This is a genomic window from Winogradskyella marina, from assembly GCF_015645385.1.
Lineage (GTDB): Bacteria > Bacteroidota > Bacteroidia > Flavobacteriales > Flavobacteriaceae > Winogradskyella > Winogradskyella marina.
The window spans coordinates 115,344-196,352 of record NZ_JADOET010000008.1; the positions used below are offsets into that span (position 1 = coordinate 115,344).

The following is an 81,009-nucleotide window of genomic DNA, read 5'->3' on the forward strand; positions in this document are numbered from 1 at the left end:
GTCAAATAGAAGCAGCGCGTATTGCAGCTACTCGTTACATGAAAAGAGAAGGATCGTTATGGATTAAAATATTTCCAGACAAGCCTATTACAAAGAAACCTCTTGAAGTACGTATGGGTAAAGGTAAAGGTGCCGTTGAATATTGGGCAGCAGTTGTAAAACCAGGACGTATGTTATTTGAAATTAGTGGTGTGCCATTAGAAACAGCTCAAGAAGCTCTTCGTTTGGCAGCACAAAAACTTCCTGTAAAAACTAAGTTTATCATAGCTAGAGATTACGAAGCTTAATAGAAAGATATTATGAAGCAATCAGAAATTAAACAGCTTTCAACAGCTGAGTTACAAGAGAAACTTAGTGAATCTAAAAAGAGTTATACGGACCTGAAAATGGCTCACACTATATCTCCGTTAGATAATCCAATCCAGTTACGCGTTGCACGTCGCACAGTAGCTAGAGTGGCAACAGAATTAACTAAAAGAGACGTACAATAATCGTATTCTGCTGAAAGATGGAAAAAAGAAACTTAAGAAAAGAACGTATAGGGATCGTAACGAGTAACAAAATGGAGAAATCTATTGTTGTTTCAGAAGTTAAGAAAGTAAAACACCCTATGTATGGAAAATTCGTGTTAAAGACTAAGAAATATGTCGCACACGATGAGACAAACGACTGCAACGAAGGAGATACAGTAAAGATCATGGAAACACGACCTTTAAGTAAATCTAAATGTTGGAGATTAGTAGAAATAATTGAAAGAGCGAAGTAATTATGTTACAACAAGAATCAAGATTAAAAGTAGCTGATAATACTGGTGCAAAGGAAGTTTTAACTATCCGTGTACTAGGAGGAACTAAAAGAAGATATGCTTCTGTAGGAGATAAAATTGTAGTATCTGTTAAAGATGCCACTCCAAACGGACAAATCAAAAAAGGTGCTGTTTCTACAGCAGTTGTGGTTCGTACAGCTAAAGAGGTAAGACGTCCAGATGGATCTTACATTAGATTTGACGATAACGCATGTGTACTATTAAATCCTCAAGGGGAAATGAGAGGAACTCGTGTTTTTGGACCTGTAGCTAGAGAACTTCGTGATAAACAATTCATGAAAATTGTATCATTGGCACCAGAAGTGCTTTAATTGATAAATAAAATGACAAAGCTTAAAATAAAATCAGGAGATACAGTACAAGTAATTGCTGGTGATCACAAAGGATCAGAAGGTAAAGTACTTAAAGTATTAATAGATAAGAACAAAGCCATCGTAGAGGGTGTAAACATGGTTAAGAAACATACGAAACCAAGTGCACAAAATCCTCAAGGTGGAATTGTAGAGAAAGAAGCATCTATTCATATTTCTAACTTATCGTTGTTAACTTCAAAAGGAGAAACAACAAGAGTTGGTTATAAAATGGATGGAGATAATAAAGTGAGATTTTCTAAAAAATCTAATGAAGTAATTTAACTATGGCTTACGTTGCAAGATTAAAACAAGAGTATAAGGACAAAGTTGTTTCTGCTCTTACGGAAGAATTTGGATACAAAAATGTAATGCAAGTACCTAAACTTACTAAGATAGTAATATCTAAAGGTGTTGGTGCTGCTGTTGCGGATAAGAAATTAATCGATCACGCAGTAGAAGAACTTACAAAGATATCTGGACAAAAAGCTATACAAACAATGTCTAAGAAGGATGTTGCTTCTTTTAAGTTACGTAAAGGGATGCCAATTGGTGCCAAAGTAACATTAAGAGGAGAGCAAATGTATGAATTCTTAGATCGTTTGGTGACTTCAGCTTTACCACGAGTTAGAGATTTTAGCGGTATTAAAGCTACAGGTTTTGATGGACGTGGAAACTATAACTTAGGTATTGTAGAACAAATCATTTTCCCAGAAATAGATATTGATAAAGTTAATAGAATTTCAGGAATGGATATCACTTTTGTGACTTCAGCTGAAACCGATAAGGAAGCGAAGTCTTTATTAACAGAACTAGGATTACCTTTTAAAAAGAATTAAATTATGGCTAAAGAATCAATGAAAGCCCGTGAGGTTAAGCGTTCTAAAACGGTAGCTAAATATGCAGAGAAACGAAAAGCTTTAAAAGAAGCTGGCGATTACGAAGCATTACAAAAGTTACCAAAAAATGCATCACCTATACGTCAGCACAACCGTTGTAAACTTACTGGAAGACCAAAAGGTTATATGAGACAATTTGGAATTTCTCGTGTAATGTTTAGACAAATGGCTAACCAAGGTTTAATTCCTGGTGTAAAGAAAGCCAGTTGGTAAAAACGTGATATCCTTTCACGTACAATTATAGGATTATAAATTGGTTTCAGGTTTGACAATAGTGTCGAAAACCGCTACCGCAAATTAATACATATGAACACAGATCCAATAGCGGATTATTTAACGCGAGTTAGAAACGCAGTTAAGGCAAATCACAGAGTGGTTGAGATTCCTGCATCTAACTTAAAAAAAGAAATAACTAAGATTTTGTTCGATCAAGGATTTATCTTAAGTTATAAGTTTGACGACTCAACAGTACAAGGTACTATCAAAATTGCTTTGAAGTACAGTAAAGAGACAAAAGAGTCTGTCATCAAAAAAATTCAAAGAATCAGTAAACCAGGTTTACGTAAATATGCTTCTTCTAACGAAATGCCAAGAATCCTTAACGGATTAGGTATTGCAATTGTTTCTACGTCTCACGGAGTGATGACAGGAAAGCAAGCGCAGAGAGAAAATGTTGGTGGTGAAGTTTTATGTTACGTATACTAAAAACAGGAAATTATGTCAAGAATAGGTAAAAACCCAATAACAGTTCCTGAAGGTGTAACACTTGAGATTAAAGATAACACTATTACCGCTAAAGGTAAATTAGGAGAGTTAACTCAAGAATATTCAGATATTGAAATTAAATTAGAAGACGGAATTATTACTTTAGGACGTGCTTCTGATAAGAAAGATTTAAGAGCAAAACATGGTCTTTACAGAGCATTAATTGCTAATATGATAGAAGGTGTTTCTAAAGGCTGGACCAAAGAACTAGAATTAGTTGGTGTAGGTTATAGAGCATCTAACCAAGGACAAAAATTAGATTTGGCTGTAGGATTTTCTCACAATATCGTAATGGACATCGCTCCAGAAGTGAAAATTGAGACCGTTTCAGAAAAAGGTAAAAATCCAATCGTTAAATTAACATCTTTTGACAAACAATTAGTTGGCCAAGTTGCTGCAAAGATTCGTGGTTTTAGAAAACCAGAACCTTACAAAGGAAAAGGGATCAAGTTTGTTGGTGAAGAAATTAGAAGAAAAGCAGGTAAATCAGCTTAATAATTAAGTTATGGCATTGACAAAGAACGAAAGAAGAATAAGAATAAAAAACAGAATCCGTAAGGTAGTATCTGGTACGGCAACAAAACCAAGATTAGCTGTTTTTAGAAGTAATAAAGAAATTTATGCTCAACTCGTAGATGATGTAACTGGTAAAACTTTAGCTGCTGCATCTTCAAGAGATAAGGACATTGTAAAGTCTAAAGGAAACAAATCAGAAATTGCTGCATTAGTTGGTAAGTCTGTTGGTGAAAAAGCTTTGAAGGCTGGTGTTGAAACTATTTCTTTTGATAGAGGTGGTTACTTATATCATGGAAGAGTAAAATCATTAGCAGAAGGTGCTAGAGAAGCAGGACTTAAATTTTAAGACATTATGTATCAAAAATATAAAAACGCAGAGCTTGTTAAACCAAGCGGATTAGAATTAAAAGATCGCTTAGTTGGCGTGCAGCGTGTAACTAAAGTAACAAAAGGTGGTAGAGCATTTGGTTTTTCTGCAATTGTTGTTGTAGGTGACGAAACAAATGTTGTAGGACAAGGCTTAGGTAAATCTAAAGATGTAGCGACTGCAATTGCAAAAGCTATAGAAGATGCTAAGAAAAACTTAGTAAGAATTCCTATTCTTAAAGGCACAATTCCACATGAGCAAAAAGGTAAATATGGTGGTGCTAGAGTTAACATTATTCCAGCTGCACCTGGTACAGGAGTAATTGCAGGTGGAGCAGTAAGAGTTGTTCTTGAGGCCGTAGGTATACACGATGTATTATCTAAGTCGCAAGGATCTTCTAACCCTCACAACGTAGTAAAAGCAACTTTTGATGCTTTATTACAATTGAGAGATGCTAAGTCTGTAGCCAAAGAACGTGGAATTTCACTTGAAAAAGTATTTAACGGATAATCGATAGGATAAGATGGCAAAGATTAAAGTAAAGAAAGTAAAAAGTGCAATCAATCGTACTAAAAGACAAAAGCTAATTTTAGAAGCTTTAGGTTTAAAAAAGATTGGACAAGTAGTAGAGCACGACGCCACATCAAGTATCCTTGGTATGGTTAAAAAAGTTGAACACTTAGTTTCTGTTGAAGAAGCTTAAAAATATAACTTAACAATGGATTTAAGTAATTTAAAACCTGCAGAAGGTTCAGTAAAAAGTCAAGGAAAACGTGTTGGACGTGGTCAAGGCTCTGGTAAAGGTGGTACTGCAACTCGTGGTCACAAAGGAGCAAAGTCGCGTTCAGGGTATTCTAAGAAATTAGGATTTGAAGGTGGTCAAATGCCATTACAAAGACGTGTTCCTAAATTTGGATTTACAAATATTAACAGAGTGGCGTATCAAGGTATTAACTTAGATACTCTACAGAAGTTAGTAGATGAAAAAGTAATAAAGGATAGTGTTGATTTTGAAACGTTTGTATCTTTAGGATTAGCTGGTAAAAACGAGCTTGTAAAAGTCTTAGGTAGAGGTGAGTTAAAAACAAAATTAACAGTAACTGCTCATAAATTTACTGCTACGGCAAAAGCTGCTATTGAAGCTGCTGGTGGTGAAGCTGTAACTTTATAAGATTATAGGATGAAAATAATAGAAACATTAAAAAACGTTTGGAAAATCACAGAGCTTAAGGATAGAATTATCTTAACCTTAGGTTTGTTATTAGTGTATCGTTTTGGTGCTCAGGTTGTATTACCTGGTATTAATATTGATTCATTAGGTGGTTTACAAGCCGGTATGGACGGTGGAATATTAGGATTGTTAAACGCATTTACAGGTGGAGCTTTTGCTAATGCCTCAGTATTTGCTTTAGGTATTATGCCTTACATTTCTGCTTCCATTGTTGTTCAATTAATGGGTATTGCGATTCCTTATTTACAAAAACTTCAGAAAGAAGGAGCTAGTGGTCAGAAGAAAATCACTCAAATTACACGTTGGTTAACCATCGGTATTTGTTTGGTACAAGCACCTGGTTATTTAGCTAGTATACCAGGATTATCTGGTTCTACATCTATGGGTGCAATGTTAGTGCCTGGTTTTAGTGAAAATTTATTCTACTTTTCTTCAGTAATTATTTTAGTAACAGGTTGTGTATTTGCAATGTGGTTAGGTGAAAAGATTACGGATAAAGGAATTGGTAATGGTATTTCATTATTAATTATGGTAGGTATTATCGCAACGTTGCCACAATCATTTATTCAAAATGCAGCTTCTAGATTAGAAGGTAATGGTGGATTTATGATGATATTAATAGAGATGGTTATATGGTTTGTAATCATTTTAGCATCAGTATTCTTAGTAATGGCAGTTAGAAAAATAGCTGTACAGTACGCAAGAAGAACCGCTTCTGGTGGTTACGAAAAGAATGTATTCGGTTCACGTCAGTTTTTACCATTAAAGTTAAACGCATCTGGTGTAATGCCAATTATCTTTGCACAAGCAATTATGTTTGTACCAAGTTTAATAGGTGGTTCTGCTTGGTTGAAAGATACAGACACAGGAGTTTGGATGCAGGCTAATTTTTCTGATATGTTTGGATTTTGGTACAATTTAATTTTTGCTTTATTAATTATAGTTTTTACTTATTTTTATACGGCAATTACAGTACCTACAAATAAAATGGCAGATGATTTAAAACGTAGTGGTGGATTTATTCCAGGTATACGTCCAGGATCAGAAACCTCAGAATATTTAGATAAGATAATGTCACAAATTACCTTACCAGGTTCTATATTTTTAGCATTGGTTGCTGTTTTTCCAGCATTTGTAATGAAATTAATGAGCGTGCAGGCAGGTTGGGCATTATTCTTCGGTGGTACATCACTTTTAATTATGGTTGGTGTAGCAATCGATACCATGCAACAGATTAATTCTTATTTATTGAATAAGCATTATGATGGCTTAATGAAGACAGGTAAGAATAGAAAAGCAGTTGGGCAATAAGATGAATCATTAGAAGTCAGTCTTAGAAATTAGGCAAGATACTTGCAATATAAAGACTGAACACTAAATATATATTATGGCAAAACAAGCAGCAATAGAACAAGACGGCACAATTATAGAGGCATTATCAAATGCTATGTTTCGTGTTGAATTAGAAAATGGTCATATAGTGACTGCACATATCTCAGGTAAAATGCGTATGCATTATATTAAGTTACTACCAGGAGATAAGGTGAAATTAGAAATGAGCCCTTACGATTTAACGAAGGCTCGAATAACATATAGATACTAAAACGATGAAACCGTTAGGTTACATCTTATAATAGTAGTAATAAATTAAACAAGATGAAAGTTAGAGCATCAGTAAAGAAAAGAAGCGCAGACTGTAAACTAGTGCGCAGAAAAGGTAGACTTTACGTCATTAACAAAAAGAATCCTAGATTCAAACAAAGACAAGGGTAATTATGGCAAGAATTGCAGGTGTAGACATACCAAAACAGAAAAGAGGAGTAATCTCTTTAACTTATATCTACGGAGTAGGTAGAAGTAGATCTAAGGAAATTTTAGCAGCAGCTAAAGTTGACGAGAACACAAAAGTACAAGATTGGACTGACGACGAGATTGGAGCAATCCGTGAAGTTGTTGGAACTTTTAAAATCGAAGGAGAATTACGTTCGGAAACACAAATGAACATTAAGCGATTAATGGATATTGGATGTTACAGAGGTATTCGTCATAGAGTTGGTCTTCCATTAAGAGGACAACGTACTAAAAATAACTCTCGTACAAGAAAAGGAAGACGTAAAACAGTTGCTAACAAAAAGAAAGTAACTAAGTAATAATAGTCTTTAGTCTATTAGACGTTGGAAAGAATCTGTTTGAAATTTAACGGTTTAGGATTCTAGCGACTATAAACTAATACTAAAAGCTAAACATATAATGGCAAAGACAAGTACAAAAAAACGTAAAGTTATAGTTGATGCAATAGGAGAAGCTCATATCACTGCTTCTTTTAACAACATCATTATTTCTTTAACAAACAAAAAAGGTGACGTTATTTCTTGGTCATCAGCTGGAAAAATGGGCTTTAGAGGTTCTAAAAAGAACACTCCTTATGCTGCTCAATTAGCTGCAGAAGATGCTTCAGCAGTTGCTAAAGAAGCTGGTTTAAAGAAAGTAAAAGTATACGTTAAAGGACCTGGTAACGGTAGAGAATCTGCAATAAGATCTATACACAATGCAGGTATTGAAGTTTCAGAAATTGTTGATGTAACTCCATTACCACATAACGGTTGTCGTCCACCAAAAAGACGTAGAGTTTAATCTGAATGCTGTTCAGATTTCTAACAGATTATAGTTAGAAAAACATACTCAAATTTATTAATAAACTAATATCTCACATTTATGTGCTGATATTAGTTTATTTTGTATAAATTTGCAAACTGAAAAATTATAAACAAGTATCAACAAGAGATCAACGATTTTTGAAGGATAAGATTAAGACCTTAATTCACTAATCACTCTTAAAAACAATTTAAAATGGCAAGATATACTGGTCCTAAAACTAAAATAGCCCGTAAATTCGGACAAGCTATCTTCGGAGACGACAAAGCCTTCGAAAAAAGGAATTATCCACCAGGACAACACGGAAACAACCGTCGTCGTGGTAAAAAATCTGAATACTCAGTTCAGTTAATGGAGAAGCAAAAAGCTAAATATACTTATGGTATTTTAGAAAAGCAATTCAGAAACATGTTTAAAAGAGCAACTTCTGCTAAAGGAATTACAGGTGAAGTTTTACTTCAATTTTGTGAATCTCGTTTAGATAATGTTGTTTACAGAATGGGTATCTCTCCTTCAAGAAGTGGTGCAAGACAATTAGTATCTCACAGACACATTACAGTAAACGGTGAAAAGGTAAATATTCCTTCTTACCAATTAAAAGCTGGTGATGTTGTAGGTGTTAGAGAAAAATCTAAATCATTAGAAGCTATTCAGAATTCATTATCTAACTCTAGTAATGTTTACGAATGGATCACTTGGAATACAGGTTCAATGGAAGGAACTTATGTTGCTGTTCCTGCAAGAATTCAGATTCCGGAACAAATCAACGAGCAATTAATCGTTGAACTTTACTCTAAATAATAAATTAATCATATTGGTATTTAGCCAAAGGGTTTATAGTCTTCTTCATACTTATAAACCGCGCAACTAAATAACAATTAAAACGAAGAACACTATGGCAATATTAAATTTTCAGAAGCCTGATAAAGTTATAATGATTGATTCTACTGATTTCGAAGGTAAATTCGAATTCAGACCATTAGAACCAGGATACGGATTAACAGTAGGAAATGCGTTAAGACGTGTATTATTATCTTCTTTAGAAGGTTTTGCAATTACATCAGTAAGAATTGAAGGTGTAGATCACGAATTTTCTACGATCGCAGGTGTAGTTGAAGATGTTACTGAAATGATTTTGAACTTAAAGCAAGTTAACTTTAAGCGTCAAATCGAAGAAGTTGATAACGAAACTGTTACCATTTCTATCTCAGGACAAAATCAAATTACAGCAGGTGATTTCCAGAAGTTTATCTCAGGTTTCCAAGTATTAAATACAGATTTAGTGATCTGTAACTTAGATCCTAAAGTAAACATCAATATGGAATTGACGATTGAAAAAGGTAGAGGTTATGTTCCAGCAGAAGAAAATAAGAAAGCTTCAGCAGCAGTAGGAACAATATTTACGGATTCTATTTTCACACCAATCCAAAATGTGAAATATGCAATTGAAAACTTCCGTGTAGAACAAAAAACGGATTATGAAAAATTAGTTTTCGAAATTAGAACTGATGGCTCTATCAATCCAAAAGATGCTTTAACGGAAGCAGCTAAAATATTAATTCACCACTTCATGTTATTCTCAGATGAGCGTATCACGTTAGAAGCTGATGAAATAGCACAAACAGAAACTTATGATGAAGAATCACTTCACATGAGACAACTATTGAAAACTAAATTAGTTGATATGGATCTTTCTGTACGTGCACTTAACTGTTTAAAAGCTGCAGAAGTAGATACTTTAGGAGACTTAGTATCATTCAACAAAAATGATTTAATGAAATTCAGAAACTTCGGTAAGAAGTCTTTAACTGAGCTAGAAGAATTAGTGAATGTTAAAGGTCTTAACTTCGGTATGGATTTAAGTAAATATAAATTAGACAAAGATTAAATGGTTTGTGATTCCTGCGAAAGCGGGAATCTCATTCTAATGATCATAATTAATTATTAATAATCATATTTTGCTCCTCAAAAAAGAGTTTGGTAGCAAGATGATAAAACAAATGTCATGAGACACGGAAAAAAATTCAACCACTTAGGAAGACAAACAGCGCACAGAAAGTCAATGTTAGCAAATATGGCTTGTTCTTTAATAGAGCACAAGCGTATTAACACTACTGTTGCAAAAGCAAAAGCTTTAAAGCAGTTTGTTGAGCCAATGATTACAAAATCTAAAACAGACACTACTCATAATAGACGTCTTGTTATGTCAAAATTAAGACAAACAGGTGCTGTTGCAGAATTGTTTAGAGATGTAGCGCCAAAGATTGGAGATCGTCCAGGTGGATATACACGTATCATCAAATTAGGAAACAGATTAGGTGATAACGCTGATATGGCAATGATTGAGTTAGTTGATTACAACGAACTTTATTCAGCTGCTAAACCAGAGAAGAAAACACGTAGAAGTAGAAGAGGAGGAAGCAAAGCAAAAGCGGCGACACCTGCACCTACGGAAACTAAAACTTCTAACGAAGAAGAGTAAAAATGCTAGTAAAAAAACGAATGAAATTTGAAATCAAAACTGATCAAAATTTGAAATCGTTTTTTGCATTTCACAAATCGCGATTAGCGCGTATTAATAAGCATTGATAAATATAAAGGATAGACTGTTTCAGTTTATCCTTTTTTTTTTGGATTTTTGCAAAAATTAAAAATTAATTTTACTTGGTTGTATTGTCCCCTTGAAGGGACTTTAGGGGTGTTTTAAAATGTATTTAAAATTATTTCTTCCAACTAATGTGACTCAATAACATAACCAATGAAATACAAACAAAGAAAAAAAGCCCTTATTCTTTTAGCTGACGGTACAATTTTTCATGGTAAATCCATAGGAAAAGAAGGTTCTGCTTTTGGCGAAGTCTGTTTTAATACTGGTACAACAGGTTATCAGGAAATATTCACAGACCCTTCGTATTACGGTCAACTTATGGTAACCACCAATGCCCATATTGGAAATTACGGAACAAAAGCAGATGAAGTTGAGTCTGATGATGTAAAAATAGCGGGATTAATTTGTAAAAATTTTAGCTTTAATTATTCAAGACCAGCGGCAGATGCGTCTTTAGAAGATTTCTTTGAAAAGCATAATACCCTAGCCATCGCAGACGTAGATACAAGAGCATTGGTAAGCTATATTAGAGATAATGGAGCCATGAATGCTGTAATTACTACTGAGGTCGATAATATTGATGCGCTTAAAGCACAATTGGCAGAATTCCCTTCAATGAAAGGTTTAGAATTAGCCTCTAAAGTATCTACTAAAGAACCTTATTTTGTTGGTGATGAAAACGCAACCTATAAAATTGCGGCCTTAGATATCGGTATCAAAAAGAATATTCTCAGAAACCTAGCAAAGCGCGATGCTTACATAAAAGTATTTCCATACAATGCAACATTTGAAGACTTAGAAGGATTTAATCCAGATGGCTATTTCTTATCTAACGGACCTGGTGATCCAGAACCTTTAGAAGAGGCTATTACTCTGGCGAAAGACATTATAGCAAATAACAAACCGTTATTCGGAATTTGTTTAGGACATCAGGTGATTGCTTTGGCAAACGGAATTTCAACATATAAAATGCATAATGGTCACAGAGGAATTAATCATCCTGTAAAAAATTTAGTCACAGGTAAAGGGGAAATTACATCCCAAAACCATGGGTTTGCAATTAATAGAGAAGAAACGGAAGCCAATGCAAATGTAGAAATTACACATGTGCATTTAAACGATAATACAGTTGCAGGTATCAAACTAAAAGACAAAAATTGTTTTTCAGTACAGTATCATCCAGAGGCAAGTCCTGGTCCAAATGATTCACTCTATCTGTTTGACCAATTTATAGAGAATATTAAAAATAAATAATACCAAAAACGCAATAAAACACCATTTTTATTGCGTTTTTTTTGTTTCGAAAACATTATAGTAAATAGTATTCATAATTATGATTTTTGTTCTGTTTTAAGCTATAGATTTTCGTAAATTTGACTAGCTTATAGGCTAGTCATACTGAACACGTTTCAGTATTTCAATAGAAATTATAGTAAATTAAAACCAAAACTAATGAGCATTATTATAAATGTACACGCAAGACAAATTTTAGATTCCAGAGGAAACCCAACAGTAGAAGTTGATGTTACTACAGAAAATGGTATTATGGGACGAGCAGCAGTACCATCTGGTGCATCTACAGGAGAGCATGAAGCTGTTGAATTAAGAGATGGAGGAGATACTTACATGGGTAAGGGAGTTTTAAAAGCTGTTGAAAATGTAAATTCTACAATCGCTCAAGAATTATTAGGAGTTTCTGTTTTTGAACAAAACGCTATTGATCAAATGATGATTGATTTGGATGGTACTCCGAACAAATCAAAATTAGGAGCTAATGCTATTTTGGGTGTATCCTTAGCCGTTGCTAAAGCAGCAGCTAATGAATTAGGTATGCCATTATACAGATATGTAGGTGGAGTTTCTGCAAATACATTACCGTTACCAATGATGAACATCATTAATGGTGGTTCTCATAGTGATGCGCCAATTGCGTTTCAAGAGTTTATGGTAATGCCAGTAAAAGCAAAAAACTTTACACATGCTATGCAAATGGGAACTGAGATTTTCCATAATCTTAAAAAAGTATTGCATGATAGAGATTTAAGTACAGCAGTTGGTGATGAAGGAGGCTTTGCACCAAACTTACCAGGAGGAACTGAAGATGCATTAGATACCATTGCAAAAGCCGTAGAAAACGCTGGATATAAATTTGGTGATGAAGTAAAAATCGCTTTAGATTGTGCTGCAGCAGAATTTTTTGTGGATGGGAAATACGATTATAAGAAATTTGAAGGTGATTCTGGTGTCATCAGAACAAGTAAAGAACAAGCTGAATACTTAGCTGAATTAGCAGGTAAATATCCTATTATTTCTATTGAAGATGGTATGGATGAAAACGACTGGGAAGGTTTTAAATATTTAACTGAACTAATTGGAGATAAAGTGCAGTTAGTTGGTGACGATTTATTTGTTACTAATGTAGAGCGTTTAGAGAGAGGTATTAAAGAAGGTATTGCTAACTCTATCTTAATTAAAGTAAATCAGATTGGTACATTAACCGAAACAATTGCAGCTGTAAATATGGCACATAACGCAGGTTATACGTCTGTAATGTCTCATAGATCTGGTGAAACAGAAGATAATACTATTGCAGATTTAGCTGTAGCTTTAAACACAGGTCAAATTAAAACAGGTTCTGCATCTCGTAGTGATCGTATGGCAAAATACAACCAGTTATTACGTATTGAAGAAGAATTAGGTGATGTAGCTTATTTTCCTGGATCTAATGCTTTTAAGGTGAAAGCATAAGTTTTTTGGGATTGTCCCCTTGAGGGGACTTTAGGGGTGTTTTGTGAATGTTGAATGTATAAAAAGATATATAATCAGAACAGACCCATCACATTGAACGCAGTCGAAATGTCTTAATTATACAAAACCATCTAAAGGATTACACTTTAGATGGTTTTTTTATTTTTCTACTATCTGGATGAAATGTTTCATGAATAAATTAGAACTCGTAGTAAATGTTAAAACCGTTATAAATCTCCTTTCGAAATCGTTTGATATTTCGTAAATTTACAGTCCTTATAATTTATTAAAATCCGAGAAGAAAATATGTCAGATAAAGCTACATTAGAAATTAATGGTAAAAAATACGATTTCCCTGTAACTATTGGTACAGAAAACGAAGTTGCTATTGATGTTAAAAGTTTAAGAAGTGCAACAGGTGGAGTCATTACTATAGATCCAGGTTATAAAAACACAGGAAGTTGTGAAAGTGCAATTACATTTCTAGATGGCGAAAAAGGTATATTAAGATATAGAGGTTATGCTATTGAAGAATTAGCAGAGAAAGCTGATTTCTTAGAAGTTGTGTACTTATTAATATTTGGAGAATTACCAACACAAGAGCAACTCAATCAGTTTGATAAGGATATTAAAGAGCATTCGGTTGTAGATGATGATATTAAAAAGATTTTAGATGCGTTTCCAAAGTCTGCACACCCAATGGGAGTGTTATCGTCATTAACAAGTGCACTTACTGCGTTTTACCCTTCTACAGTAGATGTTAGCTCAGAAGAGGAAATGTACAAAGCTATTGTTAGAATTTTAGCTAAATTCCCTGTACTAGTTGCATGGACATTACGTAAAAAGAATGGGTTGCCATTAGATTACGGAGATAATAAGTTAGGTTACGTAGAGAACTTATTAAAGATGATGTTTAAAAGCCCAAGTGGTGATTACGAACAAAATCCAATTTTAGTAAATGCGTTGGATAAACTTTTAATTCTACATGCAGATCATGAGCAAAACTGTTCTACATCTACAGTAAGAATTACAGGTTCGTCGCATGCCGGTTTATTTGTATCGTTGGCATCTGGTATTTCAGCGCTTTGGGGACCACTACATGGTGGTGCTAACCAAGCCGTTTTAGAAATGCTTGAAGCAATAAAAGCAGATGGTGGAGACACAAAAAAATATATGGCAAAAGCTAAGGATAAAAATGATCCTTTCCGTTTAATGGGCTTTGGTCACAGAGTATATAAAAACTTCGATCCAAGAGCATTGATTATTAAGAAAGCTGCTGACGAAGTATTAGCAGACTTGGGAATCGATGACCCTATTTTAGATATCGCTAAAGGTTTAGCAAAAGAAGCTTTAGAAGATCCTTATTTTGTAGATAGAAAATTATATCCTAATGTAGATTTCTATTCTGGTATTATTTATAGAGCAATGGGAATTCCGGTAGAAATGTTTACTGTAATGTTCGCCATGGGTCGTTTACCAGGTTGGATTGCACAATGGAAAGAAATGCGTATGCGTAACGAGCCAATTGGTCGTCCAAGACAATTGTATATAGGTGAAACGCACAGAGATTTTAAACCTATTGACAAAAGATAACACTTTAAATTAAAGAATAAAAGCTTCATAGGTATTATGGAGCTTTTTCTGTTTTTATACATTCGAATTAACTGTAATAACCATGTTATGACAACCAAGATTATAAGACATGGTTATTAAATGACTAAACTGTAATTTATGAAACTCAACATACAAAACGAAACTTCACGTCTTAAAACTGTGGTATTAGGTACAGCAGAAAGTGTTGGCCCAGTGCCGTCTATAGACGAGGCTTACGATCCTAAATCTATTCAGCATATAAAAGCAGGTACGTATCCTGTAGAAAGTGATATGCAAAAGGAAATGGATGCGGTCGCAAAGGTTTTTGAAAAATACGATGTTACGGTTTATAGACCCAAAGTGATCACTGATTATAACCAAATATTCTCAAGAGATATCGCTTTTGTTATTGAAGACAAATTTATAAAAGCCAACATTTTACCAGATCGCGAACGTGAGTATGAAGCTATACAACATGTAATTGAAAAAATAAACGAGGAGAACATTATTATACTTCCAGAAGAATGTCATGTCGAAGGTGGTGATGTGATGCCGTGGAACGATTTTATTTTTATTGGGACGTATTCTGGTGAGGATTATGCAGATTATATAACAGCACGAACCAATACAGGTGCCGTAATCGCCATTCAGGAATTATTTCCACACAAAACTGTTAAGGCGTTTGAATTACGAAAATCCAATACAGACCCTAAAGAAAATGCATTGCATTTAGACTGTTGCTTTCAACCGATAGGAAAAGATAAAGCCATACTTCATAAAAATGGGTTTTTAATAGAACGTGAATATAATTGGATATTGAATTTCTTTGGAAAGGAGAATGTATTCGAAATTACGAAAGAAGAAATGTATCATATGAATAGTAATATCTTTTCAATTTCTGAAGATGTAATTATTTCTGAAAAAAACTTTACAAGACTGAATACGTGGCTGAGAGAAAATGGCTTTACAGTAGAAGAAGTATCTTATACTGAAATTGCGAAACAAGAAGGCTTATTGCGTTGTTCTACGATGCCGTTGGTGAGAGATTAGAGGTGAGAGAAAATAGAAATAAGAACCAAGATAAAAAATATTGGAGAAAAGACTTTATTAAGCTACAATTGAATGTTTTTAGTGAAAATAATTAGTACGATTTCTTTGAGTTTTTTTAAATTACAAAAATTGAGGATGACGGACAGTTCCTATTAAGTCCTTGTTATTAGTTCTAACAAAGCGGTCTTGATTCTTTTTAAAAAGGGAATGATTATAAATGGAAAATAAGTTACTTGTCAGTTAGTGACAAGTAATACTTTGTTCTTGGTTCTAAAAGCGAAGCAGTCTTTAGTCTCTTTTTTATTTCCGATACAAAAAGTAGTTGTTAACCAGATTTATATACTCTTGTTTGGCTTCGTCTCGTGTAATATTTTTTACTTGAAACAAAGCATTTGCTTTAAATGCATTAATAATTGGTTTTCTACTGCTTGGTCTATCGTAGTTATTAGTTGCTTTTTTAAAAAAAGCATATAGCCGCAATAAGAAGTCAGCAGGAAATGGTTCAGTATGGTCGTTTACACGATCTACAGCATCTCTAAATTCTATGTCTAACTCTTTGGATGTCATTTTATTTCAGCAATAATGCTTTCACCACCACGAACTTTTTGGTTAAGTTCTACTTTAATATCAGCGTCCAAAGGTAAGAATAAATCAACACGTGAGCCAAATTTAATAAATCCAGAATCCGTTCCTTGATCTACATGACCATCAACTTTAGCATAGTTAACAATACGTTTAGCTAATGCACCAGCAATTTGTCTGTACAATACTTTGCCAAAATTTTCATTCTCAACGACTACTGTAGTACGCTCATTTTCCTCACTTGCTTTTGGATGCCAAGCGACTAAAAACTTTCCAGGATGATACTTGCTAAATGTAACTTTTCCTGAAATTGGATAACGCGTTACATGCACATTAATAGGAGACATAAATACAGAAACCTGAATTCTTTTGTCTTTAAAAACTTCGTTTTCTTGAACCTCTTCAATAACCACAACCTTGCCATCAACAGGAGATAAAGCCTGCATACTATTACTATGGGTATTACGTTTAGGGTTTCTAAAAAATTGTAAAATTAGAATAAAGAATACTAAAATGGCTATCATTAACCCTTTTCGCAACCATTCATTAAGAATAAATTCATCAATTAAAAAAAACGTGCCTACGACAAAAACGAGGGTAATGAATATAATTTTATGTCCTTCTTTATGAAACATAGCTTAATTTTCTTAAAAGTGTATAATTCTTAAAAATAAATATATAAATGGTGCTGCAAAGATAATACTATCTAAGCGATCTAAAAGTCCACCGTGTCCTGGCATTATAGATCCACTATCTTTAACTTTTGCTTGACGCTTAAATTTAGATTCTATTAAGTCCCCAAAGGTACCAAAAACACTAATAATAATGGCTAAAATTAACCAAGGTGTAAAGTAAAGTGTTTCAGTATATAAGGCTATAAAATAACTCGATACACATGCAAAAAATAAACCACCAAGGAAACCTTCAACCGTTTTCTTTGGAGATATACTTGGAAATAACTTTTGTTTTCCAAAATTCTTTCCAACCATATAGGCTGCACTGTCATTAACCCAAATAAGTATAAATGAACCTAATAACAACAGTGGTGTGAATGCATTATCGTAATTAGAAACTAGCAATATAAATACAAAACCACTCGTCAAATAAAATGCGGTAACGATGTATCGTTTAGATTCAAAAAGAGGAATCCGTTTTGATGTAAATAGATCTTTAATTAAAATGAGATTGACAAAAATAGTAATGACTAACAAAATTTGAATAGCTTCATCACCAATTTGGTTTATGGATTTCTGCGCGCATAAATACCAAAACGCTATATATAAAATAAGAAAAATAAGATATTGTACATAAGACTTTAGCTTTATGAGTCGGCTAAATTCTGTTAAGCAAATAATTCCAAATATTCCAATTAAAATAGCTAATGCCACTTCAGAGAAAAGTGAACCTATAAGGAGTAATACATAGACTACACCAGAAATGGCTCTAATGGATAATTCTTTCATTATAAGTCTTCTAGTAAAAGTAGGTATAGATTTTTAGAACTACTTCCGTAAGTTAGAAAGTCTTTGTCCTCTGCTGTTTTAAAATTCTTTATTGTGGTAATGTTTGTCGGTATTTTCTTTTTGCTTTTCGCTTTAATACCTTTTAAGCCTTCACCAATAGTTTCAACAAATTGGCTTGTCGTAGCATAAATTATAAAGTGATCTGGTAATTCTATTAATTTTTTTTCGGCAATTTGATTTGAAGAAATTAAAAGGGAACCATCATCAGAGATTAAATATTCACAGGTAGATAAAAAATAAGCACTTTCAGAAAGTTTTGTAGTGCTATTTAGGTTGAAATCTTTGAATAAATCAGTTAAACGTTGATCAATTATAAAAACTTTGTCATCATGCCAATTGTTCTCATCTAAGATTGCGTTAAAACTTTCCTTTACCTCTTCGAGGTTTTCACAATACAAAAATTTACCACCATTTCCTTTGAAGTTTATTGTAAAACGTTCATCTACAGGTAGCTTTACTTCTGGCATGTATTTGCCACGCTCTTGATTAGGTATGTTTTCTTCAGTCTGCTCAGACTTTTTTCCGAAGAATTTACGAAATAAGCTCATTCAATAATTGCTATTAATCCTTATATAGGTGTGTTTTCCAAATATAAAAAAACTTAAATTAACATAGGATTAATTTAAGTTTTTTATATGATTGTAACTTGTGGATATTTTTACTCTTCCTCGTTTTTAGCTTCCACTTTAACATCTTTAATATCCTCTTCTATAATTGCAGGATTTTCAAAACCACGTTTCCCGAAGATTTTTTCAAGATTGTCTTTAAAAATAACTTCCTTGTCTAATAAGACTTCAGCCAACTCAGTAAGTTTGTCTTTATTGTTTTCCAATAAATTGATAGCACGTTGATATTGTTCTTCAATAATATCAGAAATTTCTCTATCTATAAGCTCTGCTGTTTTTTCACTATAAGGTTTAGTAAAGCCATATTCAGATTGTCCTGAAGAATCATAATAGGTGAGGTTACCTACCTTATCACTAAGTCCATAAACAGTGACCATTGCTCTGGCTTGTTTAGTTACTTTTTCTAAATCACTTAATGCACCTGTAGAAATTTTATCGAAAATTACTTTTTCAGCGGCTCTACCACCTAAGGCAGCACACATTTCGTCTAGCATTTGTTCAGGATGTACAATTAAACGCTCTTCTGGTAAATACCAGGCAGCACCTAATGATCGACCTCTTGGTACAATCGTAACTTTTACTAACGGAGCAGCATGCTCTAGCATCCAACTTACAGTAGCATGACCAGCTTCGTGGAATGCAACAGCTCGTTTTTCAGCCGTAGTTATAATTTTATTTTTCTTCTCTAAACCTCCGATGATTCTATCAACTGCATCTAAGAAATCTTGCTTATTTACAGCTTTCTTTCCTTTTCTTGCTGCAATTAATGCGGCTTCATTACAAACATTAGCAATATCTGCACCAGAAAAACCAGGTGTTTGTTTTGCTAAGAAATCGATATCTAAAGTTTCTTCTTTTTTAAGCGGACGTAAGTGCACTTCAAAAATTTCTTTACGCTCTCTAACATCTGGAAGGTCTACATAAATCTGACGATCAAAACGACCAGCTCTCATTAAAGCACTATCTAAAACATCAGCTCTGTTTGTAGCTGCTAATACAATGACGTTTGTATTGGTGCCAAAACCATCCATCTCAGTTAAGAGTTGGTTTAAGGTGTTTTCACGTTCATCGTTAGAACCAGACATGTTATTTTTTCCTCTTGCTCTACCAATGGCATCAATCTCATCAATAAAAATAATTGAAGGTGATTTTTCTTTGGCTTGCTTAAATAAATCTCTAACTCTAGACGCACCAACTCCAACAAACATCTCTACAAAGTCAGATCCGGAAAGAGAAAAGAATGGTACTTGTGCTTCACCAGCTACAGCTTTTGCTAATAACGTTTTACCTGTACCAGGAGGTCCTACTAATAACGCTCCTTTAGGAATTTTACCTCCTAATGCGGTATATTTTTCAGGGAACTTTAAGAAGTCTACAATTTCCTGAACTTCTTCTTTTGCACCTTCTAAACCAGCGACATCTTTAAAAGATGTTTTGGTGTCTATTTTTTCATCAAAGAGTTTAGCTTTAGATTTTCCAATGTTGAAAATCTGTCCACCAGCTCCTCCGCCTCCGCCGCCAGACATACGACGCATTATAAAAATCCAAACGCCAATAATAAGCACGAATGGTAATAAGGTTAATAGGAAATCTCCCCATACGTTATGTTCAGTTTCATAAACGAGCTCAGTTTCTAAGTTATTTGTTTTAATAACGTCACTTACTTCGTTTTCGAAATTTTGAAGATCACCAAATTCAAATTTGTAATTTGGAACAGAGGCAACAGATGGAAGTATAGAATTAGATTCTGTCTTCTTATGTTTAGATTGCTCTTTAGCTTCATTTGTTAAGTAAACTCTGGCTTCCTTTTTATTTACAATTTCAATTTTAGAAACCTCACCTTGTCTTAGGTAATCTAAGAATTGAGCAGGAGTTGTTTGTGTACCTGTAGAATCTCCAAATCCGCCAGAAAAAATCTGAATAGATAAGAATAGTGCAATGATTACACCGTAGATCCAATAAGGATTTAATTTCGGTTTTTTGTTTTGGTTTTTATTGTCTTTCGCCATCTTGTTGCCGCAAATGCGGTAATCTTTTTGTGTTTAGTAACTCGTTTCTATTTGGGTTATTTTAGCATCGCCCCAAAGCTCTTCAATATCGTAGTATTCTCTAATGTGTTTTTGAAACACATGCACAACAACATTTACATAATCCATTAAGACCCATTCGGCATTTTCAGTACCTTCAACATGCCAAGGTTTGTCCTTAAGTGATTTACTAACTTGTTTTTGTATGGAACCGACGATCGCGTTTACTTGCGTGTTTGAAGACCCTTCGCAGATAATAAAATAATCACAAACAGTATTTTCTATCTCTCTTAAATCTAATAAGGTTATCTCTTTTCCTTTAACATCTTCAATACCTCCAATAATAGATGTAATGAGTTGGTCTGTAGGGATTTTATCTTTCGTCATTAAATTGTATTAATTTTGTGCAAAGTTATTATTTTTTTAGTTCTTGTATGCGCATATTGTCATAAGAAAACTATAAAATAAAATTGCCCATTAAATGTACATAATCAAACTTAATGCCATTGACTCTACAAATACGTATCTAAAGGATTTGTCTACTACGACATTGCCTAAAGATTATACGGTTGTTGTAGCAGAATTACAGACAAACGGCAGAGGACAAATGGGCGCGCAGTGGAATGCAGAAGAGGGTAAGAACCTTACAGCGAGTGTGTTTAAAAGGCTGCCGTTATTTAATGTAGGGGAACAATTCTATATTAGTATGGCTGTTTCTTTGGCTATTATTAAGGCATTGAGAAGTTTTAAAATACCTCAATTACGTATAAAATGGCCTAACGACATTTTGTCAGCAAACACTAAATTGTGTGGTATTTTAATTGAAAATGTCATAAAAAGCAATAATCTTCAAGGTTCTATTATTGGCTTTGGGCTTAATGTGAATCAGAAAATTTTCAACAATTTACCTCAAGCATCATCTATGAGCTTACTAACTGGTGTTATTTATAATAAAGATGAAGTGCTTTTTGAGGTATTAAAACAATTAGAGTTTTATTTTAAGCTCTTAGAATCTAAGGCATATCTTGACATTAAATTAGAATACGAAAATCTCCTATTTAGGAAAAAAAAGCCATCAACTTTTAGAACGTCTAAAAATGATAGCTTTTCTGGAATAATCCAAGGTGTTACTGAAAACGGTCAGTTACAAGTGTGGACAGAGGATGATATTATTAAAACCTTTGACCTTAAAGAAATTAAGCTACTGTATTAAAGAAGCTTTAATTTCGGTTGAGATTATACTTCCGTTTTCATATTTGTTACTAAAGTCTCAATAAATTTACTGATTGGCCCTTTTATCATCATGGCCATCATGGCATTAAATTCTCCTTCGAAATTTAATTTAACTTCAGTTTTGTTAGGTTCAGTTTCTGTAATATCTGCAACTAAAGCAAAGTCTAATTTTCCGCCAGCAGCACCTAATACGATTTTGCTATTTGGAGTTGCCTCCTTTTTCTTTAGTACAATTTCTGGCATTCCTTTTAATGCAAATAGAAATTTATCGTTGTCTAAAACTTCAAATTTACTAATGTTTTCAGGCATTAGGCTTTCAAAATTTTTAACATCAGAAAGAAAGTTGAATGTTTCTTCTGCAGATTTATCTAAGGTTACTTTTGGTGATTCTAATTTCATGTTTTGTTGTTTGTTGTTAAGCCGTTAGTCGTTGAGTTGTTGTATACTGAAAAGATTTCATGATAAAATCGATTTAACAGCGATACAACTTAACAACTTCACGGGAATATATCAATTAGCGTTCCATTTACTAGGGTTGGCATTCCATTGTGCTAAAATGTCTTGTTGCTCTTTAGATATGTAAAAAGTGTCAACAGCTTGTTCTAATAAGTTTTCATAATCGCCAAGTGTGTGCAATTCTACATTGGCATTTTCAAAATTCTTTTTGGCAACATCAAAACCATAGGAGAAAATAGCAACCATGCCTTTTACATTTGCTTCAGCTTCGTTTAATGCTTTTACAGCATTGAGACTACTCATACCTGTGCTAATTAAATCTTCGACCACAACTACAGTTTGTCCTTTTTCTAAAAAACCTTCAACTTGGTTCTGACGACCATGTTTTTTAGCTTCTGGTCTAACGTAAACAAATGGTAGGTTTAGGTATTCTGCAACTAATGCGCCAATACCGATTGCGCCTGTAGCAACACCAGCAATGACATCTGGTTTACCATAAAGGTCTTCAATGTTTCTGGCGATTGCTGCCCTAATATAATTTCTAATTGGTGGAAATGATAGTACAATTCTGTTGTCGCAATAAATTGGAGATTTCCAGCCAGAAGCCCAAGTAAACGGATCGTTGGGCTGTAATTTTATCGCATTTATTTGCAATAAAACCTCTGCTGTTTTTTTGGCAGTATCTTTGTTAAAAATCATAATACAAAAATAAGGATTTTTAAAGTTTAGAGAATTTTTAATCTAAAATAAATTTCTTTTCAAATAGTTTCTCATAAAAAATAATAAATTTACAAAAGGAAAGTTGAAAACAAACCCAAACGATGTACACTATTTATGTAGGTGATAAACCTATAATCTTAACTACTGAAGTCAAACAAGAAACCGATTTTAAATCTTTTCTTTTAAAATCTGTAAATATAGGAAAGGTTATAAAAACCTTAAATAATTCAGATTTAAAAGCGGTTCACCTGGTACATAAGAACGAAGACAAACTTCTAAAAAAGTTTTTGAAACTTTTGCCTAATGTTGTTGCGGGTGGTGGAAAAGCATATAATTCTAAAGATGAAATTCTTTTTATTTACCGAAATGATAAATGGGATTTACCAAAAGGAAAAGCAGAACGTAAAGAAACAATTGAAGAAACCGCTATTCGTGAAGTAGAAGAGGAGACAGGAGTTGAAGGGTTAAAAATTACCAAACCGTTACCAACAACCTATCACATTTTTAAGCGTAACGGGAAACATAAAATTAAAATCACCTATTGGTTTGAAATGAAAACTAAGTATGACGGTGAATTGATTCCACAAGAAAAAGAAGGCATTACTAAAGTAGAATGGTTGGACGCTAAGGCATCTCAAAAAGCATTAGAAAATAGCTATGCTAATATTAAAATTTTGGTCTAAGATGCTTTTGTTTTAGTTTTCAAAACGTGTTCAGGTTTAGAATTAGCTTTTAGAAGCTGGTTCTGGTCTTTTGCCAAGTTGCCACATTAAAATTCCACCTGTTATAAACATCCATATGGCGTAAGCACCTGTTGGAATTCCCATTTCTACATTGTGCAATATTGACGTTGCAATGACAAAGGCAAGTGTGCCGTTTTGTATACCACTTTCAACCGTAATAGAAATAACATTCTTTAATTTTAGCTTAAATAATCGTGCGGTTAAATACCCTAATCCCATGGTAATAATATTTAATAGTAAAGTAACCAGACCAACTTCTTTCATCGCTGTGCTTAGAATATCGAGATTAGCCAAAATAACTGCGATAAACACTAAAATAAAAATGACTGTAGAAGCGGTGCGCATCGGTTTTTCCATTCGTAATGCAAATTTAATTTTATACTTCCTGATAAGCATACCTATAGAAATAGGAATAACTGTTATGCCCATAATTTGAATGATGGTATCAAGAATTGGTAACTTTATTGTAACGGTTTCGTCTGTTCCAAAATAGTCTAAAGCAAAGGATAATATAAAAGGAATGGTTAATATGCTCACAAAACTTGCAATAGCGGTTAAGGTCACTGATAGTGCTATATTTCCTTTACAAACTTGAGTTATTAAGTTGCTTGTTGGACCACCTGGGCAGGTTGACAAAATCATTAAGCCTACTGCCATAATTGGACTTAAATTAAAGGCAATAGCTAAAGAAAACCCTATAAGTGGTAACAGTATGAGTTGATTTGTTAATCCTATTAAAATAGCTTTAGGAAACTTAACTAGTCTGGTGAAATCTGCAGGAATTAAGGTCATTCCCATTCCTAGCATAATAATAGCTAATGATAATGGTAAAAATACATTACTAATAAGTTCGGCTATAGACATAGTTCGGTTTTATATAATTGAGACGAATTTAACCTTTTAATGCTAAAACCTCAAGTTTCTGAAACCTTAGCTTTTACGGTTATAAAAACTATAGTATTAAAGGTGGGCATTAAAGGTTGTAATTTGAAGCCGGCATACTCAGCACGATATATTGGTGAGATCTCAGCAGCTTTAGCGTCTTTAATTTTTTGCACTTGTTGTGTAAGAAACAATTGGCAAAGCCATTGCTAATGATTATGTAAAGATTAATGCTCTCATAAGAGTTAAATGTTTTTATAATGTGATTTACTTTAGTGGTTAAATGAAGTCTGTAGAAAACTTAGAAAATCAAGTCTAATTTAAACGGTAAATAGGGTATTGCATATGAGCCGTTTCATAATGTTTACTTTGTTTATGTAACCAATCTAATTGTGCATACCAACTATTAGCAAACTCCTCGTCATAACTAACTTTTACATTGTATTCTATTTGAAGTTTTGGATTGTTTTTTAGCAATTCTGCTGCTCTATCTTCCCACACGTAAGGTGAAAAACCTTCTTTTTGCTGAAGAATAGTATCAAAGAAATTCCAGTTAAAAAAGGAATCAGGTGCAGCTGGTTCTAAAGTCTCTAAAAGATAGCGGAGTGCGTTTTGATTAGTAGATATCATATAATCACCCTTTCTAAATGTAACGTTAACTTCAGATGTATTTACGGTTGTTTTGTAATGTGCATAATGGCCTTCGTAAGGAGATTTTCGAGTTTCAAAACTTCCGATTTTATAAGACTCAACGGTTAGAGTTGTGTCGGTTTTAAATTGTGTGAATTCTACATTATTCAACTTTAACAAATCGATGACCTTATGCCAACCTTGAGGAATAATATAAGCTTCCGGAATTGTAATTGAGTCTGTTGCTTTATAATAGTTTTTATAAGTAATGTCTTTGGTAAATGGTTTTGATCTATCGTATTTTAAACGTTTAGCTCCTGTTAATTCACTTGGAATCATTTCGCCTTCGTAGCCTTTAAATTTTAGGGTTGATGTTTTTACGGTATCTACAGCCCAAGCTAATGGATAGCTATGTCCTGCTGACCATAATTTAGCTTGCTCTTTTCTTAATTTTGAGATGGTTTCACCTTGTTCTTCAGTGATTTCAATCATCGTTTTCATTAACTCATAAGTACCTTCAACACGTTGTTTATAGGGTTTTAGCATGTGAGTTTCTATCATCATACCTAAGGTGTTAAACAAAGTTGTGTACCCTGTAGAGTAACGTGGCGAGTCTAAAAATTGCGTAAATCCAGAATCTGGTGTACGATTAAAGACGTTAACATAAGGTGTGATGTCCCAAGATTTAGCTGCGAGTTTTTGCTCTAGACTTGGCATCATTTTGGTGTGTAAAAAGTTTCCAAGGTCACCACCTAATTTATTGTGCTGCGTAAGCAAATGTGTTAAGGTGTATTGGTAATCTGCTCCGTTGCTTACGTGATTATCGATAAAAACGTCTGGTTGCACTAAATGAAAAACCTGCGCAAAGGCTTTGGCATTTTTGGTGTCAGATTTTATAAAATCACGATTCAAATCATAGTTTCTGGCGTTTCCTCTAAAACCGTAAGACTTTGGGCCATTTTGGTTGGTTCGTGTTGTGGAATTTCGGTTTAAGCTACCACCAATATTATACACAGGAATGGTAACGATAACGGTGTTTTTTGGTGCTTCAATTTTACCTTGTACAATATCTCTAAATAGCATCATTGTGGCATCAATGCCATCAGATTCACCAGGATGAATACCGTTATTTACTAATAAAATTCTGTTGTTTTGTCTTATGGTTTCAAAATTATCAACAGATCCATTCATGTTTAATGTTACAATATGAAGTGGTTTTCCAGAGTCTGTTTCTCCAATGTCTTGTATTGATATTTCCGGATAACTAGTCGCTAAATCTTGGTAATACTTTATGGTCTCGTTGTAGGTTGCAGTTTCTAATCCTTCGGTTTTTTCAAAAGTTGTGGTAAAGTCAATAGCAATGACCTTATTTTCTGATTTTTGCTCTTCTGTTTTCTCAGCACAAGAACAAATAATTAAGAATAGGATGAATAGTTTCTTCATGATAAAATTATGATTGATAATAAATTGGGCATTATGTTTCAAACTTAATGAATTTATACAAAACAAAGTTGTCTCCTTAGGCTTTTTCAAGTCATAAAAATGCCTAATTTTGCAACACTTTTTAGATGTCATATTATGCAACAAACAACAAATACTATTTTAATGATTCGTCCTGTAAACTTTAGGATGAATGAGCAAACGGCTGTTAATAATTATTTTCAGGAAGATTTAGATGGGAAAAATGCGGAAATTAATGCAAAGGCACAAGTGGAATTTGATGCTTTTGTTGAAAAACTAAAAGCGGCAGGTATTAACGTCATCGTAGAAGACGACGAGAAAGTTAATGACACTCCAGATTCTATATTCCCGAATAATTGGGTGAGTTTTCATGCTAATGGTGATGTAGCAAAGTATCCTATGTTTGCAGAGAATAGACGACGCGAGCGTAGAGATGAAATTTTTATAAGGCTAGAAGAAGAAGGCTTTAAGATAGAAAACATTATAGATTATACTTCTGCAGAACACGAAGGTGTGTTTTTAGAAGGTACAGGTAGCGTTATTCTAGACCGTGTTAATAGAAAAGCTTATTGTGCGCTGTCTCCAAGAGCAGATGAGGATTTATTTATAGAATTTTGTGAGGATTTTGAATATAGTCCAGTGATTTTTACAGCCTATCAATCTGTTAACGACAAGCGGTTGCCAATTTATCATACCAATGTGATGATGTGTGTTGCAGAGAATTTTGTGGTGATTTGCTTAGATTGTATTGATGATAAAAAAGAACGAAAAAATGTCGTTAAACATTTAAAGCAAGATGGCAAAGCGATTATTTCAATTACCGAAAAGCAGATGCATCATTTTGCAGGAAACATGTTGCAGTTACGTGGAACAAATGACCAGCTCTTTTTAATAATGAGTGAAGCAGCACATAAAAGTTTAACGCCAAATCAAGTGACAACTATAGAAAAGTATGGTCCTATTATTTCGAGTTCTTTAGAAACTATAGAAACCTGTGGTGGTGGAAGTGCGCGTTGTATGATGGCTGAGGTGTTTTTGCCGAAACGATAAATCGTAAATGTGTTTGTTGTTAAGTTGTTTGTTGTTAAGTCGTACACTCACTTTAACCTTTTTACTTAAGAATCTTGAATCTTGAATCTTGAAATTAAGCCTTAGACTCTGATTTTGGTAGCTCAACAAAGAATTTACTTCCAACATTTTCAGTGCTTTCTACCCAAATTCTACCATTATTCAGTTCTACTAAATCCATAGCGATAGATAAGCCTAAGCCAGTTCCTTTTTCATTTTTGGTGCCAGCCGTTGTAAAGTTTTTATGTGCAGCAAATAACTTATCGATATTGTTTTTAGAAATACCAACACCAGTATCCTCTATACAAATTAGAGATTTACCATTTACATCTTGATTAGAAATCGTAATGACATCTCCGGTTCTACTAAACTTTACGGCATTGGTAATTAAATTTTGAATCACAATTTCTACCATGCTGCGATCTGCATAAATAAAATCGTTTTGAGATTCATCAATTAAAACAATGCTTTTGTCTTCAACTTTTTGTTCTACTAAGGCTATTTTAGAATGAAATACATCTTGTATATTAAAGTGCTCTGGATTTGGTTCTAAATTTTGCATTTGCGACTTAGACCAATTCAATAAATTAAATAAAAGTGAAGATGCATTATTGGCATTTTCGCTTAATTCTGGTATGAGCTCGTAAAATTCATCTTTAGAAATACTGTCTTCTTTTAGTAAATCTAAAAATGCTTTAATAGAGGAAATAGAATCTTTTAAATCGTGAGATACAATAGAAAACAACTTGTCTTTTACTTGGTTAACCTCTTCCAAATGATGCGTTTGTTCTAAAATGGCTTCGGTTCTTATTTGTTCTTCAGCTAAAATGTCTTTTTGTTTTTCTAATGCTTCTTTATGCGATTTAGAATTTATAAGGCTATAAATTAAAACAGCTAATACCAACACAAACGCAGCTATAATTCCGTATAAAATATAAGGATTGTTAAACAAATTAAACGGTTCATTAATCTGTTGTTTATCGTTAGGCGTAATGTCGTTATCAGTGGTGGCGTTCTTAGTGAAATCTAAAGGGGCTAAGTCTGTGACTGTTGGAAATACAGGTTGATCTACCTTGGAAAGTGAGTCTTTTAAATCATAAAATTTATTCTGCCAGAAAAATGCATTTTGATAATATCCTCTTGTAGAATCTAAAGCAATACGTAGTTTATAGTTTTCTAAAAGCTCGGTTTTATCATCTATTTTTTGTGCAATTTTATACGCTTCGCTTAATTGTCTTTCGGCTAGCTTAACCTTTTTCTTTTGAAGATTTAAGTGTCCAATAGCATTTAAAGCTCTTAAAATACCTTCGCTATTATTTTGTTCTCTATTGTATTTTAAACCTTCTACTAGGTATTCTGCTGCTTTATCATACTCTTTAAAACGCAAATACTCACTACCTAGTTTAGGTAGTATTTCACCTCGTAAATCTTGATCTGTATTAGGATTAAGGATATCTAATGCTTTTTCGTAATATTCTATAGCCTTGCGATGTTCTTTAAATTCTGAATAAAGTCCGGCAATGTTTTTAGTAGATATTTTAATACCTTCTTTGTCGTTAATTTCTTTGCGGACTTGTAAAGTTTTAAAATTATATTCTATTGCTTTATCAATTTGATTGGTTTTATGATAAGCTTCAGCTAGATTGTTATATGCTAAACTTAACTCATCATTTAGATGTTGTTTTTCAAAAATAGATATTGCAGATAACGAGTTTTGTAAACCTAGCTTATAATTTCCTCTTTTAATTTCAATGAGGCCTATACTATTACTCACTTTAGCCACTCCAACAGTGTCGCTTATTTTTAAATATAAATTTCTAGATTTTTTGTAGTTGTCTATAGCATTAAAATAATCATTGCGCTCTGTATAGATCAATGCTCTATAATAACTGCTTTCTGCTAATCCTTTTATGTAGTTAAGGTCTTCAGAAAGTTTAGAAGTTTCATTAACATAAAGTAAGGCCTTCCCAAAGTCCTTATTTTTATAAAGTTCATTAATAAGCACCAAAGACATATCCACCTTCGTAGAGTCTGCGTTTAGATATGCTATTTGTACCGTAAGTTTATCAATTTTTTCATTCTGAGAAAAAACTGAAAACGATATAAGACATACAGCTAGTATAAATAACTGTTTCATCTTAAAATAGCGTTAAAACGAATTGTGCTGTTTTGGATTAGAAAACTTTTAGGGAGGGACGAAAAAAGTAAGTTAATACAAAACAATAACAACTTGGTTAATGTTTGATTATTAAGCCTCATTAATGTTTGGGACATTGATTAATAGCCTTTCAAAAATGCTATTATGAAAACAAATATGCTAATATTTAGGATTTAATACCAATTTATTAGTTGAAGTGACAAATATAATATTTTAAAAAAACTACATATCGATAAAAAGCAAAAATAACGGTAGTAATACATGTTCATCGATGAAATACATTGTTTGGTTAAACAGTAGGTAATAAGGTGGTTATGGTTAAATGTGCCCAACACAGGTAAGGTTTTTAGATTAAAATCGAAAACATGTTGGTTTACCTAGGACGTTCCATTTGTCGATAAATTTTTATTACTATAAAAGCCATCTAATCTGGAGCCTAGTAGAAAAATTTGATGTCTTTAGAAGTTACGTCGCTTAAAGAACGCTAAATAATTAGCGTTGGCATCTATGTAATCGTTGTGGTAATTATAATAACACTTAAAAAGAAGTATTTAAGTCGTGTCATTTTCTTTCTTGAGATTACTTTACACTTTTTCAAAGTCTATAAAGTTACGCAATTATGTCTGTATAGTACTCTAATAAAACAATAAATCGTCTATCTTTGCCAAGGTTTTAAAACATGAAAATAAAGTAGAATTATGACCCTTCAAGAGACATTAGAATTACAGGTAAAAGCAGCGATTAAAGCGTTGTTTCAATCGGAATTAAAAACGGTAGAATTTCAAGCCACTCGCAAAGAGTTTGCAGGAGATGTTACAGTTGTTGTGTTTCCTATGTTGCGTGTTGTAAAAGGGAATCCGGCTGTTATTGGAGAGCAGGTTGGTCAGTATCTTTTAGATAATGTAGAAGTGGTTAAAGGCTTTAATGTTGTAAAAGGCTTTTTAAATATAGAAATTAGTGATTCGTATTATTTAGAGTTCTTTCAATCTATAAAAGATAAATCGAATTTCGGATTTGCAGATCAAAGGGATGATACAGCCATAATGGTAGAATATTCATCGCCAAACACAAATAAGCCATTGCACTTAGGACATGTTAGAAATGTACTTTTAGGTTATTCTGTCGCAGAAATTTTAAAAGCTTCTGGAAAGAAAGTTTACAAAACTCAGATTATAAACGACAGAGGCATTCATATTTGTAAAAGTATGTTGGCGTGGCAACGTTTTGGTAATGGCGAAACACCAAGCTCAACAGGTTTAAAAGGTGACAAATTAGTTGGAAATTATTATGTAAAATTTGATCAAGAATACAAGTCTGAAATTGCAAAATTAGTAGCTCAAGGTCAATCTGAAGAAGAGGCTAAAAAGAACGCGCCACTATTATTAGAAGCACAACAAATGCTCATTAAATGGGAAGCAGGAGATGAAGACGTTGTTGCACTCTGGAAAAAAATGAATCAATGGGTTTATGATGGTTTCGATGTGACCTACAAAAACATCGGAGTCGATTTTGATACCTATTACTACGAAAGTGATACCTATTTGTTAGGAAAAGAATTTGTAGCAGAAGGGTTAAATTCAGGGGTCTTTTTCAAAAAGGAAGATGGTTCGGTTTGGTGCGATTTAACAGACGATGGCTTAGACGAAAAAATCGTATTACGTAGCGATGGAACTGCTGTTTATATGACACAAGATATTGGTACAGCCATTCAGCGAATAAAAGATTATCCAGATGTTGGTGGGATGGTTTATACTGTTGGAAATGAGCAAGACTACCATTTTAAAGTGCTATTCTTAATCTTGAAGAAATTAGGTTTCGAATGGGCAAAAAATTTATTTCATTTAAGTTATGGAATGGTTGATTTGCCAAGTGGAAAAATGAAAAGTAGAGAAGGAACAGTTGTAGATGCCGATGATTTAGTGCAAGAAATGACAGATACGGCTGAAGAGATTTCTAATGAATTAGGAAAGCTTGAAGACTATTCAACTGACGAAAAACAAACACTTTATAAAACCATTGGGTTAGGGGCTTTAAAATACTACATCTTAAAAGTAGACCCTAAAAAACGAATTTTATTCGATCCAAAGGAGTCTATCGATTTTCAAGGAAATACAGGGCCATTTATTCAATATACCTACGCCAGAATTCAGTCTATTTTAAGAAAGGCTAATGTGGATGAAAATGTCACACTGAGCACAGTCGACGTGTCTCTACACGACAAAGAAAAACAACTCATTAAGCAATTAGAATTGTTTCCAGAAGTGATTCAAAATGCAGCAGAGCAACATAGTCCGGCATTGATTGCTAATTATACCTATGATTTGGTAAAGGAGTTTAATTCATTCTATCAAAATGTATCCATTTTAGGAGCAGATTCAGACGAAGAAAAGAATTTTAGAGTCGGTTTATCTAAGTCGGTTAGCCAAACTATAAAAAACGCATTTCAGCTTTTAGGTATCGGCGTTCCAGAACGTATGTAGTTTAATTTAAATCTTGAATTTTAACATGCTGATATAAAGTAGTTTATTGTTTTTTTCGTATCTTAGGAAGAGTTAATACGTTCATTAAATCTTTTTGTTATGGAAAATTCTCACACTTTAAAACGTTACACTAGTACACTTCTTTTGCTAGTGTTTGTACTATTTTCTTTAAATGCTCAAACCGGTTTTAAGGAGTATCAAGGTAAAGTTATTGATGGTAGAACAAATAAAGTAATTGAAGCTGCTAGTCTTAATATTAATAACACCAATATTAGTACGATAACAAATTCCGAAGGTGAATTCACTTTAAAAGTACCAAACCAATATTTAGATTCAAAAGTGGTGGTGACTTTTTTAGGGTATAATACCTTCGTTGTTCCATTATCTCAATTAGCCGACAATAACTATGTTGTAACGCTATATGAAGCCGTCACAAAGTTGTCTGCTGTTAATATTGCAGCTTTTAAAAACGCGGAAAGTTTAATACGAAAAGTACTTAGCGATAAAAGTAAAAATGTAAGTGAAGGATCTGTTTTTATGACGGCATTTTACAGAGAAACTATTAAGCGTAGAAATAGAAATGTGTCCTTAACAGAAGCTGTTGTTAATATTTTAAAGCAACCAAACTTATCAAAACAACGCGATGCTATTCAACTTTGGAAAGCTAGAAAAAGTACAGATTACAAACGTTTAGATACCGTTTCTGTGAAGTTACAAGGTGGTCCATTTTCAACTATGTTTTTGGATATTATGAAATATCCTGAGTATATTTTTACAGACGAAAGTATTGGTAGCTATAATTATGTTTTTGACAACCCAACGACTATAAATAATAGAACTGTTTATGTAGTTAATTTTAGTCCAAAAGCAAATCAACTTAGAGTAAATTACAACGGAAAACTATTTATAGATGTACAAACGCTAGCTTTAGTAAGCGCTAATTATGTTTTAGATGTTAGTGATATGAAAAAGACTAAAAATCTTTTAGTTAAAAGGAAGCCTAGTGATGTTGAAGTGTATCCTTTAGAAGCTATTTATAAGGTAGATTATAAAGAAAAGGGAGATAAATGGTACTATAGTTATTCTAATTTAAGCTTAACGTTTAAGGTGAATAAAAAACGTCAACTCTTCAATAAAGTTTATACATTATCTAGCGAAATGGCAGTAACTGATTGGGTGGAAAATAGCACAGATAAAAAGATAAAAAACAAAGATAAACTTAGGCCTTCTGTAATAATTACGGATGCTATTTCTGGGTTTTCAGATCCTAATTTTTGGGGAGAATATAATCTAATAGAACCAGATAAATCAATTGAGTCTGCTATAAATAAAATAAAGAAAAACATAGAAAAACAAAAAGAAAGAGACAAAACGGTTAATGGTTAGTCCAACATTTTAAAAAAATCTGAATTTTTATTCAGGTTTTTTTTATGAAGTCCATTTTAGAAATTCATTCTAAAGCTTAGGTTTGGTGTTAGTTTTAAGGACTTATTTTTAATGTCTAATATGTTATTATCCGAATCAAATGTATAATAACGATTAACGATATTAGTTTGATTAAAGATGTTCCAGATTGAAGCCTCAACTTCTGCAGAAATGCCTTTGGATGGTTTAAATTTATAGATGGCAGAAATATCAGTTCTAAAATAGTCACTTAACCTAGAGCTGTTAGGAGCATTATATTCTATGGTAAAATTACTATTGTCTTGAAGGTCTTTTGGAGGTGTGAAAGGTCTTCCAGAATGCCAATTAAAACCAATACCTATTTTAAATTTATCGCGATTATAAGTAAGAGACGTATTAAACACATGTCTTAAATCTATGGTGTTAGGGAATGATTTGCCGTTATGTAATTGATTAAACTTATAATCATTTTTACTATACGTATAACTCAGCCATGTACTAAAATCATTAAAACGCTTATTTATAAGAAAGTCTATACCACTAACAGTATAATGGCCAATATCTTCAGTAAATTGAAACTGGTTTTGAAACCCTTGGCTACGTGCTGTAATATTATGTACACCTTTGTAATAGCCTTCAACAGAAACTAGCAAATTATTTTTATTATAACTAAGACCAATTGAGGTCTGTTCACTTGTAATCAAAGGAACATCATTACCATTGGCGAGTTGCCATCGTCGTTTTTCTATGCCGAAAAAATCTTGTTGTAAATCTATAATCTGCGTAATAGATTGACTTTTTAATTCTCCTAAAACTTCAAGTCTAAAATAATCTAGAAACTTATAGTTTACTGTAAATCTAGGCTCAATTAAAAACTCCGATAACTTTCCAAAATAGCTAATTCGAGAACCTAAGCGGATATAGGTGTCACGAGATATTGAGTACCATTCAACCTCTCCAAATAATGCATGTGTTCTTATAATTTCTTTTACAAAACTCGTGTAATCAGGATTAGTAACATCTTCAAAATTAGTAACACCAACCTCATTAAATTGATAACCTAAATTAAAATTAATGCTTTCGTTTACTATTTTAGACGCGTCAAACAGAAAACCAAAATCTTCAACTTTATTCTCTTGAGTTAACAGCTGATTATTGCTAATATTGTTGTTTTTAGCATCTAAATCATAATTAGAAAAATAGACTTGAGCAGATAAGTTTAGATCCTGGTTTAGAAGTTTTGAATACGATACACTTCCACCATAACTTGTTTGGTTTAATTCACTTTTGGTTTCTTGAAAATTATTGTCTGTGGTCGTAAATACTTGGCTGTAATCCAAGTCGTTCGAAATGTTTATCACATTAATGCGAAACTTAGATGTTGAACTAATATCATATAGAAAGCGAGCGTTAAAATCGTAAAAAAGAAATCGTTCGTCTTGGGCTAAAAGGGTATTCGTAGGTGTAGACGTATTTAGTTCTGAATCACTAAAAATACGATCAAAATAAGCATCGTAAGTTTTAGACACCAAGATATCAGTAAAAGAACGTCTTGCAGAGACTTGTAATTCTGTTTTTTCAGATAAAGGTACTTTTGCAAAACCATCAACACTTAGCATATTACCACCGAGTCCTCCACTTCTGTTTTTATCTATTTTGTCTGAATTTTTTATGGTAATAGTGCTAGAAACTGCATTGCCAAATTTGGCACTGGTTCCATTTTTAGAAATTGTAATATCTTCCGATAAGTAAGGGTTAAAGGCTGATATTAATCCAAAAAAATGACCAGATTGATACATTCTTATACCTTCATATAAGATTAAATTTTGGTCATTGGTACCACCTCTAACATTGATGTTAGAAATCCGTTCATCTACACTCATTATTCCAGGTAGATTTTGTACTATTTGCAACACATCTGGTTCAATTAATCCTGGTAGAATATCAAAAGCTTTTGTATTGGTTTTTATAGTTCCGTTATTGGTTTTAGAAATACCTTTGGTAAGGTAGTTTGTAATGACAACTTCTTCTAATCGTTGTATTTGGCTTACTGGTTCTTCTATCTCTTTTTGTGTGATCGCGATAAAGCGACTATTCAGCATTTCAAAACTAAGATGTGTTATGCTGTTTAAATGATTTAATACTTGTTTTAAGGAAAGTTCATCAGGTAGTGGGCGAATTAAAATCCCTTCAATAGTTTTGGTTTCAAACGAAAATTTAACATCATATGTCGCTTCTAATTTTAGCAGAATTTGGGCAAGTGGTTTTTCTCCGCTTGGTTCCTGACAGAACGTTAGGTTACAAAAGGCAATTGATACAATGTAGAAAACTAAACAGAGTAATGTTTTATTCACGCTTTAGTAAAATAGATTTTCCTGATTTGCTGTAGCCTAAATTTAATGGTATTGTGACAGATTTCAGTGCTAAATCTAAATTATTATGTGTAAAACTTCCCGTGAACAATCGAGAAAGATCAATATCTTTGGTCACTACAGTTTGGTTGTATTGGTTTTCAAATTCAGCAATAACATGTTTAAGAGGTACGCTCGTAAAGCTACTTTCTCCATGCAACCATTGCGGTTGCACAGCGTTTTCTTTTTCATTTGCAAGTAGTTTCCCATCTCTTATTAAGAAGGTGTGTCCTGGCTCTAGTTGAGTCGTCTTGTTGTTATGCGTTACTGCGACTAAGCCTTCGTAGCATGTTACTTCAAAGTATGATTTACGTTGTTTTACATTAAATTGTGTGCCTAAAACACTCACGATTCCGTCTGTAGTAATCACATCAAATTTTTGACCTTTTGCGACTTTAAAAAAAGCTTCTCCTTCTAAGGAAACTTCTCGGGTTTTGGTCCATTGATTTTTATTAAACGTAATAGTAGAGTTGGCATTAAGGTCTACAGTGGAATTATCGGGTAATTCAATGGTTGTATGTTGCGCAATACGTGTCTCAACTGTAGTATCTAAAGTTGTTGTATAATAATATACACTAAATCCTAGGGCTAAAATTGCGGCAATTCTTAGTAACGGTTTTAACCATTGATTTGCAGTTGATGATTTAGGTTTGAGATGTGGTTTTAAAGCTTGGTAGTTTTGGTCACTAGAAAATTCTGGTGCTTTAAAATCTTTTAAAGCAGTGTCCATTTTTATTAATTCATTATAATCCTCTAATTGCTCAAAAGCATTTTGCTCTTCAGTATTTAGATTATTATCTAACCATTTTTTTATGAGGTTTTCTCTTTGCATAAATAATATGAATTCAACTATATAACAGCTTAAATTTAAAAATCCCTACTTCCATAACATGTTATAGTTCATCAATGTCTTCACGTAATTTTTTTAAAGCTCCGTAAATACGCTTTTCTACACCTTTAACAGAGATATTTAATACTTCCGCTATTTCTTTAAATCGTTTGCCTTCAACTCTATTCATTAAAAACGCCACACGTTGTGCTTCCGTTAATTTGCTCAACGCTTTTTGTAATTTTAGATGATACTCTTTTTCTTCTAATACAAATTCGGGTGTTTCATTACTGATGTGATTTTGTGGTTGCTTACTGTATTTTAAAATCACTTTTTGATGTGCGTAAGCGTTAAGCATTAGGTTATTTGCGGTTGTAAACAGATAACTTTTGGCTTTGTTAGGAGAAACTTTACCACAGTTTTGCCATAATTTTATAAAAGCTTCTTGAACTTTATCTTGTGGACATAACTGATCTCCAAACTTGTAGTACAAAAAATCATGCAGGTTTTTGGCGTGCTTTTTATATAAACGCTCAAATAACTGCGATTCGCAAATATTATCTTGTATAGGTTTACTCATGGAGTTTTATAGGTTCACAAATTATAAATAATATTTTAGATAATTGAGGTAGGGAATATAGAAGACTAATTGTTGTATAATAAACGGAAAGCGTAAAACCATGAAAACCAAATCAAAACACCTATTTATTTATGTCCTTTTTGCCCTGTTTTACTTGACCTCTTGTCAAGACGAGATTACTGAAGTAAATACTCCGAATGATCAAGAAACTATTGTCGCCAATTCTACCTTAGCTAACCTAATGGGCAGAACTACTGCTAATTATGGTGCTGCTGACGATATTTTAGATGAATCAAGCTGCTTTTCTGTAGAATTACCTGTTACAATTGTAATCAGTGATATTACTTTTACTATTGAAACACAATCTGATTTAGACGAACTTGAAAATTTATTAAATTATACTACTAGTGAAGATAATGTCTTAGATTTTATATTTCCAATTACTATTATTTTTAGTGATTACAGCGAAACTGTGATTGCAAATGAAGAAGCGTTAGAAAGTTTTATAAACGCCTGTGTTGAAGATGAAACTAATGCTATAGACTGTGTAGACTTTGTTTATCCGATGTCGTTTTCAGTATTTAATGCTGAGTTTAATCTTATTGATACCGTAATCATTGAAAATGATGAAAGCTTATACGGTTTTTTAGATGGTTTAGAAGACGATGAAAATGCTGTTGTGGTTAGTTTAAACTTCCCAGTATCTTTAGAGTACGCAAATGGAGAAACCACTGAGGTAAATACCAACCAGGAGTTATCTGATGCTATTGAGGTAGCTGGTGATGATTGTTACGATAATAATTGTACCGAAGATTCTGTAGCATCACAGTTAGAAGACTGCCAATGGAAAATTTCGACTTATTCTAGTTTTCCTGAGTTTGTTGGTATTGAATTAGTATTTTATTCAGATAGCACGTTTGCTGTTTTTCAAGATGGTAGTTCTTATAATGTTGTTGGTGACTGGTCTGTAAGTTCAACAGACGGAGAAACGTTTCTTAACTTAGATTCAGGTTTCGAAGATTTAGGTGGCGACTGGAAAATTGTAGAATGTGATGATGAGACCATTCAATTTATAAAAGGTGAACAAACTATGGTTCTTAATCAGGTTTGTGAAGATGATTTAAATTGTTCACTTTCTGATATTAGTACTATTCTGCAAGAATGTCCTTGGGATTTTAGTGATGGAACAGGCAATTTTGAAAATAATAGTATGATATTCAACACCAATGGAGATTTACAAATTTCCGAAGGCATGGCAACATCTGCTATTGGCGGAGGGTGGAATCTATCTGTTGATGAAGAAGGCATAATATTAATTTTTTCAGAATTAACAGCGTTTCAAGATGCTCTTGAAGGAGATTGGGTAATAGTTGAATGTGATGCGGATAGCATTGTACTTGTTAAAGGTGACCAAATGTTAGTGTTGGAGCAGGACTGTAATAGTGATCTTTTTAATTGTTTTGACAATTATGAATTAGTGGAATGTGCCAATCAGAGCGGTTCTGCTGTTTTTAATTTAAATGCAGAAACTATTGGTTTGGTAGATTGTATGGCATCCTATATTCCGTCTTTTCATGAAACCTTAATTGATGCGGAAACCAATGTAAATGCATTGATAAATACAGAAGCGTATGAAGCAACAGGTAGTGAAATATTTTTGAGAATTGAAGCTAGTAATGGTGATTTTGAAATATTTTCTATCTTTTTAAATACCATCGAATGTAATTATTTTGAATGTTTCCAAAGTTTTGATGCCGTTTTAGAAACGTGTTATTCTGATGCAACAGTGCTTTACGATTTCAATCTTCCAATAGCATTTTCAAACTGTACACCAAGTGCAGATGTGGTATCGTATTATGAAACACAATCTAATGCTACAGCAGACATAAATCCTATTGCAAATCCTATTAGTTATAGTACCGCAGAATTGAATACGACTATTTATACAAGAGTAGAAATCAATGGCATGGTTGAAATATTTCCAATTCAATTAAATGTGGTTAACTGTAATGCTGGTTCTTGTACAGAAGGAGATGTCTCAGGAATTTTAGCAGAATGTCAATGGAATATCACAAGCTATAATGGAAGTGACAACCTGGTCAATTATAATCTTGCCTTTGAACAAGACACAGAAATTGTAGTGATTTATACAGATACAATTACCATCAATGCTGGTTGGTCAACAGCACAAACCAATAATGGTGTTGTTATAGGTTTTTCTAATGTAGCAGAACCAAATATCCAAGCCATTAATGGAAGCTGGTTGGTTGTAGAATGTACAGCAAACCAATTAGTGTTGCACAATGTTAATGATAGCAGTATTGAAATTGTTCTAGATAGAACCTGTGAATAAAGAAACAATGAGATAGTAAGTTAAGTTGATTGAAAAGGGTCATTTGTCATGAGTGGCTCTTTTTTTTAGTCCTCAGTCCTCAGTTCTCAGTCTTCAGTCCTCAGTTTTCAGTTTTTAGTTTTTAGTTTTGGGTCTTCAGTTGGCAGTTCTCAGTATTCAGTTTTCAGTATGCTTTCTGCCAATATATCAATCTTCCAGCTTCCAGCTTCGTACTTCCAACTTCTAGCCTCAAACCCAACTGTAAACTAATTTATAAACCCATTCATAATTCCCTCATAAATTCTTAAATTTGCAACTTATTAAAAACTGAAGACTAAAAACATGTTCAATAATTTAAGTGATAAGTTAGATAAAGCGTTACACGTATTAAAAGGTCATGGTAGCATTACAGAAGTCAATGTTGCAGAAACCTTAAAAGAAGTAAGACGTGCGCTTTTAGATGCCGATGTTAACTTTAAAATTGCAAAAGAATTTACCGTTCGTGTAAAAGAAAAAGCACTTGGTCAAGATGTATTAACCACATTACAACCAGGTCAGTTAATGGTAAAACTCGTTAAAGACGAATTAACCGAACTCATGGGTGGAGATGCCGAAGGAATTAATCTTTCTGGTAATCCAAGTGTGATTTTAATGTCTGGTTTGCAAGGTTCTGGTAAAACAACGTTTTCTGGTAAACTTGCTAATTATTTAAAAAATAAAAAAACAAAGAAACCTTTATTAGTAGCTTGTGATGTATATCGTCCTGCTGCGATAGATCAATTACATGTGGTAGGAGATCAAATAGGTGTTGAGGTTTTTAGTGATAAAGGGAATAATGATCCTGTGGCTATTTCAAAGGCTGGTATCGCGCATGCCAAGGCCAATGGTCATAACGTAGTCATTATTGATACCGCTGGTCGTTTGGCTGTAGATGAAGCCATGATGACTGAAATCTCTAACATTCACAAAGCCATTGAGCCACAAGAAACCTTGTTTGTTGTCGATTCTATGACAGGTCAAGATGCGGTGAATACAGCGAAAGCCTTTAATGATATTTTAAATTTTGACGGTGTTATCTTAACCAAATTAGATGGTGATACTAGAGGTGGAGCTGCAATTTCAATTAAATCTGTAGTTAACAAACCAATTAAATTTATTGGTACAGGTGAAAAGATGGAAGCGATTGATGTTTTCTATCCATCGCGTATGGCAGATCGTATTCTCGGAATGGGAGATGTGGTTTCTCTTGTTGAGCGTGCTCAAGAACAGTTTGATGAAGTTGAAGCTAGAAAATTACAGAAGAAGATTGCCAAAAACCAATTTGGGTTTGATGATTTCTTAAAACAGATTCAGCAAATTAAGAAAATGGGTAACATGAAGGATTTAGTAGGCATGATTCCTGGAGCAGGCAAAATGATGAAAGATATAGATATTGATGATGATGCATTTAAAGGTATAGAAGCTATTATTCATTCAATGACACCAGAAGAGCGCGCTAATCCAGCAGTGATAAACTCAAGTCGTAAAAAACGAATTGGAAAAGGTTCAGGAACTTCTGTTCAAGAAGTGAATCAGCTTTTAAAGCAATTTACGCAAATGAGTAAAATGATGAAAATGATGCAAGGTGGAGGCGGAAAACGTATGATGCAGATGATGCAGAATATGCCTAAATAGTTTACAGTATTCAGTCTTCAGTTGGCAGTCTCTTACTCAGTCTTCAGTTGACATTAATAATAAATATTTAATCAATTATAGCTTTGCGCCATAGCGTCTTTGCGAGAAAACAATAACCAAAAGCATGACAATTTTAGACGGAAAAAAAGTAAGCAACGACATTAAAAACGAAATCAAAGCCGAAGTCGATAAGATGAAAGCTAATGATGAAAAAGTACCACATTTAGCGGCTGTAATAGTTGGTAATGATGGTGCAAGTTTAACATACGTTGGTAGTAAAGTTAGAGCATGTGAGCGTGTTGGTTTCGAATCTACAATGGTGCGTTTATCTAGTACAACAAGTGAAATAGAGTTATTAGATAAAATTGAAGAGTTAAATGAAAATAGCGATATTGATGGATTTATAATTCAATTACCATTACCGCGCCAAATTAATACACAAAAGGTATTAATGGCGGTAAATCCAGATAAAGATGTCGATGGGTTTCATCCAATGAATTTTGGTAAAATGGCATTAGACATGTCTACTTTTATACCTGCAACACCTTTTGGAATTTTAGAATTGTTAGAGCGCTACAAAGTTGATACAGACGGAAAGCATACGGTTATAATTGGTCGTTCGCATATTGTAGGCCGTCCAATGAGTATTTTAATGGGGCGAAAAGGTTTTCCAGGAAACTCTACTGTTACCCTAACGCATAGTCACACTAAAAACATAACACAGATTACATCGCAAGCAGATATTATTATTTCAGCTTTAGGAATACCAAATTTTTTAAAGGCAGAAATGGTAAAAGATGATGCCGTTATTATTGATGTTGGTATTACACGTGTTACCGATGATTCTGATAAAGGTTATCGAATTACAGGTGATGTTGATTTTGAAAACGTAAGTAAAAAAGCAAGCTTTATTACACCAGTTCCTGGTGGAGTAGGACCAATGACTATTGCAATGTTATTAAAGAATACCTTGTTGGCTAGAGAGCAACATAGACAACATAAAAGGTAATCTTCTAAGGTGGAAATAGTATTGCCATTAATCGTTAAGACAAAAGTAACGATTGGTAGTTTTCAACATTTAACACCTATTCTTTTTGCTTTAGGTTTTACGATATATCTAATAAAATATTCTAGGAAAAATTTCAGTTTACTTCAAAAACAAAAAGCCGTTCATTATTTGGGTTGGCTTGTTTCGGCTACACTGATTTGTTTTCATATCTATCGAATAGCATGCGATAACTATAATTTTAAAACCGATTTACCACTTTATCTCTGTAGTTTAATGGCATTGCTGATTCCCATTTTTACATATTATCGTAAATATTGGATGTTTGAGATTTTAGTGTTTTGGATCATTGGCGGAACTTTACAAGCCGTAATTACACCAGATATTACGAAAGGATTTCCAAGCTTCGATTACTTTAGATATTGGATGGTCCATTTAGGCTTGTTAGCCATTATTTTCTATTTCATATTCGAATTAAAAATGAAGCCAACGCTAAAAAGTGTTTTTAAATCTTTTTTAGCACTTCAAGTGTATGTGCTTATGATGGTTGGACTAAATTATATTCTAGATGCTAATTATTTCTACTTAAATGAAAAGCCAAAATCTGCATCAATATTAGATTATTTTGGGGATTGGCCTTTTTATATAGTTGTAGTTCAATTAATTGTAATTCCTTTGTTTTTATTGATTTATTTGCCTTTTAGATTAAAGAAGCCAAATAGCTAAATAGGAAATGGTGCAATTTTACGTTATTTTACATCCAAATTGTTTATTTATGGAAACGATTAGGAAAACAATAACATTTACAGAGCAGCAAAATGAATGGATTAAGTTGAAAATTAAATCTGGAAATTTCACCAATGATAGTGAATATATTAGAGATTTAGTACGAAAAGACCAGATTCAAAATGAAAAGTTATTAGAACTAAAAATGGCAATAGATGAAGGTTTTAATAGTGGAGTAAGTCAAAAATCTATTTCAGACTTAATGAATGATGTAGATGATGGTAAAATATAAATTATCTGGTGCAGCTTCATTAGATATTGTCTCTATTTATAGATTGGGAAAATAATATTTTTGGTGCAGAACCAGCTAGGTCTTATTTAAATAATTTAGAATTGTTTTTAACTGAACTAGCAATACGACCGGAATTGGCAAGAGACGCTTCTACATTTGCTCATAATCTATGTTACTATAGATATAAAGCCCATGTGATTTTCTATCAGTTTTCAGATGACAACAAAATTTTTGTGATTAGAATTTTAGGAAAGCGAATGTTTATTCAGCATCCATGAATTGACATTTTACTTTGCAAATAACTGACCCATATCTTTAAAAGCTTTAAACTCTAGAGCATTTCCAGAAGGATCTTTAAAAAACATCGTTGCTTGTTCGCCAACTTGGCCCTCAAACCTAATATAAGGTTCAATGATGAATTTTATGCCTTTCGATTTTAATAATTCTGCAAATTTTTGAAACGCTTCCCAATCTAAAACCACACCAAAATGTGGCACAGGAACAGCCTTGCCATCAACAGCATTTGTATGAGAATTCTCTTCAGTCTGTTTTGCTTTGTAGTGAATAACCAACTGATGACCAAAGAAATTATAATCTACCCAATGGTCGCTACTTCGTCCTTCTTCAAGTTGAAGTACGTTGGTATAGAAATCTCTGCATAATGCTAAATCATGAACAGGGATGGCAAGATGAAATGGTGATACAGCCATAATTAGCGCCTGTTTTTTCTTGTTGTGTAGTTTTGCTTAGCCTCATACGTTTTTGTAGAATCACTAATTAATTCATTCAACGTTTTAAATTCGGCTTTAGTTAGTTCTCTATGCTTTCCAACTGGAATATCGAGTTTAATATTCATTATCCGAATTCGTTTTAAAGCTTGTACTTCATAATTGCAGTACTCACACATTCTACGAATTTGCCTGTTTAAACCTTGGGTTAAAATAATACTAAAGGTAAATTTATCTATTTTTTTAACCTCGCATTTATTGGTGTGCTTATCTAATTCTTCTAAATAAATACCGCCAGCCATACGTTCAATAAACGTTTGAGAAATGGGCTGGTCTACAGTTACGATGTATTCTTTTTCGTGATTATTACTCGCCCTTAAAATCTTGTTTACAATATCTCCATCGTCCGTAAGTAGAATTAAACCTTCACTTGGTTTGTCTAATCTTCCAATAGGAAAAATACGTTTTGGGTAGTTAATGTAATCAATGATATTGTCTTTTTCAACACGTGTATCTGTGGTGCAAACAATTCCTATTGGCTTATTAAAGGCCAAATACACAAAGTCTTGCTTACGTTCTCCAATAATTTCACCATCTACTTTTACTACATCTTCCGATGCGACTTTGGTTCCCATTTCTGGCACAACATCGTTAATGGTTACTCTTCCTGCTTCGATTAATCGGTCGGCTGCTCTACGAGAGCAATAACCAGCTTCGCTGAGGTATTTGTTTAGGCGTTTTAAATCTTCTGACATAGTGTAAAAATACAATAAAGATTACTCATTTATAAACTCAATAATCTGAGGGGTTAAGGATGCATCCTTTAATCCATGTCCAAATCCAGATGTAGAAATTAATTTTGAATTTTTATAACGATTCTTAAGAAGAAGCGCATCTTCATAAGGAATGATTCGGTCTTCTTTATCATGAATAATTAAACCTTTTGCTTCAATAGAAGTTGTAAATTCAGCTGTTGAAAAATAGGTGATAGGTTGCCCATAACTTTCTAAAATAATAGAGTCTATACCTTTTGAAATACGACTATTATAACCCATCATTTTCTTATACCTATCAAATACTCCAATAGAATTAGCTGGAGCTCCCAATAATATGAGTTTTTCTACTGTTGGTAACTGGTTTTGATAGACACTAAAAACACTAGCCATGCCACCAACGGAATGTCCAATTACAACTTCTGGTTTAAATTTCTTAATAGCAACATTTATGAACTCAGCATATAAAATTGATGTAAATCGTTTGCCATCAGATCTGCCATGTGCAGGAGCATCTAAAGCAACAATGTTATAATCTTGAGCTTTAAAATCTTTTAAAATATAGTCCCATCGCGATGTATTGCTTTCCCAACCATGTACTAATAATATGGTTTTACCTTTCCCAACCCAACGGTAGGTGGCAATATCAAAATTGTTATAGGTAACTTCTTCAAAAAAAGCAGATTCAATAATACGTTTTTGGTCGTCGTTGTAACGCCCTTTTCTCGGTGAGGAGAATAAATTTATTGCTCTTTTTGCTGCAAATTTGCTAGATATTAAGCTCGTTGCATTAAGCGCACTACCAATGGATTTTATTACAAAACTACTCATGCTATTGGTCTTCTCTTTTAACGGCTTTAATAGAAAATGCTGGACGACAAATTGCTAAATATTCACAAGGTTCTGTAAACGGGTTAGAATATTGAACACGTACGTTTTTATTTACTTTAATAGATTGGCCAGCTTCTAAAATAATCGTGTCTCCATCTATAATAAATTGCTTTTTACCTTTTATTATAAATGTGTATTCGTCGAACTCTGGGGTCTGAAAAGGTTCAGACCAGCCAGCAGGTGCAACCATATGAGCAATACTTATTTCTGAATTGCCATCGGTTGCATTTCCAAAATGTTCTTTTATAATTTTACCATCTTCTGTTGGGAATAAAAAAGGGGTGTTTTGAATAGTATAGTTTTGTTTTTTAGGCATATTTTAAATGTTTGCTATTAATGGAAGACTGCTAAACGTCGCTTACCAATGAATCATAAAGTATTTAATCTTCGCTTTTTCAGGAATTTGAATAGGATCAATGGCCATATCCATATCAAAACGCATACTTGCCGGTAATTCTTTTTTATCAATTGTAAAAGAGGCGTTTATTTCATTAACCGATACCACAATCACATTAATTAAATTGTCAATTTTTGAAATTTTATAAGCAGCCTTAATATCTTTAAATGTACTTAAGTTTGATATCTTTTTATTGGTGCTGTAACGCGAATCAATAATGTTTACACTCTTAATAACAGAGGTAGAATCTTTGGCTTTTCTAGGTGTTAGGTCTAAGAGTTTTTTGCCTCCTTTTTCATAAACTTCAATGGTGTTTACCGATCCTATGTAATCATCGCCAGAAACGTATCTAACAATAGAGTCCTTACTATAAATAGCATCTAATTCTTTTACCTGAGTAGAATCTGTTAATAAACCAATGTGGTTTTTAGCAATTTCAAACGGATTTTGCGCTTTGTCTTTTGTGCAGCTAGTTATTAAAAGTGCACATATAGTTACAGTAAATAAGGTGTTTTTCATTTCAAAAAGTTAGTGTCTATTTAATCATTTTACTTATTATTCCCAAAACTCCTCGGATTACGGTTGCACTAGTTAGAACCTTTACAATTGGATTCATTCTGTTACTTCTAGCTCTAGTAGATCGGGTTTGTTTTTTGCTTTCTGCGCGTTTTAAAGCTTCTTTTTCTTCTTTGGCTTTTTGTTTCGCTTCTTCGGCTTCGGCTTGCTTAATTTTTTCATTTAGCATTTCGTAAGCACTTTCTCGGTCAATCTCTTGATTGTATTTTTTGGCCAGTTGAGATTGCGATAACAATCCGCCTAATTCAGCTTCCGTTAAAATATCCATTCGGCTCATTGGTGCACGCAACATTGTCGCCGCTAATGGTGTCGGTTTTCCTTTTTCATCTAATGCTGAAACTAAGGCTTCTCCAATTCCTAAGGATGTTAAAACTTCTGCTGTATCATAATACTCTGTGTCAGGATAATTCTGAGCCGTTAATTTAATCGCTTTTCTGTCTTTTGCAGTAAATGCTCTTAAGGCATGTTGTACTTTTAGGCCCAACTGTCCTAAAACGGCTTCTGGAACATCGGTTGGATTCTGAGTTACAAAATACAAACCAACTCCTTTACTTCGAATGAGTTTTACAATACTTTCAATCTGATATAATAAGGCGTCCGAAGCTTCATTAAATATTAAATGAGCCTCGTCAATAAACATAATTAACTCTGGTCTTCCACTATCTCCTTGTTCGGGAAACGTTGAATAAATCTCAGCTAATAAACTCAACATAAATGTTGAGAATAATTTTGGCTTATCTTGAATATCTGTTAGTCTTATTATATTTATAAAACCACGACCGTTTTCATCAATTCGTAATAGATCTTGAGTATCGAAAGAGGTTTCGCCAAAAAACAAATCACCACCTTGTTGTTCAATTTCTATTATTTTTCTTAAAATAGCTCCTGTTGATGCTGTTGAAATACGACCATAAGATTCCTGGAACTCTTCTTTGCCTTCATTTGTAGCATATTGTAGGATTTTCTTAAAATCTTTAAGATCCAATAAAGGTAAATGGTTGTCGTCACAATATTTGAAAATCACAGAAATAATTCCCGCTTGGGTTTCAGTAACATCTAATATTCTTGAAATTAAAACAGGACCAAATTCACTGATCGTTGCTCTTAAGCGAACTCCATCTTGTTCGGACAAGGTCATAACTTCAACAGGAAAAGCTTTAGGTTCAAAAGGTAAGCCTATTTGTTCGTGTCGTTCATCAATTTTTGCATGTCCTTCACTTGCCTTTGCTAAGCCACTTAAGTCTCCTTTGATGTCCATTAATAAAACAGGTACACCTTTTTCAGATAAATTTTCGGCTAAAACCTGAAGCGTTTTTGTTTTTCCTGTACCAGTTGCACCAGCAATAAGTCCATGTCTGTTCATGGTTTTTAATGGAACCTTTACAAAAGTATTGGTCTTAGTTTCACCATCTAACATGGCAGAACCTAAGGTAATAAATTCGCCTTTAAACGTGTTTCCATCGTTAATGTCTTTTATAAAAGCTTCAGAGTTTTTCATTAATCAGAAAATTTGGATAAAAATAATGTAATTTTAATCAAGTATGAAATTGTTTTCAGTCACAGTCTTCGTATTGCAAAGTAAATATGACAAAATATTAAGTCTCTATGAATAAATGTTGAACTATTGCGTAGAGTTTACTGTTCACTGCAACTAAATACTGCATACTTATTAATATATTTGCATCCTTATGACAAGACGAGAACGACAAGAGTTAATAGATAAAGGATTATTGCTGCCTTTAATGGAAGAGTTTTATACCATTCAAGGTGAAGGTTTCCACAAAGGAACAGCAGCGTATTTTGTGAGAATTGGTGGTTGTGATGTGGGTTGCCATTGGTGCGACGTTAAAGAAAGTTGGTTGGCTGAATTGCATCCTCCTACTGAAACTGAGAAAATTGTTGAAAATGCCGTAAAGTATAGTGATACCATTATTGTAACAGGTGGAGAGCCTTTAACTTGGGATATGGGACCGTTAACAGCGCAATTAAAAGCGAAAGGTGTACAAACACATATTGAAACTTCTGGCGCATATAAGTTAACAGGTGAGTGGGATTGGATTTGTTTGTCGCCTAAAAAAATGAAGTTACCAACAGATGAAGTTTTTGAAAAAGCACACGAATTAAAATGTATTATTTTTAATAAAGACGATTTTAGATTTGCGGAAGAACAAGCAGCAAAAGTAAATAAGGATTGCATTTTGTATTTACAGCCAGAGTGGAGTAAGCGCGATAAGATGATGCCATTGATTGTAGATTATGTAATGGCAAATCCTAAATGGAAAGTATCATTACAGACGCATAAATATTTGAATATACCGTAAGTTTAGGTATTAGGTATTAGGTATTAGGTATTAGGTATTAGTGCGATTCGAATAAGAATTAAATAAAAAAGTTCCGAGAAGATTTATAATTCTCGGAACTTTTTTGATTTTTGTCTAACGTCTAACAATTACATCTTAAAAGGGACGGCAACTCTAACAGTTCCCCATCCTAAATGCATTTCTAAGGCGTCGTCACCCTTGTCAAAAGCAATAGAAAAAGCATCTAGTGACTCTTTTCCTTTAGTCACAGGTACAGTTACGCGTGCTACATCATTCTCTTTGTTGTAGAAGTAACTTCCCCAAACATTAAGGTCAGTACTGATGATAGCTGTCCATTCTTTTTGTCCAGGAATAACGTAAAATGTATAAGTTCCTGCTTTTACTTCAGTACCTCCTACTTTCATGTCTTTATAAAGTGTAAGTTCAGCAGCTTCGTTAGCACCTGTTCTCCACACTTCACCTTCTTTTGCTAATTCACTTACAGAACGGTCTTTTAACTGTGGACGACTATAAGTAATTTTAATTAGCTTGTTTGAGTCTTTATAATCGGCAGGAAAAGAAGCAGCATCCATAGGGCTTTTGTCTAAGTCCTTAAATTCTTGCGCACCAACATTTAATGTCAATACCATTAAAAATGCGAAAGTAATCGAAGTCAATACGTTTGATGTTTTCATAAGAAATAATGTGTTTTTGGTTTTGTTAAAAATAGTTTTTAATTCAGCGAATAGTCGTAATTAAATATTAAAATTTACAAATTCATAGTAAAACTAATAATATTAAGATGGGTTAGTTTTAGTTTAGTGTTAATATGGTTAATAAAATTACAAAATGAAACCATTAAACGTGTTTGTGTTTTTAATATGAAAGTTTAAGTTCATATTTGTCCTGTAATTAATAATGAAAGGCTGAATTTAAGTATAGCCTAATAAAAAAAATAAAAAGTTATGTGCGGAATAGTATGTGCGTTCGATATAAAGCAAAAAGTAGATGATTTAAGACCACAGGTTTTAGAGATGGCAAAAACAATCCGTCATCGTGGACCAGACTGGAGCGGAATCTATAGTGATGATAAAGTGATTATGGCTCATGAGCGTTTGGCGATTGTAGATCCAGCTTCTGGAAAACAACCCTTGTTCAGTCCAGATAAAAAATTAATCTTAGCAGCAAATGGGGAAATCTACAACCATAAGGCATTACGATCTCAGTTTCCAGATTATGACTTTCAAACTGAAAGTGACTGCGAAGTCATTTTAGCCTTATACCAAGAAAAAGGAGTTGACTTTGTAGATGATATGAATGGAATATTCGGTTTTGCTATCTATGATGCAGAAAAAGATGAATATTTTGTGGCTAGAGATCATATGGGAATTATTCCTTTATATATAGGATGGGATAAAAACGGAACGTTTTATGTCGCTTCAGAATTAAAAGCTTTAGAAGGTATTTGTACTAAAATTGAATTATTTCCTCCAGGGCATTATATGTCTAGTAAAGATGGTGAATTTGTAAAATGGTACAAACGCGACTGGTCAGAATACGAAGCCGTAAAGGAAAACGAAACCAGTGTTGCTGAAGTAAAACAAGCCTTAGAAGATGCTGTACACAGACAATTAATGAGTGATGTACCTTATGGAGTGTTATTATCTGGTGGCTTGGATTCATCTGTAACTTCGGCTATAGCTAAAAAATATTCTGAACGACGTGTAGAAGCCGATGATAAAGAAAAAGCATGGTGGCCGCAATTACACTCTTTTTCTGTAGGACTAGAAGGATCTCCAGACTTAGCAGCTGCTAAAAAAGTAGCCGATCATATTGGAACTGTGCATCATGAAATAAAATTTACCATTCAAGAAGGTTTAGATGCGATTAAAGATGTTATTCACAATATAGAAACTTACGATATTACCACAATCCGTTCGTCAACACCTATGTATTTAATGGCGCGAGTTATTAAGTCGATGGGAATTAAAATGGTATTGTCTGGTGAAGGTGCTGATGAGTTGTTTGGAGGTTATTTATATTTTCACAAGGCTCCAAGTGCACAAGAATTTCATGAAGAAACGGTGCGTAAATTAGATAAATTACACATGTACGATTGTTTAAGAGCAAACAAAAGTTTAGCGGCCTGGGGAATTGAAGGTCGTGTGCCATTTTTAGATAAAGAATTTATGGATGTGGCCATGCGCATTAACCCAAAAGATAAAATGATCAATGGAGAGCGTATGGAAAAATGGGTAATTAGAAAAGCATTTGAAGACTACATTCCAGAAAGTGTCGCTTGGAGACAAAAGGAACAGTTTAGTGATGGAGTCGGTTACAGTTGGATTGATACCTTAAAAGAACTCGTTGAAAATGAAGTAACAGACGAGCAAATAGAAAATGCGAAATTCCGTTTTCCAATTAACACACCTTTAAACAAGGAAGAGTATTATTACAGAACTATTTTTGAAGGGCATTTTCCTAGTGATGCGGCAGCATTGAGTGTGCCTCAAGAAGCAAGTGTTGCTTGTAGTACAGCTACAGCTTTAGAATGGGATGCGGCTTTTAAAAACATGAACGATCCTTCTGGTAGAGCAATTGCTAATGTGCATTCAGATTCTTATGTAAAAGCTTAGATTAAAAAAGCTAATTAGAAAAAAGACCAATCTTTTAATAAGGTAGGTCTTTTTTTTTACACAGTATTGTCGTAATTTCATAATCTTAGTTTGAAATAATGTCATTACCAAATTTTAGAAAATTTCTTATCGAAAAAGGAGGCTTGTCTGAAGAAGAATTTTCACAAGTAGAACCTTTCATAAAAACGAAATCAGTTACCAGTTATGAGTTTTTATTAAAAGCTGGTGAGGTTTGTTCGCACTCATTCTTTGTAGAACAAGGAGTGCTTCGGTTTTATGCTTTAAATGAAGAAGGAAAAGAAAATATTCTACAGTTCGCTACGGAGAGTTGGATTGTTAGTGATCGTGGAAGTGTGTTTTTTCAAGAGCCTTCAACCTATTATATTGATGCTATTGAGGATACATTAACAGTCGTATTAGATGATGCCTTTATCAGTGAAGTTGTAAAGGTCAATTCAAATTTTAGAATTCAAAACGAAAAATTACTACAAAATCATATTCGGCATTTATATAAACGAGTTACTTTATTAATTGGAGCAACTGCAAAAGCTAGATACTTAGAATTTGTAAATATGTATCCAGATATTATGTTGCGTGTGCCACAATGGATGATTGCTTCTTACTTGGGAATCACACCAGAAAGTTTGAGTAGAGTGCGCAAAGCATTAGCAAACGAAAACTTTAAACCCTAGAAATTCTACTTTACTAGTTTAAAGGTTTTACTTCTTATCAAATGTCAATGCAAGCCTCTTATTGTTGCTGTAGTTTTACAGTAAATAATAGAAAGGATAAATTATGAGACATTTAAAAGTACTAGTGGTCACTACAGACACGACTATTCCAAAAGTTTTAAACTGGAAAGTTTCTACTGTAAATGCTGTAGAAATGGCCATTGAAAAATTACAACAACAAGCTTATAATGTGGTTGCAATATCTAAGTCATTTAATATCGAAGATAAAAGTAAATTAAGTAAGGTGATATCCATTTTATATGACGATGCCACTTTGGTAGAATATACTGATAATAAGACGATATCTGAAACTGTTAAGACGTCCTATTGGAGAAAAAACAAGCCAAACACACAAAGTAACTATTTGGACAATTCATTCGAAATAAAATTGGCAAATAGTATTAATTAAAAAAAATAGAACTATGAAAACTAATAAATTAAGAAGTATAGAAAAAGTAACCCAACCAGGAACACCACATTTTGTAGGTGATGGATTTAGAGTCCATAATTTCATTCCAGGAACATCAACCATGCAACGTATGGATCCGTTTATTATGCTAGATTATAATTCAAAATATAATTTTCCACCAACAAACCAACCAAAAGGTGTTGGTGTGCATCCTCACAGAGGTTTTGAAACGGTTACCATTGCATATAGAGGTCGCGTTGAACACGATGATAGTTCTGGAGGTGGAGGTATTATTGGTGAAGGTGATGTGCAATGGATGACAGCCGCTTCAGGAGTTTTACACAAAGAATTTCATGAAACCGAATGGAGTAAAAGAGGTGGCGAGTTTCAAATGGTACAATTATGGGTGAATTTGCCAGCAAAGGATAAAATGAGCTCTCCAAAATACCAAGCCATCGTAAATTCAGAGATAACGAAAGTCGCTTTACCGGACAATGGAGGAGAAGTAGAAGTGATTGCAGGAAACTATGAAGGTCATAAAGGGTCGGCATCTACATTTTCGCCTATAAACATGTTTAATGTAAAGCTCAAAAAAGGTGCAAAGACGGAATTGTCTTTTCCTGAAAACTATACAACAGCCTTGTTAATGGTAGAAGGAGATGCTAAAGTGAATGGAGATACCAATGCACCTCAAGATCATTTTGTGATGTTTAGCAATAATGGCGAGACCTTTACTGTTGAAGCATTAAATGATACCGTAATTTTAGTGTTAAGTGGTGAGCCTATTAATGAACCCATTGCAGCACATGGTCCTTTTGTGATGAATACACAAGAGGAGCTTATTGAGGCATTTCAAGACTTTAATACTGGTAAATTTGGGTATTTAGAGGATTAGTAATTATAAAAAGTAGTTCATTTTTTTTGAACTACTTTTTTATATCTTTAAGAATTGAGAGACGAATTTAAAACATACCACTTCGCAAAAACGAAGACAATAAGTGTTTCTAATTAGAGATTGATACTAACGTGACTTTTATCCAATATAAAGAGAAGAGTCATTGAGTAGCGTTATTTTCATACCAAAGTGCAATCTGGTTTAAATTGATACAGGAGCTGCAAGCACTGTGGTTGACAAAACGCTAAAATATATTGAAAATCAAGATAAAAAACATCCGGATTATAAACGCAGAATAGATGTGCGTTTAAAAGGGGACAACAACCTGTAACTATGTCTAACACTAAATTTATTATAGAAGAACGCGCTGCCAATATTGGTAATTTTATGGTTGGGCGTTTATTGCCATTTCGACAAAAACGTATGGTTGGGCCTTTCATTTTTATAGATCACATGGGGCCGGCTTGTCTAAGTGATTCTGAAAACATGGATATTGCTATGCATCCACATATTGGCTTATCTACCTTAACATTTTTGTTTGAAGGTTCTATTATGCATCGTGATAGTTTAGGAACGGAAATTGAAATAAAACCAGGAGCCGTAAATTGGATGACAGCAGGAAAAGGCGTAGTACATACAGAGCGAACTCCAGACTATTTGCGCCATTCAAAAAAAATGCTTCATGGTTTACAAATTTGGGTAGCCTTACCCAAAGCAGATGAGCAATGCGAACCATCTTTTACACATGTTTCTGCAGATGACATTCCGAGTTGGGAAGATAATAAGGTTAGTTTTAAACTTATTGCAGGTAAAGCTTTTGGCAAAAAATCACCAGTGCCTGTATATAGTCCTCTTTATTTTATTGAAATAAAATCTAGTGAAACTAAAACCATTTCAATCGGTGAATATTTATATGGTGAAAGTGCCCTATATATTTTAGAAGGAAGTATTAAAAGTGATGGGCATACATATGAGTCAAAACAATTATTAGTAGCAAAAGACAGCACTTTGTGTGCCTTTGAAATTCAAGCCAATTCAATCATTTATATTTTTGGTGGAGATGCATTTCCAGAAGAGCGTTTTATTGAATGGAATTTTGTAGCATCAGACAAAGCGTTTATTGAAAAAGCAAAGCAAGACTGGAAAGCCGATAGGTTTCCGAAAGTGATCAATGAAACGGTCCGTATTCCTTTGCCAACACCTAAGCGGTTTGGCAGTTAGTTATGGTTTGAAAAAATCATAGAAAAAATAAAGTTATTAAAGCAGGAAAAGCGGCATTTAGCAATGGTGTTTTAACGATTGTAATTACTATTATGGTGTTAGAGTTGAAAGCTCTAGAAGATACCGCTTTTTGAAGTTTATTAGCTGTAGCTCTAATATTTATAAGTTACTTGTTAAGCTCTATTTATATCGATGTTTATTGGAATAATCATCATCATTCAGTTCAATTTACTCAGAAGATAAACGGGAGCAAACCGTGAGCGAACTAGCATTCGTTGGTATGGTTGTCTTTAATTCCTTCTACTACAAGCTGGTTGGGCGAAAATGAATATTATATTGAGGCAATACTTGTGGCTACATATCAGCTATTCCTTCAGCTTTTGTAAAGACATGACTTGCTATTACAGGACAATTTTGTTCTCTTGAAACGCTTAGAAAAGACGAAATGTGTAATTTTTTACTATAATTTTAACTTCAAAATCTCACTTGTAAGGCGTTTTCTGATTTTAGGGATGCTGAGATGAGTTTTAAATCGTCTAAATCAAATTTAAGCTACTTTTTAGCACTTCTAAGGCTGTTTTAGGTAATTAACAAATGTTGATAATTATCGTCTTCATTCCGTAAAAAGCTTTTAAAAAGCACTTTAAAATCGTATATTTGTTAGTATTCAAAAATGATACAAACGTGTCATTTTTTTTATGTCAATTAGGTTTAGAATTTTCAAGACACTATGTGAGAAAGTTTATTAGGCCGAATCGATCCCGTTGAAGAACGAGGTCTCATTAAAAATGACAAAAAAGAACTAAAATTTATTCAAGATAATGAGCGAAAAAAGAGAAGAATTTAACAAGGATAATTATTCCGCAGACAGTATTCAGGCTTTAGAAGGTATGGAGCATGTGCGTATGCGTCCTTCCATGTATATTGGAGATGTAGGCGTACGTGGTTTACACCATTTAGTTTATGAGGTGGTTGATAACTCTATCGATGAAGCTTTAGCTGGTCACTGTGATAATATTTCCGTAATTATTAATGAGGATAATTCTATTACCACAGAAGATGATGGTCGTGGTATTCCTGTAGATTTACATAAAAAAGAAGGCGTCTCTGCATTAGAGGTTGTAATGACTAAGATTGGTGCAGGTGGTAAATTTGATAAAGATTCTTATAAGGTTTCTGGTGGATTACACGGTGTTGGTGTGAGTTGTGTAAATGCATTATCTGAGCATTTAAAAGCTACGGTTTACAGAAAAGGAGAGATTTGGGAACAAGAATATGAGCGTGGTAAAGCCATGTACCCTGTAAAAAAGGTTGGTGATACCGATAAAAGAGGTACGATTGTAACCTTTAAACCAGATCCAACGATTTTTACACAAATATTAGAGTATAGCTATGATACATTGGCAAGTCGTTTACGTGAATTAGCTTACCTTAATAAAGGGATTACAATTCATTTAATAGATAAACGTCATAAGAAAGAAGATGGAGAGTTTGAAGGCGAAACATTTCATTCTGAAGAAGGATTAAGTGAATTTATCAAGTTTCTCGATGGCAACCGTGAGCCTTTAATGAAAGATGTTATTTCTTTTGAAGGTGAAAAAAATGGTGTGCCTGTAGAAGTTGCTATGGTTTATAATACCTCTTATGCAGAAAATTTACACTCGTATGTAAATAATATTAATACCCATGAAGGAGGAACACACCTTTCTGGTTTTCGTCGTGGTTTAACGCATACACTTAAAAAATATGCTGACGAATCTGGTATGTTAGACAAGTTAAAGTTTGATGTGTCTGGTGATGATTTCCGCGAAGGTTTAACTGCTATTGTATCGGTAAAAGTTCAAGAACCACAGTTTGAAGGGCAGACCAAAACCAAATTAGGAAACCGTGAAGTTTCAGCCGCTGTAAGTCAGTCGGTTTCTGAAATGCTAACAGATTATTTAGAAGAAAATCCTGAGGATGCTAAAACCATAGTTCAGAAAGTGATTTTGGCTGCTCAAGCACGTCATGCAGCTCAAAAAGCTCGTGAAATGGTACAGCGTAAAACCGTAATGAGTATCGGTGGTTTACCTGGGAAATTATCAGATTGTTCTGAGCAAGATCCTGAAAAATGTGAAATCTACCTAGTAGAGGGAGATTCTGCAGGTGGAACAGCAAAAATGGGTAGAGATAGAAATTTTCAAGCCATTTTACCATTAAGGGGTAAGATTCTTAATGTAGAAAAAGCGATGACGCATAAGGTTTTTGAAAATGAAGAAATTAAAAACATGTTTACGGCTTTGGGTGTTACCATTGGTACCGAAGAAGATAGTAAGGCTTTAAATCTTTCAAAATTAAGATACCATAAAATTGTGATTATGTGTGATGCCGATATCGATGGTGCGCATATTGAAACTTTAATCTTAACCTTCTTTTTCCGATACATGAAGGAGTTAATTGAAAAAGGGCATATTTATATTGCTACACCGCCTTTATACTTGGTGAAGAAGGGAGCGAAAAAAGAATATGCATGGAATGATGAAGAGCGATTTGCTTTAATGGAGCAGTATGGTGATGGAGCAAAAATACAACGTTATAAGGGTCTTGGAGAGATGAATGCCGAGCAACTTTGGGATACTACAATGAATCCTGAGTTTAGAACATTGCGTCAAATCCATATTGATAATGGAGTAGAAGCAGACCGTGTATTCTCTATGTTAATGGGAGATGAAGTGCCACCACGTAGAGAGTTTATTGAAAAGAATGCTGTTTATGCTAATATTGATGCTTAAATAAGTTCACTTATAAACAAAAAAAAACGCATTTTAAAAATGCGTTTTTTTTTGCTTAAAAATCAAATCCTAGTGAGAATTGCCAAACTCTATTTTTAGGACTTCCTTCGTCGTAAATATCACCTAATCCAAGATGGTATCGCACGCCTAAACTTACACCCGAATCGGTTTTAAATCCGCCACCAAAGTTCATTCCCCAATCAAAACGGCTGGGTTCAAATTCTTGTTCGGTATCAAAAAGGTTAAAGCTACTGTCAAACTCTTCTTTATGAGAGATGGCGAATCCAACCTGCGGTCCTGCTTCTAAAAAGAAATTGTCTGAAGGGTAGATTTTTAAAACTAAGGGCAAGTTAATGTAGTTTAATTTCTGTGTAAATGTGCCACTATTGTCTTTTACCTCATACCCTTGTTGCGAATACAGTAATTCCACTTGAATGGCAATATGCTTAGAGGCAAAAGATTCGCCATAAAAACCAACGTGAAAACCATGGCGTTGACCAGTTTCACTATCTTCATCAAAACTTACAGCCGCTAAATTATAGCCAAACTTTAAGCCGGCATTAGATTTGTTTTTATAAGTGTCCAAACTATCTTGTGCCTGTAGTGTGCTCACGATACACAAAGCTGTAAATAGAGTTAAAATTGTATTTTTCATGATTGTGTTATTTTAAATATTAGTTTGTTAATTATTATTTTCCGCCGTTAGCTCTTAAATCATCTATACAAGCGCTATCTAGGTCTGGGGCAGAGCTCATATTAACCATAGCATCTAGCCCTGTTGAAGATTCCGTAGCCCAAAACATAAGGCAATCTTCATCGTCACAATGCTTAGGATGTTCGGTATCTTCATGCGCAGTTTCCATTGGTGTGCCTAGATTGGTGAGGCCGAGAATATGCCCAAACTCATGAGTGATTACAGTGGTTTCTAATAGCGTTCGGTCGGGTTCAAAAGGACTATTACTCAGATTCTGAATAGTGGCTTCATAAATTACAAACGAGGTATTCCAATACGCGGTGCCTAAAACCGAATTACTATCCGTATTAGAGGCAGATTGGCCATCGGCAAAAAAGACCCAAAGCGTCAATTGGTTTTCGGTATTGTAATTGTTACGATGCGCAATTTCAATATCCGCAATATCTTGAACCGTATAATTTTCAAAACCTGGGGATGTAATTGCTCTTTTTTCAACCGTAATTCCATTAGGCTTATAAGTTCTGTCGTCTATAAAAGAAATAAAATTAGCAATACTCGCATCATTAGGTTCAAAGCCGTCTGCATAAACAAGTTCTATAAGAAGACTTGTAAACGTGTTGTCTGATAAAAAATCATGCGCAGAACTTCCTGTGGCCTGCCTGTTGAGGTTAACCTCTGTATTTTGGTTTTCTGAGATGGTCTCAGCGTTTTCTTTAGAGCAGCTCGCTACCAAAACGAATCCTAAAAATGCGACTAAATAGTTGTAAATTTTCATTGTATTTAATTTTATAAAAGCAGCTACACCTAATGTAGCTGCTTTACCATAACATGTACGAAACTAATGCATCATTGGATTTATATTTGGGCTAAAACCAAGGTTACTGCAGCATTTGTAGTACTCTGTAGGGAAATTGTATTTTCAGAATAACTTGTTACTTCCCAAGTGTTATTTAATAATTCAAAATTAGCGTTTTCAGAAAACGTTAATGAAATAAAAACATCGAGTTCTGAAGCTACTTCATAAGTTCCGTTAACTTCCGAAATTGCTGAGTTTGTGGTGTGCACTGCGGTAATTGTTAAATCATTAGCGAAATTTAAAGTATAGTCGCTAAACTCATTAGCAGTATCTACCCCAGCAGTTACAAAGGCATCAATGGTATACACACCTTCAATTAAAATAGATTCTATGTCTTCAGCTTGGTCCTCGGCATCTTCCATATCGTCATCCATAGCAATACACTCAATAATTTGCGCTTCTAAATCGGCATCACTTGTAATTTCTACAACAGTGTCGCTATTTAATGTCGCAGTGATAGGGTAGTTTACGGAAAAGAAAGCGGCATCGTCAAAATTATTCATGTAGGCGTATAATTGTTGTTCAGATTCAATAACAACACTTCCTGTTTGCTCTATATTAGCGTCATAAGTTAAAATGGTTATTGGAAAATCAATGTCTAAACAATTTATAGCACTTTCTGCTTCGTCTTCGGCAGTTTCACAAGCTTCCATTAATTCGTCAAATTCAGATTGATTGGTGACAATAACTTCTGTATAATTGCTTAATCTAACTGTTATCGGAAATTGAAATACAACGCTGTCATCATCATTTGTAAATTCGCCAATAATATCTAAAACTAAGCTGTAATCTGATTCCGAAATCAAGGTTACTTGCGTGTTATTAACCGTAGCAGTTACAGGTAATAATACGGATGAACAAGACATGCCATCTAAAAAGTCGTCAAAACTACCATCGTACATAGCAGAACGTTCTAGGTTACTTGCGGTTGTAGAGTTGGCAGAATTGGTGTTTGGGTTGTCGCCATTTTCACTGTCAATTTCATCTTGACAAGAAGTGAAAGCTAAAGCAAACATACATACTAATGCGGTTAAGAATTTTGAGGTTTTCATACTATTGATTTTTTTTGGGTTATACATTTTAAAACTTAAATAGCGTGTTTTACGCTTTCTATAGTTAAGACCCTTATGTGCCTGTTTACCCTACGATTTTTTTAAATATTTTATTAATTCAGTTGTAGTTAGTTGATTATTAGTGTGTAATAATTTGATTTTTTTATGTTTATTTTTGCGCCTATAGTCTTGTAATTCTATTTTATGAGTAAATCATTGTCTAAACTCTGTGAAGAGAAACACTTCAATTCATTTTATTTACATCACGTTCAAGCGCTCAGTAATTTTGCCTACTATAAATGTGGAGACAAAGCACAGGCTCTAGATTTGGTGCAAGATGCTTTTGCAAAAGTATGGGAAAATTGTGCTCAGGTCGATTTTAATAAAGCGAAATCCTATGTGTTTACCACGGTAAATAATTTGTTTTTAAATGTGGTTAGGCACCAAAAAGTAGTCTTGTCTTACGCTAAAGCATCGCCCTATTTAGACAAAACAAATTTAAACCCAGAATACCTTTTAGAAGAAGAGGAATTTAAAAAGAAACTACAGTCTGTAATTACAGGTTTGAGTGATGAACAGCGCGAAGTTTTTTTATTAAACCGAATAGAGGATAAAAAATATAGAGAAATCGCCGAGTTACTCAATATTTCTCAAAAAACCGTTGAAAAACGAATGTCAGGCGCACTTAAAGCCCTACGAGAAAAACTGGATGATGTAAATATTTAAGAAAAATTAGAAACCTTTTGTAGGGTAAACATCAGTTGGCGTGTCTTATTATAGAATAGCTCAAAATCATGAATAAAGAAAGCGACATATTAAAATGGTTTAATGGTGAAATTTCTACGGAAACCATAAAAGAACGGTACCCTAATGAGGACTTTTCGAGTTTAGAGAAATCACAGTTTTATGCCAAACAATTTGAAGTTCCTCAAATTGATGCTCAAAAAGCTTTAGAAGACTTTAAAAAGCGACCTTTAGGAAAGGATAGTACCAAGGTTATACCTTTAAATTTTAAATTATTTATAAGAATTGCCGCTATTTTAGTAGTGATGCTTGGGGTAGGTTATGCGTTGTTTTTTAATAATACAACGACCTACTCAACCGCTATAGCACAAACCGAAGTTTTAAATCTACCAGATGATTCTGAGGTCATTTTAAATGCTAAATCTCAATTGCAATTTGATAAAAAAGATTGGAAAAAAAATAGAAATTTAGATTTAGATGGTGAAGCTTTTTTTAAGGTTACTAAAGGTAAAAAATTTACAGTACATACCGATGTTGGGACAATACAAGTGTTAGGAACACAGTTTAATGTAAAAGAACGTGACAATTATTTTGAAGTGCAATGTTACGAAGGGTCGGTGCAAGTAGCCTATAAGGATAAGAAAACAATATTAACGCCTGGAAAAACGTTTAGAGTAGTTAAAGGTGAACAAATTGTGGTTAAAGATTTTAATTCTGAGAATCCAGCTTGGTTAGTCCAAGAGTCTAGCTTTGATAATGTACCGCTTTGGCAAGTTATAGATGAATTAGAAATTCAATACAATATGGTTATTTCAGCCGAATCTGTAAACACCTCTAGTTTATATTCGGGAAGTTTTACACATAATGATAAAAATATTGCCTTACAGTCGGTAACTATTCCTTTGAAATTGAGTTATAAAATAGAAGGGAATAAGGTTGAATTCTATAATTATGAGTCTCAATAAAGTACTTTGCATTTTAGGTTGTTTTGTCCTCAGTTTTGCTACAAATGCACAAACTGAAGCACAAATAGCATTGGCTGATTTAATCCCAGAATTAGAGGCTAAATTTGATGTAAAGTTTTCTTATACCTCAGAAGCAGTAAACCATATAGTTGTAGAACGACCAAATGATGAAGCGTCCTTAACAACGATTATTTCTGACCTGAATGCGACCACTTTATTACATTTTAAGTTTTTAACGGAACGTTATATAACTATTTCTACCATTGAAAAAACAATTAACATTTGTGGTGTTCTAAAAACAGTGGATACGATACCGCTTTACGGTGCATCTGTATATGTTTCAGGCTATACTAAAGGCGTGGTAACCGATGAAAATGGCAAATTTACTTTGAATGATGTTGAAGTGGATGCGACTATTACTATATCTTATATAGGATTTGAAACTAAAATGCTTGAAGCCCTGTCCTTACGAGGGCAAAAAGATTGTTTCATTATAACAATGACGGCCAAAAGTGAAGTTCTTGACGAAATTGTAATTTCAAAATTTTTAACTACCGGTTTACAACAGCGTGTAGATGGTAGCACACAATTAAACACGGAACAATTTGGGATTCTTCCCGGACTCACTGAGCCCGATGTATTACAGTCTATACAAGCTTTACCAGGTGTAGAAAGTTTGAATGAAAGTATCGCAAATATAAATGTGCGTGGTGGTACTAATGACCAAAATTTAATGTTGTGGGATGGTATAAAAATGTATCATTCAGGACACTTTTTTGGTCTTATTTCGGCATACAATCCCTATTTAACAGAGAAAGTTATCGTGACAAAAAATGGAACTTCTAGTGCTTTTAGTGATGGGGTTTCTAGTACTGTAAATATGTTTACTAAAGATGAGGTTAATGAGACGTTCTCTGGAGGTTTTGGTGCAAATCTTATTCATGCCGATGCGTTTTTTGAAGTGCCAATTAGTAAAAAAATAGCTTTGCATGTGTCGGGCAGACGTTCATTTACAGATGTGTTTAATTCGCCAACTTATGAAAATTATTTTGAACGAAGTTTTCAAGATAGTGAACTCACAACTAATGGCGAAGATATCAATGAGGTCGCTACAGCTTCGGATTTCTATTTTTACGATTATACGGCGAAGTTGTTATATGATTTAAATGAAAAACATCAGTTTAGAGCTCAGGTCATTGGGATTAATAATAACCTCGATTATGAAGAAAGTTACACCAACAATAGTAATGAAACCGAATCTAAAACCAGTAATTTAAAACAGACAAACTTAGGTTTTGGTGGCGATTGGGAAGCGCAATGGGGAGCGCGATTTCAAACCCATTTAAGCGCGTATTATTCAAAGTATAATGTAGATGCTATTGATTATCGAGTAGAAACTGACCAAGAATTAATTCAGGCCAATGAAGTGCTTGAGACCGGTATAAAACTAAAAGCAAACTATAAGATTCACGATAATTTAAATGTTTTAAACGGCTATCAATTTACGGAAGTTGGTATCCTCAATGCGACTACAGTAAGTAATCCGGTTTATAGTCGTACCAAAAAGGATGTCCTTTTAAATCATGCCTTTTTTAGCGAAATAGAGTTTAAAAATAAGACCTTATTTGTTAGAGGCGGCGTACGTGCAAATTATTTTCAGAAGTTTAGTAAGCTTATCATAGAGCCCAGACTGAATTTGCACTATCAGTTGTTTAATAATTTTGCGATTAAATTTTTAGGGGAGTTTAAAAACCAATCTGCAACACAAATTATAGATTTTCAAGATGATTTCTTAGGAGTAGAAAATAGACGGTGGATTTTAGCAGATGAGCAAACCATACCTATTTCAGAAAGCAAACAAGGTTCTTTCGGTTTTCAGTATAACAAGTATAATTTTGTGGTGGATATAGAAGGTTTTTACAAAACGGTGGAAGGTATTACAGTATCTAATCAAGGGTTTTATAATAATTTTCAGTTTATAAATGCTATAGGAAATTACACGGTAAAAGGTGTAGAGTTCTTAGTGAATAAAACAGCGCATAAGTACAGCACATGGCTAAGTTATACTTATAGTGTTAATGATTATGGATTTAAAACATTAGAGCCTTCTGTATTTCCTAATAATGCCGATTTAAGACACTCAGTATCCTTAGCATTTAATTACGATATCTTGCCTAATTTTAAAGCTTCAATAGGAGGTATATGGCGATCCGGACAACCCTTTACTAAACCCGTGGAAGGTAATGAAACCGTGCAAAGTGGGAATAGTACTTTTGTAAATTATGACAGCCCAAATAGCGAAAACTTAGAGGATTTTATGCGCTTAGATGCCTCATTGAATTATTCATTTAAGCTGAATGATAATGTACAAACCTCAATAAAAGTTGGTGTTATTAATGTATTGGATCGGAAGAATACGATTAATACATATTATAAGGTAGATCCTAATGATAGCAATAGTGCTATTCGAATTAAAAAGGAATCATTAGGGTTTACACCAAACATTAGTTTTAGATGTAATTTCTAAGACGAATGACGGCTGCTTAACTTAGTGTTAATCAGTTATTTTATATATTTGTTAACAATAAAAAAACTTAACCTTATGAAAAAATTAGCTCTGTTTATCATCTTATGTGCATGTACCATCAGTGTTAAAGCACAAAACGATATTGACGTATTGCTTGCTGGCGGTATTGAAGATGCACAACGTTTTACAAACGATTATTTAGCTCCTGGCACTAACGGGGTCATGCATAGTATGAATGCCAATTGGTTTAATTCGGCAAAAGTAAAACCCTTGGGCGGCTTTGAAATTTCAGTAATGGTTAACGCCTCTTTGATTAAAGATGAACATAAAACGTTTAATTTAAACACTGCAGATTACAATAATGTAGAATTTGTTCAGGGACCGAGTTCACAGTTGGTGTCTTCAGTTTTAGGTGAAAATAATCCACCTATATTTGTTGAGATTGAATACGAAGATCCTGTATTTGGAAGTCAAACTACGCAGGTTGAATTGCCAGAAGGCATTGGGTCTAACAGTGCAAATCTGTTGCCAACAGCATTTATCCAAGGCGCCTTAGGACTTAGTAATGGTCTTGAATTAAAAGCAAGATTTGTTCCTAAATTTGAAAATGAAGATGTGAGTCTAAGTATGTATGGAGCAGGTTTGCAAATGGAAATTACAGATTGGTTTCCAACGAGTAAAATGTGGCCAGTGGCACTTTCGGGTTTAGTAGCTTATAGTCATTTAGATGGTTCTTACAACCTCTTGGAATCTTCTGGGATAGACGGCGAAAACCAACGTTTAGAAAATAATACCAATACGTGGTTATTTCAGGTACTGGCATCCACAAAATTACCAGTTATTAATTTTTATGGTGGAATTGGTTATATTAAAGGAAAGTCTGAATCAGATCTATTAGGCGATTATAGAGTGACAGATGGTATATTCTTTACTGAAACAATAACAGATCCGTTTTCTGTGTCGAGTGATGTCTCTGCGGTAAGGGGAACTATTGGCACAAAATTGAAACTAGGTTTTTTTAGACTTAATGCAGAATATCATTTATCTGAATTTGATGCATTTTCTGTAGGTGTCAATTTTGGATTTAGATAATTGAAGTATAAGCCTATAAATTAACAAAAAAGCACAAGATTTCCCCTTGTGCTTTCTTCGTTTACAGTATTTTTATTTGTAAATTTACAGTCGTATTTAACACCTAGTTTCATATTAAAAAAAACCTATATAACTTGAAATGCGTTGTTGTGCTACTTTTTATAAGAATAAAAATAGTGCATAGCACATTTCATTCGACATTAATTTAAATAAAAAAAAACAAATGAAAGTTACCGTAGTAGGCGCAGGCGCAGTAGGCGCAAGTTGTGCAGAGTATATTGCAATTAAAAATTTTGCTTCAGAAGTTGTCATCTTAGATATCAAAGAGGGATATGCTGAAGGAAAGGCCATGGATTTAATGCAATGTGCTTCTTTAAATGGTTTTGATACAAAAATCACAGGAAGTACAAATGATTATTCTAAAACAGCAGATAGTGATATTTGTGTAATTACTTCAGGTATTCCGCGTAAACCAGGAATGACACGTGAAGAATTAATTGGAATTAACGCAGGTATTGTAAAAACAGTATCATCTAGTTTGGTAGAGCATTCACCAAATACAATTATCATCGTAGTGAGTAACCCTATGGATACCATGACCTATTTGGTACATAAAACTACAGATTTACCAAAGCATAAAATTATCGGAATGGGTGGAGCTTTAGACTCTGCACGTTTTAAATACAGATTAGCTGAAGCATTAGAAGCTCCAATTAGTGATGTTGACGGTATGGTAATCGGTGGTCATAGTGATAAAGGTATGGTGCCATTAACTTCACATGCGACAAGAAACAGTATTAAAGTATCAGAATTTTTAACTGAAGAGCGTTTAACTCAAGTTGCAGAGGATACTAAAGTAGGTGGAGCAACATTAACAAAATTATTAGGAACTTCAGCTTGGTATGCACCAGGTGCAGCAGTAAGTGGACTAGTTCAAGCCATTGCATGCGATCAAAAGAAAATATTCCCTTGCTCTACATTGTTAGATGGAGAATATGGCTTAAGTGATTTATGTATAGGTGTACCAGTTGTATTAGGTAGAAATGGTATTGAAAGAATTGTTGACGTTTCTCTGAGCGATGCTGAAAAAGATCACATGAAAGCAAGTGCTGAAGGTGTTAAAAAAACTAATGGTTTATTAGAATTATAGGCCATTGAATATATAACAAACACGAAAACCTTACTGACATAATTTTGTTGGTAAGGTTTTTGTTTACTTACAATAAATAAAAAAATAAAATTTATGAAAAAAATATTATTACTAAGTTTAGCTTTAATGTTGAGTGTTGTTGCAGTAGCACAAGACAAACTTAATGAGGGAGTTTTAATTGCAAAGCAAACGATGTCTAGCGATAACGAGCAGATGAATGCACAATTACAAGCTATGGGAGATTCGCAAGCTACAACCTACTTTAAAGATGATAAGTCACGCAGTGAAACAAGTAGTCCTATGACTGGTGACATGACTATAATTGTTGATGGTACAGAAAAGCAAATGCTAATGTTATTAGATCAAGGGATGGGTAAGAAGTATATGTTGCAATCTTTTGAGCCAAGCGAAGTAGATTTAAAGGACGTAAGTGTAGAAAAGGGAGATGAAACAAAAACCGTAATGGGTTACGAGTGTCAACAATACTTTGTAAAAATGAAACAAAACGGACAAGATGTAGAGATGCAAATGTTTACAACAGAACAAATTTCTGCATTCAGCCACAATACGACAGCAATGGGAGGTAAGATTAATGGATATCCGCTTTATTTCATTATGACTATAAACCAAATGGGAGCAAATATTGTAGTGACATCAGAAATTACTGAGATTAAAGAAGAGTCGGTTTCAGATGATAAGTTAAGCCTAACTCCACCTGAAGGGTACACAAAAATGGAAGGTATGTAATCGGTTTATACTAAACGATATAAACGTTATACGAACTGAAGTACTCTCAATATTTATTGGGAGTATTTTTTTGTCTATATTTGGCGCATGAAAACCAAACTGCATTTTGGGCTAATAATTTTACTCTTAGCGTTTTTAGGAACGTACTTAGAGCAAAATACGCTACCCAATCAACAGATTGTAATTCAATTTTCTGATGACGATATTTCTACAAAAGACACAGAAAATGCTATTGAAGTTATTCAAAATAAACTCGAAAGTATTGGTGTTACACACATTCAAATAGGTCAAAAGAACGACGGAGAACTTAGAATAATTTACCATAGCACTACTGCTGTAGAGCACATTCAGAATGCACTTTTTAATGTTGAAGATGTAAACATTGCCTACAATTCAACCGAAAATCATACCAATAATTTTCCCGATCATAAAAACCATAAAGATTACGAACTTAATATTACTGAAATTAAGACAAGTAATAATCTTAATTGGGATTTTGAGCGAACTCAGGTTGTAGAAGTTAATCAGAAAACAGACCGTTTTTTATACCATAAGACGCATAGTTCTGGTAATCAATTTCAACATATTGAAAATAATTTTACCATCAAGCTTGCTGTTTGTTTTAGTCGAACAACGACGATCGTAACAGACAATAATTCTTATATCATTCCTGAAGTTAGAGCAGGACCAATCGTATAAATGGAATTATATCATCTGAAATAAATTCCACATCACTTCACATAGCTTTTATCAATCATAAAGCTAAAAAATCAATTTATATAAAAACATTGTCGGATTATAGCGTAAACTCTATATTTGCGCGATTAAAAAATTTCGACATTAAATAAAAATAACAATGCAAAACAAAGGAATAATTAAGCTTTTTGCACTTCTATTTGGTTTGGTAAGTATTTATCAATTATCATTTACTTTCAAAGCCAATCAAATTGAAGATAACGCAGAAGCAGCAGCAATTTCAAAAATTGCTGATACAGAAGAAGATTATCAAACAAAAAGGAATTTAGAAACGATTAATTATTTAGATTCTTTAAAAACGTCAAAAGTTCAAGTTGGTGATAACTTTGAGTCTATAGGTGTTTACGATTTGGGTATTGCAGAATACACCTATGCTGATGTAGAAAATAATGCTATGAACCTTGGTTTAGACCTTAAAGGTGGTATTAATGTTATACTTCAGATTTCAGTAAGAGATATCTTAAAAGGCTTAGCAAATAATAGTAAAGATCCTATTTTTAATAAAGCGTTAGATGATGCTGAATTATTACAAACAAACGCACAAGAATCTTACTTGGAGTCCTTTTTTAGAGCCTTTGATGCTATTAAAGGAGATACAAAATTAGCGTCGCCAGATATTTTTGCAAATCGTACGTTAAGTGACGAGATTAAATTTGATATGTCAGACAATGAAGTTAAAGGCATACTTGAAACAAAAATTGATGAGTCTATCGTTTCGGCATTTGAAGTATTACGTAAACGTATCGATAAATTTGGTGTAACATCTCCAAACATTCAACGTTTAGGGAACTCTGGTCGTATTCTTTTAGAGTTACCTGGAGCTAAGGATATTGAGCGTATTAGAGATTTAGTAACAACTACAGCTCAATTAGAATTCTGGGAAACTTATAAAACGGAAGAAGTTTTACCTTATTTAATGGAAGTTAACCAAAATTTGGTTGAAGAAAATAAGAAAAACGAAGCTACGAAAGAGGTTGCAGATGTAACCGAAAATGAAGAAGACGTAACCTCTAGTGCAATTGACGAATTAACAGGGCAAATAGAATCCGATTCTACTAATGTTGCTGATATTAATCCATTAGGTATTCAAGGATACGGAAATGGTGGTTCTGTTGTTGGTATGTTCTTAGCGAAGGACAGAGATAAGGTAATGGAGCATTTAAATTCTTCAAAAAATAGAGCAGCTTTACCAGCAGAAATGCGATATGTAAAGTTTGTTTGGGGACTTCAGAATGAAGATTCTGAATTTTCAGAATTGTACGCTATTAAAGGTAACAGAGATGGTGAACCTCAATTAAGTGGAGATGTAATTACTAGTGCAGATCAAGATTACGATCAATTAAGTAGACCTGCAGTAAGTATGCAAATGAATTCTAAAGGAGCTAGAATTTGGGAAGAAATGACCAAAAAAGCATACGAAACTCAAGGGTTTATTGCTATTGTTTTAGATAATACAGTGTATTCTGCACCAAGTGTATCATCTGGTCCTATTGCAGGAGGTAGATCTCAAATTTCTGGATCATTCTCATTAACTGAAGCGGTCGATTTAGCCAACGTTTTAAGAGCTGGTAAATTACCTGCTTCTGCACAGATTGTGCAAGCTGATGAAGTTGGACCATCACTTGGTCAAGAAGCTATTGATAGTGGAATGAAATCCTTCCTTATTGCTTTAGTATTTGTATTACTTTGGATGATTTTTTACTATGGTAAAGCAGGTGGTTTTGCAGATATCGCATTGTTATTAAACATCTTACTAATCTTTGGTGTCTTAGCAAGTTTAGGAGCTGTATTAACCTTACCAGGTATTGCAGGTATTGTATTAACGATAGGTATATCGGTCGATGCAAACGTACTTATTTTTGAGAGGATTAAAGAAGAGTTAGCCAAAGGCAAATCGCAAAAAGAATCTATTAAAGATGGTTTCTCTAATGCCTTATCTTCAATTTTAGATGCAAACATTACAACAGGTTTAACGGCTTTAATTCTATTTGTATTTGGTACAGGACCAATTAAAGGATTCGCAACCACATTAATCATTGGTATTTTAACATCGCTATTTACAGCAATTTTTATTACGCGTTTATTAGTAGATTGGTATGTAAATAGAGGAGGTAAATTAGATTTCTCAACAAGTATTACTAAGAACTTATTTACAAATGTAAATATCGATTTCTTAAAAAAGCGTAAGATTGCTTATGTGATTTCAGGAATAATGATTGTAGGAAGTTTAGGATCATTGTTTACAACTGGATTAGATGAAGGTATTGATTTTGTTGGAGGACGAACATACCAAGTGCGATTTGCACAAGATATGAGTGTAGAAGAAGTTAAAACCGATCTTCATGGAGTATTTGAAAGTGCAGAAGTAAAAACCATTGGAGGACCAAATCAATTAAAGATTTCTACAAAGTATAAAATTGAGGATAGTTCTATTGAAGCAGATGAAGAAGTTCAGTCAATGTTGTTTACGGCATTACAGAAATATCTACCAGAAGGTATGACTTACCAACAGTTTTTAGATGGTTCAGGTGATGAGAAAATAGGTAAAATGATGTCTAGTAAAGTAAGTCCAACTATTGCCGATGATATTAAAAGTGCTTCGGTTTGGGCTATATTAGGGTCGTTAGTCGTTGTATTCTTATATATCTTGTTTAGATTTAAGAAATGGCAATTCTCTCTTGGTGCTGTTGCTGCCGTTTTCCATGATGTATTTATTGTATTAGGAATTTATTCTATAACATGGAGATTTATGCCATTTAGCATGGAGATTGACCAGACGTTTATTGCGGCAATCTTAACAGTTATTGGTTACTCTCTGAATGATACCGTTGTAGTATTTGATAGAATTAGAGAGTATTTTAATGAAAACTTAGGTTGGAAATTTGATACAACCATTAATAAATCTATAAATAGTACTATTAGTAGAACATTAAATACATCGCTAACAACTTTAGTAGTGTTATTAGCCATGTTCTTATTTGGTGCAGATTCGCTTAAAGATTTATTATTTGCCTTAATCGTAGGTGTTATAGTTGGTACGTACTCTTCAGTATTTATTGCAACACCAATTATGTACGATACAGCTAAAAAAGGTAATGCAACTGAAGCGCTTAAGGACAAAGCGAAAGACGAAGAGCTTGAGGAAGCTTAAGCTTTAAATTATAATTAGAATGACACACTCAGCGTAAGCAAAGTGTAGTTTAAATATCAAAAATGCCTTTCTTAATTGGAAGGCATTTTTTTTTGTTTACAATGCTAAAACGTTACGTGGTTATAATGAGGGATATGTTTTTGTATGTCTTAGTGTAAAATCCATAGTGTTGGATTCTCCGAGTTGAATAAAAGCCTGATAAAGTCTACTTCATACGATATCCTGTTTTTTTAAATACAATGCGTATGAGAAGCTGGTTACTGGTTGTAAGTCGCTATTCTAATGTCGGTTTGATTCAATTATAAGTCCTAATCTTATGTGCTAGAATAGGCCTCTAGTTAAGGAATAGTATCACAAAATTGTATAATTAGAACTATTAAAAAGATTCTATACCTTAATTATTGAATAAATAAGGAAAGTGCAATAGAGCGTTACTCTATAGTTTCAAAAGAAATCTTGTCACCAACTGCCAATTGCCAAGCATCAGACAATCCTCCGTTAATCTCTAAAACATATTTCGCAGGAGCCTCAGAAGGTAGTGATGTTTCATCCATAGGCTTTGCATTTTTTTGAAAGCTCACTATGGTTTTAGCTTCGTCTATATAAATAATGTCTAAAGGTATTTTAGTATTTTTCATATAAAAACTACGCATTTGTACATTAGGAAATATAAACAACATACCGTGGTTAGTTTCAAGTTTATCTCTATACATTAACCCTGTTTGGGTTGAATATTCGTCATCTGCAATTTCAATATCTATAGTTTTTATTATAGAATCAGAATCTGCTTTTTTTAACGTCAGTGTGCCTTCCTTTTTAAAGGTAACAACAACTTTGTCTGTAGAGATTGTTTTCTTTTCCTCTTTACAAGATGAAAACATCACTAGTGCAAAAACAATACATAAAGATTTTAAAACGAGTTGAGTACGCATTAGTTCAATTTTGTTTTAGGTTTATAGATAAACATAAAGTATAATCCTATTAATATAAACGGAATACTCAACCATTGACCTGTATTCAATACCCAATCCGCACGCTCTATATTCTGTGCTTCTTTTACAAATTCCACAAAGAATCTTACGGTCCAAAGCAATACTAAAAACAGTCCGAATAAAAATCCTTGTTGTTCCGATTTTTTAGTTTTCCAATAGAAATAAAAGAGGATTAAAAAGACAAAAACATAGCAAAAGGCTTCATATAATTGCGCCGGATGTCTTGGTGCAGTTTCGCCTAATTGTTTAAATACAACACCAAAATCACTTCCTGTATATTTTCCTATAATTTCAGAATTAATGAAATTTCCGATTCTTACAAATACAGCACCTAATGCAACAGGAATTACAACACGATCTAAAATCCAGAGTACTGTTTTGTGTAATACCTTTTTATTGTAAAGAAACATAGAAATTATCATTCCTATTGCAGCGCCATGACTTGCTAAACCTTGAAAACCGGTAAATTCAAATCCGCCAGTAAACTTGAATGGTAAAAAGATGCTAAAAAAGTCTTCGGAAATTAATTCTGGTTGGTAGAAAATTACATGACCTAATCTTGCTCCAAGCATAATACCTAAAACCGAATAGATAAATAAGGAGTCTAAAGATTCATCAGTTTCCCCTTCATTTCTATAAATGCGCTTTGTAATGTAGAAGCCTAAAATAAAGGCTGCTATCCACATTAGACTGTAAAAGTGAAGTTTAAAAAATCCTAAATCAATAAACTTTATAGGATCCCAATCCATCTGTAATAAAAACATAGTTAATTCTCTTTATGCCGTAAATATAATATTTTGATACCGATTGAAAATGAGATTAACGTAATATTAATCTTCTTTTGGAGGAACAGGATCAAAACCTTTGCCGCCAAATGGATGACAACTAAAAATCCGCTTTACAGCTAACCAACCTCCTTTAAAGAAACCATGAACTTCTAATGCTTCTTTAGCGTAATGAGAACAAGTGGGTTGATATCTGCACGTCGCAGGTGTAAACGGTGAAATTACGGTCTGATAGATTTTAATCAGTAATAAGAAAGGATATGTTAGGATTTTTTTGATGTGAAAGTATGTTAATTTGTTTGTTGTTGAGTCGTTTGTTGCAAAAACAGGTTACGGTTTAGTTGTAAAAAAGCTTTTGCGGAGTGCATTGATTTTATTTGTTATCGATTCGATATCTTTTCTCATAGTCTTATATGAATCTTCAGAAATAAATCCTAATTCCTTTGAAATTATAGATTGATTTAAGAGTTCAATGGCCGAACTATAAGAAATAGTCATAAAGTGTGCTTTGTCTTTTTTTGTTAATCTAGAAGTTCCTTCTGCTAAATTTGAAGATACGGAAACTGAGCATCTTCTCATTTGTGAGGTCAATCCAAATTTTTCTTCTTTTGGAAATAAATCAGTTGTTTTATATGTTTTGATTGCTAATTGAATTGACTCTTGCCAAACTTTTAATTTTTCGAATGAATAAACATGCATGGTTTCAGGTTTTAGGTTAGAAACATCAATTTAATCATTATTTTTTAGAGAGAAGTCCTACTGTTAGTTGTTTAAGTATTAAGTTGTTCCGTTCAATATGTGAATTGAGTTTTTATGTAAACCTTCAACTTAACAACTTAACAACTTAACAACTTAACAACTTAACAACTTAACAACTTAACAACTTAACAACTTAACAACTTAACAACTTAACAGTTTAAAAAGTAAAAGTAGTTCCCTCCCTACTATCTTTAAGTTGAATTCCTGCTTCAGCTAATTCGTCTCTAATTTTATCAGACAGCGCAAAATCTTTGTTTAATCGCGCTTCTTTTCTAAGCGCAATTAAAATTTCAACAGCACTAGTCAATTTATCACTACCTGTACTTTCTTTTGAAATATTTACCAAACCGAGGATATCAAATACAAAAGCTTCTACGGTTTCTTTTAAAGTAGCCAAGTCTTCTGCTGTTATACTAGCACTACCATCTTTAATTTGATTTATTATTTTCACGGCTTCAAAGAGTGAAGCAATTAAAATAGGAGTATTAAAATCATCGTTCATGGCATCATAGCATTTCTGCTTCCAATCAGATACATTAAATGAAGATGACGAACTCGTTTTTAGATTGTCAATTAAACCTATAGCATCCATAAGTCTATGAAACCCTTTTTCGGCAGCAGCTAAACCATCGTCTGTTAAATCTAAAACACTTCTGTAAGATGCTTGCATTATAAAAAAGCGCACTACACTTGGATTATACGCTTTAGACATAATATCATTATGGCCAGAAATTAGTTCAGCCGGATTAATATAATTTCCGGTCGATTTACTCATGCGTGCTCCATTAAGTTCTAACATATTAGCATGCATCCAATATTTAACTGGTGCTTGTCCTTTTGCTGCTTGATTTTGAGCAATCTCACATTCGTGATGTGGGAATTTTAAATCCATTCCACCACCATGAATATCGAAAAACTCGCCCAAATATTTTGTGCTCATGGCTGTACATTCTAAGTGCCAACCAGGAAATCCATCACTCCATGGAGAAGGCCAACGCATAATATGTGTCGGTTCCGCTTTTTTCCAAAGTGCAAAATCTTGTGGGTTTCTTTTATCACTTTGGCCGTCAAGTGCTCTCGTATGATGAATTAAATCTTCTAGTTTTCGCTTGCTTAAAATACCATATTCGTTAGACTCATTGTATTTGTGAACATCAAAATAAACAGAACCATTTACAACGTAAGCAAAACCATTATCTATAATAGATTGTATTAATTCTATCTGCTCAATAATATGTCCTGTTGCTGTTGGCTCAATACTTGGTGGTAAAAAATTAAAAGTATTTAATACATTATGAAAATCTACGGTATAGCGTTGAACGATTTCCATAGGTTCAATGGCTTCTAATCGTGCTTTTTTTGTGATTTTATCCTCACCTACATCTGCATCGTTTTCTAAATGGCCAGCATCTGTAATATTACGCACGTAACGCACTTTGTAGCCGAGATGTTTTAGGTAGCGAAAAATCATATCAAAAGACATAAATGTTCTCACATTTCCTAAATGAACATTGCTGTAAACAGTAGGTCCACAAACGTACATGCCAACATAACCGTCAGTTATAGGTTGAAAAACTTCTTTTTCACCGGTAAGTGTATTGTATATTTTTATTTGCTGATTACTGTATAGGTGCATATCGTGGGTCGTTTGATGTAAAGGTGTTAAGTCGATTGAATAGGAGGAACATTTGATTAAATTACTTTAAAAAATGATTTCTTAACGCATTAATTTTATTGGTTATAGATTCGACATCTAATCTAATATTTTTATAATTTTCATCAGAAATAAATTTTAGTTCTTTTGAAATTATAGCCTGATTTAATAATTCTAAAGTAGAACTATATGCCATGGTCATAAAATGAGCTTTGTCTTTATTTGTTAATCTAGCTGTGCCTTCAGCTATATTTGAAGAAACTGAAACTGAACTACGTCTCATTTGAGAAATTAATCCAAATTTTTCTTCTTTAGGAAATAGGTCTGTTGTTTTGTACGTTTTTACTGCTAATTGAATAGCTTCTTTCCAAACTTCTAATTTTTCAAATGAGTATAAATGCATAAGTATTGTATTTCAACTTAACAACAAACGGCTTAACGTCATACAAAACTAGTTAGAAATGTGTTTCCAGCTTAATATAGTCTAAAAGTTCTCGGCGTGTTTCTTTCGCTTTGAATTGGCCACCAAATTCTGAAGTTACAGTGCTACTTTCAATATCTCTAATACCACGAGAATTAACACACAAGTGTTTTGCGTCAATAACACAAGCAACGTCTTCTGTCCCTAATACCTCCTGAAGTTCTTTTACAATTTGAATGGTTAATCGTTCTTGAACTTGTGGGCGTTTAGCGTAATAATCTACAATTCTATTCATTTTAGAAAGACCTACTACGGTTCCGTTAGAAATATACGCAATATGAGCTCTTCCTACAATTGGAAGTAAATGGTGCTCACAAGTAGAATACACTGTTATGTTTTTTTCAACAAGCATTTCACCATATTTATACTTATTGTCAAATGTTGAGGCGCTAGGTTTTTTGTTAGGATCTAAGCCACCAAAAATCTCATTAACAAACATTTTAGCAACTCGGTTTGGCGTGCCTTTAAGGCTATCGTCATTTAAGTCTAAACCTAATGTTTCTAATATATGTTTAACATCACCTTTGATGCTTTCTATTTTTTGGGTGTTTGAAAGCTTAAAAGCGTCAGGTCTCAAAGGAGTTTCGCTCGATGATCCTATGTGGTCATCTCCTAAAGCATCAATATCGTTAAAATCACTTTCGATTTTCATTGCAAATTTGTTGTTACCGGTTTTTAAAAACGAGATGCAAAGATAAACAATAAAAATAGTTTCATTAAGGTAGGAGTTTTATAATTATAGCTGTTATATAAGTAAAACCGTTAAAACGCCAATATCCTTGACGAATTAACTATCGGTTTCCTAAAATTTTCTTAATTTTCGAAATTCTAATATTCTGAATAACCTATGAAAAAATTACTCTTTATTTCTGCGTTGATACTGATGCCTTTATGTGTTTTTAGTCAACAATCAAATCATAAAAATCCATTACCATTAGCAAAATATGAGGATAACGTTAAATTGCCATTAACTGCTATTGAGCGAGCTCAAATCATTGAAGCTTATGGGGATTCTGCGGAAAAACTTGTTTTTAGTAAACCAAATCGACTTAAAAGTATAAAACACATTCTTAGAAATAGGGTCGTAATTAAGTTGATTACTAATGAAAATGAAAAGAAGCCTTGTCCTAAATTATCGGAGATGGCTGAGGCAGTTGGTTTAGATTATAGTCAAGAAGAAGCTTTTAATCCTAACAATTTTAATCCTTTAAAATACGGATTAAATTTTTATTCACGATCTGCAGCGATGTATCAAGTTGATGATACAAATTATTACATAATTGTAAAGTCTCAATATCAATAAAAATATACTCTGAATTCGAGTGATATATCTATTATTAAAAGGGGGAATGATTAATTGCGAAAAACATTTGTCCCTTTATAACAATAAAATTAATCCTATGAAATATTTATTTACCCTAATCCCTCTATTATTTTCATCGCTTCTATTGGCTCAAGATATAAATATGCAAACAGCAACAGTTAACCAATGTGGTGGTGTTTTTTATGATTCGGGTGGTGAATTTGGTAACTATGACAATGATGAAGATTTTGTTTTGACGATTTGTCCTGAAACAGCAGGTCAGAAAATCAAAATTGACTTTATAACATTTACAACCCAATTAGGTGCGACTCCAGATGTAATGGAGATATTTGATGGAGACTCTGTCGCAGCAGATTCCTTTGGTCAATTTTCAGGTACAAATAGTCCTGGATTAGTACAGGCAACACCAGACAATACGTCTGGTTGTATTACAATTCAATTTATTTCAAGTGATTCTGGAAGTGTAGACGGATGGGAAGCAAATATTTCATGTTTAACACCATGTCAGACCATTAATGCTCAGTTAGATTCAGCGAGTCCAACCCCTAATTCAGATAACTATATTTGGGTTTGTCCAAATGAAGAAATTACTTTAACGGGAAGTGGTGATTTTTCTATCGATGGAACTGGTGCGACGTATGAATGGGATTTAGGTGATGGCACTACGGCAGCAGGTCAAACAGCAACATTTTCGTATCCAGATCCTGGAGTTTATATCGTGAATTTAAATATACGCGATGCAAATACATCAATAAACCCGTTAGGGTGTGAAAACAATAATTTAATAAACCAAGTAATTCAAGTTGCCACCGAACCAGATTTTACTGGTACTCAAGCGGCCAATTCGATACTTTGTTTTGGTGAAAGTACAGATATTATTGGGGAAGTTGAAGCCGTTGAGTTTATTAATGACTGTACACCTCCTGTGAGTGGTGTAACGTTTTTACCAGACGGAAACGGAGTGAGCTATGAAACGTCTATAACTGTAGATTGTTATGATTCTGATCAAACACTAACAGACCTTAGTCAATTAGAAAGTATTTGTGTAACGATGGAACATTCCTATTTAGGAGATTTGGATATTGAAATAATTTCACCTACAGGACAAGTCGTAAGACTGCATGACCAAGGTGGTACTTCAGCTAATTTAGGTGAGCCTTGGGCAACAGGTACTGTTGATGGTGAGAGTAGCAATACAACACCGGGAAGAGGTTATCAATATTGCTTTGTGCCAGATGGAGGATTTCCAACTTTGGTTGGAGGTATTCAAAGCGGTGGAGAGTTCGTAGATGGAGATGGTCCAGATACTTATACAGATTCTTTCGTGCCTGCAGGTAATTACAGTTCAGTATCTCCTTTGGATGGTTTAATTGGTTCAGATTTAAATGGCGACTGGACAATTAGAATTATCGATAATCTTAGTGCCGATAACGGTCATATTTTTGCATGGAGTATTGAGTTTGATCCAAATCTTCAACCTCCAGAACTTTCATTTACACCTACAATTACTTCTGAGGCATGGGATACGGATCCAACAATAACAAATACAGCAGGAAACATTATTACAGTTCGGCCGCAAACTGCAGGTCAATTTTGCTATACTTATAGAGTTACTGATGATTTTGGATGTGAATACACAGAAGAGGTTTGTATAGATGTGTTGCCAGAGTTTATTACTGAAAGCCCAAACGATTTATATGTATGTGACACAGGGACTCCACCTTATATTTTTAATTTAGAATCGAATACAGCTGTGGTTCTTGCGAGTGCCACAAATGCCTCCAATCTCGTGGTGACATATCATAATTCCCAGGCTGATGCAGATACAGATGCAGCGTCTATCGCAGATTCAGGAAATTATACAGGAACAGATGGTGAAACGATTTATGTTAGAATTGAATATTTAAATACTGGATGCTATGAAGTATTCCCTTTTACATTAAATGTAGCCGGTCAACCTACTATTAATCCAGTTTCAGACTTAGAGTTATGCGACGATACAAGTAACGACGATTCTGCAACTTTTGATTTGAGTTCACAGACCTTAGGAATTTTAGGATCTCAACCATCAACAGACTTTACGGTAACCTACCATTTAAGTTTTGCAGAAGCAGATTCAGGAGATGGAGCTTTACCATCAGATTTTACCAATACAGAAAATCCGCAACCGATATTCGTGAGAGTAGAGAGTTCAGGAGATTCTGATTGTTACAATGCCTCAGCGACGGCACTTTTCAACTTAGTAGTAAATGACAGAGCACTAGCTACCACACCAGATAATATGGAAGTTTGTGATGATGTGAGTAATGATGGTTTTGCAACCTTCGACTTAAGTAGTCAAGAAGGAGCTATTTTAAACGGTCAAGATTCTACAATATATAATGTTTCGTTTCATATTTCGCAAGATGACGCTGACGACAACGCAAATGCTATAGCAACCAACTATACAAACGCAACAGCTAATTTAGAAACCATTTATGTTAGAGTAGAAGACCCAGCGTACCCAAGTTGTTATAGCACTACAAGCTTCGATTTAATAGTAAATGCCCTACCAGATGTTGTGGCAGTAACACCATTGCAAGTATGTGATGATGATACTGATGGATTTGTAGGCTTTCCACTAAGTGATAAAGAAGCAGAACTGTTAAACGGACAAACAGATGTAGCTGTGTCTTATCATGAAAGCTTAGTAGGAGCAGAGACAGATACTGTTGAGATATTTGATGGTTACATGAACACAACGGTAACCAATCAAACCATATATGTACGATTAGAAAACACCATTACCAACTGTTATAATGTTAATAGTCTTATACTCGAAGTTTTAGAAAACCCAATAGCTAACACCACAACACCGTTAGAGGTTTGTGATGACAATACAGATGGAATAGCCGAATTTGACCTTAGTGTAAAAGATGCAGAAATAATAGGATCTCAGACAGGTATGATCGTCAATTACTACGATAGCCAAGCCGATGCAGAAGCAGGAGGAAGTCCATTACCAACCAATTACACCAATACTCAAGCAGGTGCTCAAGAAATAATAGCACGTATAGAAAATGCTACAACAGGCTGTTATGCCACAACACCACTTCAGTTAATTGTAAATCCAAAACCGTTAGTTTTAGATGTCACCAACTATGAGTTGTGTGATGACAATACACCAGGAGACGAAGAAGAGACTTTCGATTTATCTACAAAAACAGCAGAGATTTTAGGAGCGCAAGTCAATGTTACTGTCAGTTATTATGCCAATGCAGCAGATGCAAATACTGGGACTAACCCAATATTAGGATCTTATTCTAATACCAGCAATCCACAAACTATAACAGCAGTTCTTACTAATACTATAACGGGTTGTACATCACGTCTAAATTTTGACATCATCGTTAACCCTTTACCAACCGTAATCGCACCAACAGCATTAGAAGTCTGTGACGATGGCACACCAGACGGTATAACAGAAATGGATTTAAGCCTTAAGAATAGTGAGATCACAGG

The 81,009-nt window shown here is 33.7% G+C and carries 84 protein-coding genes and 1 pseudogene (1 of these 85 cut by a window edge); 54 read left to right on the forward strand and 31 right to left on the reverse strand.

Features of this window, described 5'->3' with window-relative positions; genetic code table 11:
- The 25 genes from rplP to ITJ86_RS10875 form a co-directional block, all read left to right on the forward strand.
- Nucleotides 1-287 carry the 3' portion of a 50S ribosomal protein L16 gene (rplP, locus tag ITJ86_RS10755; RefSeq protein WP_195871643.1) on the forward strand. The gene continues 133 nt to the left of window position 1, outside the view, so the window shows 287 of its 420 coding nt (coding positions 134-420); its start codon lies off the left edge, out of view; its stop codon occupies nucleotides 285-287.
- A 12-nt stretch (nucleotides 288-299) separates the two neighbouring features.
- Nucleotides 300-491 (forward strand): 50S ribosomal protein L29, encoded by a 192-nt coding sequence (gene rpmC, locus ITJ86_RS10760; protein WP_115818549.1) that lies wholly within the window; start codon nucleotides 300-302, stop codon nucleotides 489-491.
- A 17-nt stretch (nucleotides 492-508) separates the two neighbouring features.
- Nucleotides 509-766: a 30S ribosomal protein S17 gene (gene rpsQ, locus ITJ86_RS10765; protein WP_040756784.1), complete on the forward strand. Its 258-nt coding sequence runs from the start codon at nucleotides 509-511 to the stop codon at nucleotides 764-766.
- Nucleotides 767-768: 2 nt separating this feature from the next.
- Nucleotides 769-1,137 carry a 50S ribosomal protein L14 gene (rplN, locus tag ITJ86_RS10770; protein ID WP_092446808.1) on the forward strand — a complete coding sequence of 123 codons (369 nt, stop codon included), beginning with the start codon at nucleotides 769-771 and terminating at the stop codon, nucleotides 1,135-1,137.
- Between the two features lie 12 nt (nucleotides 1,138-1,149).
- Complete coding sequence (gene rplX / locus ITJ86_RS10775) at nucleotides 1,150-1,461, forward strand: 50S ribosomal protein L24 (RefSeq protein WP_195871644.1); 312 nt, start codon at nucleotides 1,150-1,152, stop codon at nucleotides 1,459-1,461.
- Nucleotides 1,462-1,463: 2 nt separating this feature from the next.
- On the forward strand, nucleotides 1,464-2,015 hold the full coding sequence (gene rplE, locus ITJ86_RS10780; protein WP_195871645.1) for a 50S ribosomal protein L5: 552 nt from the start codon (nucleotides 1,464-1,466) through the stop codon (nucleotides 2,013-2,015).
- A gap of 3 nt (nucleotides 2,016-2,018) precedes the next feature.
- Nucleotides 2,019-2,288: a 30S ribosomal protein S14 gene (gene rpsN / locus ITJ86_RS10785; RefSeq protein ID WP_195871646.1), complete on the forward strand. Its 270-nt coding sequence runs from the start codon at nucleotides 2,019-2,021 to the stop codon at nucleotides 2,286-2,288.
- A gap of 93 nt (nucleotides 2,289-2,381) precedes the next feature.
- Nucleotides 2,382-2,780, forward strand: a complete 399-nt coding sequence (gene rpsH, locus ITJ86_RS10790; protein WP_195871647.1) for a 30S ribosomal protein S8 — start codon at nucleotides 2,382-2,384, stop codon at nucleotides 2,778-2,780.
- 12 nt (nucleotides 2,781-2,792) lie between these two features.
- Nucleotides 2,793-3,335 (forward strand): 50S ribosomal protein L6, encoded by a 543-nt coding sequence (gene rplF / locus ITJ86_RS10795; protein WP_195871648.1) that lies wholly within the window; start codon nucleotides 2,793-2,795, stop codon nucleotides 3,333-3,335.
- Nucleotides 3,336-3,345: 10 nt separating this feature from the next.
- On the forward strand, nucleotides 3,346-3,702 hold the full coding sequence (gene rplR / locus ITJ86_RS10800) for a 50S ribosomal protein L18 (protein ID WP_195871649.1): 357 nt from the start codon (nucleotides 3,346-3,348) through the stop codon (nucleotides 3,700-3,702).
- A 6-nt stretch (nucleotides 3,703-3,708) separates the two neighbouring features.
- A complete protein-coding gene (rpsE, locus tag ITJ86_RS10805) occupies nucleotides 3,709-4,233 on the forward strand; it encodes a 30S ribosomal protein S5 (protein WP_092469515.1) in 525 nt (174 codons plus the stop codon).
- Nucleotides 4,234-4,246: 13 nt separating this feature from the next.
- The gene (rpmD, locus tag ITJ86_RS10810; RefSeq protein WP_195871650.1) at nucleotides 4,247-4,426 is read left to right on the forward strand and encodes a 50S ribosomal protein L30; all 180 of its coding nucleotides are present in this window, start codon (nucleotides 4,247-4,249) and stop codon (nucleotides 4,424-4,426) included.
- Between the two features lie 15 nt (nucleotides 4,427-4,441).
- Complete coding sequence (gene rplO / locus ITJ86_RS10815; protein ID WP_195871651.1) at nucleotides 4,442-4,894, forward strand: 50S ribosomal protein L15; 453 nt, start codon at nucleotides 4,442-4,444, stop codon at nucleotides 4,892-4,894.
- Between the two features lie 9 nt (nucleotides 4,895-4,903).
- Nucleotides 4,904-6,265, forward strand: coding sequence for a preprotein translocase subunit SecY (gene secY, locus ITJ86_RS10820; protein WP_195871652.1), 1,362 nt, complete (start codon nucleotides 4,904-4,906; stop codon nucleotides 6,263-6,265).
- 76 nt (nucleotides 6,266-6,341) lie between these two features.
- The gene (gene infA / locus ITJ86_RS10825; RefSeq protein ID WP_007094967.1) at nucleotides 6,342-6,557 is read left to right on the forward strand and encodes a translation initiation factor IF-1; all 216 of its coding nucleotides are present in this window, start codon (nucleotides 6,342-6,344) and stop codon (nucleotides 6,555-6,557) included.
- Between the two features lie 53 nt (nucleotides 6,558-6,610).
- Entirely contained in the window at nucleotides 6,611-6,727 is a 117-nt protein-coding gene (gene ykgO / locus ITJ86_RS10830) for a type B 50S ribosomal protein L36 (protein WP_008269159.1), read from the forward strand.
- 2 nt (nucleotides 6,728-6,729) lie between these two features.
- Nucleotides 6,730-7,104, forward strand: coding sequence for a 30S ribosomal protein S13 (gene rpsM / locus ITJ86_RS10835; RefSeq protein ID WP_195871653.1), 375 nt, complete (start codon nucleotides 6,730-6,732; stop codon nucleotides 7,102-7,104).
- Nucleotides 7,105-7,204: 100 nt separating this feature from the next.
- On the forward strand, nucleotides 7,205-7,588 hold the full coding sequence (gene rpsK, locus ITJ86_RS10840) for a 30S ribosomal protein S11 (protein WP_195871654.1): 384 nt from the start codon (nucleotides 7,205-7,207) through the stop codon (nucleotides 7,586-7,588).
- A 216-nt stretch (nucleotides 7,589-7,804) separates the two neighbouring features.
- Complete coding sequence (gene rpsD, locus ITJ86_RS10845; RefSeq protein ID WP_195871655.1) at nucleotides 7,805-8,410, forward strand: 30S ribosomal protein S4; 606 nt, start codon at nucleotides 7,805-7,807, stop codon at nucleotides 8,408-8,410.
- A gap of 94 nt (nucleotides 8,411-8,504) precedes the next feature.
- The gene (locus tag ITJ86_RS10850; RefSeq protein WP_195871656.1) at nucleotides 8,505-9,497 is read left to right on the forward strand and encodes a DNA-directed RNA polymerase subunit alpha; all 993 of its coding nucleotides are present in this window, start codon (nucleotides 8,505-8,507) and stop codon (nucleotides 9,495-9,497) included.
- A 117-nt stretch (nucleotides 9,498-9,614) separates the two neighbouring features.
- Entirely contained in the window at nucleotides 9,615-10,091 is a 477-nt protein-coding gene (gene rplQ / locus ITJ86_RS10855) for a 50S ribosomal protein L17 (RefSeq protein ID WP_195871657.1), read from the forward strand.
- 276 nt (nucleotides 10,092-10,367) lie between these two features.
- Nucleotides 10,368-11,471 (forward strand): glutamine-hydrolyzing carbamoyl-phosphate synthase small subunit, encoded by a 1,104-nt coding sequence (gene carA, locus ITJ86_RS10860; protein ID WP_195871658.1) that lies wholly within the window; start codon nucleotides 10,368-10,370, stop codon nucleotides 11,469-11,471.
- 198 nt (nucleotides 11,472-11,669) lie between these two features.
- The gene (gene eno, locus ITJ86_RS10865; RefSeq protein ID WP_195871659.1) at nucleotides 11,670-12,965 is read left to right on the forward strand and encodes a phosphopyruvate hydratase; all 1,296 of its coding nucleotides are present in this window, start codon (nucleotides 11,670-11,672) and stop codon (nucleotides 12,963-12,965) included.
- Between the two features lie 306 nt (nucleotides 12,966-13,271).
- Nucleotides 13,272-14,558 carry a citrate synthase gene (locus ITJ86_RS10870; protein WP_195871660.1) on the forward strand — a complete coding sequence of 429 codons (1,287 nt, stop codon included), beginning with the start codon at nucleotides 13,272-13,274 and terminating at the stop codon, nucleotides 14,556-14,558.
- Between the two features lie 138 nt (nucleotides 14,559-14,696).
- Nucleotides 14,697-15,608: a dimethylarginine dimethylaminohydrolase family protein gene (locus ITJ86_RS10875; RefSeq protein ID WP_195871661.1), complete on the forward strand. Its 912-nt coding sequence runs from the start codon at nucleotides 14,697-14,699 to the stop codon at nucleotides 15,606-15,608.
- 300 nt (nucleotides 15,609-15,908) lie between these two features.
- On the opposite strand, the gene ITJ86_RS10880 is transcribed toward ITJ86_RS10875, so the two are convergent.
- From ITJ86_RS10880 to rsfS, 6 genes are all read right to left on the reverse strand, one after another.
- Complete coding sequence (locus ITJ86_RS10880) at nucleotides 15,909-16,175, reverse strand: acyl-CoA-binding protein (protein ID WP_195871662.1); 267 nt, start codon at nucleotides 16,173-16,175, stop codon at nucleotides 15,909-15,911.
- The gene (locus ITJ86_RS10885) at nucleotides 16,172-16,825 is read right to left on the reverse strand and encodes a phosphatidylserine decarboxylase family protein (RefSeq protein WP_195871663.1); all 654 of its coding nucleotides are present in this window, start codon (nucleotides 16,823-16,825) and stop codon (nucleotides 16,172-16,174) included. The genes ITJ86_RS10880 and ITJ86_RS10885 overlap by 4 nt, the downstream gene beginning before the upstream one ends.
- A 12-nt stretch (nucleotides 16,826-16,837) precedes the next feature.
- Nucleotides 16,838-17,653: a phosphatidate cytidylyltransferase gene (locus ITJ86_RS10890; RefSeq protein WP_195871664.1), complete on the reverse strand. Its 816-nt coding sequence runs from the start codon at nucleotides 17,651-17,653 to the stop codon at nucleotides 16,838-16,840.
- Nucleotides 17,653-18,261: an LUD domain-containing protein gene (locus ITJ86_RS10895; protein WP_195871665.1), complete on the reverse strand. Its 609-nt coding sequence runs from the start codon at nucleotides 18,259-18,261 to the stop codon at nucleotides 17,653-17,655. The genes ITJ86_RS10890 and ITJ86_RS10895 overlap by 1 nt, the downstream gene beginning before the upstream one ends.
- A 110-nt stretch (nucleotides 18,262-18,371) precedes the next feature.
- Nucleotides 18,372-20,348 (reverse strand): ATP-dependent zinc metalloprotease FtsH, encoded by a 1,977-nt coding sequence (ftsH, locus tag ITJ86_RS10900; RefSeq protein WP_195871666.1) that lies wholly within the window; start codon nucleotides 20,346-20,348, stop codon nucleotides 18,372-18,374.
- 33 nt (nucleotides 20,349-20,381) lie between these two features.
- The gene (rsfS, locus tag ITJ86_RS10905) at nucleotides 20,382-20,753 is read right to left on the reverse strand and encodes a ribosome silencing factor (RefSeq protein ID WP_195871667.1); all 372 of its coding nucleotides are present in this window, start codon (nucleotides 20,751-20,753) and stop codon (nucleotides 20,382-20,384) included.
- A gap of 94 nt (nucleotides 20,754-20,847) precedes the next feature.
- Between rsfS and ITJ86_RS10910 the strand changes: the two genes are divergently transcribed.
- The gene (locus ITJ86_RS10910; protein WP_195871668.1) at nucleotides 20,848-21,579 is read left to right on the forward strand and encodes a biotin--[acetyl-CoA-carboxylase] ligase; all 732 of its coding nucleotides are present in this window, start codon (nucleotides 20,848-20,850) and stop codon (nucleotides 21,577-21,579) included.
- 23 nt (nucleotides 21,580-21,602) lie between these two features.
- On the opposite strand, the gene ITJ86_RS10915 is transcribed toward ITJ86_RS10910, so the two are convergent.
- Entirely contained in the window at nucleotides 21,603-21,998 is a 396-nt protein-coding gene (locus tag ITJ86_RS10915; RefSeq protein ID WP_195871669.1) for an SRPBCC family protein, read from the reverse strand.
- A 111-nt stretch (nucleotides 21,999-22,109) separates the two neighbouring features.
- Nucleotides 22,110-22,754: an orotate phosphoribosyltransferase gene (gene pyrE, locus ITJ86_RS10920; RefSeq protein WP_195871670.1), complete on the reverse strand. Its 645-nt coding sequence runs from the start codon at nucleotides 22,752-22,754 to the stop codon at nucleotides 22,110-22,112.
- 122 nt (nucleotides 22,755-22,876) lie between these two features.
- Here pyrE and ITJ86_RS10925 point away from each other — a divergent pair, with 122 nt between their 5' ends.
- On the forward strand, nucleotides 22,877-23,458 hold the full coding sequence (locus tag ITJ86_RS10925; RefSeq protein WP_195871671.1) for an NUDIX hydrolase: 582 nt from the start codon (nucleotides 22,877-22,879) through the stop codon (nucleotides 23,456-23,458).
- Nucleotides 23,459-23,500: 42 nt separating this feature from the next.
- On the opposite strand, the gene ITJ86_RS10930 is transcribed toward ITJ86_RS10925, so the two are convergent.
- Together ITJ86_RS10930 and ITJ86_RS10935 are read right to left on the reverse strand one after the other, a co-directional pair.
- Nucleotides 23,501-24,382 carry a bile acid:sodium symporter family protein gene (locus ITJ86_RS10930; protein WP_195871672.1) on the reverse strand — a complete coding sequence of 294 codons (882 nt, stop codon included), beginning with the start codon at nucleotides 24,380-24,382 and terminating at the stop codon, nucleotides 23,501-23,503.
- A 333-nt stretch (nucleotides 24,383-24,715) separates the two neighbouring features.
- The gene (locus ITJ86_RS10935; RefSeq protein ID WP_195871673.1) at nucleotides 24,716-26,473 is read right to left on the reverse strand and encodes a M14 family metallopeptidase; all 1,758 of its coding nucleotides are present in this window, start codon (nucleotides 26,471-26,473) and stop codon (nucleotides 24,716-24,718) included.
- Between the two features lie 135 nt (nucleotides 26,474-26,608).
- Between ITJ86_RS10935 and ctlX the strand changes: the two genes are divergently transcribed.
- Nucleotides 26,609-27,541 (forward strand): citrulline utilization hydrolase CtlX, encoded by a 933-nt coding sequence (gene ctlX / locus ITJ86_RS10940; protein ID WP_195871674.1) that lies wholly within the window; start codon nucleotides 26,609-26,611, stop codon nucleotides 27,539-27,541.
- 94 nt (nucleotides 27,542-27,635) lie between these two features.
- Here the strand turns inward: ctlX and ITJ86_RS10945 are convergent, their stop codons facing one another.
- Nucleotides 27,636-29,696: a tetratricopeptide repeat-containing sensor histidine kinase gene (locus tag ITJ86_RS10945; RefSeq protein ID WP_195871675.1), complete on the reverse strand. Its 2,061-nt coding sequence runs from the start codon at nucleotides 29,694-29,696 to the stop codon at nucleotides 27,636-27,638.
- A gap of 719 nt (nucleotides 29,697-30,415) precedes the next feature.
- Between ITJ86_RS10945 and argS the strand changes: the two genes are divergently transcribed.
- Both argS and ITJ86_RS10955 read left to right on the forward strand, forming a co-directional pair.
- On the forward strand, nucleotides 30,416-32,197 hold the full coding sequence (gene argS, locus ITJ86_RS10950; RefSeq protein ID WP_195871676.1) for an arginine--tRNA ligase: 1,782 nt from the start codon (nucleotides 30,416-30,418) through the stop codon (nucleotides 32,195-32,197).
- 99 nt (nucleotides 32,198-32,296) lie between these two features.
- Complete coding sequence (locus ITJ86_RS10955; protein ID WP_195871677.1) at nucleotides 32,297-33,583, forward strand: carboxypeptidase-like regulatory domain-containing protein; 1,287 nt, start codon at nucleotides 32,297-32,299, stop codon at nucleotides 33,581-33,583.
- A 56-nt stretch (nucleotides 33,584-33,639) separates the two neighbouring features.
- Here the strand turns inward: ITJ86_RS10955 and ITJ86_RS10960 are convergent, their stop codons facing one another.
- The 3 genes from ITJ86_RS10960 to ITJ86_RS10970 form a co-directional block, all read right to left on the reverse strand.
- The gene (locus ITJ86_RS10960) at nucleotides 33,640-35,955 is read right to left on the reverse strand and encodes a TonB-dependent receptor domain-containing protein (RefSeq protein WP_195871678.1); all 2,316 of its coding nucleotides are present in this window, start codon (nucleotides 35,953-35,955) and stop codon (nucleotides 33,640-33,642) included.
- Complete coding sequence (locus ITJ86_RS10965; RefSeq protein ID WP_195871679.1) at nucleotides 35,948-36,844, reverse strand: FecR family protein; 897 nt, start codon at nucleotides 36,842-36,844, stop codon at nucleotides 35,948-35,950. The genes ITJ86_RS10960 and ITJ86_RS10965 overlap by 8 nt, the downstream gene beginning before the upstream one ends.
- A 61-nt stretch (nucleotides 36,845-36,905) precedes the next feature.
- Complete coding sequence (locus ITJ86_RS10970; protein ID WP_195871680.1) at nucleotides 36,906-37,421, reverse strand: RNA polymerase sigma factor; 516 nt, start codon at nucleotides 37,419-37,421, stop codon at nucleotides 36,906-36,908.
- 100 nt (nucleotides 37,422-37,521) lie between these two features.
- Here ITJ86_RS10970 and ITJ86_RS10975 point away from each other — a divergent pair, with 100 nt between their 5' ends.
- The 6 genes from ITJ86_RS10975 to ITJ86_RS11000 all read left to right on the forward strand — a co-directional run bounded on the left by ITJ86_RS10975 (nucleotide 37,522) and on the right by ITJ86_RS11000 (nucleotide 43,729).
- Entirely contained in the window at nucleotides 37,522-39,774 is a 2,253-nt protein-coding gene (locus tag ITJ86_RS10975) for a hypothetical protein (protein WP_195871681.1), read from the forward strand.
- A 321-nt stretch (nucleotides 39,775-40,095) separates the two neighbouring features.
- Nucleotides 40,096-41,427 carry a signal recognition particle protein gene (ffh, locus tag ITJ86_RS10980; RefSeq protein ID WP_195871682.1) on the forward strand — a complete coding sequence of 444 codons (1,332 nt, stop codon included), beginning with the start codon at nucleotides 40,096-40,098 and terminating at the stop codon, nucleotides 41,425-41,427.
- A gap of 124 nt (nucleotides 41,428-41,551) precedes the next feature.
- Nucleotides 41,552-42,436 carry a bifunctional 5,10-methylenetetrahydrofolate dehydrogenase/5,10-methenyltetrahydrofolate cyclohydrolase gene (locus ITJ86_RS10985; protein ID WP_195871683.1) on the forward strand — a complete coding sequence of 295 codons (885 nt, stop codon included), beginning with the start codon at nucleotides 41,552-41,554 and terminating at the stop codon, nucleotides 42,434-42,436.
- Between the two features lie 9 nt (nucleotides 42,437-42,445).
- Complete coding sequence (locus tag ITJ86_RS10990; protein WP_317190625.1) at nucleotides 42,446-43,159, forward strand: YwaF family protein; 714 nt, start codon at nucleotides 42,446-42,448, stop codon at nucleotides 43,157-43,159.
- A gap of 49 nt (nucleotides 43,160-43,208) precedes the next feature.
- Nucleotides 43,209-43,451, forward strand: a complete 243-nt coding sequence (locus ITJ86_RS10995) for a type II toxin-antitoxin system ParD family antitoxin (protein WP_195871684.1) — start codon at nucleotides 43,209-43,211, stop codon at nucleotides 43,449-43,451.
- Between the two features lie 26 nt (nucleotides 43,452-43,477).
- Nucleotides 43,478-43,729 carry a type II toxin-antitoxin system RelE/ParE family toxin gene (locus ITJ86_RS11000; RefSeq protein WP_195871685.1) on the forward strand — a complete coding sequence of 84 codons (252 nt, stop codon included), beginning with the start codon at nucleotides 43,478-43,480 and terminating at the stop codon, nucleotides 43,727-43,729.
- Between the two features lie 9 nt (nucleotides 43,730-43,738).
- On the opposite strand, the gene ITJ86_RS11005 is transcribed toward ITJ86_RS11000, so the two are convergent.
- The 6 genes from ITJ86_RS11005 to ITJ86_RS11030 are packed head-to-tail and all read right to left on the reverse strand — an operon-like array spanning nucleotide 43,739 to nucleotide 48,314.
- On the reverse strand, nucleotides 43,739-44,164 hold the full coding sequence (locus ITJ86_RS11005) for a VOC family protein (RefSeq protein WP_195871723.1): 426 nt from the start codon (nucleotides 44,162-44,164) through the stop codon (nucleotides 43,739-43,741).
- Entirely contained in the window at nucleotides 44,164-44,934 is a 771-nt protein-coding gene (locus ITJ86_RS11010) for a pseudouridine synthase (RefSeq protein ID WP_195871686.1), read from the reverse strand. Before ITJ86_RS11010 ends, ITJ86_RS11005 begins: the two co-directional genes overlap by 1 nt.
- Nucleotides 44,935-44,955: 21 nt before the next feature.
- A complete protein-coding gene (locus ITJ86_RS11015; RefSeq protein WP_195871687.1) occupies nucleotides 44,956-45,783 on the reverse strand; it encodes an alpha/beta fold hydrolase in 828 nt (275 codons plus the stop codon).
- Nucleotide 45,784: 1 nt separating this feature from the next.
- A complete protein-coding gene (locus tag ITJ86_RS11020) occupies nucleotides 45,785-46,159 on the reverse strand; it encodes a cupin domain-containing protein (RefSeq protein WP_195871688.1) in 375 nt (124 codons plus the stop codon).
- A 42-nt stretch (nucleotides 46,160-46,201) separates the two neighbouring features.
- Entirely contained in the window at nucleotides 46,202-46,759 is a 558-nt protein-coding gene (locus tag ITJ86_RS11025) for a hypothetical protein (protein WP_195871689.1), read from the reverse strand.
- A gap of 16 nt (nucleotides 46,760-46,775) precedes the next feature.
- Entirely contained in the window at nucleotides 46,776-48,314 is a 1,539-nt protein-coding gene (locus ITJ86_RS11030; RefSeq protein ID WP_195871690.1) for a helicase HerA-like domain-containing protein, read from the reverse strand.
- Nucleotides 48,315-48,504: 190 nt separating this feature from the next.
- Between ITJ86_RS11030 and ITJ86_RS11035 the strand changes: the two genes are divergently transcribed.
- On the forward strand, nucleotides 48,505-49,137 hold the full coding sequence (locus tag ITJ86_RS11035; protein ID WP_195871691.1) for a 7-carboxy-7-deazaguanine synthase QueE: 633 nt from the start codon (nucleotides 48,505-48,507) through the stop codon (nucleotides 49,135-49,137).
- A 128-nt stretch (nucleotides 49,138-49,265) separates the two neighbouring features.
- Here ITJ86_RS11035 and ITJ86_RS11040 read toward each other — a convergent pair whose 3' ends face one another.
- A complete protein-coding gene (locus ITJ86_RS11040) occupies nucleotides 49,266-49,811 on the reverse strand; it encodes a DUF2911 domain-containing protein (protein WP_195871692.1) in 546 nt (181 codons plus the stop codon).
- Between the two features lie 270 nt (nucleotides 49,812-50,081).
- Between ITJ86_RS11040 and asnB the strand changes: the two genes are divergently transcribed.
- From asnB to gyrB, 7 genes and pseudogenes are all read left to right on the forward strand, one after another.
- Nucleotides 50,082-51,752, forward strand: coding sequence for an asparagine synthase B (asnB, locus tag ITJ86_RS11045; protein ID WP_195871693.1), 1,671 nt, complete (start codon nucleotides 50,082-50,084; stop codon nucleotides 51,750-51,752).
- 98 nt (nucleotides 51,753-51,850) lie between these two features.
- Nucleotides 51,851-52,444: a Crp/Fnr family transcriptional regulator gene (locus tag ITJ86_RS11050; RefSeq protein WP_195871694.1), complete on the forward strand. Its 594-nt coding sequence runs from the start codon at nucleotides 51,851-51,853 to the stop codon at nucleotides 52,442-52,444.
- Nucleotides 52,445-52,547: 103 nt separating this feature from the next.
- The gene (locus ITJ86_RS11055) at nucleotides 52,548-52,892 is read left to right on the forward strand and encodes a hypothetical protein (protein ID WP_195871695.1); all 345 of its coding nucleotides are present in this window, start codon (nucleotides 52,548-52,550) and stop codon (nucleotides 52,890-52,892) included.
- A 13-nt stretch (nucleotides 52,893-52,905) separates the two neighbouring features.
- Entirely contained in the window at nucleotides 52,906-53,787 is an 882-nt protein-coding gene (locus ITJ86_RS11060) for a pirin family protein (RefSeq protein WP_195871696.1), read from the forward strand.
- Between the two features lie 333 nt (nucleotides 53,788-54,120).
- The gene (locus ITJ86_RS11065; RefSeq protein WP_195871697.1) at nucleotides 54,121-55,008 is read left to right on the forward strand and encodes a pirin family protein; all 888 of its coding nucleotides are present in this window, start codon (nucleotides 54,121-54,123) and stop codon (nucleotides 55,006-55,008) included.
- A gap of 152 nt (nucleotides 55,009-55,160) precedes the next feature.
- A pseudogene (locus ITJ86_RS17625) lies at nucleotides 55,161-55,268 on the forward strand (TMEM175 family protein); the annotation flags it as partial.
- 561 nt (nucleotides 55,269-55,829) lie between these two features.
- Complete coding sequence (gyrB, locus tag ITJ86_RS11070) at nucleotides 55,830-57,779, forward strand: DNA topoisomerase (ATP-hydrolyzing) subunit B (protein WP_195871698.1); 1,950 nt, start codon at nucleotides 55,830-55,832, stop codon at nucleotides 57,777-57,779.
- 55 nt (nucleotides 57,780-57,834) lie between these two features.
- On the opposite strand, the gene ITJ86_RS11075 is transcribed toward gyrB, so the two are convergent.
- The 3 genes from ITJ86_RS11075 to ITJ86_RS11085 form a co-directional block, all read right to left on the reverse strand.
- Complete coding sequence (locus tag ITJ86_RS11075) at nucleotides 57,835-58,434, reverse strand: porin family protein (protein ID WP_195871699.1); 600 nt, start codon at nucleotides 58,432-58,434, stop codon at nucleotides 57,835-57,837.
- 34 nt (nucleotides 58,435-58,468) lie between these two features.
- Complete coding sequence (locus tag ITJ86_RS11080; RefSeq protein ID WP_195871700.1) at nucleotides 58,469-59,248, reverse strand: zinc metalloprotease; 780 nt, start codon at nucleotides 59,246-59,248, stop codon at nucleotides 58,469-58,471.
- A gap of 80 nt (nucleotides 59,249-59,328) precedes the next feature.
- Nucleotides 59,329-60,381, reverse strand: coding sequence for a hypothetical protein (locus ITJ86_RS11085; protein WP_195871701.1), 1,053 nt, complete (start codon nucleotides 60,379-60,381; stop codon nucleotides 59,329-59,331).
- A gap of 204 nt (nucleotides 60,382-60,585) precedes the next feature.
- On the opposite strand from ITJ86_RS11085, the gene ITJ86_RS11090 reads away from it, so the two are divergent.
- From ITJ86_RS11090 to secDF, 8 genes are all read left to right on the forward strand, one after another.
- Nucleotides 60,586-61,107, forward strand: a complete 522-nt coding sequence (locus ITJ86_RS11090) for an RNA polymerase sigma factor (RefSeq protein ID WP_195871702.1) — start codon at nucleotides 60,586-60,588, stop codon at nucleotides 61,105-61,107.
- 68 nt (nucleotides 61,108-61,175) lie between these two features.
- Nucleotides 61,176-62,090 carry a FecR family protein gene (locus ITJ86_RS11095; protein WP_195871703.1) on the forward strand — a complete coding sequence of 305 codons (915 nt, stop codon included), beginning with the start codon at nucleotides 61,176-61,178 and terminating at the stop codon, nucleotides 62,088-62,090.
- Nucleotides 62,077-64,617 (forward strand): TonB-dependent receptor, encoded by a 2,541-nt coding sequence (locus tag ITJ86_RS11100; RefSeq protein ID WP_195871704.1) that lies wholly within the window; start codon nucleotides 62,077-62,079, stop codon nucleotides 64,615-64,617. The genes ITJ86_RS11095 and ITJ86_RS11100 overlap by 14 nt, the downstream gene beginning before the upstream one ends.
- 75 nt (nucleotides 64,618-64,692) lie before the next feature.
- Nucleotides 64,693-65,709 carry a DUF6588 family protein gene (locus ITJ86_RS11105; protein WP_195871705.1) on the forward strand — a complete coding sequence of 339 codons (1,017 nt, stop codon included), beginning with the start codon at nucleotides 64,693-64,695 and terminating at the stop codon, nucleotides 65,707-65,709.
- Nucleotides 65,710-65,932: 223 nt separating this feature from the next.
- Nucleotides 65,933-66,859, forward strand: a complete 927-nt coding sequence (locus ITJ86_RS11110; RefSeq protein ID WP_195871706.1) for a malate dehydrogenase — start codon at nucleotides 65,933-65,935, stop codon at nucleotides 66,857-66,859.
- A gap of 93 nt (nucleotides 66,860-66,952) precedes the next feature.
- On the forward strand, nucleotides 66,953-67,606 hold the full coding sequence (locus ITJ86_RS11115) for a hypothetical protein (protein ID WP_195871707.1): 654 nt from the start codon (nucleotides 66,953-66,955) through the stop codon (nucleotides 67,604-67,606).
- Between the two features lie 87 nt (nucleotides 67,607-67,693).
- Nucleotides 67,694-68,305 carry a hypothetical protein gene (locus tag ITJ86_RS11120; protein ID WP_195871708.1) on the forward strand — a complete coding sequence of 204 codons (612 nt, stop codon included), beginning with the start codon at nucleotides 67,694-67,696 and terminating at the stop codon, nucleotides 68,303-68,305.
- 157 nt (nucleotides 68,306-68,462) lie between these two features.
- Entirely contained in the window at nucleotides 68,463-71,513 is a 3,051-nt protein-coding gene (gene secDF / locus ITJ86_RS11125) for a protein translocase subunit SecDF (RefSeq protein WP_195871709.1), read from the forward strand.
- Between the two features lie 431 nt (nucleotides 71,514-71,944).
- Here secDF and ITJ86_RS11130 read toward each other — a convergent pair whose 3' ends face one another.
- From ITJ86_RS11130 to folE, 7 genes are all read right to left on the reverse strand, one after another.
- The gene (locus ITJ86_RS11130; protein WP_195871710.1) at nucleotides 71,945-72,445 is read right to left on the reverse strand and encodes a DUF192 domain-containing protein; all 501 of its coding nucleotides are present in this window, start codon (nucleotides 72,443-72,445) and stop codon (nucleotides 71,945-71,947) included.
- Nucleotides 72,445-73,269 (reverse strand): prolipoprotein diacylglyceryl transferase, encoded by an 825-nt coding sequence (gene lgt / locus ITJ86_RS11135; protein ID WP_195871711.1) that lies wholly within the window; start codon nucleotides 73,267-73,269, stop codon nucleotides 72,445-72,447. Before lgt ends, ITJ86_RS11130 begins: the two co-directional genes overlap by 1 nt.
- A gap of 66 nt (nucleotides 73,270-73,335) precedes the next feature.
- Nucleotides 73,336-73,569, reverse strand: coding sequence for a membrane protein insertion efficiency factor YidD (gene yidD / locus ITJ86_RS11140; RefSeq protein ID WP_195871724.1), 234 nt, complete (start codon nucleotides 73,567-73,569; stop codon nucleotides 73,336-73,338).
- 51 nt (nucleotides 73,570-73,620) lie between these two features.
- A complete protein-coding gene (locus tag ITJ86_RS11145) occupies nucleotides 73,621-73,989 on the reverse strand; it encodes a four helix bundle protein (RefSeq protein ID WP_195871712.1) in 369 nt (122 codons plus the stop codon).
- A 217-nt stretch (nucleotides 73,990-74,206) separates the two neighbouring features.
- Complete coding sequence (cysS, locus tag ITJ86_RS11150) at nucleotides 74,207-75,685, reverse strand: cysteine--tRNA ligase (RefSeq protein ID WP_195871713.1); 1,479 nt, start codon at nucleotides 75,683-75,685, stop codon at nucleotides 74,207-74,209.
- Nucleotides 75,686-75,746: 61 nt separating this feature from the next.
- Nucleotides 75,747-76,106 carry a four helix bundle protein gene (locus ITJ86_RS11155; RefSeq protein ID WP_195871714.1) on the reverse strand — a complete coding sequence of 120 codons (360 nt, stop codon included), beginning with the start codon at nucleotides 76,104-76,106 and terminating at the stop codon, nucleotides 75,747-75,749.
- Nucleotides 76,107-76,158: 52 nt separating this feature from the next.
- Nucleotides 76,159-76,836: a GTP cyclohydrolase I FolE gene (gene folE, locus ITJ86_RS11160; RefSeq protein WP_195871715.1), complete on the reverse strand. Its 678-nt coding sequence runs from the start codon at nucleotides 76,834-76,836 to the stop codon at nucleotides 76,159-76,161.
- A 195-nt stretch (nucleotides 76,837-77,031) separates the two neighbouring features.
- On the opposite strand from folE, the gene ITJ86_RS11165 reads away from it, so the two are divergent.
- Nucleotides 77,032-77,487, forward strand: coding sequence for a hypothetical protein (locus ITJ86_RS11165; RefSeq protein ID WP_195871716.1), 456 nt, complete (start codon nucleotides 77,032-77,034; stop codon nucleotides 77,485-77,487).
- A 97-nt stretch (nucleotides 77,488-77,584) separates the two neighbouring features.
- On the forward strand, nucleotides 77,585-81,009 hold a 3,425-nt coding region (locus ITJ86_RS11170), incomplete at its 3' end, for a PKD domain-containing protein (protein WP_195871717.1).

What these genes read in the sequence shown, in the direction of transcription:
- rpmC (WP_115818549.1), top strand. Translation starts at nt 300, where the DNA reads ATGAAGCAATCAGAAATTAAACAGCTTTCAACAGCTGAGTTACAAGAG.
- rpsQ (WP_040756784.1), top strand. Translation starts at nt 509, where the DNA reads ATGGAAAAAAGAAACTTAAGAAAAGAACGTATAGGGATCGTAACGAGT.
- rplN (WP_092446808.1), top strand. Translation starts at nt 769, where the DNA reads ATGTTACAACAAGAATCAAGATTAAAAGTAGCTGATAATACTGGTGCA.
- rplX (WP_195871644.1), top strand. Translation starts at nt 1,150, where the DNA reads ATGACAAAGCTTAAAATAAAATCAGGAGATACAGTACAAGTAATTGCT.
- rplE (WP_195871645.1), top strand. Translation starts at nt 1,464, where the DNA reads ATGGCTTACGTTGCAAGATTAAAACAAGAGTATAAGGACAAAGTTGTT.
- rpsN (WP_195871646.1), top strand. Translation starts at nt 2,019, where the DNA reads ATGGCTAAAGAATCAATGAAAGCCCGTGAGGTTAAGCGTTCTAAAACG.
- rpsH (WP_195871647.1), top strand. Translation starts at nt 2,382, where the DNA reads ATGAACACAGATCCAATAGCGGATTATTTAACGCGAGTTAGAAACGCA.
- rplF (WP_195871648.1), top strand. Translation starts at nt 2,793, where the DNA reads ATGTCAAGAATAGGTAAAAACCCAATAACAGTTCCTGAAGGTGTAACA.
- rplR (WP_195871649.1), top strand. Translation starts at nt 3,346, where the DNA reads ATGGCATTGACAAAGAACGAAAGAAGAATAAGAATAAAAAACAGAATC.
- rpsE (WP_092469515.1), top strand. Translation starts at nt 3,709, where the DNA reads ATGTATCAAAAATATAAAAACGCAGAGCTTGTTAAACCAAGCGGATTA.
- rpmD (WP_195871650.1), top strand. Translation starts at nt 4,247, where the DNA reads ATGGCAAAGATTAAAGTAAAGAAAGTAAAAAGTGCAATCAATCGTACT.
- rplO (WP_195871651.1), top strand. Translation starts at nt 4,442, where the DNA reads ATGGATTTAAGTAATTTAAAACCTGCAGAAGGTTCAGTAAAAAGTCAA.
- secY (WP_195871652.1), top strand. Translation starts at nt 4,904, where the DNA reads ATGAAAATAATAGAAACATTAAAAAACGTTTGGAAAATCACAGAGCTT.
- infA (WP_007094967.1), top strand. Translation starts at nt 6,342, where the DNA reads ATGGCAAAACAAGCAGCAATAGAACAAGACGGCACAATTATAGAGGCA.
- ykgO (WP_008269159.1), top strand. Translation starts at nt 6,611, where the DNA reads ATGAAAGTTAGAGCATCAGTAAAGAAAAGAAGCGCAGACTGTAAACTA.
- rpsM (WP_195871653.1), top strand. Translation starts at nt 6,730, where the DNA reads ATGGCAAGAATTGCAGGTGTAGACATACCAAAACAGAAAAGAGGAGTA.
- rpsK (WP_195871654.1), top strand. Translation starts at nt 7,205, where the DNA reads ATGGCAAAGACAAGTACAAAAAAACGTAAAGTTATAGTTGATGCAATA.
- rpsD (WP_195871655.1), top strand. Translation starts at nt 7,805, where the DNA reads ATGGCAAGATATACTGGTCCTAAAACTAAAATAGCCCGTAAATTCGGA.
- ITJ86_RS10850 (WP_195871656.1), top strand. Translation starts at nt 8,505, where the DNA reads ATGGCAATATTAAATTTTCAGAAGCCTGATAAAGTTATAATGATTGAT.
- rplQ (WP_195871657.1), top strand. Translation starts at nt 9,615, where the DNA reads ATGAGACACGGAAAAAAATTCAACCACTTAGGAAGACAAACAGCGCAC.
- carA (WP_195871658.1), top strand. Translation starts at nt 10,368, where the DNA reads ATGAAATACAAACAAAGAAAAAAAGCCCTTATTCTTTTAGCTGACGGT.
- eno (WP_195871659.1), top strand. Translation starts at nt 11,670, where the DNA reads ATGAGCATTATTATAAATGTACACGCAAGACAAATTTTAGATTCCAGA.
- ITJ86_RS10870 (WP_195871660.1), top strand. Translation starts at nt 13,272, where the DNA reads ATGTCAGATAAAGCTACATTAGAAATTAATGGTAAAAAATACGATTTC.
- ITJ86_RS10875 (WP_195871661.1), top strand. Translation starts at nt 14,697, where the DNA reads ATGAAACTCAACATACAAAACGAAACTTCACGTCTTAAAACTGTGGTA.
- ITJ86_RS10880 (WP_195871662.1), bottom strand. Translation starts at nt 16,175, where the DNA reads ATGACATCCAAAGAGTTAGACATAGAATTTAGAGATGCTGTAGATCGT.
- ITJ86_RS10885 (WP_195871663.1), bottom strand. Translation starts at nt 16,825, where the DNA reads ATGTTTCATAAAGAAGGACATAAAATTATATTCATTACCCTCGTTTTT.
- ITJ86_RS10890 (WP_195871664.1), bottom strand. Translation starts at nt 17,653, where the DNA reads ATGAAAGAATTATCCATTAGAGCCATTTCTGGTGTAGTCTATGTATTA.
- ITJ86_RS10895 (WP_195871665.1), bottom strand. Translation starts at nt 18,261, where the DNA reads ATGAGCTTATTTCGTAAATTCTTCGGAAAAAAGTCTGAGCAGACTGAA.
- ftsH (WP_195871666.1), bottom strand. Translation starts at nt 20,348, where the DNA reads ATGGCGAAAGACAATAAAAACCAAAACAAAAAACCGAAATTAAATCCT.
- rsfS (WP_195871667.1), bottom strand. Translation starts at nt 20,753, where the DNA reads ATGACGAAAGATAAAATCCCTACAGACCAACTCATTACATCTATTATT.
- ITJ86_RS10910 (WP_195871668.1), top strand. Translation starts at nt 20,848, where the DNA reads ATGTACATAATCAAACTTAATGCCATTGACTCTACAAATACGTATCTA.
- ITJ86_RS10915 (WP_195871669.1), bottom strand. Translation starts at nt 21,998, where the DNA reads ATGAAATTAGAATCACCAAAAGTAACCTTAGATAAATCTGCAGAAGAA.
- pyrE (WP_195871670.1), bottom strand. Translation starts at nt 22,754, where the DNA reads ATGATTTTTAACAAAGATACTGCCAAAAAAACAGCAGAGGTTTTATTG.
- ITJ86_RS10925 (WP_195871671.1), top strand. Translation starts at nt 22,877, where the DNA reads ATGTACACTATTTATGTAGGTGATAAACCTATAATCTTAACTACTGAA.
- ITJ86_RS10930 (WP_195871672.1), bottom strand. Translation starts at nt 24,382, where the DNA reads ATGTCTATAGCCGAACTTATTAGTAATGTATTTTTACCATTATCATTA.
- ITJ86_RS10935 (WP_195871673.1), bottom strand. Translation starts at nt 26,473, where the DNA reads ATGAAGAAACTATTCATCCTATTCTTAATTATTTGTTCTTGTGCTGAG.
- ctlX (WP_195871674.1), top strand. Translation starts at nt 26,609, where the DNA reads ATGCAACAAACAACAAATACTATTTTAATGATTCGTCCTGTAAACTTT.
- ITJ86_RS10945 (WP_195871675.1), bottom strand. Translation starts at nt 29,696, where the DNA reads ATGAAACAGTTATTTATACTAGCTGTATGTCTTATATCGTTTTCAGTT.
- argS (WP_195871676.1), top strand. Translation starts at nt 30,416, where the DNA reads ATGACCCTTCAAGAGACATTAGAATTACAGGTAAAAGCAGCGATTAAA.
- ITJ86_RS10955 (WP_195871677.1), top strand. Translation starts at nt 32,297, where the DNA reads ATGGAAAATTCTCACACTTTAAAACGTTACACTAGTACACTTCTTTTG.
- ITJ86_RS10965 (WP_195871679.1), bottom strand. Translation starts at nt 36,844, where the DNA reads ATGCAAAGAGAAAACCTCATAAAAAAATGGTTAGATAATAATCTAAAT.
- ITJ86_RS10970 (WP_195871680.1), bottom strand. Translation starts at nt 37,421, where the DNA reads ATGAGTAAACCTATACAAGATAATATTTGCGAATCGCAGTTATTTGAG.
- ITJ86_RS10975 (WP_195871681.1), top strand. Translation starts at nt 37,522, where the DNA reads ATGAAAACCAAATCAAAACACCTATTTATTTATGTCCTTTTTGCCCTG.
- ffh (WP_195871682.1), top strand. Translation starts at nt 40,096, where the DNA reads ATGTTCAATAATTTAAGTGATAAGTTAGATAAAGCGTTACACGTATTA.
- ITJ86_RS10985 (WP_195871683.1), top strand. Translation starts at nt 41,552, where the DNA reads ATGACAATTTTAGACGGAAAAAAAGTAAGCAACGACATTAAAAACGAA.
- ITJ86_RS10995 (WP_195871684.1), top strand. Translation starts at nt 43,209, where the DNA reads ATGGAAACGATTAGGAAAACAATAACATTTACAGAGCAGCAAAATGAA.
- ITJ86_RS11010 (WP_195871686.1), bottom strand. Translation starts at nt 44,934, where the DNA reads ATGTCAGAAGATTTAAAACGCCTAAACAAATACCTCAGCGAAGCTGGT.
- ITJ86_RS11015 (WP_195871687.1), bottom strand. Translation starts at nt 45,783, where the DNA reads ATGAGTAGTTTTGTAATAAAATCCATTGGTAGTGCGCTTAATGCAACG.
- ITJ86_RS11020 (WP_195871688.1), bottom strand. Translation starts at nt 46,159, where the DNA reads ATGCCTAAAAAACAAAACTATACTATTCAAAACACCCCTTTTTTATTC.
- ITJ86_RS11025 (WP_195871689.1), bottom strand. Translation starts at nt 46,759, where the DNA reads ATGAAAAACACCTTATTTACTGTAACTATATGTGCACTTTTAATAACT.
- ITJ86_RS11030 (WP_195871690.1), bottom strand. Translation starts at nt 48,314, where the DNA reads ATGAAAAACTCTGAAGCTTTTATAAAAGACATTAACGATGGAAACACG.
- ITJ86_RS11035 (WP_195871691.1), top strand. Translation starts at nt 48,505, where the DNA reads ATGACAAGACGAGAACGACAAGAGTTAATAGATAAAGGATTATTGCTG.
- ITJ86_RS11040 (WP_195871692.1), bottom strand. Translation starts at nt 49,811, where the DNA reads ATGAAAACATCAAACGTATTGACTTCGATTACTTTCGCATTTTTAATG.
- asnB (WP_195871693.1), top strand. Translation starts at nt 50,082, where the DNA reads ATGTGCGGAATAGTATGTGCGTTCGATATAAAGCAAAAAGTAGATGAT.
- ITJ86_RS11050 (WP_195871694.1), top strand. Translation starts at nt 51,851, where the DNA reads ATGTCATTACCAAATTTTAGAAAATTTCTTATCGAAAAAGGAGGCTTG.
- ITJ86_RS11055 (WP_195871695.1), top strand. Translation starts at nt 52,548, where the DNA reads ATGAGACATTTAAAAGTACTAGTGGTCACTACAGACACGACTATTCCA.
- ITJ86_RS11060 (WP_195871696.1), top strand. Translation starts at nt 52,906, where the DNA reads ATGAAAACTAATAAATTAAGAAGTATAGAAAAAGTAACCCAACCAGGA.
- ITJ86_RS11065 (WP_195871697.1), top strand. Translation starts at nt 54,121, where the DNA reads ATGTCTAACACTAAATTTATTATAGAAGAACGCGCTGCCAATATTGGT.
- gyrB (WP_195871698.1), top strand. Translation starts at nt 55,830, where the DNA reads ATGAGCGAAAAAAGAGAAGAATTTAACAAGGATAATTATTCCGCAGAC.
- ITJ86_RS11075 (WP_195871699.1), bottom strand. Translation starts at nt 58,434, where the DNA reads ATGAAAAATACAATTTTAACTCTATTTACAGCTTTGTGTATCGTGAGC.
- ITJ86_RS11080 (WP_195871700.1), bottom strand. Translation starts at nt 59,248, where the DNA reads ATGAAAATTTACAACTATTTAGTCGCATTTTTAGGATTCGTTTTGGTA.
- ITJ86_RS11085 (WP_195871701.1), bottom strand. Translation starts at nt 60,381, where the DNA reads ATGAAAACCTCAAAATTCTTAACCGCATTAGTATGTATGTTTGCTTTA.
- ITJ86_RS11090 (WP_195871702.1), top strand. Translation starts at nt 60,586, where the DNA reads ATGAGTAAATCATTGTCTAAACTCTGTGAAGAGAAACACTTCAATTCA.
- ITJ86_RS11095 (WP_195871703.1), top strand. Translation starts at nt 61,176, where the DNA reads ATGAATAAAGAAAGCGACATATTAAAATGGTTTAATGGTGAAATTTCT.
- ITJ86_RS11100 (WP_195871704.1), top strand. Translation starts at nt 62,077, where the DNA reads ATGAGTCTCAATAAAGTACTTTGCATTTTAGGTTGTTTTGTCCTCAGT.
- ITJ86_RS11105 (WP_195871705.1), top strand. Translation starts at nt 64,693, where the DNA reads ATGAAAAAATTAGCTCTGTTTATCATCTTATGTGCATGTACCATCAGT.
- ITJ86_RS11110 (WP_195871706.1), top strand. Translation starts at nt 65,933, where the DNA reads ATGAAAGTTACCGTAGTAGGCGCAGGCGCAGTAGGCGCAAGTTGTGCA.
- ITJ86_RS11115 (WP_195871707.1), top strand. Translation starts at nt 66,953, where the DNA reads ATGAAAAAAATATTATTACTAAGTTTAGCTTTAATGTTGAGTGTTGTT.
- ITJ86_RS11120 (WP_195871708.1), top strand. Translation starts at nt 67,694, where the DNA reads ATGAAAACCAAACTGCATTTTGGGCTAATAATTTTACTCTTAGCGTTT.
- secDF (WP_195871709.1), top strand. Translation starts at nt 68,463, where the DNA reads ATGCAAAACAAAGGAATAATTAAGCTTTTTGCACTTCTATTTGGTTTG.
- ITJ86_RS11130 (WP_195871710.1), bottom strand. Translation starts at nt 72,445, where the DNA reads ATGCGTACTCAACTCGTTTTAAAATCTTTATGTATTGTTTTTGCACTA.
- lgt (WP_195871711.1), bottom strand. Translation starts at nt 73,269, where the DNA reads ATGTTTTTATTACAGATGGATTGGGATCCTATAAAGTTTATTGATTTA.
- ITJ86_RS11145 (WP_195871712.1), bottom strand. Translation starts at nt 73,989, where the DNA reads ATGCATGTTTATTCATTCGAAAAATTAAAAGTTTGGCAAGAGTCAATT.
- cysS (WP_195871713.1), bottom strand. Translation starts at nt 75,685, where the DNA reads ATGCACCTATACAGTAATCAGCAAATAAAAATATACAATACACTTACC.
- ITJ86_RS11155 (WP_195871714.1), bottom strand. Translation starts at nt 76,106, where the DNA reads ATGCATTTATACTCATTTGAAAAATTAGAAGTTTGGAAAGAAGCTATT.
- folE (WP_195871715.1), bottom strand. Translation starts at nt 76,836, where the DNA reads ATGAAAATCGAAAGTGATTTTAACGATATTGATGCTTTAGGAGATGAC.
- ITJ86_RS11165 (WP_195871716.1), top strand. Translation starts at nt 77,032, where the DNA reads ATGAAAAAATTACTCTTTATTTCTGCGTTGATACTGATGCCTTTATGT.